Raw genomic sequence first — 115,343 nt, 5'->3', positions numbered from 1 at the left:
ACACCATTCCTGCGCCCAACGTTCCCATCCCGCCGATAAACTTCACCGGCAACACGCGCCACCAGCGCACCGGACGTAACTCCTCCAGCGCGCCTTCAATTTCCGGGATACCCGAGCCGCCGGCTTCCGGTGCAAATTTTCGCACCAAAAAATAGCCGACCATCGCCAGTAACGCCGAAAGGATAAAGGCCAGCGGCCAAAGCAAAAACGCATGGTCCGCGACCTGAACCAGCGCGCCAATGCGCATGTTTTGTACCCAGGAAACCGTCTTTTCAAAGGCGACGCCAACCAGTCCGGTAAGCGTGCCGACAACGGCCGCCATGAACAGGATGGCCAGCGGCGTTTTATCCCGCTGCATTAACCGGCGAATCTGATCTCTGCGCCGTAAACGCACAATTTGCTGAGCTAAAAAGGTGGAAGTGTCTGTTTTCATCAGAAGATCATTAATTGGTAATACAAATCTAAAGTCGGCATTCTACTCGCCAACGCCGCGAAAATCCCCTGCAAATCGTATTGTTTCAAATGCGTAAAACTTTCATAACCTTCTCTGAATAACTTAGAATAGCGGGTATTCACTTTTTCTACGAACCAGGAATCTTTCCATGAGTAAGTCTGAAAATCTCTATAGCGCGGCCCGCGAGCTGATCCCCGGCGGTGTGAACTCCCCTGTTCGCGCCTTCACTGGCGTGGGCGGCACCCCGCTGTTTATCGAAAAAGCGGACGGCGCGTATCTGTACGATGTCGATGGCAAAGCGTATATCGACTATGTCGGTTCCTGGGGGCCAATGGTACTGGGGCATAACCATCCGGCTATCCGCAATGCGGTAATCGAAGCTGCGGAGCGCGGTTTAAGCTTCGGCGCGCCAACCGAAATGGAAGTGAAAATGGCGGAACTGGTCACCAACCTGGTGCCGACCATGGACATGGTGCGCATGGTGAACTCCGGTACCGAAGCGACCATGAGCGCGATTCGCCTGGCGCGTGGTTTTACTGGCCGCGATAAGATTATCAAATTCGAAGGCTGCTACCACGGCCACGCCGACTGTCTGCTGGTCAAAGCCGGTTCTGGCGCGCTGACGCTCGGTCAGCCAAACTCGCCGGGCGTGCCGGCAGATTTCGCGAAACATACGCTGACCTGCACTTATAACGATCTGGCGTCAGTGCGCGCGGCGTTTGAACAATATCCGCAGGAAATCGCCTGTATCATCGTCGAACCCGTGGCGGGCAATATGAACTGCGTCCCGCCGCTGCCGGAATTCCTGCCCGGCCTGCGCGCCTTGTGCGATGAGTTCGGCGCGCTGCTGATTATCGACGAAGTGATGACCGGTTTTCGCGTAGCGCTGGCCGGAGCCCAGGATTACTACGGCGTCGTGCCGGACCTGACCTGTCTGGGTAAAATCATCGGCGGCGGGATGCCGGTAGGCGCGTTTGGCGGTCGTCGCGATGTAATGGATGCGCTGGCGCCAACGGGCCCGGTTTACCAGGCGGGCACCCTTTCCGGCAACCCGATTGCGATGGCGGCCGGTTTCGCCTGCCTGAATGAAGTCGCCCAGCCCGGCATTCATGAAACGCTGGATGAGCTCACCACCCGTCTGGCGGAAGGTTTGCTGGAAGCTGCCGAAGAAGCGAATATTCCGCTGGTGGTTAACCATGTCGGCGGCATGTTCGGGATTTTCTTCACCGACGCTGAGAGCGTAACTTGCTATCAGGACGTGATGGCGTGCGACGTTGAACGCTTTAAGCGTTTCTTCCACCTGATGCTGGAGGAAGGCGTGTATCTGGCGCCATCGGCGTTTGAGGCGGGTTTTATGTCGGTCGCACACAGCATGGACGACATTAATAATACCATTGACGCCGCACGTCGGGTGTTTGCGAAATTGTAAAGGATGAATTGCCGGGTGACGATTACCCGGCCTACATTCTACGCCGTAGGCCGGATAAGGCATTTATGCCGCCATCCGGCAAACTCAGCGGCTCTGTTTACGTAGCAAATAGATAAAGTACGGCGCGCCAATAAAGCTTGAAAGCAGTCCCGCCGGGATCTGATACGGAAATAGCGCCATCCTGCCGCACCAGTCGGCAAAGACCAGTAAAACGCCCCCTGCCAGCGCCGAGATGACCATATGCGGCATCGTCCGGCGAAAACCGAGCATCCGCGCAATATGCGGCGCCATCAGTCCAACGAAACTCAGCGGCCCAATGGTCATCGTCGCAGTTGCCGTCAAACAAGCCGCCAGCGCCAGCAGCGCGATACGCGACGGCGTAAGCGCCATGCCCACCGCGCGCGCGGCATCGCCGCCCAGTGGCAAAATCGTTAACCAGCGGCGACACAACGGCACAATGGCCAGCAAAATTACCATCACGATCGCGGTTCGCGTAACCTGCCCGCCAGTGGCGTTATAGGTAGATCCTGCAATCCAGGTCAACACTTCCGCCATCCGCGGGTCGCCGCTCGCCTGGAGCATCATTAGCAGCATGGTAAACGCGGTGCTGAGCGCCATCCCCGCCAGCAACATCCGTTGCGGCGAGAAACCGCCGCGTCCGGCGGCTATCATAATAATCAGCAGTGTCGCCGCCGCGCCCAGGCTTCCGGCGGGCAGTAGCCAACCGAAGGCATTCCCCGGCACCAAAAACAGCATCAACACCACGCCAAACGCGGCTCCGGAACTGATCCCCAGCACTTCCGGACTGGCCATTGGGTTACCGGTCAGACGCTGAATAATGCAGCCCGCCACCGCCAGCATGACACCCGCCATTAACGCCGCCAGTATCCGCGGCCAGCGCCACGGCATCAGTTCCTCAAGCAGCGTTCCGCTCGCCCACGTCCAGCCGTGCGCGTCGCGACCAAAAGAGAGCGCGACCCATGTTGCCAGCAGCAGGAGCGCGCCACCGGCAACGGCAAAAGCGAGGACATGCCGACGCTCCGCTGCCACACGATCGCTGGCGTTCATATCCGGCGCGCTCATGCTTTTAAGCCGCGGCAGCAGCCACAGGAGCAGCGGCGCGCCGATTAACGCCGTCACTGAACCGGTGGAGACCTCCATCCAAACGCGGGTGAGCCAAAGGATAATCTGATCGGATAGCCACAAAATAAGCGCCCCAATGAGCGGCGCCAGCATCAGGCGCGCCAGCAGACGTCTTGCGCCAAGCATTTTCGCCAGCAGCGGCGCAAACAGGCCGATAAAACCGATAATGCCCACCGCGTTGACCAGCAGCGCGCTCAACACAATCGCCAGCGACAGCGCCGCCAGACGCGCTAACGACAGCGCCAGCCCCAGATTACGCGCAACGCCGTCATCCAGCCCCATCAGCGTCATCGGGCGTAACAACAATAACGTGAGCATCACACCGCCCAGCAACTGCGGCCACAGACGCTGCACGCCGCTCCAGTCGGTTTGCGTCAGCGTTCCGGTGCTCCATAAAAACATGCTTTGCAACTGATCGTGGTGGAAAATCACCAATAGCTGGTTGATAGCCCCACAATAGAGGCTGACCACCAGCCCGGCGAGGATCAGGGTCACTGGCGACAGACGTTTGCCCCACGCCACGCCGAACACCAGCGCGCCGACGATACAGGCTCCCGTCAGGGCGGCAAACTGCGTCGCCAGCGCGCCGGGAATCGCCCATAGCGTAGTCACCGTGATCCCCAATTGCGCGCCGGTCGCCACGCCCAGCGTGGTCGGTTCCGCCAGCGGGTTACGCAATACTTGCTGGAACAGGACGCCTACCAGCCCAAGCCCCGCGCCCACCAGCAGCGAAATCGCCAGTCTTGGCAGCAGGCTGTAATGAAAAATCATCTGCTCAATGATGTCGATATCCGGTGACCAGATAGCCTGTTGCCACTGGCTGCGCGGTAGAGCAACGGAGAAGTTAACCCATGTCAGCCAGCAGGCGGCAACAAACAGCGCCAATAACAGCAACGCCGGATGGCGGCTTCGCCTTATCCGGCCTACAAAGCGCCCGAACCGTAGGTCGGATAAGGCGCTTTTCGCGCCGCCCTCCGGCATTTCACGTTTTCTGCTCACGCTTTGCCTCCCAACACGTTATCCAGGATGCGGACAAAATGCATCGTGGAGAGGGTCGCGCCATAGAACCAAACGGCGGGCACCCGGTGAAAGCGCCCGGCGCGGACAAACGGCATGGCCTGCCACAGCGGCGTTGCCATCAGCGCGTTCATATCGGTGCTATTCCCGTGATCGAAGCAGATCACATCCGCTTCTTTATACATCGCCAGCCGATCGATGCTGACCGCCGTACTGCCCCAAAAGTTGGTTTCACCCTGCCAGGCATTGACAATGCCATACTCGTCCAGCACCTCCTGGAACAGGCAATTCGGGCCGAGCACCAGCATATGCCGCGGATCGATAAGCGTCGTCATCAGTAACGGACGCCCCCCGCGGCGGATAAAATGCGGCTTCTGGCTGGCGATGAAGCGATCGTATTGCGCCAGATGTTTTTCTGCCGCAGCTTCCAGATTCAGCGTCTGCGCCAGTTCAACCAGCGAGCGTCGGGCCACCGCCAGCGGCTTTTTGCCGTCGCTAAAATTAAACCCGCGCCCCGGCGCGATCCGCGCCAGTTTTTCCAGCGAGGGTCCGTAACCTGCCGACCAGACCATAAACGACGGCTTCATCTCCGTCAGCAGTTCGAGATTGGGTTCAGTGCGAAGACCCACATCAATCACCGAATCCGGCAACGGCGGTTCGCTAACCCACAGCTTATAATTTGGTACGTCCGCCACGCCATAAGGCGTAATACCGAGCGCCAGCAGCAGCTCAACTGGCAGCCACTCCAGCGCCACAATCCGGCGGGGATCGATAGCGGCAGCCTGCGCCGTATTCATTTGCCACAGCAGCGGCGAGAGCGCCATCGCCGTTAATAAACGGCGGCGAGTAAGAGGATATAAATCACGCATTAATACACAAAACTCACAGGTGCGGCGCCCGCCGGATGCGGAAGGATACCCATCGGGATACCGTAAATCTTCTCCAGCGTTTCACTGCGCATCAGTTCCGCAGGCGTTCCTTGCGCAATCATTTCACCGCCGCGTAGCGCGACTAAATAATCACAGTAGCGGGCCGCCATGTTGATATCGTGCAGCACCGCAACCACCGTCAGCCCGCGCTGCTGGCTTAAGCGATGCACCAGCGCCAGCACGTCAACCTGATGGGCGATATCCAGCGCTGACGTCGGCTCATCCAGCAGCAAACAACGGCTGTCCTGCGCGACCAGCATGGCAATCCACGCGCGCTGGCGCTCGCCGCCGGAAAGGCTGTCTACCAGACGATGCGCCAGCGGTTTTAAGCCGACCAGCGTAATCGCCTCTTCTACTTTTTCCCGGTCCGCGACGCCAAAGCGTCCCAGCGCGCCGTGCCACGGATAGCGGCCAATCGCCACCAGTTCGCGCACCGTCATTCCTTCCGCCTGCGGCAATTGTTGAGGCAGATAGGCAACTTTGCGGGCAAACGCCTTGCTGCTCCAGCTCGCCAGCGGCTGATTGTCGAGCAGAATATCCCCTTCGGAAGGCGGCTGATGGCGGCCCAGCATTTTTAACAGCGTGGATTTACCGGAACCATTATGACCAATAAGTCCGGTGACGCGACCTGCGGGAAACGTTAACGAGAGAGGGTGTAAAAGCGTGCGGCCCGGCACACGAAAGGCGACGCTTCGCAGCGCAAAGGTGGTATCGGAATGAATGTGGTTTTCCTGCATCGCAGCCAACTTGTAAAACGGGCACGGCCAGCCGTGCCCAAAAAGAAATTAGAAACGGAAGGTTGCCGTTGCAACGACCTGACGTTCTGCGCCCCAGAAACAGCCGTAGGTCTGGAAGCAGCTGGCGACGTATTCGCGGTCGAGCAGATTATTAACGTTAACCGCAATGCTGGAGCCCGCCATACCAAAACGCGCCAGATCGTACTTGACGACCGCATCCATCACTGCTGCGCTGCCTACCTTGAAGCTATTGGCCGGATCGCCGTAACTGGAACCAATAAAACGACCGCCTGTTCCCAGCGTTAAACCTGACAACGGACCGTCGTTGAAGGTGTAATCGCCCCACAACGACGCCATGTGTTCAGGCACCTGCTCTGGCGTATTCCCTTTCAGATTAGTGTCTTTCGTGTATTCAGCATCAGTATAAGTGTAAGACGCCGTCATATTGATGTTAGCCGTCAATGCTGCTTTGGCTTCCAGCTCTACACCTCGCGCACGAATTTCGCCTGCCGGCACCTGCGCTAATGGGTTGGTTGGATCGGCGGTCAGGTTATTGGTTTTGGTCAGCTGATAAACGGCACCCGTAACAACAACCGGCATGTCTTTCGGTACATATTTCACCCCTGCTTCATATTGCTCGCCTTTTGACGGCTTGTAAGAAACGCGTGGGGTGCTCCACAAATCGAAGGCGCTTGGCTCGAAAGATTGGCTATAGCTGAAGTAAGGTGAAATTCCATTATCGAATACGTAGTTTACGCCACCGCGCCAGGTGAACTGGTGGTCATTACGTTCAATATATCCTTCTGTCGGCGTAGTGGAATTCTGACGCACCGTTGTCGCTTGTTTAGACCAGTCATAACGGCCGCCGAGAGTAAATACCCACTTATTCCATTCCGCCTGATCCTGAACATAAAGGCCTGTTTGTTTACTTTCGTTCATCTGGTACGGCTCGGCGCCGCCGAAAGCAAAGTATTCAGGATGGTAATTGTTATAGAGATCGATTGACGGCGCGCTACCAAACGTCGCGTTAATATCATTACGCATACGCATGAAATCGACACCCGTCAGCAACGTATGATCAATATCGCCGGTCGCGAATTTACTTTCCAGTTGTGTATCTACGCTGAAATTCTGTAAACGCTCGTTGTCAACGATAGTACCGCGGTTAAGCGTATGGCCGTCCGCCGCAATCCCCGTGCCATAGACGCTTTTTTGCGCGGTTTTCATTTCGACAAAACGTAAATTCTGGCGCACGGTAAAAGTGTCGTTGAAGCCATGCTCGAAACTGTATCCCACCATTTTCTCGTTACGAGAATAGGTGTTGTTTGACGCCCCTTCGTTGAAATCCGTTGGCAGACGTTTACCATTCGGTAACGGTTCAACCGTTCCCTCTTTCGGCAGCCAGCCGTAGTAGCCGGTCTCTGGTTCGTTCTGGAAATAAGAAAGGAACGTAAAATTCGTTTTCTCATCCGGACGCCAGGTAAAAGAGGGCGCAATCGCATAGCGCTGCGACTCAGAGCTCTTTTGCTGTTCGTTTGTCGAACGCGCCAGTCCCGTCAGACGATATGAGAACTCACCGTTGTCATCCAGGGAATCACTAAAATCAAAACCGGTCTGGAACAAATTGTCCGTCCCCATTTTGAATTGAATTTCTTTCAGCGGCTCAGTAGTCGGCCGCTTGCTAACCATCGAAATGATACCACCCGGGTTGCTCTTACCGTAGAGAACGGACGTTGGGCCACGCATCAACTCAACACGCTCAAGCATGTAGGGATCAATAACCGCATCGTTGTAGAAGTTCCCCTGCAATTTCAGGCCATCCAGATAGTTGTTCTGGCTCAGGCCGACGGAAGAGAAGCCACGGATAATCACGAAGTCATAGGTATTGGAAGCGCCGCGACTGCTTACCGTTACGCCCGGCGTGTAACCCAACGCTTCTTTTACTGACTGGAATTGATGCATCTGCATCTCTTCGTTAGTGACCACCGAAACCGACTGTGGCGTTTTTTCGATAGGTGTATCAGTTTTGGTGGTAGTGGCGGAACGCTTCGCGGCGATGGTCGGAGCCGGTCCCCAGGCACTTTCCTGCGCGGCAGGCGCTGCGGTTACGGTAATGGTTTCTTCTTTCGGTTGAACCGCCGCCTGTGCATAGACAGACATGCCGCTAACCGCTGTGGCTACTACAACTGCGATTTTACGCAGTGAGGAGTTTGGCTGAGCAGTTTTAAGACGCGCCATTGGTATATCTCTGATGAAAGTGAATGATAACGTAAACGATAATTATTATTATAACCGCAGCATGATAGGCGAAATATCGTCGCAATGGCAAGCGATACGCGGCCCTACGAGAACTAAGGGGTTAAGAAATAACCAGATGAAAAGGAAGGGTTAATAAATTAGACTGAAATGTTATTTATGGAGGATTTGCCGGATGGCGACGTAAGCGTCTTATTCGGCCTACGTCGCACATAATGGGGTCGTAACGGTGTAGACCGGGTAAGCACAGCGCCACCCGGCACTATTACCGTGATTAATTGCCGCCGAACATCTCCTTAATCCAGCCGGCAACGCCGTCGCTCTTCTCTTCTTTCGGCGGCTGTTGCTGCGCAGGCTGCTGCGGCTGAGACGACTGATCGAACGGATTGCCTGACGGCTGCTGTTGCTGCTGCATCATCTCGCCCTGCTGGCACAGCGTATTTGGATCGTCCGTCCAGACCGGCAGAGTGCGCATACCGCCGCTACAGACAAAATTACCGTCGTAATCAACGCCCATATCCACCACATCTTCCGGCGGCGTCAGAACTAAAGGCGTCGGCGTCTGGTTCGCCAGATAGCGCTGGTAAATCGCCATCGCGCCGCTGGCACCGTACAATTTCGTCGGCTGGTTGTTATCACGGCCTACCCAGGTGATAGTCACCTGGCTGCCGTCAATCCCGGCAAACCAGGTATCGACATTGTTGTTTGTCGTCCCGGTTTTACCCGCCAGATGCAGACCCGGATATTTCGCGCCAAGCTGACGCCCCGTACCACGCTGGACGACCTGCTGCATTGTCCAGAGCGTCAGGTAAGCCGCCTGTGCCGGTACGGCGCGTTCAGCTTGCGGATAACTTTGGTACAACACCTTACCATCTTCCGCAATAACCGAACGCAGCGCTGATAACGGCGCGCGATTTCCGCCGCTGGCGATAGTCTGGAACGCCTGCGCCACTTCGATCGGCGTCAGGTTCAGCGCCCCTAACAGCATCGCCGGAACCGGATTGAGCTGATCTTTCGGCACGCCGAGCTTCGTCCAGGTATCGGTTACCGCCGGTAAACCTAACGCCATCCCCAGATTGACCGTCGGTACGTTCATTGAGCGAGTTAACGCATCCACCAGCATCACTTTCCCGCTTTCGCTGTAGCGACGATCGTCGTTCTGCGGCGACCAGACCTGACCATTCGGCTGGCGCAGAGAAATCGGCGCATCGGCAATCCAGGTGTTCAGACGGTATAAGTTCGGCTGACTTAACGCGGTCAGATAGGTCGCCGGTTTCGCCAGCGACCCGATGGAACGGCGCGCCTGCATGGCACGGTTATAGCCGGCATACTGCGGCTCCGCCCCGCCAACCATCGCGCGCACCTCGCCGCTAAAGCGATCCACCACCACCATCGCGGTTTCCAGATCGCTCAATTTACGCTGCTTCTTCAACGCTGGAATGCCTTCGACAACGGCTTTTTCTGCGGCATCCTGCGCCACGGAGTCAAAGGTGGTGAAGATCTTCACGCCGGAGAGATCTTTAATTTTATCCCCCAGCTTCGCCTGCAGTTCCTGACGAACCATCTGCATAAACGCTGGCTGCGGTGAAATAACGCCGCCGCGCGGCTGTACGCCAAGCGGACGTGCGCTCAGCATGTCATAGAGTTCCTGATCGATGATTTTCTGCTGCTGTAACAGGCGTAACACCAGGTTACGACGCTCCAGCGCCAGTTTCGGGTTGCGCCACGGGTTATAAATCGACGCCCCTTTTACCATCCCCACCAGTAACGCCTGCTGATCGAGGCTCAGTTCCTCTACCGGACGACCAAAGTAATACAGGCTCGCCAGCGGAAAACCGCGAATTTCATTGTCCCCGCTTTGACCGAGGTAGACCTCGTTCATGTACAGCTCAAGAATACGATCTTTACTGTAACGGGCATCCATGATCAGCGCCATGTAGGCTTCATTCGCTTTACGCCAGTATGATCTTTCGCTGGAGAGGAACAGGTTCTTCACCAGCTGCTGGGTTAGCGTACTGGCCCCCTGCACCGTGCGTCCCGCCGTCAGGTTGGCCAGCACCGCACGCCCGATAGAGTAAAGACTAATGCCATCATGCTCATAGAAATGACGGTCTTCCGTCGCCAACAGCGTATCGACCAGCAGATCCGGGAAACCGCTGCGCGGGACGAATAAACGCTGCTCGCCATTTGGCGAAGAAAGCATGGTGATAAGCCGCGGATCGAGACGGAAGAAGCCAAACTGGCGGTTGTTATCCAGATTGACGATGGTTTCCAGACGCCCGTCACTGAACGTCAGCCGCGCGCGCACCTGCCCTTCTTTGCTGTCCGGGAAGTCAAACGGACGACGGATCATCTCAATGCTATTGGCCTGCACGGTAAATTCGCCGGGACGGGTCATCTTCGTCACCAGACGATACTGCGTCGCTTCCAGCAATTTCACCATCTCGTTTTTGCTGACAGGCATGTCTGGCTCAAGGTTCACCATCCGGCCATATACCGCCGCCGGAAGCTGCCAGACCTTGCCATCAATACGGCTGCGGATTTTTTGATCCAGATAGACGCCGTAAATGGCGAACAGCACCACAAAAACGATAAACAGTTTTAGCAATAGCCACAGCCAGCCGCGCTTGCCACGAGGCTTACGCCCTTTGCCCTTACCTTTACGCGGCATCGGTTCTTCATCCTCATAGTCATCATCATAATCGTCGTCATGCTGCCGACGACGGCTCACCTTTTGTTTCACAGGACGTGACGGTTTCCCCTTACGTCCAATCGGCTCGCGGTCATTCCCCGCCATGCTTTTTCTCCGCAACATACAGGCGCAAAGGCCCGATTCTCTATTCTTCCGCCAGACGACAGAAGAAGAAATCTCTCAATTTACCCTTTTGCCGGATGGCGATTAACGCCTTATCCGGCCTGGAGGCAACGTATAACACGTCACGAATACTTCTTCGTGCGCCGCGTTGGGGCCGTATTCGCCGGATCGTCCGGCCAGACATGTTTGGGGTAACGGCCCTTCATCTCTTTTTGCACTTCTCGATACGCCCCCTGCCAGAAAGCGCTTAAATCGCGCGTAATCTGTAGCGGTCGCTGCGCAGGCGAAAGCAGCTCCAGCACCAGCGGCACGCGGCCCTGAGCGATGGTTGGAGTCTTCGCTTCGCCAAACATTTCCTGCATTCTGACCGCCAGAGCGGGCGGGTTATCTTCATGATAACGAATCGTTATTCGGCTTCCCGTCGGCACAGTGTAATGCCCAGGCAGTTCACTATCCAGACGTTGCAGCATGGCATAGTCAAGCAGTCCCCGTAACGCCTGAGTCACATTCAGAGATTTCAGACTCCGTAACGACTGTACGCCTGTCATGTGCGGCAGCAACCAGTTTTCCAGAGTCGCCAGCAGCGACGCCTCATCCACGGCAGGCCAGTCATATTCCGGCAGCCATTTCGCCGCACAGTGCAGACGCAGACGGAACTGCTCCGCTTCCGGCGTCCAGTTAAGGACGGCCAGACCTTTATCGCGGATGCCGTTCAGCATCGCCTGATGAAGCTCCTCTTCAGACGGTTTCGCCAGTGGCTGAACGCTAACCGTCAACTGTCCAATACGCATTCTGCGCCACGCTTTCAACGTTCCCTGCGCTTCGTCCCATTCAACCGTGTCAGACTGGCGCAGTAAATCAGGACACGCCTGAATCAGCGAGGCGATATCCAGCGGCTGCGCCAACAATATTCGGGCGTCCGGCGAGGCGCTACCTTGCAGCAACAGCGGCGCGATCAGCCATTCATGACGTCCCAACGCGTCATCCGCATCTAACATCGCGCCCATACCATTGGCTAACTGATAGCGCCCTTCCTGACCACGACGCCGCGCGATGCGGTCGCTAAACGCTCTGGCCAATAGCGGCATAATAAGCGCGCTATCCGGCTCGCCATTACGCACCTGCAGCCGTTTTAAAAGCTGCTGGCTACGCTGCTGCCAGCCCGGCTGTCGCCGCGAAAATAGCACGCTTAAATCCGTACCGCCGCCGCGCGGCGGGTCCTCAAGGATGGCCGCGAGCATGGCGGCGGTGGCGGCGCTATCGCCCTCGCCGGCGTTGACTAACATCGCCGCCAGGCGCGGCTCGTTACCTGTTGCCGCCATTTTCCGCCCCCGCGCGCTTAACCGCTCGCCCTCCAGCGCGCCTAACATCAATAATAAACGGCGGGCGGCCTGAAGATTCACCTCCGGCGGCCTGTCCAGCCAGAAAAGCGATGCCGGATCGTGACATCCCCACTGCAACACTTCCATCAACAAACCGGAGAGGTCGCTGTGTAAGATTTCCGGATCGCTTTGCGCCGCCGCCCGCTCCGCCTGTTCTTTTGCCAGCAGATGTAAACAGATACCCGGCGCCAGTCGTCCGGCGCGCCCCGCGCGCTGCGTCATTGACGCCTGACTGATACGCTGCGTAACCAGCCGCGTCAGTCCCGTTCGCGCATCGAATCGCGCAACGCGCTCCTGAGCGCTATCGACGACCAGACGAATCCCTTCAATCGTCAAACTGGTTTCGGCAATGTTAGTCGCCAACACCACTTTACGCATCCCGGCGGGTGCGGGAACAATCGCTTTGCGTTGCGCCTCCAGAGACAATGCGCCATACAGCGGACAAAGCAGGACATCACTCCCTACCCGCGACGCCAGATGTTCATGAACGCGCTGTATTTCGCCTACGCCGGGTAAAAATAGCAGCAGCGAACCGTTTTCATTGCGCAGCAGTTCCGCTGTCGCCATCGCGACGGCTTCATCAAAACGCAAATGCGCCGCAAGCGGTTGATAACGTCGCTCCACCGGGAACGCGCGCCCCTCCGAGACGATCGTCGGCGCATCAGGCAGTCGCTGACAGAGCCTGTCGTTATCCAGCGTCGCTGACATGATTAACAGCCTGAGATCGTCACGAAGCCCTTGCTGGATATCCAGCAACAGCGCCAACGCTAAATCCGCCTGTAAACTGCGCTCATGAAACTCATCCAGTATCACCAGCCCCACGCCGCGTAATTCGGGATCGCGCTGAATCATTCTGGTCAATACGCCTTCTGTCACTACTTCCAGCCGGGTACGCGGCCCCACGCAACTTTGCGCGCGCATCCGGTAACCTACCGTTTCGCCAGGCTTTTCATTCAACGCTTCCGCCAGACGCTGCGCGACATTACGCGCCGCCAGACGACGCGGTTCAAGCAGGAGGATTTTTCCAGCAACCGGACCTTGTTGCAGGAGTTGCAACGGCAGCCAGGTGGATTTCCCCGCCCCGGTAGGCGCGGACAACAAAACCTGCGGCGCGGTTTTTAGGGCTGTCAACAATTCAGGCAATACGGCGGCAACGGGCAATGACGTCACAAACGGCTCCACGGGGTTAACTTTCTTTGCGCCGCATTGTAGCATCGTGTTAATCCATAACCGAGTATCCCTATGTCTGAGCCAAAACGGCTGTTTTTTGCGATTGACTTACCCGACGACGCGCGCACGCAAATTATCGCCTGGCGCGCCGCTCATTTTGCGTCTGAAGACGGACGCCCCGTCGCAGCGGCGAACCTGCACCTGACGCTGGCCTTTTTAGGCGACGTCAGTAACGATAAGCAGCGCGCGATTGCGCAACTGGCCGGACGAATTCGCCAGCCGGGCTTTACGCTACATCTGGATGACGCCGGTCAGTGGCTGCGTTCACGCGTGGTGTGGCTGGGGATGCGCCAGCCGCCGCGCGGGTTGTTGCAGTTGGCTAATATGCTGCGCGCGCAGGCCGCCCGCAGCGGTTGTTACCAAAGCCCGCAGCCTTTTCACCCGCATATTACGCTGCTGCGCGACGCCAGCCATACGGTGGCTATCCCGCCGCCGGGCTTTTGCTGGTCATTTCCGGTTACGTCATTTGCGCTTTACGCCTCTTCGTATGGGCAAGGCCGTACCCGCTATGCCGAGCTGCAGCGCTGGACGCTGGGCGAATAATAATGAAGGAATGTCGATGCTATTCTCCCCCCCTTTACAACGCGCTACGTTGATTCAGCGCTATAAACGTTTTTTAGCCGATGTGATCACCCCTGACGGTACGACGCTTACGCTGCACTGTCCTAATACCGGCGCAATGACCGGCTGCGCCACGCCAGGCGATACCGTCTGGTATTCGACATCAGAAAATACTAAACGCAAATATCCGCATACCTGGGAATTGACTGAAACGCAATCCGGCGCATTCATTTGCGTGAATACGCTGCGGGCGAACCAGCTAACGAAAGAAGCGATTCAGGAGAATCGCCTGCCGGCGCTGGCGGGGTACAATATTCTGAAAAGTGAAGTCAAATATGGCGCCGAGCGCAGCCGTATAGATTTTATGTTACAGGCAGATTTCCGCCCGGACTGCTATATTGAAGTGAAATCGGTCACGTTAGCGGAAAAAGAAAACGGTTATTTTCCCGACGCCATCACCGAACGAGGGCAAAAACATCTTCGGGAGTTGATGGGCGTTGCGGCGGCAGGTCATCGCGCGGTGGTGGTGTTCGCGGTGCTGCACTCCGCCATTACACGTTTTTCACCCGCACGTCATATCGATGTAAAATACGCGCAGCTATTGAGCGAGGCTCAGAATAAAGGCGTGGAAGTTTTAGCTTATAAAGCAGAACTTTCAGCCCAAAAAATGGAACTGAACGAACCAGTACCCATAACGTTGTAGTGGAATAACAGCCTGATTATTAAGTATTCTGGCCGCGTGCGTAAATACGCTTTTCCTCACAGGGTTGTCAAGTGTTACGTTTAGATAATTGCTATCCGGAAAAGCATCTGCTATTTATAGCGACCTGATTTTCCCCCGAACATGGGGATCGATAGTGCGTGTTAAGGAGAAGCAACATGCAAGAAGGGCAAAACCGTAAAACATCGTCCCTGAGTATTCTCGCCATCGCTGGGGTGGAGCCGTACCAGGAGAAACCGGGCGAAGAGTATATGAACGAAGCCCAGCTATCGCACTTCAAGCGTATTCTTGAAGCATGGCGTAATCAACTCCGGGATGAAGTCGATCGCACTGTGACGCACATGCAGGACGAAGCCGCCAACTTCCCCGATCCGGTCGATCGCGCCGCGCAGGAAGAGGAGTTTAGCCTGGAGTTACGTAATCGTGACCGTGAGCGCAAACTGATCAAAAAGATCGAGAAGACGCTGAAGAAAGTGGAAGATGAAGACTTCGGTTATTGCGAGTCCTGCGGGGTGGAGATTGGTATCCGCCGCCTGGAAGCGCGTCCAACAGCCGATCTGTGCATCGACTGCAAAACGCTGGCTGAAATTCGCGAAAAACAGATGGCGGGTTAATCCCGTTCGTTTCTACCCTATTTATGACAGGCGGGAGTTTTCCCGCCTTATTCTTTATTGCCCGCAGCATGACTGACTCACACTATATTGGCCGTTTCGCGCCGTCGCCATCCGGCGAACTGCATTTCGGCTCGTTAATCGCCGCCCTCGGCAGCTATCTACAAGCCCGTGCGCAACGCGGAATTTGGCGCGTTCGTATAGAGGATATCGACCCCCCACGTGAAGTTCCCGGTGCCGCAGCGACCATTCTGCGCCAGCTGGAACATTACGGCCTGCACTGGGATGGCGAGGTCTTATGGCAATCACAGCGTCATGAGGCTTATCGCGAGGCGCTGGCCTGGCTTCACGAGCAGGGACTGAGCTACTACTGCACTTGCCCCCGCTCGCGCATTCAACGTCTGGGCGGTATTTACGACGGCCATTGCCGGACGTTATACCACGGGCCGGAGAATGCCGCCGTCAGGATTAAACAGCAGCATCCGGTGATGCGTTTCCATGATGCCTTGCGCGGCGATATCCAGGCTAACCCACAGCTGGCGAGCGAAGATTTTATTATCCACCGCCGCGACGGACTGTTTGCTTATAATCTGGCCGTGGTGGTCGATGATCATTTTCAGGGAGTGACGGAGATCGTCCGCGGCGCAGATTTAATCGAACCCACTGTCCGACAACTTTCGCTGTATAAACAGTTTGGCTGGCGTGCGCCAGGTTACGTGCACCTTCCGCTGGCGCTCAACGAACAAGGCGCTAAACTTTCCAAACAAAATCATGCCCCTGCGCTTGCAACAGGCGATCCGCGCCCGGTACTGGTCCAGGCATTGCGCTTTTTAGGCCAACGCGACGTCGTAGCGTGGCAGGAGATGTCTGTTGAGGAGTTGCTGCGCTTTGCGGTAGCGCACTGGAGGCTTGCAGCCGTACCCACATCGGCTAATGTAAATCCGGCATTCTCAAATGCGTCTCGCTGAGCTATGATTAGCCGCTATTTTTGCTCATCGTCTTTCGCATTGCTGCGGCGTTAATGATGCTTACAGCCCAGGTCGCGTTGTTCTCTTACGCCCGTCTGCCGTAATGCGAAAGACATAGAGTAAGTTGATCTTATTAATGTATGACACTACCGAGGTGCGCTATTTTTACCCGAGTCGCTAATTTTTGCCGTAAGGTGTTAAGCCGCGAGGAGAGCGAGGCAGAACAAGCCGTCGCCCGTCCACATATGACGATTATCCCGCGTGAACAGCACGCTATCTCCCGCAAAGATATCAGTGAAAATGCCCTCAAGGTACTGTACAGGCTGAACAAAGCGGGCTATGAAGCCTACCTGGTCGGCGGCGGCGTCCGCGATCTTCTGCTCGGCAAAAAGCCGAAGGATTTCGACGTGACCACCAACGCAACACCGGATCAGGTACGGAAATTATTCCGCAATTGCCGTCTGGTGGGGCGTCGTTTCCGCCTGGCTCACGTGATGTTTGGCCCGGAAATTATCGAAGTGGCAACGTTTCGTGGTCATCATGAAGGCAGTGAAAGCGACCGTACGACCTCCCAGCGTGGGCAAAACGGTATGCTGCTGCGCGATAATATCTTCGGCTCTATCGAAGAAGATGCCCAGCGCCGCGATTTCACCATCAACAGCCTTTACTACAGCGTGGCGGATTTTACCGTGCGCGATTACGTCGGCGGGATGCAGGATCTGCAAGAAGGCGTGATTCGCCTGATCGGCAATCCGGAAACGCGCTACCGCGAAGATCCGGTTCGAATGCTGCGCGCCGTGCGTTTCGCTGCGAAGCTCAATATGCGTATCAGCCCTGAAACGGCTGAGCCAATCCCGCGTCTGGCAACCTTGCTAAACGACATTCCTCCCGCGCGCCTGTTCGAAGAGTCGCTGAAGCTGTTGCAGGCGGGGAACGGTTTTGAAACCTATCAACAACTGCGGGAATACCACCTCTTCCAGCCGTTGTTTCCTACCATTACGCGTTATTTCACCGAAAACGGCGACAGCGCAATGGAACGCATCATTGCGCTGGTGTTGAAGAATACGGATAACCGCATCCGTAACGAAATGCGCGTTAATCCGGCATTTTTGTTTGCCGCCATGTTCTGGTATCCGCTGCTGGAAATGGCGCAAAAAATCGCTCAGGAGAGCGGTCTGGCCTATTACGACGCTTTCGCGCTAGCCATGAATGACGTGCTGGATGAAGCCTGCCGTTCGCTGGCGATCCCGAAACGTCTGACCACGCTTACCCGTGATATTTGGCAGCTTCAGTTACGGATGTCCCGTCGTCAGGGCAAACGCGCCTGGAAGCTGATGGAACATCCCAAATTCCGCGCCGCGTTTGATTTGCTGGAGCTGCGCGCTCAGGTGGAAAATAATACTGAGCTGCAACGTCTGGCGCAGTGGTGGGCCGAGTTTCAGGCTTCCGCGCCGCCGGAACAAAAAGGAATGCTCAACGAGCTGGACGACGATCCTGCTCCACGCCGCCGCCGTTCACGTCCGCGCAAACGCGCGCCGCGCCGCGAGGGCACCGTATGACGATCGCGTATATCGCGCTTGGCAGTAATCTGGCCTCTCCTCTGGAGCAGGTCAATGCCGCCCTGAAGGCTATCGCCAACATTCCCGATAGCCGTATCGTCGCGGTTTCTTCGTTTTACCGCACGCCGCCGCTTGGCCCACAGGATCAGCCCGATTACCTGAACGCCGCGGTGGCGCTGGATACCGCCCTCGCCCCCGAAGAATTGCTTAACCATACCCAGCGCATTGAGCTGCAACAGGGCCGGGTGCGCAAAGCGGAACGCTGGGGGCCGCGCACGCTGGACCTCGACATTATGCTGTTTGGCGATGAAGTCATTAACACCGACCGTCTGACGGTTCCGCACTACGACATGAAAAACCGCGGTTTTATGCTGTGGCCGCTGTTTGAGATCGCTCCAAAACTGCGCTTCCCCGACGATGGCGTCGCGCTGACGCAGCTTGTTCATCAACATACCCCCGCACCAGCATACTGGTAATTTTTAATTAATATTATTTTTAAGAAACCTGTATTATTACTTCGCTCACTAATTAATGGAATAAATCCAATCGTTATTTTCACTTAAAAGATTGTTTAGCAAAAATGAATGTCATTTATATGTAAAATTATTAAATTGATTCAGTGAATTCATTAACATCCCTCTCCCCCTAAAGCCGCTTTTTTTGCAGATTTAATGTACTATCTTGTTTTTAAACATCATTAAAAAACATATAAATCTAATCAGCATTTTTGCTTTTGAAAAAAAAATTCACCACAAATATCGTTTAAACAAACATATAATATTTCGTTATTTTACATAATGAAATATACGCATAAAATGTGCCGTCCCTCTTTAATCTTATTGAAGTGGTACATTTATCTCATTTTGTAAGGATGCAAGTATGAAAAAAGTTCTCCTGGCGACAGCCGTATTTATGGCTTTAGGCTCTTCTTCCGTTATGGCTGTCGAAGGTGGTCGTATTAATTTTGAAGGTCTGGTCAGCGCTGAAACCTGTAAAAAAGTCGTCAGCTCCGCTGTTGGTAATAGCAATATCGACGGTACGGTTACTCTGAAAACCGCACACGTTAGCGATGTTACCGCAGAAGTTCAAAACAGCACCGCAGGCGTAAACGCAGAAGATTTCTCCATCATTATCGACTGCTCCGATGCTGGCGCAGGCCTGGTGAAATCACATCTGACGATGTCCTCCTCTTTTAGCAATACGAAGGGCACCCTGGATAACGACGAAACGCTGACCCGCAGCGGTATCGAGGCGGCGAAAGCGGTTGATATCGCGGTTCACCATGTTGACGATGCCAACGCTCTCTCGCTGGTGAAAATCAACGATCCTTCTAACACGATGGAAGAAAGCTTTACCAACGGTATCGCAACCTACAACTTTAAAGCGTCTTACGTGAAATCGTCTGATGCAGGTGCCAGCGTGACAACCGGTCTGGTCTCCACCAATGCGATTTATACCTTTACTTACGAGTAATAGTCGCCTCTCAGATTGCTGACAACGCTATTGGTACTGTTTAATGTTGGGCTGCGTCTTGCCCCATAAAACCAATAACTCAATGAATATAAATGAGTTAATTTTTACGGGTTAAATAAAACCCAACATTTATTCAGCTTCGGTGTTTGTCATCAGTCTCGCTGTCTTTAACAGACAGTATTACAGACGATGCACATTGCAGGGTAGTAGCAAATTTCGGCGCTACTTACCCTGTTTCGGATATTCAATACAGCAAGGACGGCTTATGTCTCACTCTTTAAAGTTTACTTTGTCTGCTATCGCTCTGACCGGGGCATTATTTAGCTCTGCCAGCCAGGCCGATATTATTATTTCTGGCACGCGTATTATTTATGATGCAAATAAAAAAGATGTCAGCGTGCGTCTGGAAAATAAAGGTAAAAGCCCATTATTAGTTCAGAACTGGATAGATCTCGGCAATGATAATGCCGAGCCGGGCAGTATTAAAGCGCCCTTCGCCGCCACGCCGCCGGTATCACGAATAGAACCTAAGCGCGGGCAGTCGATAAAAATTATGTATACCGCCACAGAATCGCTACCGAAAGATCGCGAAAGCGTTTTCTGGTTCAACGTGCTGGAAGTTCCACCGAAGGCAAATACCAACCAGGAAGAAAATAAGAATTTGCTCCAGTTGGCGTTTCGCACCCGCATCAAACTATTTTATCGCCCGACGGGTTTACCGGGCGCCCCGGCAGAAGCGGCAAAACAGCTGAAATGGCAGGTCGCCAGCGAACAGGGCCATGCCGTTCTTCGCGCCGATAACCCGACTCCGTATTACGTCTCCTTTAACTCTGCCACCTACACCAGCGGCGGAAAACGCTATGACGTCGACGCGACCATGGTTGCCCCCTTTGGCAAAGCCGCCTTCACGGTGAAAGGACTGCAAAACGCCAGCGCAGGCAAACTGGAATTCCAGTCCATTAATGACTACGGCGGCATCATCGCTGGCTCAGCTTCACTGTAATGACGTTATCACAAAGCAGGATGAAAAAGACGGTGCAAAACGTTTCCACAACCAGGACCATGCCAAAAAAGACGTTGCTCGCGATGTGCTGTGCGTTGTTTTACAGTCAGCCCGGCCTGGCTGCGGACATCGTTGAATACGACAGCACATTTCTGATGGGCGATGGCGCTACGTCTATTGATGTCAGCCGCTATTCTAATGGCAACCCCACGCCAGCGGGAACGTACACCGTGAGAGTGTTTGTCAATGAGAAGGCCGTCGCCAGCCAGACCATCCCGTTTATCGACATCGGCAAAAAAAGCGCCGAGGCCTGCCTGACCATGAAAAATCTGGCGCAGCTACACATTAAGTCGCCGCAAAACGTCGGCGAAAAAGCCATTTTGAAGAAAGGCGACGACGAGAGCAGCGATTGCTTAAATCTGCCAGCGCTGATTGAACAATCCAGCGTGACGTTTGATATGGGCGACCAGCGCCTGGATATCGTCGTGCCTCAGGCATGGGTTAACAAAAGTTATGACGGCTATGTGGAACCGTCGCTATGGGAAAACGGAATCCCGGCCGCGCTACTCTCCTACAACATTAACGGCTATCACAATACCAATCACGGTGTCGATAACGACAATATGTACGCCGCTTTCAATACCGGTATTAACCTCGGAGCATGGCGTTTTCGCGCCAACGGTAACTATAACTGGAACAATAACAGCGGCAGTAACTTCGATTTTCAGAACCGCTACATCCAGCGCGATCTCACTGCGCTGCGCTCGCAACTGATGTTAGGCGAGGCGTACACCACCGGCGAGACTTTCGACTCGGTCAGCATTCGCGGGGTGCGTCTGTACAGTGACTCCCGTATGCTACCGTCACAGCTTGCCAACTACGCCCCTGTGATCCGCGGTGTCGCCAATACCAACGCCAAAGTCACCATTACCCAGGGCGGCTACAAAATTTATGAATCAACGGTGCCGCCAGGTCCGTTCGAGATTAACGATCTCAGCCCTTCTGGCTACGGGAGCGACCTCATCGTCACTATCGAAGAGGCCGACGGCAGCAAGCGTACCTTTAGCCAGCCCTTCTCCTCGGTAATGCAGATGCAAAAACCCGGCGTCGGGCGCTGGGATGTCAGCGCCGGGGAAGTGAATGACGACGATCTTCACGATAATCCGTATGTCGCGCAGGGTACCTACTATTACGGTTTGAACAACTATCTGACCGCCTATACTGGCGTTCAGGCTACCGATAATCACTACCTGGCGGGGTTGCTCGGCATGGGCCTCAACACGCCGTTTGGCGCCATCGCGCTGGACATCACCCATTCCCGCGCGGAGATCCCTGACGATAAAACCTATCAGGGGCAGAGCTACCGCTTAACGTGGAACAAGCTGATTGAAGCCACTGATACCTCGTTTAACGTGGCGGCCTACCGCTATTCAACCCAGAATTATCTGGGGCTGAACGATGCGCTTCAGTTGATCGACGAAGCGAAATATGGGGATGACGACCAGCGCAACACCATGAATAACTTTGCGCGCCTGAAAAACCAGATCACCCTCAGCATCAGCCAGCCGTTACAGTATGGCGAAACGGATTACGGTTCCTTTTATCTCTCAGGCTCCTGGACAGATTACTGGGCGACGGGCGACAGCCGCAGCGATTATACGCTGGGCTACGGCAAAGGCTTCTCATGGGGCAGCATGAGCGTCAACCTGCAACGCACCTGGGATGAAGACGGTAAAAAAGATGATTCGCTCTATATCAACCTGAGTATTCCACTCGCCAACCTGCTTGGCGGGGAGAGTCGCCGTTCCGGTTTTAACACCCTCTCCACGCAGATGCGGACGGACTTTAACGGTGGCCATAACCTGAGCATGAACAGCAGCGGTAGCAGCAAAGACAATATGCTGAACTATAGCGTAAATACGGGTTATACCATGCAGAAAGAGGGCAAGAGCATCTCTGATATCGGCGGCTATGCCAGCTATCAATCCCCGTGGGGAGATATTTCGGCCTCAGCCTCTGCCAATAACGATAGCAGCCGACAATATTCGCTCGCGACAAACGGGGGCTTTGTCCTGCATGGCGGCGGCCTGACATTCACTAACGATAACTTCGGTAATAGCGATGCCATCGTGCTGGTAAAAGCCCCCGGCGCGAAAGGCGCACGCATCAATGGTGGCAACAGCACCATCGATCGCTGGGGCTACGGCGCGACAAACTCGCTTTCCGCCTACAGAGAAAACCTGGTCAATGTCGATATCGACACACTGGAAAACGACGTTGAGCTTAAGAGCACCAGCGCAACTCTGGTGCCGCGCGATGGCGCGGTGGTCTTAGCCAGTTTCGAAACCGACCAGGGACGCTCGGTCATTCTTAACATGTCCCGCAATGACGGCAAAGCTCTGCCGTTTGGCGCAGAAATCTACGAGAACGATGTGCAGATCGGCAACATGGGCCAGGGCGGACAGGCTTTTGTTCGCGGTATCAGCGATGCGGGCGAACTCTCAGTACGTTGGTTTGAAGAAAACCAGCCAGTAACTTGTTCAGCAACCTTTGCGTTGCCTGCAACGCAACAAACGGTAGGGTCCAGCCAGACCTTACTGTTAGACCACGTAACCTGTCGTGTTAATAACCTTAAATCAAATGGAATAGACAATGAGAAGGAATAAGCACCTTTTAGCAGCCTCTGTGCTCGCGATGATATTTCCACTGACCAGTCAGGCGGAAGATATCAACGTCGACTTTACCGCTACCGTGCTGGCCACGACGTGCAGCATGTCGATTGCGGCGTTAGATGGCTCGAACGTATCGGGTGATGCTACCAGCGGCTATACGCTGAATGTCGGCGATGTCGGGTTGGATAAAATCATAAAAAAATCAGCGGAATCGCAGAAAAACTTTAAGTTTGTGGCGAAAGATTGCAGTGGCGCCCTGACGAAAATTACCACCGCACTCGGCAGCTCTGCGGATGCCAGCGGCAACTTTATTAAAAACCAGTCTGCGGCGTCCGATGCGGCCAGCAATATTGGTATGGGCTTTAAGCGTAAGAGCACCACCGATGAAACCTATTTCACGCCAGGCTCCGGTTCAATTACCTGGACTGACGACGAGCGCACAGCAAACGAAGTAGAGATGACGGTTGCGCTGCGTGAACTGACCGACGGCGCGGGTACCATGGGTGCCTTCAGCTCTACCGCTACGTTTAACTTCACTTATCAATAACAGGGACGATGATAATGAAAAAGCAAGTATTGCGCGGCGTAATCTTAGGCGCACTGGCGACCATGACCGCGGGCGTATCAACAATGGCGCAGGCCGATGGCACCGCCAGCCTGGACTTAACGGTAAATGCCAACATCACGGCGGGAACCTGCTCCGCATCGGTGCTGGACGGTGAAACCGCCACCGATACTATCGCATTTGGCAACGTCTACATTTCGGAAGTTTTTGCCAAAACAAAAGTCAAAAGCTTTAAACTGCGCTTCAGTGACTGCGCGGGATTAAAAGATAAAAAAGCCTCTTTGGTCATTGCGCCAAGAGATGCAGGTTGCGCAGGCAGCGATTCGACTAACGCAGAATTTGCCAACGCCTCCACAGCGACGTCTAAAGCACAGAGAACCGCTGTTGAACTCTGGACAACAGATACCCCGGAAGGTTCTAACAGCGTCCAGTTCCACTGCCGTAACAAAAATGCGCAAGAGATTGATCTGAGCAGTGCAAGTTCAACCACACCGGTTGATTATCCGTTAAGCGCTCGCATGGTGCCGGTTACCGGTTATGCAATCACTGCGCTAACAGCAGGTGACTTCTATTCCCCCACCACCTTCACCATCACTTACCAGTAATGGTGATACCAATGAGACGTTTGCGCAGACTCATGCTCGCCACGTTATTTTCAGGGCTGGCAACAGCCCTGTTTATCGCGCCGCTGTATGCCGACACCAACGTGGATTTTACCGCCACCGTGCAGAAAGATACCTGCCAGATTGAAATTGACGGTAATGGTACAGTCAGTTTAGCGACCGTCGGGCCGAGTTACTTTGCCGATGGCATCACGGCGGAAACGGACTACGGGGGCGGCAAGGAATTTCTGATTAAGTTGATAAGCTGCCCGGTTAGCGGCGGCGCAATCACGAACGTCACGTTTAACTTCTTACCACAGAGCGGGCAGTTCGTTACCGGTAATAAGCAGGTGTTTGCCAATGATTTAGCGACCAGCACAGACGGTGCCTCCAACGTCGGCGTAGTGATTTTTACCACCGAGTCACCCCGCCATAACGTTCTGAACACCGATGGCTCCTCGCGGGCAACCTTTGCCGCGACGACATACAGCGATACCTCATGGACGTTTTATGCCCGGATGCAGAAAGTCCTCAGTAACGACGTGGTCGTCCCCGGCAAACTCAGCAGCCGCGTGCTGGTAAATGTTGAATACGAATAACGTGAGGACCAGTTAACTATTATGATAACAAAATGCGATCACCGACTGATGCTATTAAACACTCAGAGACTAAAGAGTGTCGTTAAAATCATATCATTATTACTGTTATCTTTCGTTTCTTTTGTGACGCCTTCGTATGGCTGGTCACTATATGTAGGCCAATATACAAAGAATGAAGGGGGAAACGTATGGGGAGCGGTGCAGGATTTTACAAAATCCTATGCGCCCAAAAACATGCTTAATCCAATAGCTATTCATAACGGCTCAGGACTGCGTGAAATCTCCGTATCGAATGATGCGACAGAGCTCGACCCCACTACTGGGCTAAGTTGTAACAAAGATGGCGATAACCATGTCCTGACACTGTATCATGGCTACAAGAACTCCGGTAAAACCTACAACGGTAATATGTTATGGGAAACTAATACTCCTGGTATGTACATGGGTATCGAAGTCACCAATATCAACTTTGGCGGCCAATACTGGGGTGAAAAATTCTGGATAAACTGGAGCAACGGAGAAACGTCCGGCGCAAAAAAATTTGATTTAACAAATATCATGCCAAAGGATGGTCGTTTCGAACTCTGTCAGAGGCCAACCAACTGGACCTATTTTGGATTAGGCGGTATTGTTCTGTGGGTTAAATATCATTTGTATATTGATGACTCTTTTAATCCTGCCGGAGCAACTTCGTTATCTGTCTCGCTACGAAAAGAACAATCGTATGATTATCAATTTGCTTCATCACCAGCCTTCTCAGGCTCACATAATGTATATTACAATATAGCACCAAATCAGTTGACGATTAACTATCCTACCTGCCAGGCCAATGCGGTCACAGGCGATGGGGTAACAAATTCAACGGTTCCATTTGGGGAACAGAATGCCAAAGACATTTCGGCGAATACCATTAACCGCAAATTTTCCATAAAGCTCAGTAATTGCGCTTACGTTAAAGAATTGAATGTTACGTTAAGTTCTGCAACGGTAGGAGGACAGGATAACACCTTGCTCGGTAATACACTTACCGGCAGTGAGGCGGCTGGTGGTATCGGTGTCATGATCGAAGGGGAGAAAAATCCAAATAGCCCTGCTGACTGGACCTTACTTAAGCCAAACATCAGCAGTTCTATTTATTCTTTTACTAATTCCCCGGATTACGAAAATAGCGAAATTGGGAATGCTGAGCAGGTAATGAATTTCCAGGCGACCCTGAAACAGGATGGTAACAAAGCGATAACCCCAGGAAAATTCAAAGCTACGGGTAAATTCACCATTACTTATCCCTGATGTTTATTCCGGCAGACCTCCTCTGCCGGTTTTTTCCTTTCCCACAAAGCGCTAACACTTTCTTCGGTCATTCCCCTACAATGCGGCCATTCTATTCATCAATATTATGGCCGGAGAGGTTATGAGCAAACCCACCACTATCTCACTGCTGCAAAAATGCAAACAGGAAAAGAAGCGCTTCGCGACAATCACCGCCTACGACTATAGCTTTGCCAAACTGTTCGCCGATGAAGGCATCAACGTGATGCTGGTGGGCGATTCCCTGGGCATGACAATTCAGGGGCACGACTCCACCCTGCCGGTCACCGTGGAAGATATCGCCTATCATACCCGCGCCGTTCGCCGTGGCGCGCCGAACTGCCTGTTGCTCTCCGACCTGCCGTTTATGGCTTATGCCACGCCGGAACAGGCGTTTGAAAACGCGGCCATCGTGATGCGCGCCGGGGCCAATATGGTCAAGATCGAAGGCGGCGCATGGCTGGTTGATACGGTGAAAATGCTCACTGAACGCGCCGTGCCGGTGTGCGGCCATCTGGGGCTGACGCCGCAGTCGGTGAATATCTTCGGCGGCTATAAAATTCAGGGGCGCGGCGACGCCGGGCAGGTGCTGCTGGATGACGCGCTGGCCTTAGAAGCGGCGGGCGCACAGCTGCTGGTGCTGGAATGCGTGCCGGTTGAACTGGCGAAGCGCGTCACGGAAGCACTGTCGATTCCGGTGATCGGCATCGGCGCGGGCAACGTTACCGACGGGCAGATCCTGGTAATGCACGACGCGTTCGGCATCACCGGCGGCCATATCCCTAAATTTGCGAAAAATTTCCTTGCCGAAACGGGCGACATGCGCGCGGCTGTACGGCAGTATATAGCTGAAGTGGAGTCCGGCGTTTATCCGGGCGAAGAACACAGCTTTCACTAATTTTTCTAACCGTGCCGGATGGCGACGCGACGCGTCTTATCCGGCCTACAGATCCTCAACGGATGTAGGCCTGATAAGCGCAGCGCCATCGGGCAGGATCACCTGGCAACTCAAGGAGTCTTGTTGTGCTAATCATTGAAACCCTGCCGCTGCTGCGCCAGCATATCCGTCGTCTGCGTCAGGAAGGCAAACGCGTCGCACTGGTTCCCACCATGGGCAATCTGCACGACGGTCATATGAAGCTGGTCGATGAGGCAAAAGCCCGGGCTGATGTGGTGTTCGTCAGCATTTTCGTCAATCCGATGCAGTTTGACCGGCCGGACGATCTGGTGCGTTATCCGCGCACGCTGCAGGAAGACTGTGAAAAGCTGAACAAGCGCAAAGTCGATTATGTCTTTGCGCCAGCCGTTGAGGAAATTTACCCGCAGGGGCTGGAAGGCCAGACGTACGTTGATGTTCCCGGCCTCTCCACCATGCTGGAAGGCGCCAGCCGTCCGGGCCACTTCCGCGGCGTCTCGACCATCGTCAGCAAGCTGTTCAACCTGATCCAGCCGGATATCGCCTGCTTTGGCGAGAAAGATTTCCAGCAACTGGCGCTGATTCGCAAAATGGTGGCGGATATGAGTTATGACATTGAGATCGTCGGCGTGCCGATTATCCGCGCCAAAGACGGCCTGGCGCTCAGCTCACGTAACAGTTATCTGACCGCAGAGCAGCGCAAAATTGCGCCAGGTCTACACAACGTGATGAATAGCATCGCTGAAAAACTGATTGCGGGTAATCGTGAGCTGCAAGAGATTATTGCCATTGCCGAACAGGAATTGAATGAAAAAGGCTTCCGTGCCGACGACATTCAAATCCGTGATGCCGACACGCTGCTGGAACTGACGGAAACCAGCAAACGCGCCGTGATTCTGGCCGCCGCCTGGCTGGGTCAGGCGCGTCTGATCGATAATCAAAGCGTTACATTAGCCCAGTAGACAGGGGTTAAAAATCGGGCAATACTGCCTGAGAATTTCCAAAGCAGGCCACAAGCGCCTGCTTAGTCAAGATAAACGACAGGGTATAGATGTTATGATTCGCACCATGCTGCAAGGCAAGCTCCACCGCGTAAAAGTCACGCAGGCGGACCTGCACTACGAAGGTTCCTGTGCCATTGACCAGGATTTCCTCGATGCCTCCGGTATTCTGGAAAACGAAGCGATTGATATCTGGAACGTGACCAATGGGAAACGTTTCTCAACCTATGCGATTGCGGCTGAACGCGGCTCCAGAATCATCTCGGTGAACGGCGCGGCGGCGCACTGCGCTGAGGTTGGCGACATTGTGATTATCGCCAGCTTCGTCACCATGTCTGATGAAGAAGCCCGGACATGGCGGCCGAAAGTGGCCTACTTTGAAGGCGACAACGAAATGAAGCGTACCGCGAAAGCCATTCCGGTCCAGGTTGCCTGATAGTCCTTACCCCTGCGGCTGGTTGCTGATCAGCCGCGACATGGTTTCCAGCGAATCCGTGCGTAAAATATACAGCCTTTTGAGCAGCATCGGATTATCTCCCGGCTTCACCTTCCCTCTCACCGTGGTGACCGCCAGATGGAAACCGGCGTCTTTTGCTGCTTTGATCGCGGTCGCGTTATAGCCGCCAAAGGGATAAGAAAGATAAAATACGTGCGGAGTAAACTGTGCGAGCGCCCGCCGCGAACGTTCAAAATCAAACAGAATATTATGGTAGCTGCGGCTATATAAAATCGGACGACGATGCCCATCTACCCGATGTAAAAAGTGAGTATGCGACTGAAAATCAAAAACATCGCTTATCTTGCGCAATTCGGACACGCTCATAAATTGCAGCGACCTGGGATTCCATTTTTGCGGATGGCGCTTAATACGCGATGAAATAATAAATGCCGTCGCTTTCATATCGTACTGCTTTAATACCGGATACGCATAGCGACTCACTGATTTAAGGCCATCATCAAAGGTGATAGCCACCGCGCGCGCCGGGAAATTCGCGCGGTTATGGATGTAATCCTCCAGTTGGTACATCGTCAACGTGGCATAGCCGCGATCGCGAAGCCAGGTCATTTGGTTGCTGAATGCCCGAACCGAAGTCGTGGTGGACGTATGGCGAAAACGGGTATTCTCTTCATCACGTAAGATGTGATGATAGGTCAAAATCGGAATGCCGTTGTCTTCCTGCGCATCCATGGCGCTGACATAAGCCAGCCTGTCGCCAATACGGATCTGATACCAGGTTTGATGTAGCCTGCCTTTCAGCTTACTAATAATGGGGTAACGCAAGTTGTCCACCAATACGCCAAACGGGGCGCTACTGATGTCCGGCGCGTTATACACCGGCGTGTCCTTCCAGGTCACCAGATTCTGATTGCTGAGCGGCTTGTTAAGATCGCCCAGGCCATCTTCCACTTTTTGTTTTCCCTGCACAGGTTCCAGATGGTCTTTATCGATAAACCCCTCGCCGAAGCCGAATTTAAAGGCATAATAATCAGCCGCAACAGGCGTTACGGAAAGAATTTGTCCGGCGCGGATATTCCCTACGGTCACCATTTTATCGCCAATCTGCGACCAGATGGCGGCGTCTTTCGTCGTTTGCATATAACGAGCGGGCAAGGCAGCCAACACATTACCGGAGAAAAAGAACAGCAAGATAAGAACAACGCGCATAACCATATATCATAACCGAGGCGAAAAAACGCCGTTATTGTAGCAAAAGCGTCGTCAATGGTATTGATCAAAACTCATACAAATCATGTAGCAATACAAAAGGCGGGTTTTTCTGCTGCTGATGCCAGAGACTGGTGACATCCGGCGCGCCAAGCGCGACAATCTGGTCGCGAAATGCTGAACTGCTCATCGACTCTCGCAAAGGAAGCATTTCCTCTATCAATGAATAGCTGACACCTGAAATGACTTCACATTGAGAATGTTTATGGCTCATCAGCGACGCTACACGATAAGGCGCCGCGCCGGAAATGTCGGTTAAAAATATCACGCCTTCACCGGAGTCGGTGGCATGGAGGGCATCACACATCATACGGCTCAACATGTTTGAGCTCACGCCGCGCCAAAAATTGACCGCCCGGCATTGCGCCAGCGGACCATTTTTTCTCTCCAGGCGATCAAGCATATCCTGTGCGCGATCGTCATGGCAGGTAATCACCCATCCCAGCATAACTTCTCCTCCATTGAGCTCCAATCCAGCATGTCAGCATGTTTTTTTGGCCAACAACACTCTATGACCACGATCATTTTTTATTCAAAAAAATTTGCATTATTTTTAAAAATGTTCGCAGCCTTCATAGAATCTGGCCCATTGAAAGTATAATCACGGCAATTCTTAAATAAACATCCACCGAAACAATCAATAAAATATATATTATAAATATTTTATATTTATGTATTCTGAATTTTTCTTCGCGCCGCAAAAATCATCGAACGTCATATTTACTCATTCGGGAATAAAAAGAACAATAACTTTCCACACAATAAATATTGCTACTATGTCAATATTTATAATATCTTAAAGGATCAAAGATAATGAAACTCACCTTAAAAACACTCGCTGTGGCACTGGCTGCCATCACCCTCTCCCCCGCCGCGCTGGCAGACACCGCTAAAGACGGCACCGTACATATCACCGGCCTCATTCAGCAAAACGCCTGTACGGTAAAAACGGATTCAGTATTAATAGAGGTAACATTACAGAACGAATTTGCCTCTCTTTTTACTGCCGCAGGGCAAACGGCAGGGGATAAAGGCTTCACCATCGATCTCGAAAACTGCGACGCAAACATCTACAGCAATGTACAGGCGCGCTTTGAAGGTACGCTCGACGGAACCGATGCGACCATCCTGAAAAATGAGGCTGATGCTCAGAATATTGGCGTGCAAATTCTTGATAAAACGGGTGACAGTACGCCAGTGACCTTTAACGATCTTCAGGCATGGTCTTCCGCAGTCGCGCTCCCTACAGAAGAGGGGGTGACGACACTCTCAATGCCTTTCACCGCCCGCTATATCGCCACCGCGGTTCCCGTTGGGTCGGGAAATGTCGATGCAAGCGCAACATTCTATCTGCAATATAACTGATCCTGGCGGCCAGCGTCGGCTGGCCCATTTGTTTATTGAGGTCATCAATGAATTCATTGGCTAAAGCAGGGTTGCTTTGTTGCCTGTTGTGCAGTTCGCTGGCGCATGCCGCAGGGATAAACATCGGCGCAACGCGGGTTATTTTTCACGGCGATGCCAAAGATGCATCCATATCGATAAGCAATAGCGACAACGTTCCCTATTTAATTCAGTCCTGGGCGCAATCGATCAGCGAAACCGGGGCGATCGGCGATGCGCCGTTTATGGTCACCCCTCCGCTTTTTCGCCTTAATGGCGGGCAAAAGAACGTACTGCGAATTATCCGTACCGGCGGCAATTTGCCGGAAGATCGCGAGTCGCTGTACTGGCTGGATATTAAATCGATTCCCAGCAGCAATCCGGACAATAAGCACAATACGCTCATGCTGGCCGTTAAAGCGGAATTTAAGCTGATTTACCGGCCAAAAGCGTTAACCCAAAAGCCAGAAGAGGTTGCCGATCGGTTAACGTGGTCGCGTCAGGGTCGCACGCTCACCGTGAAGAACCCCACGCCCTATTATATGAACTTCGCCACCCTTTCCGTTGGCAGTCAAAAAGTAAAAGCCCCGCGCTATGTGGCGCCTTTCGGCAACGCGCAGTACACGCTGCCTGCCGCCGCCAGCGGCCCGATCGCCTGGTCTATCATCAACGATTTTGGCGGTACTGGCCCCGAACATAAACAAACGCCTTGAGAAGAGTGACAGGGATGAGAGTGCCGATGCGCAAAGGGCAACACAGGGGATTTTATTTATCGCGCTGCGCTGTGTGTATCGCGCTGGGCAGCACGTTCGCACATGTTGCATGGGCGCGCGACTATTTCAATCCGGCATTTATTGAACACCATGGGCAGGCGAATAGCACAAGCGTCGATCTGTCGACATTTGATAACGACAAAAGCCAACTTCCTGGCACCTATTACGTCACTATCATTATCAACAAAACAGAAATCGGCGCGCGAAACGTTGATTTTCAACTCACGACGCTCAGTGACGGTCAACAGGCATTACAGGGCTGTTTACGGCTTCAGGAACTAAAAGATAACGGCGTCAAAACCGACCTTTTTCCAACGCTGGAGAGTGAAAAAAGCTGCGTCAATCTCAGCGCTATCCCCGGCGCCAGCCAGCAGTTTGATTTTCAGCAACAGGCATTATCGATAAGCATCCCTCAACTCTACATCGCCAACAACGCGCGCGGCTACGTGCCGCCGGAAAAGTGGCAGGAGGGGATTACCGCGCTAATGCTGAACTACAGTTTCAGCGGCTATAAAGAGTACGGTTCCAGTGAGGATTCCGACGATGCGGAATCGAAGTATCTCGCTCTCCAGCCGGGTTTTAACCTCGGGCCGTGGCGTTTTCGCAACTACAGTAACTGGAGCGCAAATAACGGCGAGAGCGGTAGCTGGAACAGCGTTTATAACTATTTACAGCGCGACATTATCGCGCTGAAAAGCCAGTTCACCGCCGGAGACAGCAATACGCCATCCGACGTGTTCGACAGCGTACCTTTTCGCGGCCTCCAGCTCACCTCTGACGATCAAATGCAGCCCAACAGCCAGCGTGGTTACGCCCCGACGATTCGCGGCATCGCCCGTTCAAACGCGCAGGTTATCGTGCGGCAAAACGGTTATATCGCCTATCAAACTGCCGTTTCGCCGGGCGAATTTGAAATCAACGATATGTTTCCCACCGGCAGCAACGGCGACTACGACGTGACGGTAAAAGAAGCCGACGGTAGCGAACAGCATTTTATCGTGCCCTACTCTTCGCTGCCGATTCTGCAGCGCACCGGACGGGCAAAATACAGCGTGACCGTGGGTAAATATCGTGATTACGACAACCACACGCTGGACGACTTCGGCCAGGCGACCCTGCTGTACGGCCTGCCGTGGGGTATCACGCTGTACGGCGGCAGCCAGATTGCCGGCGATAAATACCAGTCCGTCGCCTTCGGCGTCGGGCAAAATATGCAGATGCTGGGGGCCATTTCCCTGGACGGTATCTGGTCGCACGCCAAATTTGACGATGGCCGCAAAGAAGCCGGGCAATCCTGGCGCGTCCGCTACAGCAAGGGCGTCGTCAGTACGGGCACCACGTTTTCGCTGGCCGGCTATCGTTACGCCAGCGAAAACTACAATTCGCTGAGCGAGGTGATCAACCCGGACGACGATTTTTATGATAACTACGGCAAGCGCCATAATCGTTTCGAAGCTTCAGTCAACCAGCAAATTAGCGATACGCTCGGTTCCTTAACGCTAAGTTGGGTAAAAGAAGATTACTGGCACAGCGCGCAGCAGATGGAATCTCTGAGCGCCAACTACAACAATAGCTGGGGCCCGGTGAGCTATACGTTAAGCTACAGCTATAACAAAAACACCTACCAGTACCGATCGGATAATGACGATGATGATAACGACGACGATCGTTATAACCAGAACGATCGGCTGTTCACGCTGTCGCTGCATGTTCCGTTTACGGTGTTCGATTCCAGGCTATACGCCAGCTATATGCTGAACACGCGTAAGCACGATGCTACGGTGAACAGCACCACCCTTAGCGGCACCGCGCTGCGTGACAGAAACCTGAACTGGTCGTTACAGCAGAGCCACAGCACACAAGACGGTGATTCCGGCGGGGTAAACGCCAGCTACAAAGGCACTTATGCCAACCTCAACGCCGGTTACAATCAGTCGCCAGATAGCCAACAGGTCAGCTACGGCATCAGCGGCGGCATTCTGGCGCACGAAAACGGTATTACCCTGAGCCAGCCAATTACCGGCGCGGCGATTTTAATTAAAGCGCCCGGTGCCAGCGGCGTTTCAGTTGAAAACCAGACCGGCGTCGCCACCGACTTCCGGGGTTATACGGTGATCCCCAACGTCACTCCGTATTATCGCTACGATATCTCGCTCGACAGCAGCACGTTTGCCGACAACGTGGATATTCCGCTCAACAACCAGACCGTCTACCCGACGCGTAATGCGGTGGTGCGCGCGGCGTATGACACGCATAAGGGCTATCGCGCGCTGTTAACGCTGACGCGCAGCAATGGCGAGCCCGTGCCCTTTGGCGCGACGGCAAGCGTCGATGGGCAGGATGCGAACCTGGCCAGTATCGTCGGCGATAAAGGCCAGGTCTTCCTCAGCGGCCTGCCGGAAGAGGGCCTGCTCCTGGTGAACTGGGGAAGCGCCTCTTGCCGCGCGGATTACCGTCTGGATATCAGCAAAAATATGAACGGCATCGTGATGGCGAACGCCGTCTGCCAGTGAGGAACACAATGAAGAATTTATGGATGCTGCTGGCATTGTCGCTATTTTCAGGCCATGCGCTGGCAGACGGAACGATGGGCAACGGAAGCGGCTGGTGTCAACCAACCAGCGGCACGCATGATTTTCCTTTTAGTTTTAATCAAACCATTACCGATACGGATGGGAACCAGACGGGAACCATCGTTGAAGAGCACTGGTCAGCAGGCGGAGAATATTCGGCTAAATGCGACTGCGATAACAGTGATTATCGCGGGTACAACTATTTCACCGCGACCACCGGCGATCTGACACAGAAAGGCACGCACAGCGAGACGCGATACTACGGACATATGGATTACTATGTCCTCGTGGCAGGCAAACTGGAAATTGGTACCGAAGCGTATATAGCCGGGAAGCTTGGCGAATATATTCCCGTCCCGTTTTCCTCAATCAGCAATAATGATGCCTCCGCAGGCGGCTGTGGCGATGCAGAAATGAAATCAATGACGGCGGGCAATAAAGGCACGGTAAGGATTTATATTACTCATCCTTTGGTCGGAGAAATCTCGATCCCGCAAACAACGATCATGAATCTCTATTTATCAAAAACGCCGGGCAGCAGTGGAGATAATATTCCCCCCTCCGTTCCCCCTATCGCGCACGTCACCATGTCCGGGACCATTACCGTGCCGCAGTCCTGTTCCATCAACGCCGGGCAGGTTATCGAGGTCAGGCTGCCGGATATTGAGGGCAAAGATATTCGTCACCTCGGCGACAGTCCGCAGAACTCGCACGTCACCACTCAGGTAAACTTTACCTGTAGCAACGTGGCGGACGGCACCAACCTGTCAATGTCATTGAATGGAGAAACCGATCCGCACAACCCGGAATACCTGAAAACCGACAATGAGAATTTAGGGATACGGATTTCCGATAAATACGATAAGACCATCGTTCCCGGCGGCAGCGCCGAATTGCCGATTGAAGATTACGCCGACGGTAGAGGCAGCACCGAGTTCACCGCCGCGCCGGTCAATACCACCGGACATGTTCCCCACACCGGAGAATACCAGGCTACCGCCACGCTGGAGATTCAGATTCGCTGAGAGAAGCGTTGGGTTTCAGCAAGCCTCCCCCTACAGACCCGTAACCCATTGATATTACGGCCCCGTAGATGGGGTGAAGCGAAGTGCAACCCAACGCCCCATCTCCCCTGTCAACACTTAACTGCGCAAACCACGCCCACGCTGGATCAGCGACCAGCACAGCAGGTAGAAAGCGGCGATAAAGATCACCAGTACACCAAACGTCGTCACCAGCGGCACATCATGGATACCCAGGAAACCATAACGGAAGCCGCTGATCATGTAGACGATCGGGTTCAGGTGCGACAACCCTTGCCAGAACGGCGGCAGCAGCGTCAGCGAGTAAAATACCCCGCCGAGGTAGGTCAGCGGCGTCAGCACAAAGGTCGGGATCAGGCTGATATCGTCAAAGGTTTTCGCAAACACGGCGTTCAGCAGTCCGGCCAGCGAGAACAGAATCGCGGTCAGAATCAGCGTTAGCGCGACAAATACCCAGGAATGCACCTGGAAAGGCACAAAAAAGAGCGAAATCGCCGTCACCAGAATCCCCACGCACAGCCCGCGCGCCACGCCGCCGCCGACAAATCCGGCGATAATCACGTGCGTTGGTACCGGCGCGACCAGCAGTTCCTCAATATTGCGCTGAAACTTGGCGCTAAAAAATGACGACGCGACATTCGCGTAGGAGTTAGTAATAACCGCCATCATAATCAGGCCCGGCACAATAAATTGCATATAGCTAAAACCATGCATTTCGCCGATGCGCGAACCGATCAGGTTACCGAAAATAATAAAATAGAGCGTCATCGTGATGACAGGCGGCACTAGCGTTTGCACCCAGATCCGCATAAAGCGGTGGATCTCTTTCGCCCAGATGCTTTTAAGGGCAACCCAGTAAAGCTGCATCATGCGCGATCTCCTTGTTTTTCATGAACCAGCGACACAAACAGTTCTTCCAGACGGTTGGCTTTATTACGCATACTTAATACCTGAACCCCCTGCTCGCTCAGTTGGCTAAAAACGCTGTTAACCCCCTGCTCGCGCAACACTTCAACCTCCAGAGTCGAGGTATCCACCAGACGATATTGATAACCCGCAAGCTTAGGCAGCGGGCTTTTTGGCGCTAAATCCAGAATAAACGTCTCCGATTTCAGCTTTGAAAGCAGATTTTTCATGGAGGTATTTTCCACCAGCTCGCCGTGCTGAATAATACCGATATTGCGGCACAGCATTTCCGCCTCTTCCAGATAGTGGGTGGTGAGAATAATCGTGGTGCCTTTGGCGTTTAAGTCTTTCAGGAATCCCCACATCGAGCGACGCAATTCGATATCGACGCCCGCCGTCGGCTCGTCGAGAATCAATAGCTTAGGCTCATGCATCAATGCGCGGGCGATCATCAGGCGGCGTTTCATCCCACCGGAGAGCATCCGCGCGCGTTCATGACGTTTTTCCCACAGATCGAGCTGTTTTAAATACTTTTCGCTACGTAAAACCGCCTCTTTATGTTCCACGCCGTAATAACCGGCCTGATTCACTACGATCTGTTGCACCGTTTCAAACGGGTTAAAGTTAAACTCCTGTGGCACCAGTCCAAGCTGTCGCTTAGCGTTAACCACGTCTTTTTCCAGGTCGTAACCAAAAACATTAACGCGCCCGGACGTTTTATTAACCAATGAGCTGATAATACCGATGGTGGTCGATTTCCCTGCTCCATTTGGCCCCAGAAGCGCGTAAAAATCCCCCGCTTCGACCTGCAAATCTATGCCGCGCAGCGCCTGAACGCCGCCGGGATAGGTTTTTTTAAGTTGTTGAAGTTCCAGCGCAATGGTCATAAATTCTCACTTACTTTACGTTCTTACACTTTATATATGGTTTAAATAACTACGGAGTTGCCCTATATTAGCCCAACGCACTTATTTGGTTACAGGTCGTTAACTTCCATGAAAGACATAGATACACTCATCAGCAACAATGCACTATGGTCAAAAATGCTGGTGGAAGAGGACCCCGGATTTTTTGAGAAACTGGCGCAAGCGCAAAAACCGCGCTTTCTATGGATTGGATGTTCCGACAGCCGCGTTCCCGCAGAGCGTTTAACCGGGCTTGAACCGGGCGAATTGTTTGTTCACCGTAATGTGGCTAACCTGGTTATTCACACCGATCTGAACTGTCTCTCCGTGGTTCAGTATGCGGTAGATGTTCTGGAAGTTGAGCATATTATCATTTGCGGCCACTCCGGTTGCGGCGGTATCAAGGCTGCGGTAGAAAACCCTGAGCTGGGCTTGATTAATAACTGGTTGCTGCATATCCGCGACATCTGGCTTAAACATAGCTCGCTGTTGGGAAAAATGCCCGAAGAGCAACGTCTGGACGCGCTCTATGAATTGAACGTCATGGAGCAGGTCTATAACCTGGGGCATTCCACCATTATGCAGTCAGCGTGGAAACGCGGGCAGAATGTGACCATTCACGGCTGGGCGTACAGTATCAATGATGGCCTGCTGCGCGATCTTGACGTCACCGCCACCAACAAAAAAACGCTGGAGAACGGCTATCATAAGGGTATCTCCGCCCTAAGTCTGAAATACATTCCCCACCAATAAGCCATTAGCTATAGGCCGGATAAGTCGCTTTAGCGACGCCATCCGGCATTTCTGCTCTTACTCGTCCAGCAGCACCACTTTACCAACATACGGTAGATGGCGATAACGCTGGGCGTAGTCGATACCGTAACCGACTACGAATTCGTCCGGAATCGAAAAGCCAACGAACTCAACCGGCACGTCCACTTCGCGACGAGACGGTTTATCCAGCAGCGTACAAATCGCCAGCGATTTCGGCTCGCGCAGGCCCAGGATTTCACGGACCTTCGACAGCGTATTACCGGAATCAATAATGTCTTCGACAATCAGCACGTCTTTACCGCGAATATCCTCATCCAGATCTTTGAGGATTTTCACGTCGCGGGTGGTGGACATGCCGCTACCATAACTGGAGGCGGTCATAAAATCGACTTCATGAGGAACCTGGACTTCACGGCACAGGTCCGCCATAAACATAAATGAGCCACGCAACAGACCTACCAGCACCATTTCACTGCCGCTGTCTTTATAACGTTCGGTAATCTGACGACCCAGCTCGGCAATACGTGCTTTGATCTCCGCTTCGGGGATCATGACTTCAACAGTATGTTTCATATTTATAACCATATGATTTAAAAACAAATCACTCAATGCCGGTGACTAATAACGCCGCATTGACGCGCAAGGCACGCAGTATAACAGCAAACGTATTCATTCGCGGCATTTGATAAGAAAGCTCATTTTGTGATTACGATCACACATGTTAATTCCTATACTTAATTGCTACTAAAAAATTAACAATTTGGGATGGTGTCTTTTTATGGCAGAAAATAACGCACGATCGCCACGATTACTCGTGACGCTGACGGCCCTCTTTGCAGCGCTTTGTGGGCTGTATCTTCTTATCGGAGGTGTCTGGCTGGTTGCTATTGGCGGTTCCTGGTACTACCCCATCGCGGGCCTCGTGATGCTGGTTGTGGCCGGATTGCTATGGCGCAGTAAACGTGCCGCGCTGTGGCTGTATGCCGCCTTGCTGCTGGCGACAATGATTTGGGGCGTGTGGGAAGTCGGGTTCGACTTCTGGGCGCTCACGCCGCGTAGCGATATCCTGGTGTTTTTCGGCATCTGGCTAATATTGCCGTTTGTCTGGCATCGTCTGGTGGTTCCTTCCAGCGGTGCAGTGGCGGCGCTGGTCGTGGCGCTGCTGATTAGCGGCGGCATTCTGACCTGGGCTGGCTTCAACGACCCGCAGGAGATCAACGGTACGCTTCGCGCCGACGCCACGCCCGCCGCAACAAGCTCGTCGATCGCCGACGAAGACTGGCCGGCCTATGGACGTAATCAGGAAGGCCAACGCTATTCGCCGCTGAAACAGATCACTGCGGATAACGTTCACCAACTGAAAGAAGCGTGGGTCTTCCGCACCGGCGATCTGAAACAACCCAACGATCCGGGCGAAATCACCAACGAAGTGACCCCGATTAAAGTCGGCGATACGCTCTACCTGTGTACGGCTCACCAGCGTCTGTTCGCACTAGACGCCGCCAGCGGTAAAGAGAAGTGGCATTTTGATCCTCAGTTGAAGACCGATTCGTCTTTCCAGCATGTGACCTGCCGCGGCGTCTCTTATCATGAGGCCAAAGCGGATACCGCCTCGCCGGAGGTCATCGCCGACTGTCCGCGCCGCATTATCCTCCCGGTCAATGACGGTCGCCTTTTCGCGGTGAATGCCGAAACCGGCAAGCTGTGTGAAACCTTCGCCAATAAAGGCGTCCTGAATCTGCAAACCAATATGCCGGACACCACGCCGGGACTGTATGAACCGACGTCGCCGCCGATTATCACCGATAAAACGATCGTCATTGCCGGTTCGGTCACGGATAACTTCTCTACCCGCGAAACGTCCGGCGTTATCCGTGGTTTTGACGTTAATACCGGTAAACTACTGTGGGCCTTCGATCCGGGGGCGAAAGATCCGAACGCGATTCCAGCCGATGAGCACGCTTTTACCTTTAACTCGCCGAACTCCTGGGCGCCTGCCGCCTATGATGCGAAACTGGATCTGGTCTATCTGCCGATGGGCGTGACCACGCCGGATATCTGGGGCGGTAACCGCACGCCGGAGCAGGAACGTTATGCCAGCTCCATCCTGGCGCTGAATGCCACCACCGGGAAACTGGCCTGGAGTTATCAGACCGTCCATCACGATCTGTGGGATATGGACCTGCCGGCACAGCCGACGCTGGCGGATATCACCGTTAACGGTACCACCGTTCCGGTTATCTATGCGCCAGCGAAAACCGGTAATATCTTTGTGCTCGACAGACGTAATGGCGAGCTGGTCGTGCCCGCTCCGGAAAAACCGGTCCCACAGGGCGCGGCAAAAGGCGATTACGTCGCCAAAACTCAGCCGTTCTCTGATTTAACCTTCCGCCCGAAAAAAGATCTCTCCGGCGCGGATATGTGGGGCGCGACCATGTTCGACCAACTGGTGTGCCGCGTTATGTTCCACCAGTTGCGCTATGAAGGTATCTTCACTCCACCGTCCGAGCAGGGGACATTGGTATTCCCTGGCAACCTGGGGATGTTTGAATGGGGCGGTATTTCCGTCGATCCAGACCGTCAGGTCGCTATCGCTAACCCGATGGCGCTGCCGTTTGTCTCGAAGCTGATCCCACGCGGCCCGGGTAATCCGATGGAGCCGCCGAAAGACGCGAAAGGTACCGGTACAGAAGCAGGTATTCAGCCACAGTACGGCGTACCATTCGGCGTCACGCTGAATCCGTTCCTTTCGCCGTTTGGCCTGCCGTGTAAACAACCGGCCTGGGGCTATATTTCCGCGTTGGATCTGAAGACCAATGAAATCGTATGGAAGAAACGTATAGGGACGCCGCGCGACAGTATGCCGTTCCCGATGCCGGTTCCGGTGCCGTTCAACATGGGGATGCCCATGCTCGGCGGGCCAATCTCAACCGCCGGTAACGTACTGTTCATTGCCGCGACCGCCGACAACTACCTGCGCGCTTATAACATGAGCAACGGGGAAAAACTGTGGCAGGGACGTTTACCCGCCGGAGGCCAGGCAACGCCGATGACCTATGAGGTAAACGGTAAGCAGTACGTGGTCGTTTCTGCCGGAGGCCACGGTTCGTTTGGTACGAAGATGGGCGACTATATCGTGGCCTATGCTTTGCCTGACGACGCGAAATAACCATTAATGCCCGGCGTATGCCGGGCATTGTACCGGGTGGCGGCTTCTCCTTACCCGGCCTGCGTCGGAGACAGCGATTAGACCGTAAATCCTAACATCATTCCCGTATCTTCATGTTCTAACAGATGACAGTGCGCCATATAGGCATGTTCCTTCGGCGCGTCGTGATCGAACTTGACCAACACTTCGCTGATACCGCCCTCAACGCGTACCGTATCCTTCCAGCCCGTTCTGTGCGCTGCTGGCGCTTTGCCGTTCTCTGACAGAATACGGAACTGCGTGCCGTGAATATGGAAAGGATGCAGCATCATGTCGCCCACGCCGGAAATCACCCAACGTTCATGTCGGCCTTTTTGCGCCGCGAACATCGGTTTGTTCATATCGAAGACCTGGCCGTTAATAAAGTTAGCGTTATGGAAGTCGAATTTTCCGCCGTGATTCATATTGCCCATCGCGCCATGATTCATCCCGCTGTGATCCATGTTGCCATGATCCATCTCGCCATGCCCCATATTGCCGCCCTGCATATGCGCGTTCATGCTGTCATGATCCATACCGCTCATCGCCTGAGCGCCATATTTCTTCATCAGCATTTGCATCCCCATCATATCAAGACGCGGGTCCATCGACAGTTTCAGGTTGCGCACCGTTAGCCCTTCCAGCGACGGCAACGCAGGCATCGTCGTCAACGTATCCGGCAGCGTACCGGAGGCGGTAATCCGCAGCGGCTGGATACGCATCACCGGATGCGGTTTATCAAACGGAGCGATCGCCATTCCCATCTGGCTGACCGGCAGCGTCACCAGATCAAAGACTTTCCCGTCGCTGATATCCACCAGCACTTCAAAACGCTCGCCCATTAATAACGGCAGTTCGGTGACTTTCACCGGCTCCGCCAGCAGGCCGCCGTCGCTGGCAATCACATAAAGCGGACGATTATCGCTGGCGGCGATATTCAGCGAACGCGCATTACAGCCATTTAGCAAGCGCAGACGTAGCCAGCCTTTCGGCGCGGAATGCTGCGGATAGATAGCGCCATTGGTCAGCAGCGTATCGCCAAACCAGCCGACGGCGGCGGTCATAATATCCAGTTGATAATCAATCTGGCCATCGGCGGAGAAACGTTTGTCCTGAATGATCACCGGTACATCGTCGATGCCCCACTGTTTCGGCAGGCGCAATTTGCGAATCTCGTCATCTTCAATCAGCACCAGTCCGGCAAGGCCCATCGCCACCTGGCGCCCGGTTTTGCCGTGTTTGTGCGGATGAATCCAGCAGGTCGCGGCGCGTTGCTCCGGTGTAAACGTCACCGTGCGGGTTCCGCCTGCGGGAATAATTCCCTGCGGGCCGCCGTCGACGATGCCCGGAATCTCCAGACCATGCCAGTGAAGCGTCGTGTCTTCGGCCAGTTGGTTATGGATATCAACGGTCACACTTTTTCCTTTGTGGAGCTGTACCGCTGGCCCCAGCAAATTACCGTTGTAGCCCCAGGTTGTCGCGTTCTTACCGGCGAATGTCGACTGTCCGGCTTTAACAATCAACTGCATACGGTTGCTTGCATCTGCCGTTAACAGGTCAGGAATAGGCAACGCGGGACGTTCGGCGGCAAAAGCGGCGCGGCTCCACAGCGGCAGCGCTGATGCAACCCCCAGCGCCACTGAATATTTTAAGAAATCACGGCGTAACATAATCATTTCCTTATAATGAACAGGCGGGTGTCTAAGCTTAGACCCTGCCCTAACGGGAAGGTCAAGCCAGCAACACGTCTTTACCATTCCTGACAGCAATACAATAAGAATGAAAACGCCGCGACCAATCCTGATAATAAAAGTCGTCGCTACGTTCTCAGTATGCTAACGTTGACTTTCCCTGATGCCGTGGTAGAAGCAATGAAGACGTTTTTCAGACCCGTGTTGTTTGGCAGCCTGATGGCCTTATGCGCAAATAGCTATGCGCTTACTGAATCCGAAGCCGAAGATATGGCCGATTTAACGGCGGTTTTCGTTTTTCTGAAAAATGACTGTGGTTACCAAAATTTACCCAACAGTCAGATTCGCCGTGCGCTGGTCTTTTTTGCCCAGCAAAATCAGTGGGACCTGAGTAACTACGACACCTTCGATATGAAATCGTTGGGCGAAGACAGCTACCGCGATCTTAGCGGCATCGGTATTCCGGTCGCTAAAAAATGCAAAGCTCTGGCCCGTGATTCTCTGAGCCTGTTAGCCTACGTTAAATAATCCTCCGCGATCCTATTGCTGAAATAATGACCGTGTATCCACGGTCATTGTTAGCTATGATGTTGCGCCCTTTTTTTACGGGTGTTAACAATGGAGGTATCAGCCAATGGCCGAAAATACGATGTGGCATGAAACGCTACACGACCAGTTTGGTCAGTACTTTGCCGTAGACAACGTTCTGTATCATGAAAAAACCGATCACCAGGATTTAATCATCTTTGAAAACGCCGCTTTTGGCCGCGTGATGGCGCTGGACGGCGTGGTACAGACCACCGAACGCGACGAGTTTATTTATCATGAAATGATGACCCACGTCCCGCTGCTAGCGCACGGTCATGCGAAACACGTTCTGATTATCGGCGGCGGCGACGGCGCAATGCTACGTGAAGTTACCCGGCATAAAAATGTCGAAACCATCACCATGGTGGAGATCGACGCTGGCGTAGTCTCGTTTTGCCGCCAGTATTTACCCAACCACAATGCCGGCAGCTACGACGATCCGCGCTTTACGCTGGTAATCGACGACGGCGTGAATTTCGTCAATCAGACCCATCAGACCTTTGATGTGATCATTTCCGACTGTACCGATCCGATAGGCCCCGGCGAAAGCCTGTTTACCTCCGCCTTTTATGAAGGCTGTAAGCGTTGCCTGAATCCGGGCGGCATTTTTGTCGCCCAGAACGGCGTGTGCTTCCTGCAACAGGATGAAGCGCTCGATAGCCACCGCAAGCTGAGTCATTACTTCAGCGATGTCGGCTTCTACCAGGCGGCGATTCCGACCTATTACGGCGGCATTATGACCTTCGCCTGGGCGACGGACAACGACGCTCTTCGTCACCTGTCGAGCGAAATTATTCAGGCGCGTTTTCATGCCGCCGGCCTCAAATGTCGCTATTACAACCCGGCTATTCATGCCGCTGCATTTGCGCTACCGCAATATCTACATGACGCACTGTCCGCACAGTGACGTTAAGGAGGTGATAAAAATTGAAAAAGCTGAAACTGCATGGCTTTAACAATCTGACGAAAAGCCTGAGTTTTTGTATTTACGATATCTGCTACGCCAAAACCGCAGAAGAGCGCGATGGCTATATCGCCTATATCGATGAACTCTATAACGCCAACCGACTGACCGAGATCCTGTCGGAGACCTGCTCCATTATCGGCGCGAACATCCTGAACATCGCCCGTCAGGATTATGAACCGCAGGGTGCCAGCGTCACGATTCTGGTGAGCGAAGAGCCGATCGACCCGAAACTTATCGACCAAACCGAACATCCCGGCCCGCTGCCGGAAACCGTGGTAGCGCACCTCGATAAGAGCCATATCTGTGTGCATACCTATCCGGAAAGCCATCCGGAAGGCGGGCTTTGCACCTTTCGCGCCGACATCGAAGTGTCAACCTGCGGGGTGATTTCACCGCTAAAAGCGCTCAATTACCTGATCCACCAGCTAGAGTCTGATATTGTTACCATCGATTACCGCGTGCGCGGCTTTACGCGCGACGTCAACGGTATGAAGCACTTTATCGATCATGAGATTAATTCTATTCAGAATTTTATGTCGGAAGATATGAAGTCGCTGTATGACATGGTGGATGTAAACGTGTATCAGGAAAATATTTTCCATACCAAGATGCTGCTTAAAGAGTTCGATCTTAAGCACTACATGTTTCACACCAAACCGGAAGATCTCACTGAAACCGAACGCCAGGAGATCACCGCCGCGCTGTGGAAAGAGATGCGCGAGATTTACTACGGCCGCAATATTTCTGCGGTCTGATTCACCACTGGCAGCGCCTGACGGCGCTGTCACTCCGGCTGCACCAGCGTTAGCGCAAAAGCGCGCCCTTTCAGTTCAACCTGCGCTGACGGCGGCAGATTGACGTCGGTAATCACATCATTAAAGCGCTCAAGCGGCACCACATTAAAGAGCGAATGCACGCCATACTTACTGCTGTCCGCCAGCAACACTTTGCGCTGCGCATTAGCAATAATCTCCTGTTTGAGCCCGGCCTTATCTTCCGTTGGGGTCGTCACGCCCGTTTTTACCCCCCATGAATTACAGCTCATAAACGCGATGTTCGGATAAACGCTGCGCAACAGCTTACGCCCATGCTCACCGATACAGGACTGACTGCTGTCATCGATACGACCGCCGACAATCGTCACTTCAATTTGCCGGAACTCAGCTAAAAACAGCGCAATATGCAGATCGACGGTGATGACCCGCAGCGGAAGATGGGTTAAGCATTTCGCCAGCTCCATCATTGTCGTACCGGCATCCAGCACGACGGCATCGCCAGCATTCACCAGCGATGCGGCAACGCGTGCGATCGCCCGTTTTTCAGCGGGCGATCGCAGTTGTTTTTCATTGGTGGTGGGCTGGGCGGGTTCAAAACGCCGCAGCGCCACGCCGCCATGACTACGGCTGATCACGCCCTGCTCATCCAGCTTGATCAAATCGCGACGGATAGTGGCTGGTGATGCGTCAACCGCCTCAACCAGCTGTTCTACCGTAACCAGCGTATGGTTTTTCAGATACGCCACAATGAGATCCAGACGGTGTTGTCCTTTCATAACAGGGAATTATGCCAGTTGCATTGCCAGTTTGATCGATACGGCCATGCTCTCAGATTTTGCTTTTCCCGTCCAGGCGATATCAAATGCGGTGCCATGATCGGCAGAGGTCCGAATAAATGGCAGCCCCGCGGTGATATTCACACCATCATAAAATCCAAGCAATTTCAACGGGATATGCCCCTGGTCATGATACATCGCCACCACCATATCATACTGCCCCTCATAAGCCTGGAGAAATACAGTATCCGGCGGGCATGGCCCATAAACGTCCATACCTTTTGCGTGGGCATCGGTAATGGCTGGCGTCAGGATACGCGTCTCTTCATCGCCAAACAGGCCATTCTCGCCCGCATGAGGATTCACGCCTGCCACGGCGATACGCGGTTTAACGTAACCCACACGCTTGAGGAAAGTATCAGCAATACCAATCACCGTTTCGACACGCGTGGTACTTAACGTATCAAGGAATTTTCGCAGCGCGATATGCGTTGAAACGTGAATCACTTTTAGTTTATCAGTGTAAAGTACCATCGCGTAATCGCGGCTATGGGTCAGGGTCGCGAGCAGCTCGGTATGGCCCGGATAGTTGTGCCCTGCCAGGTGCAGCGCCTCTTTATTCAGCGGCGCGGTAGCGATAGCCTGTACGTCGCCCCGTAACGCTAACTCGGTGGCGCGCTTCACGCAGCGATACGCTAAATCCCCCGCCTGCGCCTGAACTTTCCCGGCCTCCAGCGCCTCCGGCTGCGCCAGCGGCTCATCAATCACATGAATGATGCCGGGCGCAAAACGCGCTTCGGCAACCCGTTCAATGGCCCGTAACTCGACGTTCGGCGTGATGCCCTTCGCCTGTAAACGTTTCAACGTTGCGAGGCATCCAATAACCACCAGCGGCGCGCCGTTGAGACCGTCTTCGCTTAGCGCTTTAACAATAATTTCCGGCCCAATGCCCGCAGGATCGCCCATGGTAATGGCAACGGTTTTAGTCTCCACAATACATCTCCTCAATATAATAAAGCGCGTCACACAACGTACTGTCTGAACCGAATCCGCCCGCTTTGGTAATGACCGGCAGATCGTCAATTTCGCTGTTTACAAACGTTCCACAGGGAATACAGGGCGCCACCTCGCTCTGAATGCGATAACCTTCAGCGCCAAGCGCGCCGGCGACGGCGGTAGCGATATCGCCGCCGGTCAGAAACAACCCGCCAATCCGCGCCTGCCCGATAATGTTTAACGTGACGACGCCAAGCCGCTGGCTCAGTCGCTCGCCCAATTGCTGACGGCTCATCGCGGATTTTTCGCACAACGCGTCGATTAACTGTCGATCTTCTGCGCGACGGCTGGTGCGTAAAATCGTATGTCGATGCTGACTTAACAGCGCGCAGGCCTGCTCTACGACAGACGCGATTTCCTGCTCCGCGCTATCCGACACCATGCGCGCGGCATCGATATCCACGACCTCCGCACGTCCCCGGCACAGCGCATTATCCACCTGACGTCGCGTGGTTTCGCTCATCGAACCGGCCACCACCAGTACCGGCAGCCGCTGCCGGTCTTGCATAAAAAGTTCAACCGGCAACGCATTCGCCAGACCAGCGGCGCCGACGAGCAGCGGCATCGACGGTTGTTCACACGCTGCTTGCGCAATCAACGTCAGGTCCCGCTCTTCCACCGCATCCACGACGATAATCCCTTCGCCCTCAGCCGCATAAGCCGTAAGTAAGGCGCTTAACCCACCGCGTCGAACATCCTGCAAAAAGACTTCATACACAGGGATCTCACTTTGCAACGCCACTATCTCGGCAATACGGGAAGAGACAATGGGCGTTTTCGGATCGCTGGCAAATTCGGTTTCCAGTAGCGGGACGCCATTAACCAGACATTTTCCTTCACGCGTCGTGCGTCCAGCCGCAGGGATCGCGGCGGCGATAACGGCCAGTTTTCGCTGACTGGCGCGCATAGCCGCCGTCACTTCGGCTCCGATATTGCCGCGAAATGTAGAGTCGATTTTTTTGTACACCAGCGGCGCTGGCGATGTCTCACACCACGGGGAAAGCGCGGCATAAACGGCAGATGCCGCCTGATCTGCGGGCATCGCCCGGCTTTCGGTGTTAATGACTAACACATCGGCGCGGCGGGACGGTTTTTGCGACGCGCTCAACATGACTTCCGTTCTCGCCCCCTTCTTCGCCAACTGGACGCCGGTATCATTCGATCCGGTAAAATCGTCGGCGATGACTATCATTTTCATGCGTTTTTCTCCAAAGAAGCCTGACGCGCCTGTTTTTTCGCAACCCAGGAGGTCAACACTGGCGTCAGGATTGCCGTGGTGATCACCGAGGCGGCAATCAGCGGAGCGGCAGCAGCGGCCACCTCGGCGAGCGAAGGGTCGGCCTGCGCAATAGCCAGCGGCGTCGCAACGGCATTACCCGCGGTGCTGGAGGCCGCCGCCCCGGCAATGCCAGTTCCGCCAACCAGACGATCTGCGCGGATATTAAAGAAACCGCCAACAAACGTTGTCAGCACGCCGAGCAGAATTCCGGCAAGTCCGCCTTGCAGTAACATTTCCAGGTTGATGCCCGCCCCCAGCGCAAAAGCAAAGAAAGGAATGAGCAGCGGGCCGCCTTTGGTCAAAAAATCGCGCATATGAGGATCAAGATTGCCGAGGATCATGCCGACAACCAACGGAACCAGCACCGCCACCAGCGCCATAATGGGAATGTTCGCCATCCCTGCCGCGCCCAGCGCAATCATCGTAAAGAAAGGGCCATCATTAAGAGACAAAATAGAGATAGCGCCGACGTCGCGCTCATTGCCGAACTCACCTACCAGCGCAGCATAAAGTCCGCCATTCGAATTGCTCATCGCCGCGATAATCGCCACGCCGCTCAGGCCAAAAATACCCTCCGCGCCGAAAAGATGCTCCACGCCCAGGCCAATCCCGATGGCGACAAGCAACTTAGTGAGCGTAATCGTCCCGCCCTGCAATAGCGCCTGGGGTGCGGCTTTCACACTGATACCGGCTCCCATACACAGCAGAAAAGCGCCAATCAGCGGCGCCGCGCCGTTTTTAAATAAGGCGGTGGTAAAACCGCCGATATCAAGCGCCTGTGGAGCGAAGGTGTTAATGACTGCGCCAATAACGAGCGGTACGACCATCATGCCGCCGGGTACGCGCTCTATTGCTTTTTTGATGTTCATGGTCTTACCGCCTGTTGCTTGTTGTGATTGAATAAAATCATAACGATTATATTCAATCAAATTAAGATCACAAACGCGTCAGATCACAGTTTTAAAATGATTAATAAAAATCAAAAAATCATTCTGCAATAAAAAAGCCGGGATACTCCCGGCTGGAATGTGTGGTGATTTCGTTTCCACTACGCCCCCAACTGTCCGTCGACTGGCGTTGCGGGACAATAACGAAGAGAGGGTCAGGCTTTACTGACGAATTCCCGATACGCGGCGACGACCCGCAGAAAATCCTCCATGCCGCACAGGGATAAACTCTCTTCATCGTAATAACTCATCCCCTCTTCCATCTCATCGCCGGAAAAATCCAGCTGATTGGCGCGAATCATCACCTCTTCGCCGTCCATCCAGATCGTGTATTCATGCCCTGCTCGTTGCCAGGAGCGTTCGCTGCCTTTGACCGTACGCGCGGCTTGTTCTACTTCATCCAGTAGCGAGAGATTGTCTTTAACCTCTTCATTAAACCAGTGACCGACCACCTCGTGGCCCATCGACATTCGTACTTTTACCCCTCCGGTAACGTCGCGCAGAAATTCGTAATCCATAATTGTTTTCCTCTGCAAAGCCCTTACAGTCATTATCGCAGCAGCGGAGAAGAAAAAAAGCGGGAACAGCAGGCGGAATGAAAATAAAAACCCACCGCAGTTGCGATGGGTGTTGTAGGCCCGGTAAGCGTAGCCGCCACCGGGCAATAAGAGGCGTAGGCATGGTAAGCCTGACACCGTCAGGCAAATTACACCGCAGTCTGGAAAATCACGCCGTCCGCTTTCTCAGTGTACTGAGAGAGCTGGTCGAAGTTCAGGTAACGGTAAGTATCCACCGCCGTCTTATCCACCTGCGCCACAAAGGTCTGGTACTCTTCCGGCGTCGGCAGTTTGCCGATAAGCGCCGCCACCGCCGCCAGCTCCGCAGAAGCCAGGAAGACGTTCGCACCGGTACCTAAACGGTTCGGGAAGTTACGGGTAGAGGTAGAGACCACCGTCGCACCGTCAGCCACACGCGCCTGGTTACCCATACACAGGGAACAACCAGGGATCTCAATACGCGCACCGCTCTTACCGAACACACTGTAGTAACCTTCTTCGGTGAGCTGCGCGGCGTCCATACGGGTTGGCGGCGCTACCCACAGGCGGGTTGGCAACTGGCCTTTATGGTTATCCAGCAGCTTACCGGCGGCACGGAAGTGGCCGATGTTGGTCATGCAGGAGCCGATGAACACTTCGTCGATCTTCTCGCCCTGCACGTCAGACAGCAGACGCGCGTCGTCCGGATCGTTCGGCGCACACAGGATTGGCTCTTTGATATCCGCCAGATCGATGTCGATCACTGCCGCGTATTCCGCGTCAGCATCGGCTTCCAGCAGTTGCGGGTCCGCCAGCCATTTTTCCATACCCTGAATACGACGTTCCAGCGTACGACGGTCGCCGTAGCCTTCGGCAATCATCCACTTCAGCAGGACGATGTTGGAGGTCAGGTATTCAATGATCGGCTCTTTGTTCAGCTTGATGGTACAGCCTGCCGCGGAACGCTCGGCGGACGCATCGGTCAGCTCAAATGCCTGCTCAACTTTCAGATCCGGCAGACCTTCAATTTCCAGAATGCGGCCAGAGAAGATGTTTTTCTTGCCTTTCTTCTCAACGGTCAGCAGGCCCTGTTTGATGGCGTACAGCGGAATGGCGTGTACCAGATCGCGCAGGGTGATGCCCGGCTGCATTTTGCCTTTGAAGCGCACCAGCACGGATTCCGGCATATCCAGCGGCATCACGCCGGTCGCGGCAGCAAATGCCACCAGGCCAGATCCCGCCGGGAAAGAGATACCAATCGGGAAACGGGTATGGGAGTCACCGCCGGTCCCCACGGTGTCCGGCAGCAGCATACGGTTCAGCCAGGAGTGGATAACGCCATCGCCCGGACGCAGAGAGACACCGCCACGGTTCATAATGAAGTCCGGCAGCGTGTGGTGCGTGGTGACGTCAACCGGCTTCGGATAGGCTGCGGTGTGACAGAACGACTGCATGACCAGATCGGCGGAGAATCCCAGACAGGCCAGGTCTTTCAGCTCATCGCGGGTCATCGGGCCGGTAGTATCCTGAGAACCGACGGAGGTCATTTTCGGTTCGCAGTACGCGCCCGGACGGATACCTTTCACGCCGCAGGCGCGACCGACCATTTTCTGCGCCAGCGAGAAGCCACGGCTGCTTTCCGCCACGTCTTTTGCCTGACGGAATACATCAGAGTGCGGCAGACCCAGCGCTTCACGCGCTTTGGTGGTCAGGCCACGGCCGATAATCAGTGGAATACGGCCACCGGCGCGTACTTCGTCGATCAGCACGTCGGTTTTCAGTTCGAAGGTTGCCAGTAGCTCGCCGGTTTCATGATTGCGCACTTCGCCTTTGTACGGGTAGACGTCAATCACATCGCCCATATTCAGGTTAGAAACGTCAACTTCAATCGGCAGTGCGCCCGCATCTTCCATAGTGTTAAAGAAGATAGGCGCAATTTTGCCGCCGAGGCACAGACCGCCGCCGCGCTTGTTCGGCACGTTAGGGATGTCATCGCCCATGAACCACAGCACGGAGTTGGTCGCGGATTTACGGGAAGAACCGGTGCCCACCACGTCACCCACGTAGGCCAGCGGGTAGCCTTTTTTCTGCAATGCTTCGATTTGTTTGATGGGGCCAACAACGCCTGGCTGATCCGGCTCAATGCCTTCACGGGCGTTTTTCAGCATCGCCTGCGCATGTAACGGGATATCCGGTCTCGACCACGCATCCGGCGCCGGAGAGAGATCGTCGGTATTCGTTTCGCCGGTCACTTTGAAAACAGTGACGGTGATTTTTTCCGCCAGCGGCGGACGGCTCAGGAACCATTCGGCGTCAGCCCAGGATTGCATCACCTGTTTGGCGTATTCATTGCCCGCTTTGGCTTTCTCTTCTACGTCGTAGAAGTTATCGAACATCAGCAGGGTGTGGGACAGCGCTTTGGCCGCAATCGGCGCCAGTTTCGCATCGTCCAGCGCATCAATCAGCGGATGAATGTTGTAACCACCCTGCATAGTGCCCAGCAGTTCAATGGCTTTTTCTGGGGAGACCAGCGGGGAGGTGGTGTCGCCTTTCGCGACAGCAGCGAGAAAACCGGCTTTAACATAAGCGGCTTCATCTACGCCAGGAGGAACGCGGTTGATCAACAGGTCTAACAGGAATTCTTCTTCGCCCACAGGCGGGGTCTTCAGCAGCTCGACAAGCGCAGCCATTTGGGTTGCGTCTAAAGGTTTCGGCACAATCCCCTGGGCAGCACGCTCAGCTACGTGCTTACGGTATTCTTCTAGCACGACGATATCTCCTCGCTCTCATTGTCATAATGCGGCGCTTTTGTTGATGGGCGATTCTCTTCACGCTCCTGTGAGACAGTAGTTAGTAGGGTAAATGCCCGGTACCGCATACGGCACAATAACAGGATTTTCTTTAAGTGTTAATCTGTTTACAAAAAAGCAACATAAAAAAGTGGCTGAATCGTTAAGGATGGTCTAATGCTCTACTGAGACGGGAGCTACAGCCATAAATGCTTACCTCATTTCGTGCTTTGATCGTCACGTAACGTTATCGATCCCAACATTAGCTAAAAATTAAACTATCGTCCCTTTATACTCACGCGAAACTGCACCCCGTCGGCGGCAGGCATAATGACCATAGCGATTCTCTGGAATCGGGAGAGATAAAATGACGTTGCCCTTTAAACCCCATCTCATTGCCCTTGTCTGCAGTGCCGGGTTATTTGCCGCTTCGGGCGTACTGTATGTTAAAAGCCGCGCTCCCGAAGCGCCCGCGCAGGCGGCAGCTCCCGCCCCTGAGCCAACGCAGACCGCTGTGCCCGCGCCTGTCGCGAAAACGACCTTTACCACTGCGCAAATCGATCAATGGGTCGCGCCTGTCGCGCTTTATCCCGATGCCCTGCTTTCGCAGGTGCTCATGGCCTCCACCTACCCGGCGAACGTGGTTCAGGCCGTCCAGTGGTCGCGAGATAACCCCACGCTGCAGGGCGATGTCGCTATTCAGGCGGTGGCCAGCCAACCGTGGGATCCCAGCGTCAAATCGCTGGTCGCCTTTCCCCAGTTGATGGCGCTTATGGGCGAGAATCCGCAATGGGTGCAAAACCTGGGCGATGCGTTCTTAGCCCAGCCACAGGATGTGATGGATGCGGTGCAAAGGTTGCGTCTACTCGCTCAACAAACCGGTTCGCTAAAATCAACGCCGCAGCAAACCGTCACCAGCGTGCCGAAGTCCAGCGCTTCTACCGCCGTCACGACGACAACCACCACATCCGCCAGTACGCCAGCGACACCGTCGACCGTCATCAAAATTGAACCCGCGAATCCGCAGGTGGTGTACGTGCCGAACTATAACCCCGCGACGGTGTATGGCGCCTGGCCCAATACCGCTTATCCGCCGGTGTATTTACCGCCCCCTCCGGGACAGCAGTTTGCCGATAGTTTTGTTAAAGGTTTTGGTTATAGTCTGGGCGTCGCCACCACCTATGCGTTGTTCAGCAGCATAGACTGGGATGACGACGATCATCACCACCATGACGACGACCATCATGATGATGATTACCATCATGGTGGTAACGGTTATCAACACAATGGCGATAATATCAATATCAATGTCAATAATTTCAACCGGATATCCGGGCAAAACCTGCCGGGCCAAACGATGGGCTGGCAGCATAATCCCGCCTGGCGCAATGGCGTCCCCTATCCGAATAATACCGTTGCGCAACGGTTCCATCCCACCAATGTTAGCGGCGGGTTAAGCGCAACGCAGCAAGCGCCAGTGTCTCGCGACAGTCAGCGCCAGGCGGCCATGACGCAATTCCAACAGCGCAGCCATACAGCGAACGCTTCTTTGCCAGCGCCAGGCACCCGTGATGCCCAGCGTAAAGCGGCCTCACAACAATTAAATCAGATAGCCCGGCGTAATAATTATCGCGGTTATGACAATCAGTATGACAGCGCGCGTCGACAGACGGCGCAGCAGCATAGCGCGACGCTGAAATCCCAGACGCAGCAGCATCCCTTATCGCAGCAACAGCGTAACGCGGCGCATCAGCGGATCGCATCCTCTACGCCGCAGCAGCGTCAGGCATTTCGCCAGAATATGCACGCCAATGTGTTTAGCGGGAACGACAGTCGATCGCCGTCATGGCAATCGCAACAGCTACGCGGCCTGGAAAGCCGTCGCGGCAGCCACTTAAACACCGAGCAACACGCCGCCGCGCGGGAACATTTTTCTGAACATCATGAATTTCATCGCCGTTAACCGGAGCAGATAATGAAAAAGGTTATGTTAAGCGCTCTGTTACTGTCGTTACCCTTGCTGGGCTACGCGCAGGAACGGTTCCCCTCCCCGGAAGCGGCCGCCAGCGCCTTCGCCGCGGCGGTAGCCGGAAAAAACGAAACGCAGCTTACCGCGCTACTGGGCGATGACTGGCGGCAATTTCTGCCGCCGGAAGGCGCCGATCCCGAGGCCGTGGCCCGCTTCAACCGTGACTGGCGCGAAGGCCATCGCATTGTACAAAAAGACAATACGGCGCACCTGAATGTCGGACGAGAAGACTGGCAGCTCCCGGTGCCCATGGTGAAAGAGGCTGGCGGCTGGCGCTTTGATATGGCGGCAGCCGGGAATGAGATCCTCACCCGTACTATTGGGCGAAATGAACTTTCTACCTTACAGGCTATGCATGCTTACGTTGATGCGCAGCAGGACTATTACTTACAAAACCATCGCTGGGCGCACAGGATAATCAGTAGCGAAGGCCAAAAAGATGGCCTGTACTGGCCAACCAAAGCAGGCGACGCCCCCAGTCCCTTAGGCCCAAACTTTAGCCCCGCAGCGCCAGATGAGGGTTACCACGGCTACCATTTCCGTATTATCAGCGATAACGACGGTCACGGCGCGGCGCTTCTGGCCTGGCCGATGCATTACGGCGAAACCGGGGTGATGAGTTTTATGGTCAACCAGGACGATCGTATTTATCAGGCGGATTTAGGCAAAGAGACGGAGAGTAAAGTTCAGGCTATCACGCGTTTTGCGCCAGACGCGCAGTGGCAGGTCGCCGAATAACCCGTAAGCGCCTGGCGTTATCGCCAGGCCATGATCATTAGCCCTGATGCGGCATTAATTCCGGGTGGCCTTGTACCGGCGGCTTGTTGCTGGTCAGCGCGGCTTCATCAGCCTGAATGCTGCCGGAATTGGCCGCCCATACGCCTTCATGCGTGTGGGTGATCTGCTGATGCTGCGCATTCAAATCCTCGCCCATTGCCGCAATATGCGTACTTTCCGTACCGCCGCTGTTAGTCGCCCAGGGGATGACGGGATCGCTGGCAAATGCCATGCCGGAGATCAACGTCGCGGTTAGCGCTGCTGTTGTCAGAAAAAGTTTCATATATCAAACCTCATAATTAGCTCGCTATTATTTTATAGCGTTACTAATTTCAGGGTGATGACAAAGTAAGGAGAGGTATTTCTTATGAAACAATTAGTTGGTCGAAAATGACTGACAAAGGCACTACCGACGGCATAAGGTTTGAAAAGCGCACTGCTGCGGAAAAGATAAATTTTGCGGTTTCGTTATCCTTCGCCATCATTTGACACATCTGATTTGCCATGCATAAAAAAAGCGGCTGTAAAGCCGCTTTTCTGTGTCGAATGGCGCATTGCCACCTACAGAAGATTATTTCTTCTTCGCTTTCGGGTTCGGCAGGTCAGTAATGCTACCTTCGAAGATTTCCGCCGCCAGGCCCACGGACTCATGCAGAGTCGGGTGCGCATGAATGGTCAGCGCGATGTCTTCCGCGTCACAGCCCATTTCGATCGCCAGACCGATTTCACCCAGCAGCTCGCCGCCGTTGGTGCCGACAATCGCCCCGCCGATCACGCGGTGAGATTCTTTGTCGAAAATCAGTTTGGTCATACCGTCTGCGCAGTCAGAAGCGATAGCACGGCCAGAAGCTGCCCACGGGAAGGTGGCGGTTTCATAGCTGATGCCTTTTTCTTTCGCTTCTTTCTCGGTCAGGCCAACCCATGCCACTTCTGGCTCGGTGTACGCGATAGACGGGATAACTTTCGGATCGAAGTAGTGTTTCTTCCCGGCGATAACTTCAGCGGCAACGTGGCCTTCGTGAACGCCTTTATGCGCCAGCATCGGCTGACCGACGATATCGCCGATAGCGAAGATGTGCGGCACGTTGGTGCGCAGCTGTTTGTCGACGCGGATAAAGCCACGGTCGTCAACTTCCACGCCTGCTTTGCCCGCGTCGAGGTTTTTACCGTTCGGCACACGACCGATCGCCACCAGAACCGCATCATAGCGCTGCGCTTCAGCCGGGGCTTTTTTGCCTTCCATCGAAACGTAGATACCGTCTTCTTTCGCTTCAACGGCAGTTACTTTGGTTTCCAGCATCAGGTTGAATTTCTTGCTGATGCGCTTGGTGAAGACTTTAACGATGTCTTTATCAGCCGCCGGGATAACCTGGTCGAACATTTCAACCACGTCAATCTCTGAACCCAGCGCGTGGTATACGGTACCCATTTCCAGACCGATGATACCGCCGCCCATGACCAGCATACGCTTCGGCACTTCTTTCAGTTCCAGAGCGTCGGTAGAATCCCATACGCGCGGGTCTTCATGCGGAATAAACGGTAATTGGATCGGACGAGAACCTGCCGCGATAATCGCGTTGTCGAAGTTGATCACGGTTTTGCCGTTTTCGCCTTCAACTTCCAGGGTGTTCGCCCCGGTGAATTTACCCAGACCGTTGACCACTTTCACTTTACGGCCTTTGGCCATACCAGCCAGACCGCCGGTCAGCTGCGTGATCACTTTCTCTTTCCAGGTACGAATCTTGTCGATATCGGTTTTCGGCTCACCGAAGACGATACCGTGTTCAGCCAGCGCTTTGGCTTCTTCGATAACTTTTGCTACGTGCAGCAGCGCTTTAGAAGGGATACAGCCGACGTTCAGACAAACACCGCCAAGGGTGCTGTAACGTTCTACAATTACGGTTTCCAGACCTAAATCAGCGCAACGGAAAGCGGCAGAATAGCCTGCCGGGCCCGCCCCAAGTACCACGACCTGAGTTTTGATTTCAGTACTCATCATGACCTCTTTATTTGTATCCGGCGGTCCGGGGTACTTGATCGCCCATCATCCACCGGGTCGTTCTATCCGCCCGTATCTTACAAAATTGTTAACAATTTTGAAACAACAAACGGATCACGAATTATCGCTTTCGCTAATAACCTCACAAAATACATGAGATTATCAAAAAAAAGCCGGCCGTCGGGCCGGCTTTTTCGCTTACATCACCAGACGGCGAATGTCAGACAACATATTGTTGATAATGGTAATGAAACGCGCACCATCAGCACCATCGATCACACGGTGGTCGAAGGAAAGAGAGATAGGCATCATCAGACGCGGCACAAACTCTTTCCCATTCCACACCGGTTCCATCGCCGACTTAGAAACGCCGAGGATAGCCACTTCCGGCGCGTTGACAATCGGCGCGAAGTGGGTAGTTCCCAGGCCGCCGATGCTGGAGATAGTGAAGCAACCACCCTGCATTTCGCCAGCGGTCAGCTTACCATCACGCGCTTTTTTGGAGATGGTGGTCAGTTCGCGAGACAGCTCGGTCACGCTCTTCTTATTCACGTCTTTAAAGACCGGAACCACCAGGCCATTCGGGGTATCAACCGCCACGCCGATGTTGATATATTTTTTCAGGGTCAGACGCTGACCGTCTTCGGACAGAGAGCTGTTGAAGCGCGGCATCTGTTCCAGAGCAGCGGCAACCGCTTTCATGATGAAGACCACTGGCGTGTATTTCACATCCAGTTTGCGCTTCTCAGCTTCGGCGTTCTGCTGTTTACGGAACGCTTCCAGATCGGTGATATCGGTTTTGTCGAAGTGCGTAACGTGCGGGATCATCACCCAGTTACGGCTCAGGTTCGCGCCAGAGATTTTCTGGATACGGCCCAGTTCCACTTCTTCAACTTCACCAAACTTGCTGAAGTCCACTTTCGGCCACGGCAACATACCCGGGATACCGCCGCCCGCAGCAGCCGGCGCAGCTTCCGCGCGTTTGATAGCATCTTTCACGTAAGCCTGAACGTCTTCGCGCAGAATACGGCCTTTACGACCAGTCCCTTTCACTTTCGCCAGGTTGACGCCAAACTCACGCGCCAGGCGGCGAATCAGCGGAGTAGCGTGAACGTAAGCGTCGTTTTCAGCGAACTCAGACTTGCCTTCCGCTTTGGCAGCCGGGGCAGCAGGCTTCTCAGCTTTCGCCGCCGGAGCCGGTGCCGCCGCTTCCTGTTTAGCCGGAGCGGCCGCAGGCGCTGCGCCTTCTACTTCGAAGACCATAATCAGAGAACCGGTTTTCACTTTGTCGCCGGTGCTGATTTTGATTTCTTTCACGGTGCCCGCGAACGGCGCAGGCACTTCCATGGAGGCTTTGTCGCCTTCCACGGTGATCAGCGACTGTTCAGCGGCAACTTTATCGCCGACTTTGACCATCACTTCGGTGACTTCAACTTCGTCGCCGCCGATGTCCGGTACGTTAACGTCTTTCACGCCCGTCGCTGCTGGAGCAGCCGCTGCCGGAGCGGCCTCCGCTTTCGCTGGTGCTGCGGCAGGCGCTGCGCCCGCCACTTCGAAGACCATAATCAGTGAGCCGGTAGACACTTTATCACCGGTGTTCACTTTGATCTCTTTCACGGTGCCCGCGAACGGCGCCGGCACTTCCATAGAGGCCTTGTCACCTTCGACGGTGATCAGCGACTGTTCAGCTTCAACGGTGTCGCCCACTTTCACCATCACTTCAGTCACTTCAACTTCGTCACTGCCGATATCCGGAACGTGAACGTCTTTCGCCGCTGCCGCAGCAGGTGCTGCTGCCGGAGCCGCTTCTTTCTTCTCTTCTGCCTTAGCAGGTGCAGCGTCAGCTGCACCGTCGGCGGAATCGAAAATCATGATAAGTGCACCGGTCTCGGTTTTGTCGCCGACAGAGACTTTGATCTCTTTCACGACGCCAGCCTGCGGAGACGGGACTTCCATAGAGGCTTTGTCGCCTTCTACGGTGATCAGCGACTGTTCAGCTTCCACTTTGTCGCCCACTTTGACCAGAATCTCGGTGATTTCAACTTCATCTGTCCCGATGTCCGGTACTTTGATTTCGATAGCCATTATTCTTTTACCTCTTACGCCAGACGCGGGTTAACTTTATCTGCATCGATGTTGAATTTGGTAATCGCATCCGCTACCACTTTCTTGTCGATTTCGCCACGTTTAGCCAGTTCGCCCAGCGCTGCAACAACCACATAAGAAGCATCAACTTCGAAGTGGTGACGCAGGTTCTCACGGCTGTCGGAACGACCGAAGCCATCCGTACCCAGTACGCGATAGTCGTCAGCCGGTACGTAAGTACGAACCTGCTCGGCGAACAGTTTCATATAGTCAGTAGATGCCACTGCCGGAGCGTCGTTCATCACCTGAGCGATGTACGGAACGCGCGGGGTTTCCAGCGGGTGTAGCATGTTCCAGCGCTCACAATCCTGACCATCACGCGCCAGTTCGGTGAAGGAGGTCACGCTGTACACGTCAGAACCTACGCCGTAGTCGTTCGCCAGAATCTGTGCCGCTTCACGCACGTGACGCAGGATAGAACCGGAGCCCAGCAGCTGAACTTTACCTTTGCTACCTTCGAGGGTTTCGAGTTTGTAGATACCTTTACGGATACCTTCCTCGGCACCTGCTGGCATAGCCGGCATGTGGTAGTTTTCGTTCAGGGTGGTGATGTAGTAGTAAACGTTCTCTTGTTTCTCACCGTACATACGCTCCAGACCATCATGCATGATGACAGCCACTTCGTAAGCGTAAGCCGGGTCGTAAGAGATACAGTTCGGGATAGTCAGCGACTGAATGTGGCTGTGACCATCTTCGTGCTGCAGACCTTCGCCGTTCAGCGTAGTACGACCGGAAGTCCCGCCGATCAGGAAGCCGCGAGCCTGCTGGTCGCCAGCCTGCCAGCACAGGTCGCCGATACGCTGGAACCCGAACATGGAGTAGTAGATGTAGAACGGGATCATCGGCAGATCGTTGGTGCTGTAAGAGGTCGCCGCAGCCAGCCAGGATGCGCCTGCGCCCAGCTCGTTGATCCCTTCCTGCAGAATCTGGCCTTTCTCGTCTTCTTTGTAGTAGGCAACCTGCTCACGGTCCTGCGGGGTGTACTGCTGGCCGTTCGGGCTGTAGATACCAATCTGACGGAACAGACCTTCCATACCGAAAGTACGCGCTTCGTCGGCGATGATCGGAACCAGACGATCTTTGATCGACTTGTTCTTCAACATCACGTTCAGAGCACGCACGAAAGCGATAGTGGTGGAAATCTCTTTGCTTTGCTCTTCCAGCAGCGCGCCGAAATCTGAAAGTTGAGGCAGCTCTAACTTCTCGGTGAAGTTCGGCTGACGGCTTGGCAGGTAGCCATGCAGCGCCTGACGACGTTCATGCAGGTATTTGTGTTCTTCAGAACCTTCCGGGAAGGTAATGTACGGCAGTTTTTCGAGATCAGCATCGGCAACCGGCACGTTGAAACGATCGCGGACGTAACGCACGCCGTCCATGTTCATTTTCTTAACCTGGTGAGCGATGTTTTTACCTTCCGCGGTGTCACCCATGCCGTAACCTTTAATGGTATGGGCCAGGATTACGGTCGCTTTGCCTTTGGTTTCCTGCGCTTTTTTCAGTGCCGCGTAAACTTTCTTCGGATCGTGACCACCACGGTTCAGCGCCCAAATCTGGTCATCGGTCCAGTCGGCCACCAGGGCTGCGGTTTCCGGGTATTTACCGAAGAAGTGCTCACGCACGTAAGCGCCGTCTTTGGATTTGAAGGTCTGGTAGTCGCCGTCAACGGTTTCGTTCATCAGCTGGATCAGTTTACCGCTGGTGTCTTTACGCAGCAGCTCATCCCAACGACCGCCCCACATGACTTTAATAACGTTCCAGCCAGCACCTGCAAAGATGCCTTCCAGTTCGTTAACAATCTTGCCGTTACCGGTGACCGGGCCGTCAAGACGCTGCAGGTTACAGTTGATAACAAAGACCAGGTTGTCCAGTTTTTCACGGGTGGCGATGGTGATCGCGCCTTTGGATTCCGGCTCATCCATCTCGCCGTCGCCGAGGAAGGCGTAAACGGTCTGTTTAGAGGTATCTTTCAGGCCACGGTGTTCCAGATATTTCAGGAATTTCGCCTGGTAGATAGCACCGATTGGGCCCAGCCCCATAGAGACGGTCGGGAACTGCCAGAATTCCGGCATCAGTTTCGGGTGCGGATAGGAAGAGAGGCCATTGCCGTGAACTTCCTGACGGAAGTTATCCATCTGTTCCTGGGTCAGACGACCTTCCAGGAACGCGCGAGCGTAGATGCCCGGAGAGATGTGGCCCTGGAAGTAAACCAGGTCGCCGCCATCCTGTTCGTTGCGCGCACGGAAGAAATGGTTGAAACAGACATCATAGATCGTGGCGGAAGACTGGAAGGACGCCATGTGGCCGCCCAACTCAAGGTCTTTTTTAGACGCACGCAGCACGGTCATGATGGCGTTCCAGCGGATAGCAGAACGAATGCGACGTTCCAGCTCCAGATTGCCCGGGTATTCCGGTTCGTCTTCAACGGCAATAGTGTTGATGTAATTACTGGCCCCTGCGCCTGCCGCGACTTTCACGCCGCCTTTGCGAGCTTCAGAAAGCAGTTGGTCAATCAGATACTGAGCGCGCTCAACACCTTCTTCACGGATGACCGATTCGATCGCCTGTAGCCAGTCGCGAGTTTCGATCGGATCCACGTCATTTGGGAAACGTTCTGACATGGGGGTATTCCTTATCTATCTAATACGTTGAGTTATCTGGAACCTGTCCCATTAAACTTTCGTGAGAAAGCTTAATAAGACAGGTTCTGCGTTTAGTTGCCGCGCACATTTTTACGCGTTATTCACAACATCTTCTGGTTAACGTTCTGCCAGAAAAAACTAATTCTTGCGCTGCTCCAGACGGCGTAAGGCGCGTTCACGACGGCTCTCCTCACGGCTTCTGTCCAGCATAATCTCTTCGATAAACGCCAGATGGCGGTGTGACGCTTCACGCGCTTCTTCTGGTTTTCCGGCCATAATGGCTTCAAATATACGGGTGCGATGCGTACTCACCAGCGGCAGCATCTCCCGACGCGCATACAGCAATTCGAAGTTCTGCCGCACGTTTTGCGCCAGCATCGGCTCCATACACCTTAGCAGATGAAGCAATACCACGTTGTGCGCCGCTTCGGTGACGGCGATTTGATACTGGAGCACGGCTTCGGACTCGGCATCCAGATCGCCGGACTCTTGCGCCAGCTCAATGGCATGGTGCAGCTCGCGAATACGGTCTTTATCTTCGTCGGTGCTGCGCAGCGCCGCGTAATAAGCCGCAATGCCTTCCAGCGCATGGCGCGTTTCGAGCAGGTCAAACTGGGATTCAGGGTGATCGGAGAGCAGTTCCACCAGCGGGTCGCTAAAGCTCTGCCACAGGCTGCTCTGCACGAAGGTTCCGCCGCCCTGGCGACGAAGCAACAATCCCTTCGCTTCGAGACGTTGAATCGCCTCGCGCAAGGAGGGACGGGAGACGTCGAACTGTTTTGCCAGTTCACGTTCCGGTGGGAGTTTTTCTCCGGGACGCAATGTTCCCTCAAGGATTAAAAACTCCAGCTGCTGCTCGATCACATCGGAGAGTTTTGGTTGGCGGATTTTGCTGTAGGCCATGATTTCCTGTCTTAAGCCATTTGCCCGGAGTCAATTGGTCTTACCAATTTCATGTCTGTGACGCTAAAGTAACAAAGTATTCACCTTCTGTCCATACAGGTTTTGATTGAAATCAGTAAAGGAGGCACATTTTAACAATTTTACAGAAATCATGTTTCAAAACTGTAACTGTGCACAAATGTTAAATTTACCCACCAGGAGGTAGATTTAACGTATTTGAAACGATAAAAAATCTCATCTGAACCGATTCAACAGCAGATTAAATGCGTTTTTATGCATAAATAATGAATAAAAACAAATCAACCTTTGTAAGGGAAAATAAAAGGAGGTATTTACAAGTGCTTTCTTTTTACGCAACTCGTCATCACCCCTGCACAAAGCAGGTGCATTCGCGGACACATACCATTATTCTGATCAAGACGAAAGAGTTGAAGTGACATTTAAAAAAACGAATCTGTAAATAAATCAATACAAAAAGCGGAATTGCAAACTTACACACGCACTACTGCATCGTTCAAAATAAGCGCGTTATAAATAAACCGCGCCCGATACACGAGGTTTTATGATGGACAGTCAGCAGCACGGCGAGCAGCTCAAGCGCGGCCTGAAAAACCGCCATATTCAGCTTATCGCATTGGGCGGCGCGATAGGGACAGGCTTGTTCCTGGGAAGCGCCTCCGTTATTCAGTCGGCGGGGCCAGGAATTATCCTGGGCTATGCGGTTGCAGGCTTTATTGCCTTTCTGATTATGCGCCAGCTGGGGGAGATGGTGGTTGAAGAACCGGTCGCCGGCTCTTTTAGCCACTTCGCCTATAAATACTGGGGCGGCTTTGCCGGATTCGCTTCCGGCTGGAACTACTGGGTGCTGTACGTATTAGTTGCCATGGCGGAACTGACCGCAGTGGGTAAATATATCCAGTTCTGGTATCCGGAGATCCCCACCTGGGCTTCTGCGGCAGCCTTCTTTGTGATTATCAACGCCATCAACCTGACCAACGTTAAAGTGTTCGGTGAGATGGAGTTTTGGTTCGCCATTATTAAAGTGATCGCCGTCATCGCTATGATTCTGTTCGGCGCGTGGTTACTCTTCAGCGATACCGCTGGTCCGCAGGCCACCGTGCGCAACCTGTGGGAACAGGGCGGCTTTCTGCCGCATGGCTGGACCGGGCTGGTGATGATGATGGCCATTATTATGTTTTCGTTCGGCGGACTGGAGCTGGTAGGGATCACCGCCGCTGAAGCCGATAACCCGGAACAGAGCATCCCCAAAGCTACCAATCAGGTTATCTATCGCATCCTGATTTTTTATATCGGCTCGCTGGCGGTCCTGCTTTCGCTGCTGCCATGGACTCGCGTCACCGCCGATACCAGCCCGTTTGTCCTTATCTTCCATGAGCTGGGCGATACGTTTGTCGCCAATGCGCTGAATATCGTGGTTCTCACCGCCGCGCTATCGGTTTATAACAGCTGCGTTTACTGCAACAGCCGTATGCTGTTCGGTCTGGCCCAGCAGGGAAATGCGCCGAAAGCGCTGCTGAACGTCGACAAACGCGGCGTGCCGGTGAGCTCCATTTTGGTTTCCGCCGTCGTGACGGCGTTGTGCGTGCTGCTCAACTACCTGGCCCCAGAGTCCGCATTCGGACTGCTGATGGCGCTGGTGGTCTCCGCGCTGGTCATTAACTGGGCGATGATTAGCCTTGCCCATATGATGTTCCGTCGCGCAAAACAGCAGCAGGGCGTGAAAACCCGCTTCCCGGCCCTGTTTTATCCGTTCGGCAACGTTCTCTGTCTGCTGTTTATGGCGGCGGTATTGATCATTATGCTGATGACGCCAGGTATGGCGATCTCCGTGTGGCTGATTCCGGTATGGCTGCTCATCCTGGGCGTCGGCTACCTGTGTAAAGAAAAAACGGCAAAAACGGTGAAAGCCCACTGATCGTGGCGTTACTTTTCCGCCCTCCCCGTCCGGGGAGGGTGTTATCTGTCTCACAGTTTCCCACGTATAACCATTTTATCCATATCAGCGGCGTGATCCTGCTACGCAAATAAAAGCTCGCAGGCGAATAATTACCGCCATCATCTGATGGGGAGAAGTCTCAATGGATAAGGGCAGACTTTCGGTAAGAGAGAAAATCGGGTATGGCATGGGTGACGCCGGATGTAACATTATTTTTGGCGCTATCATGCTGTTTGTTAATTATTTTTATACGGATATTTTTGGTCTTGCCCCGGCGTTAGTCGGTGTTTTACTCCTTTCAGTACGCGTTATCGATGCCGTTACCGATCCGGTGATGGGCGCGCTTGCCGATCGTACCCAAAGTAAATATGGTCGTTTCCGCCCCTGGCTACTGTGGATTGCATTTCCCTACGCGCTGTTCAGCGTGCTGATGTTCACGACGCCGGACTGGGGCTATAACAGCAAAGTTGTCTATGCTTTCGTCACCTATTTTCTGCTTTCCGTGACCTACACCGCCATCAATATTCCCTATTGCTCACTGGGCGGCGTGATCACCAACGATCCAAAAGAGCGCGTGGCCTGTCAGGCTTATCGCTTCGTGTTAGTCGGCATCGCGACGCTGTTGTTATCGTTAACGCTATTGCCGATGGTGGACTGGTTTGGCGGCGGCGACAAAGCCAAAGGCTATCAGTTGGCGATGACCGTGCTGGCGATTATCGGCATGGGTATGTTTCTGTTCTGCTTTGCCAGCGTCCGCGAACGCGTTCGCCCTGCCATTCCGACGCACGATGATATGAAGAATGATTTCAAAGACGTGTGGAAAAACGATCAATGGGTACGCATTCTGCTATTGACCTTATGTAACGTCTGCCCGGGGTTTATCCGTATGGCGGCGACCATGTATTACGTCACCTGGGTGATGGGACAAAGCACCCATTTCGCTACGCTTTTTATTAGCCTTGGCGTGGTCGGTATGATGATCGGCAGTATGCTGGCAAAAGTCTTAACCGATCGCTGGTGTAAATTGAAGGTATTTTTCTGGACCAATATCGCGCTGGCGATTTTCTCCTGCGCGTTCTATTTCTTTGATCCGAAAGCTACCGTGATGATAGTGGCGCTCTACTTCCTGCTCAATATTCTGCATCAGATCCCTTCCCCGTTGCACTGGTCGCTGATGGCGGACGTCGATGATTACGGCGAATGGAAAACCGGCAAACGCATTACCGGTATTAGCTTCTCCGGTAATCTGTTCTTCCTGAAACTGGGCCTGGCGATTGCCGGGGCGATGGTCGGCTTTTTGCTCTCCTGGTACGGTTATGACGCCAGCGCCAAAGCGCAAAGCGCTTCGGCGATGAACGGTATTATGCTGTTGTTTACCGTTATCCCTGGCGTTGGCTATCTGATTACCGCAGGCGTGGTACGTCTGCTGAAAGTTGACCGTGAACTGATGAAAAAAATCCAGGACGATTTGGAAAAACGTCGCACTAATTACCGCGAATTGAGTGAGTTGCAGGAGCTCAAAGCCGCTGAAAGCGTAAGGAAAGCCTGATGGCAAACTGGCCAAACCCGTTTATTGAACAACGTGCCGATCCGTTTATTTTACGCGACGGCAGCGATTACTACTTTATTGCCTCCGTACCGGAATATGACAGGCTGGAAATCCGCCGGGCTGATTCGCTGGAAGGGTTGCGCGCCGCCGACCCCGTTGTCGTCTGGCGCAAACCGGAAAGCGGCCCGATGAGCCAGCTCATCTGGGCACCGGAAATGCACCGCATCAACGGTAAGTGGTACATCTATTTTGCCGCTACCCATACTCAAGCGCTTGATAAGCTGGGAATGTTCCAGCACCGCATGTTTGCCCTGGAGTGCGCCGATGCCGACCCACTCACCGGCAAGTGGACGGAGAAAGGTCAAATTAAAACACCGTTTGATACCTTCGCCCTCGATGCCACCACTTTTTATCATCAGGGAAAACAGTGGTATCTGTGGGCGCAAAAAGCGCCGGATATTGCCGGTAACTCAAATATTTATCTGGCTGAACTGGAAAACCCGTGGACTCTTAAAGGCGAGCCGGTAAGACTCAGTAAGCCAGAGTACGACTGGGAGTGTCGGGGTTTTTGGGTTAACGAAGGTCCGGCCGTCGTGGTGCATGGCGACAAGCTGTTTATCAGCTATTCGGCCAGCGCCACCGATGAAAACTACTGTATGGGGTTACTGTGGATTAACGTAAACGACGATCCGCGCGATCCGGCCAACTGGCATAAATCACCGCGCCCGGTCTTTACCACCAGCTATGAGAATCGCCAGTATGGGCCGGGACACAACAGCTTTACGCAAACGCCGGAAGGTGAAGATGTACTGGTGTACCACGCGAGAAATTACACCGAAATTGAAGGCGATCCGTTGTACGATCCCAACCGCCATACGCGTCTGAAACGGGTGCGCTGGGACGAAAACGGGATGCCTGATTTTGGCGTACCGCCAGCCGATACGATCTAAGCCGTTGCACTGCCCGGTGGCGCTAACGCTTACCGGGCCTACAGATTTTTCCATTGTAGGCAGCATAAGCGTTAGCGCCATCGGCACAACGCTATACTAATGCCCCATAAATGGTGAGCAACGCAATAATCACCACCACCACAAACGAGGCCTTCTTCGCCATCGACACCGCCGCTTTGGGGGTTTCTACTTTGTCAGTATGTGGTTCGCGCGCCAGTGAGAATTGCGCCAGACGTGTGAGCACCTGATATTGCGAAGTATGCAGATCCGCCAGCGAGGCAAACCAGGCCGGCAACGCTTTCTCGCCATGCCCCAGTAATGCATACACTACGCCCGCCAGACGTACCGGAATCCAGTCCAGCACATGAAGAATATCGTCAATGCCGGATTGCAAACGTTGGTGCGGCGTCTGATAGCGCGCCAGCCAGGTCTGCCAGGCCCGTAAAAACGCATAGCCCACCAGCGTTACCGGCCCCCACGGACCGCCAACGATAAACCAAAATAGCGGTGCGAGGTAAAAACGGAAATTTATCCATAACAACGCATTTTGCAGCTCACGCAAAAATTCACGCTCATTACAATCCGGCGGCACGCCGTGAATCAGCGTAAGCTCGCTGGCCATCGCCTCGCAAGGATGCGGATCGTTACGAGACGCCGCTTTCAGCCAGGCGTGATAATGTACTCGCACTTTGCCCGCGCCGATACACAGCACGCCCAGGAGAATCCACACCACCAGCGTCGGCACGTTAAATAGCAGCCCTTTTAACGCCTGGAGCAGTAGAAAAGTCACCACCATCGCGATCGCCGTCATTCCCATCGTGCGCAACATCGAAAAATGCGTAATCCGACGGAATAGCGCCTCCAGCCGATGATCGAGCTGCCAGTGCTCGCCCAGCTTAAACAGGCGCTCGACAATCAGCACCAGTAATGTCGTAAACAGCGTCATGTCATCTCCTTGTGCGACGAAAGGGCTACCAAAGCGCGAAAGCGCGGCCAGTCAAAGGCAGGGCCAGGGTCCGTTTTACGGTCAGGCGCAATGTTGCAGTGTCCGGTCATATTGTCGGCGATCGCCGGATAGCAAGCGATAAGCGTGCGCGTCACGGCGGCTAGCTGCTGATACTGCGCATCGGTATAAGCCAGCGTATCCGTCCCCTCCAGCTCAATACCAATGGAGAAATCATTACAACGTTCCCGCCCCTGATAGTTTGATACGCCCGCATGCCACGCACGCTTATCAAAAGGCACATACTGGACGATTTCACCGTCGCGACGAATCAGACAATGGGCCGAAACACGAAGATGAGCGATTTCTGCAAAAAAAGGATGGGCGTCTGGATCTATCGTTCCGGTGAATAATGCATCGATCCACGGACCGCCAAACTCGCCGGGGGGCAGGCTAATATTATGCACCACCAGCAAGGACGGTTTTTCGTCATCCGGACGGCAATCATAATGCGGAGAAGGGACGCGTCGCGCCTCTACCAACCAACCCTTATCTGGCAACATGCAGAGTCTCCTTTTGAGTGGTGCTTATAGCTGCTTCAGAGTAGCATGTTTCTACCTTATGATTCGTTAGCAATTTGGAGTTTTATCATGCCGCCTCGCCGTTATAACCCAGACGACCGACGTGACGCGCTACTGGAACGCATTAATCTCGATATCCCTGCCGCCGTTGCTCAGGCGCTGCGTGAAGATTTAGGTGGAGAAGTCGATGCTGGCAACGATATCACCGCGCAACTTTTGCCGGCAGATACGCAAGCCCATGCCACGGTGATCACTCGTGAAGACGGCGTTTTCTGCGGCAAGCGCTGGGTTGAAGAGGTCTTCATCCAACTGGCGGGCGATGATGTGTGCCTCACCTGGCATGTCGATGACGGCGACGCCATTTATGCCAACCAAACAGTGTTTGAACTGAACGGCCCCGCTCGCGTATTGCTGACCGGCGAGCGCACGGCGCTAAACTTTGTCCAGACCCTTTCCGGCGTCGCCAGTGAAGTACGCCGCTACGTTGGACTGCTGGCTGGCACCCAAACCCAGTTGCTCGACACGCGTAAAACGCTGCCGGGTCTGCGCACTGCGCTCAAATATGCGGTTTTATGTGGCGGCGGCGCCAATCATCGTCTGGGCCTCACTGACGCGTTCCTGATTAAAGAAAACCATATCATCGCCTCCGGTTCTGTTCGTCAGGCGGTGGAAAAAGCGTTCTGGCTACATCCGGACGTGCCGGTAGAAGTCGAGGTCGAAAATCTGAATGAACTGGACGATGCGCTGAAAGCAGGCGCGGATATTATCATGCTGGATAATTTTAACACCGACCAGATGCGCGAGGCGGTGAAACGCGTCAACGGCCAGGCGCGGCTGGAAGTATCCGGCAACGTCACCGCGGAAACCTTACGCGAATTTGCTGAAACCGGGGTGGATTTCATCTCCGTTGGCGCGCTGACCAAGCACGTGCGCGCGCTCGATCTCTCCATGCGTTTTTGCTGATCCTCTCCACCCGATGGCGCTGCGCCGTCGGGTCTATAAATCACCTGTCCGTAGATCCGCGTCATTATTCGGTAAAATATTCGTAGCGCCTCGCAATAACGTTGCCGTGTCATGTAACGCAGCGAAAATCTTCAGAATCCGCCTTCCCGTTTTACCTTTTGCCGCTCGCCCGCTCTTCCCGCGTTTGCCACAGTAGCGCCAGCTAACTCAAGGAGCGAACAATGGAAAAACAACGCGGTTTCACGCTTATCGAACTGATGGTCGTTATTGGCATCATCGCCATTTTAAGCGCCATCGGCATTCCGGCTTACCAGAACTATCTGCGTAAAGCGGCGCTGACGGATATGTTGCAAACGTTTGTCCCCTACCGTACCGCCGTCGAACTCTGCGCTCTGGAACATGGTGGGACGAGCACATGCGATGCGGGCGTCAACGGTATCCCCTCGCCCGTCATCACCCGTTATGTTTCGGGCATGAGCGTGGAAAAAGGCGTCATCACGCTTACCGGCCAGGTGAGTCTGAGCGGGCTTAACGTCATCATGACGCCCGCCTGGGACAATGCTAACGGCATTACCGGCTGGACGCGTAACTGCAATATTCAAAGCGACAGCGCGTTACAACAGGCTTGTGAAGATGTCTTCCGTTTTGACGCCAACTAAGGAGACAAGATGAAAGACGCTCAGCTCAACACATTGTGTCAACGTCATCAGGCTGTACTGATCAATAGCGCCAGCAACAGTATCACTGTTGCGGTGGTCGACGCGCCCTCTCATGCGTTACTGGACGCTCTGCATTTCGCCACGCAAAAACAGATTGATATTGTGTGCTGGACTCGCCAGCAAATGGAAAATCATCGGCATAAGCCGGATCAGGCTCCCTCGGCAAACGCCGCGAAAGGCGGAGAAACCGCGGCCCAGCTTCTCAATCAGACATTACGCTCGGCGATGGCGAAACGCGCCTCTGATATCCATCTCGAACCAGGCGCCAGCCGCTACCGGATAAGACTCCGCATCGACGGCGTTCTTCATATTCTGCAGGACATCGCCAAAGAGACGGGGCTTGCGCTGACGGCCAGATTGAAAGTCCTGGGAAATTTGGACATCGCTGAACATCGGCTGCCGCAGGACGGGCAATTTACCGTTGACCTGGCGGGCGACAGCATCTCTTTTCGTATCGCCACGCTTCCCTGTAAAGAAGGCGAAAAAGTCGTCTTACGGTTGTTGCATCAGGTTGAACAAACGCTGGATCTGGACACGCTGGGCATGTACGGGGCACAACTTACCGCTTTTAGACAAGCCCTACAGCAACCTCAGGGGCTGGTACTGGTGACTGGCCCCACCGGTAGCGGAAAAACGGTCACGCTATACAGCGCGCTACAAACCCGGAATATGCCGGGTATCAACCTCTGTAGCGTTGAGGATCCGATAGAAATTCCACTGGATGGGATTAACCAAACGCAGATCCATCCCCGCGCCGGGCTCACCTTTCAAAATGTGCTGCGCGCGCTTTTACGCCAGGATCCTGACATCATCATGGTAGGTGAAATTCGTGACGGCGACACCGCAGAAATCGCCATTAAGGCGGCACAAACGGGCCATCTGGTACTTTCCACGCTCCATACGAACTCCACCAGCGAAACCCTGATACGTTTACAACAAATGGGCGTAGCACGCTGGATGATCTCATCGGCGCTTACGCTGGTGGTAGCGCAACGCCTGGTAAGGAAGCTTTGCCCGCACTGCAAACAGCGCCTGAACGATCCCGTAGTGCTATCGCCCAATCTTTGGCCCAGCGCGCTACCGCGCTGGCAGGCAAACGGCTGTCAGCATTGCTACCACGGCTTTTATGGCCGAACCGCGTTATTCGAAGTGTTAACCGTTACCCCGGCATTACGTCAGTTAATTGCGAGCGGCGCATCGGCGCAAGCACTGGAAGCCCACCTCCAACAGACCGGTACAGGGACGCTTTTTGAAAATGGCTGTCGCGCCGTTGAACAAGGCATGACGTCCTTTGAAGAGATACTGCGCGTTCTGGGAATGCCCCATGAGCGTTAAACAGCTCTGGCGCTGGCAAGGCGTTAACGATAAAGGTCAACTGGAACAAGACGTTGTATGGGTGGACAATCGTCTGGCGCTGATCATCACCCTGCAACATCAGCGCATTATGCCGCTTCGCATCAAGCGCATGGGCGTTAACGCCGCACTGTGGAAAGAAGAGCAAAGCGCTGAAATTATTCATCAGTTGGCCACGCTCATTCATGCCGGACTGACGCTTTCTGAAGGGCTGGAACTCCTTGCGCAACAGCATCCCCACCGACAATGGCAAGCGCTGTTGCGCACGCTGGCTCACGAGCTTGAACAGGGCGTCCCTTTTTCCAGCGCATTAGTCTCCTGGCCGCAGGTATTTCCGCCGCTCTACCAGACGATGATCCGCACCGGAGAACTGACCGGCAAACTGGCCGAATGCTGCTTTGAACTGGCCCGTCAGCAAAAAGCGCAACGGCAGATTACGGTTAGCGTGAAAAAGGCGCTACGCTATCCCGTCATTATTCTGACAATGGCCGCCCTGGTCGTTTTCGCCATGCTGCACTTTGTCCTGCCGGAATTTGCCGCCATTTACCGTAGCTTCAATACCCCGCTCCCTCTTCTGACGCGCGGTATTATCGCGATAGCGCAATGGGGGTCGACATGGGGTTGGCTCATCTTGTTCCTGGCGATGCTCGTTGCTATCGCTCACCGCAGGGTAAAACAAAAGCCGTCCTGGCAAGCGCAGCGGCAGCGTCTTCTGCTACGGCTTCCCGTTATGGGTCGCCTGATAAGAGGCCAGAAACTAGCGCAAATATTCACCGTACTGGCATTGACCCAAAGCGCAGGCATTCCTTTTCTTCAGGGACTGGAAAGCGCTATCGATAGCCTCGGCTGCCCTTACTGGTCACAGCGTTTAACGCAGGTACATCAGGAGATCGCCGCGGGCAATCCGGTCTGGTTGGCGCTAAAAAATACCCAGGAATTTAGTCCGCTATGCCTGCAACTGGTCAGAACGGGCGAAGCGTCCGGTTCACTCGATATCATGCTGCATAACCTTGCCCGTCACCACAGTGAAACTACGCTGGCGCTGGCCGATAATCTGGCGTCGCTGTTGGAACCGGCGTTATTGATCATCACCGGCTTAATTATCGGTACGCTGGTGGTGGCGATGTATTTGCCGATTTTTCATCTGGGAGACGCGATGAGCGGGATGGGATAAGGCTGGCGCACATTTACGCCAGCCAGAATATTAGAGGCTATTGAAAATGCGGTTTTCTTGTTCCTGCACCCGAATAAAGGTGGTGCGTTTGGTCAACTCTTTCAGGCGAGACGCGCCGACATAAGTGCAGGCTGAGCGTAGACCGCCCAGGATATCGCGGGCAGTATTGCCCACCGGCCCACGCAGCGGCAATTTAACCGTTTTACCTTCTGCCGCGCGGTATTTCGCAACGCCGCCGACATGACGGTTCATCGCAGATTCCGAACTCATGCCATAGAACAGCATAAATTTCTCGCCGTTCTCTTCTACCACGCTGCCGCCGCTCTCTTCGTGACCCGCCAGCATACCGCCCAACATAACGAAATCCGCGCCGCCGCCAAAGGCTTTTGCTACGTCGCCTGGCATGGTGCAGCCGCCATCGCTGACGATCATGCCGCCCAGGCCATGCGCCGCGTCAGCACATTCGATAACCGCCGACAGTTGCGGATAACCAACGCCGGTTTTTACACGCGTCGTGCATACGGAGCCGGGACCAATTCCCACTTTCACGATATCGGCACCGGAGAGGATAAGCTCTTCGCACATCTCGCCAGTTACCACATTGCCTGCGCAGATTGTTTTTGTCGGCCATGCTTCACGTGCTTTCGCGACGAACTGCACAAAATGTTCTGAATAGCCATTGGCCACATCAATACAGACAAAGTTCAGCGCAGGATTCAGCGCCAGAATCTGCACGGTTTTTTCGAAATCAGCATCAGAGGTCCCGGTAGAAACCATCACATGCTTGAGAACATCAGCCGAAGCCTTGTTGATAAAAGCTGCCCACTCTTCAACGGTATAATGTTTATGTACAGCAGTCAGAATATCAAACCCGGCCAATGCTTGCGCCATTTCAAACGTCCCGACGGTATCCATATTGGCCGCGATAATCGGTACGCCAGACCAGGTCTGACCTGAGTGTTTAAAGGTGAATTGACGTTCCAGTTCGACATCGGAACGGCTTTTGAGGGTAGAACGTTTAGGACGGATAAGAACGTCTTTGAAACCTAACTTCAGATCTTCTTCAATACGCATGTGCGGATTCCTGGGGTTAATGGCGAAAAATCGAAACTCACAACTCCAGTGACGCTATCATACGCACTAATCATGGCCGTACAAGACTGCGAAATTCTCTTTTTTTACGTTACAATCCCATAAATTTACCTGGCGAATAGTAGGTTAATGCTCAGAGCGCATCGTCTTTGTATGTTTAAAATTTAACCTTTTGATTATCAAACTAAAATTCCGGAAGCTGGAGATATGAGGTATACCGTAGCCTTAACCGGCGGTATTGGCAGCGGTAAAAGTACCGTCGCTGATGCCTTCGCTGACCTCGGAATAACCGTCATCGACGCGGATATTATCGCGCGCCAGATGGTTGAGCCAGGGCAGCCCGCCCTGAACGCAATAGCGGAACATTTTGGTTCTGAACTTATCGCCGCCGACGGCACGTTACGTCGCCGGGCGCTGCGTGAGCGTATTTTTTCGCATCCGGAAGAAAAAGCCTGGCTTAACGCTCTGCTTCATCCCTTAATTCAGCAGGAAACCCAACGACAGTTTCAACAGGCTACGTCGCCCTATGTGTTATGGGTTGTGCCTCTGCTGGTTGAAAACAGGCTGTATCAAAAAGCCAACCGCGTACTGGTGGTTGACGTTACGCCCGAAACGCAGCTTATGCGCACAATGCAGCGTGATGATGTTACGCGCGAGCATGTTGAACACATTCTCGCTGCGCAGGCGACGCGTGAAGCGCGCCTTGCCGTGGCGGACGATGTTATTGATAATAACGGCGCACCGGATGCTATCGCATCAGATGTGGCCCGCCTGCACGCCAGTTATCTTAAGCTCGCGTCGCAGTTTGTCTCACAGGAAAAACCGTAATGCACACCCAGGTCCTATTTGAACACCCTCTCAATGAGAAGATGCGTACGTGGCTGCGCATAGAGTTTTTGATCCAACAGCTCTCCATCAACCTGCCAATTGCAGACCATGCTGGCGCACTGCATTTTTTCCGTAACATCAGCGATCTACTGGATGTGTTCGAACGGGGCGAAGTCCGTACCGAACTGCTGAAAGAACTGGAGCGCCAGCAGCGTAAATTACAGGCCTGGGTTGAGGTTCCCGGCGTCGATCAAGACCGTATTGAAGCCCTGCGCCAGCAGTTAAAATCCGCGGGCAGCGTGCTGATCTCCGCCCCGAGGATTGGCCAGCAGCTACGCGAAGATCGCTTGATTGCCCTTGTGCGTCAACGCCTAAGTATTCCTGGCGGCTGTTGCAGTTTCGATTTACCCACTCTGCATATCTGGTTGCACCTACAACAGGCGCAGCGCGACGCCCAGATTGAAAGCTGGCTTGCCAGCCTGAATCCCCTCACCCAGGCGCTGACGTTGGTGCTTGATCTGATCCGTAATTCAGCGCCTTTCCGTAAGCAAACCAGCCTGAACGGTTTTTATCAGGATAACGGGGACGACGCCGATTTGCTGCGTCTTATGCTGACGCTCGATTCACAACTTTATCCGCAAATTTCCGGCCATAAGAGCCGTTTTGCCATTCGCTTTATGCCGCTGGATAGTGAAAATGGTCTGGTGCCGGAGCGTCTTGATTTTGAACTGGCCTGTTGCTAAGGAGTAAAAATGTCTGACGTGACCGTCGTAAACTGTCCGACCTGCGGTAAACCGGTCGTCTGGGGAGAAATTAGCCCCTTCCGCCCATTTTGTTCTAAACGCTGTCAGTTAATTGATTTGGGCGAATGGGCCGCCGAAGAGAAACGAATCGCCAGCAGCGGCGACCAGTCTGATAGCGACGACTGGAGTGAAGAGCGCTAACGGTGATAGCTCTGTTGAGACGGCAATATCGCCTTATGACAAAAATAATCAATAAATACGCGTAGTTTTGGCGCCATATGCGCGCGGCCGGGATAATACCAATAAACCGGCGAGATTAGGCTATAACAGAAACGTAGCCGCCACTGCGCCAGAAAACCCTGGCGCGTTATCACTGACCCTAAGCCCGCAGGAGCTGACGGCAATTGAGGCGGTTTTTCCTCACGACGCCGCGGCCGGCCCCCGCTACTGGCCGGAAATTATGTCGACATTAAATCGCTAATAAGATCGATGGGGATCGTGTTGCGATCCCCCACTAAGGCGCAAATTGGCGTAATTTACGAATAATCGGTTCATTGGCCGGTGGAAAATCGTCCGTATTCAACGCGTTTTGCGCGATCCACCGTCCCGGCTGTCCTTCTTTCCCCCACGGTTCGCCCTCCCAGCGTTCAACCAGCCAAAACCACAGCGTAATGTGTCGGTCCGGGAATTGATATTCCAGAGTGTCGAATAATGTCACCTGTGTTGGCGTAATCCCCACCTCTTCCTGTAGCTCCCGGATCAACGCCTGCTCTGGTGTTTCGTCGGCTTCAATTTTTCCGCCGGGAAATTCCAGCTTGTTCGCCATATGCGCATCCGCGGCGCGTCGGGTAATAAAAATTTCGTCGTTCGGGTTGCGGATAATCCCAACCGCGATTTGCAGTTTTTTCATCTTGTTGCATCCATAAAAAAGGCGCAGTCGCCTGCGCCTTTTTATCTGTGTTCAATGCCAGGCCGAATAAGCGTAGCGCCCTTCGGCAATAATGCCAGCACCGACCTGATGGCAACACATTATGTCTTATCAGGCCGGTAAGTTTATCGCATTAGCTCAGGCGACCGTGACACTGTTTGTATTTCTTACCGGAACCACAAGGGCAAGGATCGTTACGTCCAATCTTACGTTCGCCGGTTTGGGCGGCCAGATCGGCAGCCACGGCGGCATCGTCATCCTGATGGCTTAGCTGCTGCATCTGCGCCAGGCGCTCCGCCTCTTCGCGACGCTGCATTTCCATCGCTTCGACCTCTTCCGGCATACGTACCTGGACTTTGCTCAGGGTGCTGATCACTTCATATTTCAGCGATTCCAGCATCGCGGCGAACATAGCGAAGGATTCGCGCTTGTATTCCTGCTTCGGATCTTTTTGTGCATAGCCGCGCAGATGAATACCCTGACGCAGGTAATCCATCGCCGCCAGGTGCTCTTTCCACAGGGAATCGAGCGTTTGCAGCATCACGCCTTTTTCGAAATGACGCATCATTTCAGCGCCAACCACCTCTTCTTTACGCTGATACACCTCGATGGACTGCGCCAGGATGCGCTCACGCAGCGTCTCCTCATGCAGCTCCGGCTCTTTATCCAGCCATTCGGCAATCGGCAGCTCCAGGTCGAAGTCGTTTTTCAGGCGTTCCTGCAAACCCGGGATGTCCCACATCTCTTCCAGCGACTGCGGCGGAATGTAGGCGTCGATAGTCGCCTTAAAGACATCTTCGCGAATGCTGTTAATGGTGTCGCTCACGTCAGACACATCCAGCAGTTCGTTACGCTGGGTATAAATTGCACGACGCTGATCGTTCGCCACATCATCATATTCCAGCAGTTGCTTACGAATATCGAAGTTACGGCTTTCTACTTTACGCTGCGCGTTAGCGATAGCTTTCGTCACCCACGGGTGCTCAATCGCTTCGCCCGGCTTCATCCCCAGTTTACGCATCATACCGGAGACACGATCGGAGGCGAAAATACGCATCAGCGCATCTTCCATCGACAGGTAGAAACGGGAAGAACCCGGATCGCCCTGGCGACCGGAACGGCCACGCAGCTGGTTGTCGATACGGCGGGATTCATGGCGCTCGGTGCCAATGATATGCAGACCGCCGGCAGCCAGAACCGCGTCATGGCGTACCTGCCAGTCCGCTTTAATCTGCGCAATCTGTTCTTCCGTCGGCGCTTCCAGCGCGGCGACTTCCGCCTGCCAGCTACCGCCCAGCATAATATCGGTACCACGCCCCGCCATGTTGGTAGCGATAGTGACCGCCGCTGGATAACCAGCCTGCGCAACGATGCCTGCTTCGTTGGCGTGGAATTTTGCGTTCAGGACGTTATGTTTGATGCCCGCTTTGGTCAGCTCTCTGGAGACCACTTCAGATTTCTCGATAGAAATCGTCCCGACCAGCACTGGCTGACCGTTCGCGGTACGCTCTTTAATATCTTCGATAATGGCCTGGATTTTTTCCGCTTCGGTCATGTACACCAGATCCGGCAAATCTTTACGGATCATCGGACGGTTGGTCGGAACAACGACGGTGTCCAGCTTATAGATAGAGCTAAATTCGAAGGCTTCAGTATCCGCCGTACCGGTCATACCGGCCAGCTTTTCATACAGACGGAAGTAGTTCTGGAAGGTGATAGACGCCAGCGTCTGGTTTTCATTCTGAATTTCAACGCCTTCTTTCGCTTCTACCGCCTGGTGCAGACCGTCAGACCAGCGACGCCCCTGCATGGTACGACCGGTATGTTCATCAACAATGATGACTTCGCCGTCTTTCACAATGTAATCCACGTCACGGGTAAACAGCGCGTGCGCGCGCAGCGCGGCGGTGACGTGATGCATCAGCATAATATTGCCAGGCGAGTAGAGCGACTCGCCTTCATCCATAATGCCTTCTTGCACCAGTAGCTCTTCGATCAGCACCAGACCGCGTTCGGTCAGGTTAACCTGGCGCGCTTTCTCATCAACGGAGAAGTGGCCTTCGCCCTGGAAAGTGTCAGAATCTTCTTTCTCCTGACGAATCAGGTGCGGAATGATTTTGTTCACTTTTTTGTACATTTCCGAGCTATCTTCCGCCGGGCCGGAAATAATCAGCGGCGTACGCGCTTCATCGATCAGGATGGAGTCGACCTCATCCACCAGCGCATAATGCAGTTTACGCTGCACGCGCTCTTCCGGGCTGAATGCCATGTTGTCGCGCAGGTAGTCAAAACCGTATTCGTTGTTAGTGCCGTAAGTGATGTCGGCAGCGTAAGCTTCACGTTTGGCTGGCGCAGGCATACCTGGCAGGTTGATACCAACGGACATGCCGAGGAATTCGAATAGCGGACGGTTGTTTTCGGCGTCACGCTGCGCCAGATAGTCGTTCACGGTTACCACATGAACGCCTTTACCGGACAGCGCGTTCAGGTAGGCTGGCAGCGTTGCGGTCAGCGTTTTACCTTCACCAGTACGCATTTCGGCGATACAGCGATCGTTGAGCACCATACCACCCAATAGCTGAACGTCGAAGTGACGCATCCCAAAGACGCGTTTACTGGCTTCACGCACCACCGCGAACGCTTCCGGAATCAGGCTCTCTACGCTTTCGCCTTTTTCAATACGGGCGCGAAATTCGTTGGTTTTCGCTTTCAGTTCGTCATCGGAGAGTTTTTCCATCTCCGGTTCCATCGCATTAATAAGGCTGACGGCCTTACGCATACGACGCAGCGTACGATCGTTACGGCTACCGAATACTTTGGTTAATAATTTGATTAGCATAATAAAGTCTCAAATGCCCCGCGCCGCGGAGCTACAAATAAAATAAAAGGGTCTTTTTTCGTTAGCTGAGACGTTGCGGACCGGCGCGGATACCCTGCGCCTGACTTATCCAGGCCGGGATGCTAAATGCGGTTTGTGGCGCAAAATACGCCAGGGAGAGGCGGCGAACAATCGCCGGCGGCGTGCCCTCCTGCGTGAGCATCGCGCTGAGCGTATTCAGTAAGGCGATATGATGCGCCTGTAATGGCGACGGCGCGTCGGCAACGGGCAGCGTTTGCGGCACCATTGCAAAAGAAAGGTGGCGAATCACCGTGCGAATAGCGTGCTGATGCCAGTAATCTACGGTGAAATTGGGACGACGGTTAGAGGCTTCTAACAGCGCAAGATGGCTAAAGTTAACTTTAGACGCGGTGCTGGCGGTCGTCCTTGCAGGTGTATTGGTTTCGGCGGCGTTACTGAGCGCGGGCAAACCAAAACTCGCCGCGACCATCCCTAATAAGAGATGCGGCCAGAAGTATCGTCTGCCTAACTGTCGCCAGCGCGTCAGTATTCCACTCACGTCATTGCCACCTGATATGCCCCTCATGGGCTTACGGAATCAAAACAATTTGCGCACAAATCTTATCATTAAAGCGTACGCGCTACAGCAGTAATGACGAGAAGCTAAGGTGAAAATCGGCTAAGAAAACAGCGAACGCGCCGTGTTTCCATTTAACCCTGTCAAAATGGCTGTATTAAGGAAAGCGCAGATAAAGAATAGTAAAAAAAACGACTGGCCCACCTGGCCGGAGAGAGTGCCAGGTTAACCAGTCGAATTTTATACGACAGCGTATGTCGTTATGCCAGTACCGTCGAAGGCGCTTTGAAAGCCAACGGCAGTTCTGCGTCGTCCTGGAAGGTCACAAATTCCCAGGCTTCCTGTTTTGCCAGGACTGCCTGTAACAATTTGTTATTCAATGCGTGACCGGATTTATACGCGGTAAACGCACCAATAATATTGTGACCACACATGAACAAGTCACCGATCGCGTCAAGCATTTTGTGACGAACGAATTCATCTTCAAAACGCAGGCCGTCTTCGTTCAATACGCGATAATCGTCAACAACGATGGCACAATCGAAGCTGCCGCCCAGGCACAGGCCGCGGGACTGCAGATATTCGATATCACGCATAAAACCGAAGGTACGCGCACGGCTGATCTGGCGCATGAACGCATCCGCAGAGAAGTTCATCGCGTAGCGCTGGCTGCTGGAATCGATCGCCGGATGGTTAAAGTCGATGGTGAAATCCAACGTAAAACCATTGTACGGTCTGAATTCAGCCCATTTATCGCCATCTTCAACCCGAACAGTCTCTTTGATGCGTACGAATTTTTTGGCGCAGTTCAGTTCATCAATACCGGCATCAAGCAGCAGGTAGACAAACGGAGCGGCACTGCCATCCATGATCGGGATTTCCGGGGCATTAACCTCAATAACGATGTTATCGATACCTAAGCCCGCCAGAGCAGCGTTCAGATGCTCAACGGTTGAAATCCGTACATCATGCTCATTCACCAGACACGTACAGAGCATGGTATCACGCACAGATTTGGCATCGGCCGGGAAATCTACCGGTGGATTCAAGTCGGTGCGACGATAGATGACCCCGGTATTGGCCGGCGCAGGGCGTAATGTCAGGGTGACTTTTTTGCCGGTGTGTAAACCGACGCCAGTCGCCTGAACGATACGTTTAAGTGTCCTTTGTTTGATCATCGTATAATCTCGCCAAATTACCTATCCAACCGAAGTGTACTATACATTCGGCGGGCCAGTTTAGCACAAAGAGCCCAGAATCCCAAATTCCAGCTAATTCTTAATCAGCTTGCTTACGCAGGAATGCGGGGATATCCAGATAATCCGGCTCTTTCGCCGCCTGTGGTGTATTGTCGTTAACCACTTTCGCGACCGTTTTTTGCTCCTGCGTCAGCGGCGCCATACCGTGCTGCTGATAACGATCCAACACCGGCTGCTGCACCTGTTTATTGGTGACCAGGGTGATTTCCGGACGTTTGTCCATACCAATACCGGTCGCCACTACCGTCACGCGCAGTTCATCATTCATATCCGGGTCCAGAGAGGTACCGATAACCACGGTGGCGTTATCCGACGCAAACGCGCGAATAGTGTTACCGACGGTTTCAAACTCGTCCAGACGCAGGTCGAAGCCCGCCGTAATGTTGACCAACACGCCGCGCGCGCCGGACAGGTCGATATCTTCCAGCAGCGGAGAAGAAATAGCCATTTCAGCCGCTTCTTCCGCACGGTCTTCACCGCTCGCCACGCCGGAGCCCATCATTGCGTAGCCCATTTCAGACATCACAGTACGCACGTCAGCAAAGTCGACGTTCATCAGGCCTGGGCGGGTGATCAGCTCTGCGATACCCTGAACCGCGCCTTTCAGCACGTCGTTAGCCGCGCCGAACGCGTCGAGCAGGGAGATACCACGGCCCAGCACTTTCAGCAGCTTGTCGTTCGGGATGGTGATCAACGAGTCCACATGCTTGGACAGCTCGGTGATACCCTGCTCCGCAAATGCCATGCGCTTTTTGCCTTCAAAATTGAAAGGCTTAGTCACCACGGCAACGGTCAGAATACCTAAATCTTTTGCCACTTCAGCAACCACTGGCGCCGCGCCGGTTCCGGTACCGCCGCCCATGCCTGCCGCGATAAATACCATGTCTGCGCCTTCAAGCGCCGCACGCAGCGCTTCACGGTCTTCGTCCGCCGCGTTACGACCGACTTCCGGGTTAGCGCCGGCGCCCAGACCTTTGGTAATGCCGCTACCAATTTGAATGGTCTGGCCAACCGCCGTTTTACGCAACGCCTGAGCGTCGGTATTCACCGCGAAGAATTCAACACCTTCGATGCGCTCGCGCACCATGTGTTCAACAGCGTTACCGCCGCCACCACCGACGCCGATGACTTTAATCACCGCGTCGTTGGTTAGTTCCATAGGTTCAAACATAATCTCTCTCCGTCATGTGCCTGTCGCCTGAGGCCGTAATATCTGGCGGCCTCATAAAAAATTAAAACTCTTTTCGCAGCCAGCTATTAAGTCGCTTGATCCACGAGCCAACTGATGCCGTAACACGTTTTTCCACTTCTGCTTCACCGTTTAAGTGGGACTCTTTCCCGTAGTGAAGCAATCCCACCGCCGTTGAGTAATACGGCTCCTGGGCATAATCCGTCAGACCGGTAATATTCAGCGGCGCGCCGATACGCACCTGCGTATGAAACACGCGCTGAGCGCAAGCAGCAAGCCCTTCGATTTGCGCCGCGCCGCCGGTTAACACAATCCCCGCCGCCAGGTGATGTTTTACCCCTTGTTGGCGAAGCTGTTCCTGTAATTGCAATATCTCTTCGTTGACCAGATTGAGCAGCTCGGTGTAACGCGGCTCAATCACTTCCGCCAGCGTCTGACGTTGCAGGCTGCGCGGCGGACGCCCGCCTACGCTCGGTACTTCAACGCTCTCGTCTTTACCGACGATGGAACCCAGCGCGCAACCGTGGCGGACTTTAATGGCTTCAGCATCGCTCGGCGGTGTACCAAAGGCATAAGCGATATCGCTGGTCACCACGTTCCCCGCGTAAGGGATCACTTTGGTATGACGCAGCGCGCCGCCAGTATAAACGGCGATATCCATTGTACCACCGCCGATATCCACGACACAGACGCCCAGTTCACGTTCATCTTCCGTTAACACGGAATAACTGGCCGCCAGTCCGGCAAATATCAGTTGGTCAACTTTCAGACCACAACGTTCAACAGCTTTGACAATGTTTTTTGCCATATCGTTGTGGCAGGTAATCAAATGTACTTTCGCCTGCATACGCACGCCGGAAAGACCGACCGGATTTTTAATGCCTTCCTGGTAGTCAATGGCGTACTCCTGAGGAATCACATGCAGCACGCGATGTTCATCGCGCACGCGCACTGACTTCGCAGTATGCACGACGTTTTCCACATCTTCCTGCGTCACTTCCTCTTCGGAAATGGGCACCATACCAATTTCATTCTGACAGCTAATATGTTTGCCGGAAAGCGCCAGATATACCGAGGAGATCTGGCAATCAGCCATCAATTCCGCCTGGTCAATGGCGCGCTGAACGCATTTCACCACTGACTCAAGGTCATTCACCCCGCCTTTATCCATACCCCGCGATGGGCAACTGCCCACGCCAATGATATTGACCATACCGTCGGGCAGAACTTCCCCTACTAAAGCGGCAACCTTCGCGGTGCCAATCTCCAGTCCTACTACCAGTTTTCTGTCCGTCGCCTTGATCATTGTTGTTCTGCCTGTGCCTGATTCTGTTGCTGATTAGATTCCTCAGGGGGGAGCGGCGCCCAGCCGACTGCCGCACCTGAGTCATAACGCAAATCAACGTAGCTAATCCGTTTGCCATCGGTTTGCGCCTGCTGCTGTAAAACCGGATAGAGTTCTACAAAGCGAGCCAACCTTTTCATCGTATCGCCCCTGCCGAGATTGAGCTTAATGCCGTTATTAAGCGTCAATTGCCAGGAGCGACGTGCGGTCATCGCCGCTTCCTTTAGAGTGAATTTATCCTTAGCCAGCACCTGCCCCATCTCGCGGTATCCCTGCAACACTTCACTCGCGCTGCCTTCCGGGCCATACAACATGGGTAAAACCTGTTTGCCGATGCGGTCTGACGGCACGCTGAAGGTGTTCCCTTCAGCATCGACCATATGTTGATCATTCCAACGCGCAATCGGCACATATTCAACCAGATGAATCTTCAATTCATCAGGCCACTGTTTTCTGACGCTGGCCTGTTTAATCCACGGCAAACGCTCAATCTGGCTCTGGATAATGTTCACATCCTGCGTCATGAAGGTTCCCGGCGCGCCCAGAGCCAGTATCGCCTGACGGATATCATCGTTACGCGTGTAGTGACGCTCGCCGGTTAATACCAGCTTTGATAACGGTAAACGCTGCGCATCTTCCATCCACCCTAACACGACCCACCCGCTAACAAACACGGTGCACAGTACCGTCAGCAGGAACAGTATTCCTGCAAGACGCGTTCCATTGTTACGGCGTGAAGAAGGCGTCTCTTCATCACTGTTTCGCGTGTTCAGCGCAGCCTGCGACATATCAGTCCGCCAACTCCAGAATTCGTACCACTAACTGCGAGAAGCTCATTCCCGCCTGACGCGCCGCCATCGGCACCAGACTATGGCTGGTCATCCCCGGAGATGTATTGGCTTCCAGCAGATAAAACTGACCATCGCTGTCCAGCATGACGTCAATACGCCCCCATCCCGTGCAGCCTAAAGCTTTCCATGCCTGCAGGACGAGAGACTGTAGCGCGGCTTCCTGGGACGCTTCTAAACCAGCAGGGCAGAAATACTGAGTCTCATCAGAGAGATACTTCGCCTCATAATCATAGAAGGTTCCTGCCGGTTGGATACGAATTGACGGTAAAATTTCTTCGCCAACTATCGCCACCGTAAATTCCGGACCGCACAGCCATTTCTCAATCAGTATTTCGTCATCATGCTGAAAAGCCAATGATAACGCACCCTGTAAAGCATTTTCTTCTACTACTTTCGTCATACCAACGCTGGAGCCTTCACGGCTGGGTTTGACAATTAGCGGTAAACCCAGCGCCGAAATTCGCGCTTTTTGTTCTTCGCTAAGGCCTTTTTCAAACTCAGCGCGCGTCAGCGCGACCCACGGCGCAACCGGTAAGCCCGCGCCCTGCCACAGCAATTTACTGCGCAGTTTATCCATTGAAAGCGCCGAGGCCATCACGCCGCTACCGGTATAAGGCAGGCCGAGCAGCTCAAGCATTCCCTGTAAGGTGCCATCTTCACCGCCGCGGCCATGCAACGCAATAAAGGCCTTCTGAAAGCCCATTGCTTTAAGCTGCGCGACATCGACCTCTTGCGGATCGACGGGATACGCATCAATGCCGCCTTCACGTAACCCGGCCAACACTGCCGCGCCGGAATTTAACGAAACGTCCCGCTCCGCAGAGGTTCCGCCCAACAGGACCGCGATTTTATCAGCCATGTTGCTCTTCCTCCTGGATTTGCGGCTTCAGCTTGATTTCAGATAAGTAACGCGCAATTTTGCCAACATTTCCTGCGCCTTGCACTAATATCAAGTCGTTACCCGTCAGCACCGGCGCTAACATTGTCGCAACCTGAGCCGGATCGGAAACCAGAATTGGGTCAATTTTTCCCCGATTACGAATCGTGCGACATAAAGAGCGGCTATCCGCGCCCGGAATCGGCGCTTCGCCCGCCGGGTAAACGTCCAGCATCAGCAGCGCATCAACCTGGGTCAGCACATTGGCGAAATCGTCATACAGATCGCGCGTGCGCGTGTAACGGTGCGGCTGAAACAGCATCACCAGGTTTTTATCCGGCCACCCTGCTCGCGCAGCTTTAATGGTGGCGTCTACTTCGGTCGGATGATGGCCATAGTCATCCACCAGCATCGCCGTCCCGGCTTTACCATTCACCGGCTCAAGCGGGAACTCGCCGAGGAAGTCAAAACGACGCCCGGTCCCCTGGAAGCTTTCCAGCGCGCGCAGGATAGCGTCATCGGCGATGCCTTCTTCGGTCGCTACCGCCACTGCCGCGGCGGCATTCAGGGCATTGTGGCGACCCGGCGCATTCAACGTGACATGCAGATCCGGCATTCCCTGGCGCAACAGCGTAAAGTGCCCCTGCGGCCCTATCTGCTGATAATCTTCTACGCGGACGTCAGCATCCTCGCTAAAGCCATACGTCGTGGTCTGACGCCCCACCCGCGGCAGCAACTCGCGGATGACCGGATCGTCGACGCACATTACCGCGCGACCGTAGAACGGCAGGTTATGCAGGAAGTTAATAAACGTCTGCTTTAAATTTTCAAAGTCGCCATGATAGGTATCCATATGGTCGGCTTCGATGTTGGTGACGATCGCGACCATCGGCTGCAAATGCAGGAAGGATGCGTCGCTCTCATCTGCCTCGGCAATCAGGTAACGACTATGGCCCAGACGCGCATGAACGCCTGCGGCTTTCACCAGACCGCCATTCACAAAAGTCGGGTCCAGCCCCGCTTCGGCATAAATACTGGACACCATCGCGGTCGTTGTGGTTTTTCCGTGCGTCCCGGCAATGGCGATGCCGTGGCGAAAACGCATCAGTTCCGCCAGCATTTCCGCACGGCGAATAACCGGAATACGCGCTTCATGCGCCGCGACAATTTCCGGGTTATCCGCGGAAATTGCGCTGGAAACGACGACCACGCTGGCATCACGCACATTTTCCGGACGATGATTAAAGAAAATCGTCGCCCCCAGGCTCGTCAACTGCTGGGTCACCGGATTCGGCGCTAAATCGGAACCACTGATCTGATACCCTTCATTGGCCAGAACTTCGGCAATACCGCCCATACCAGCACCACCGATGCCGACAAAGTGAATGTGCCGAACGCGACGCATTTCGGGCACGATGGAACGCAGTTTTGCCAGTTGTTGTGTATTCATTCTTTACGCCATTAACTCCAATACCCGCCATACTTCAAATTGCAGATGCGTTGGCTTGCCTGCAACCCAAATTATTGAGGGTAGAAAAACCCTGCGATGCAAAAGGCACCGCCACAAATTATGTCCGGGCAACCCGGCTGACTTCACTGGCGACGCGCTCGGTAGCATCCGGAATGGATACCGCGCGGGCACGCTCCGCCATGGTTAACAACGCCTCGCGCGACCACCCCGCCAGGGTGTCGGCGACAGCCTCTACAGTAAACTGCGGCTGCTCAAAAATCTTAGCTGCGCCGGCGTTTTCTAACGGCAGCGCATTCCAGTACTGCTGCCTGTCTTTATGCTGAAACGGCACGAATATCGCCGGTAATCCGGCGGCGGCGATCTCGCTCACCGTTAAAGCGCCGGAACGACATACCACCACATCCGCCCACGCATAGGCGGCGGCCATGTCATCGATAAATTCCGTTACCTTATGTTGCGGTTGTCCCGCCCCGGCATATGCCTGCTCTACCGTGAGCTGCGCGCCTTTTCCGCTTTGATGCCAGATTGTAACCGTATCGCCCAGTCTGGCGGCAACCTGCGGCATCGTCTGGTTCAGGACTCGCGCCCCCTGAGAACCGCCGACCACCAACACGCGAATCGGACCGTCACGACCGGCCAGACGCACCTGCGGCAACGGCAACGCCAGTACGTCGGTACGCACCGGGTTACCCACCACTTCCGCGTTCGGGAACGCACCGGGAAACGCCTGCATCACCGTGGTCGCGATTTTGGCCAGCCACTGATTGGTTAGTCCGGCGATACCGTTTTGCTCATGCAAAACGACCGGAATACCCAATGACCAGGCGGCAAGACCGCCGGGGCCGGAAACATAACCGCCCATTCCCAGTACGACATCCGGCTTAAACCGCTTCATGATCGCCCTCGCCTGCCGCCAGGCGTTAAAAATCCGCAGCGGCGCCGCCAGAAGCGCTTTTACGCCTTTACCGCGCAGACCGGAGATCCGAATAAAGTCAATGTCGATGCCATGCTTCGGCACTAAATCCGCTTCCATACGATCGGCGGTACCCAGCCAGCGAACCTGCCAGCCCTGGGCCATTAAATGATGCGCAACGGCCAGTCCCGGGAACACGTGCCCGCCGGTACCGCCCGCCATCACCATTAACCGCTTCGGTTGACCACTCATCGAGAACCTCGTGTAAACGCCTGCGCTTTTTCCAGACGCGTTTCATAATCAATACGTAATAAAAACATAATGGCCGTCGACATAATCAACAGACTCGACCCGCCATAACTGATCAGCGGCAACGTAAGACCTTTGGTCGGCAGCATCCCCGCGGCCGCGCCAACGTTTACCAGCGCCTGGAAACTAAACCAGATACCGATAGAACACGCTAAAAATCCGGAAAAACGGTGGTCAATCTCCAATGCCTTACGGCCAATCGACATCGCGCGAAAAGCGACGAAGAATACCATTAAAAGCGCCAATACCACACCGATATAACCCAGTTCTTCCCCAATAATGGCGAAGATGAAATCGGTGTGCGCCTCCGGCAAATACTCCAGTTTCTGCACCGAATTCCCCAGCCCTTGCCCCCATATCTCACCGCGACCAAAAGCCATCAGCGACTGCGTCAGCTGATAACCGCTGCCGAACGGATCTTCCCAGGGATTCCAGAACGAGGTAACGCGGCGAATACGATACGGTTCGGCGAGGATTAACAGAATCACCGCCGAGATGCCCATCCCGATAATGGCGATGAACTGCCATAATTTCGCCCCGGCGAGAAACAGCATCGCCAGCGTGGTGACAAACAGTACGACCACCGTCCCGAGGTCAGGTTGCGCCAGCAGTAACACCGCCAGCACCAGAATCACGCCCATTGGTTTTAAAAAGCCGCGCAGGTTATTTCGCACCTCATCAACCTTACGCACCAGATAGTTCGCGAGGTAGCAGAACAGCGACAGCTTGGTAAACTCCGCAGGCTGAATACGCAGCGGCCCCAGCGCAATCCAGCGCGACGCCCCGTTAACCGAGCTCCCGACGACCAGCACGATAAGCAGCATAATGATCGACGCTATCAGCATCGTCGTGCTGTATTTTTGCCAGAAGGTCATGGGCAAACGTAGCGTGACCATCGCCAGACAAAATGCCAGGAAGATATAGAGCGCATCACGTTTGGCAAACAAAAACGGATCGTTCGCCAGGCGCTGCCCGACTGGCATGGAGGCCGACGTCACCATGACAAAACCAATCGCCGCCAGCCCGAAGGTCAGCCATAGCAGCGTGCGGTCATACATGATCAGACTGTCGGCGTCTTTATCGCGCGAAGCCATCACCCAGCCTTTAAGCGCCGCAAACAACCAGGCCAGGAGGCCAAAGCCTGGTACGCGCGGCATTCTCAGACGGGGGAGAGATAAACGCATCAACCTAACTCCTTCGCCAGACGGGTAAAGACATCGCCCCGTTGCTCAAAATTTTTAAACTGATCGAGGCTGGCGCAGGCGGGCGACAACAGCACCATATCACCCGGCTGAACGCGCGGCGCCAGCAAACGCATCGCCTCTTCCATCGTCTCAGTCTGTTGGGCGATTTCCGGACGCAGTGCGGCAAGCTGCGCGCCATCGCGCCCAAAGCAATACAGGCGGATACGATCGCCGGTCAGATAGCGCGCCAGCGGAGAAAAGTCTGCCGACTTACCGTCGCCGCCCAGCAGCAGATGTAGCGTACCGTCCACATGCAAACCGTTTAGCGCCGCTTCGGTACTGCCGACGTTGGTCGCTTTCGAGTCATTGATCCAACGTACGCCGTTATGCTCCAACGCCAGCTGGAAGCGATGCGCCAGACCGGTAAATGTCGTCAACGCCTTCAAACTGCTGGCGCGCGGCAAACCTACGGCATCCGCCAGCGCCAGCGCCGCTAACGCATTGGTATAGTTATGCTGACCGGAAAGCTTCATCTCTTTCACGTTCAGCACCTTCTCGCCTTTGACTCGTAGCCAGGTTTCGCCCTGCTGACGATTAAGGTGATAATCACCCATATTGACGCCAAAGCTGACGCAGCGCTCATCGGCCCCGCGTACCGGCATCGTCAACGCGTCATCGGCATTCACCACGCACACTTTCGCCTTCTCGTAGACGCGCAGTTTCGCCGCCCGGTACTGTTGCAAACCAAACGGATACCGGTCCATATGATCTTCAGTGACGTTGAGCACCGTTGCCGCCGCCGCTTGCAAACTTGACGTGGTTTCCAGTTGGAAACTGGATAATTCCAGCACGTACAATTCGCGATCGGCATCCAGCAGCATCAGCGCCGGAAGACCGATATTGCCGCCAACGCCGACATTGACGCCCGCCGCTTTCGCCATCTCGCCCACTAAGGTGGTCACGGTGCTTTTGCCGTTTGAGCCGGTGATGGCCACAATCGGCGCTTGCGCTTCGCGGCAAAACAGTTCGATATCGCCGACAATTTCCACTCCAGCGCTGGCGGCAGCGCTAAGAGAGGGATGTGCCAGAGCAATACCAGGGCTGGCGACGATTAAATCCGCCGCTAAGAGCCACTCGTCGTTCAGGCCGCCAACGTGACGCTCAACCTCTTGCGGCAGCTTATCCAGACCCGGCGGCGTCACGCGAGTATCCATCACCCGCGGCGTCACGCCGCGGGCAAGGAAAAAGTCCACGCAAGAGAGTCCGGTTAAGCCCAGACCAATAATGACGACGTTTTTGTCCTGGTAATCAGCCATGATTAACGTACCTTCAGCGTTGCCAGGCCAATCAGGACCAGCATCAGCGAAATAATCCAGAAGCGCACAATCACGCGCGGTTCCGGCCAGCCTTTCAGTTCATAGTGGTGATGGATAGGCGCCATACGGAAAATACGCTGTCCGCGTAGTTTAAAGGAACCCACCTGCAGGATGACCGACAGAGTTTCCACCACAAAGACGCCGCCCATGATCACCAGCAGAAATTCCTGACGCAGCAGCACGGCGATAATGCCCAACGCGCCGCCCAACGCCAGCGATCCGACATCGCCCATAAAAACCTGCGCCGGATAGGTGTTAAACCACAAGAATCCTAATCCCGCGCCGACAATCGCCGTACAGACAATCACCAGCTCCCCCGCATGGCGTAAATACGGAATATGCAGGTAATTGGCGAAGTTCATGTTCCCGGTCGCCCAGGCCACCAGCGCAAAGCCGGCGGCAACGAAAACAGTCGGCATAATCGCCAGACCATCAAGCCCGTCGGTCAGGTTTACGGCGTTACCCGTACCGACGATGACAAAGTAGGACAGCAAAATGTAAAACAGCCCCAATTGCGGCATAACATCTTTAAAGAACGGCACCACCAGTTGGGTCGCGGGCGTGTCTTTCCCGACGAGATAAAGCGCAAAGGCCACGCCGAGCGCGATAACCGACATCCAGAAATATTTCCAGCGCGCAATCAGCCCTTTGGTATCTTTCCGCACCACTTTGCGATAGTCATCGACAAAACCGATAATGCCGTAGCCGATCAATACCACCAGCACGCACCAGACGTACGGGTTAGACGGGTAAGCCCATAACAGAACGGAAATCACAATCGCCGTAAGGATCATGATGCCGCCCATCGTCGGCGTACCGCGTTTACTGAAGTGCGATTCCGGGCCATCGTTACGTACCACCTGGCCAAAAGAGAGTTTTTGCAGACGAGCGATCATACGCGGGCCCATCCATAAAGAGATGAACAGCGCGGTCAACAGGCTGACGATGGCGCGAAACGTCAGATAAGAAAAGACGTTAAAGCCGGAATAATATTTGACCAAATGCTCGGCCAGCCAAACTAACATGAACCTTTCTCCTGTAACGCATGAACCACATCTTCCATCGCGGCGCTGCGTGATCCTTTCACTAAAATAGTCATCATTGGTTGCTCCTGAAGCAGAGCGTGTAAACGCGCAATGAGCGCGGCTTTATCGGCAAAATGTTCGCCGACGCCGCTGGCGTGGCTGATAGCCTGACTGAGTTTTCCGGTGCTTAACACGCGATCAATACCCGCCGCTTTTGCGGCCTCGCCAACCTGGAGGTGGCACGCTTCGCTTTCTGCGCCCAGCTCGGCCATATCGCCTACCACCAGCACGCGGTAGCCGGGCATTTCAGAAAGGACCTGCACAGCGGCGGTCATCGAACCGACGTTGGCGTTATAAGCGTCATCCAGTACCAGTTGGTTTTCACTTAGCTGAATCGGGAACAGACGCCCGGGTACAGCTTTTAACGCCGCCAGCCCTGCTTTAACCGCCGTCAGCGTCGCCCCCACCGCCATTGATAAAGCAGCGGCCGCCAGCGCGTTGGCAATATTGTGCCGCCCCGGCAACGGCAGCAGCACATCAATGCTGCCCATCGGCGTTTGCAGGGTAAATTCGGTACCGTGTGACGTCACGTGGATATTCGCAGCGGTAAAGTCGCTGTTTGCCGCATTCGGCGAAAAGCGCCACACCTGACGATCGCCAATAATGCTTTGCCAGTTCAGCCAGTCATTATTATCGGCATTCATAATCGCGATACCGTTCTCAGGCAAACCGGTATAGATTTCGCCTTTCGCTTTCGCCACGCCAGCCAACGAGCCGAAGCCTTCCAGATGCGCCGCCGCCAGGTTATTGACCAGCGCCGCTTCCGGGCGTGTCAGGCTAACGGTCCAGGCGATTTCTCCCTGGTGGTTAGCGCCTAACTCGATTACCGCATAGTCATAATCATGGTTTAAGCGCAGCAGCGTTATCGGCACGCCGATGTCGTTGTTAAAATTGCCTGCGGTATACAGAGTATTTCCGCACTGGCTAAGAATCGCGGCGGTCATCTCTTTGACCGAGGTTTTGCCGGACGAACCGGTTAACGCCACCACCCGCGCCGGTACCTGCATACGTACCCAGGCGGCCAGTTGGCCAAATGCCTGACGCGTGTCTTTTACAATCACCTGCGGGAGATCGATATCCAGAGGACGACTGACCAGCAGGGCGCCAGCGCCGTTCGCTTTTGCTTTATCAGCAAAATCATGCGCATCAAAGCGTTCCCCTTTCAGCGCCACGAACAGGCATCCCGGCGTCACTTTCCGTGTGTCGGTAATGACCGTATCGAGCGTGAGATCCGCCCCGCGGTGTTCGGCGCCAAGGACATCGGCAATTTTGCTGAGCGTTACGCTAATCATGCGATCACCCCCAGCAAACGCGCTGCGGTCACGCGGTCTGAATAATCAAGACGCTGCGTGCCGACAATCTGGTAATCCTCGTGCCCTTTACCTGCAATCAGCACAACGTCATTGTCTTTTGCCTGCATAATGGCATTGGTTACCGCCTCAGCGCGGCCTTCCATTACCCTGACCTGCCCGGCGTCCAGCATTCCGGCCAGAATATCGTTGATAATGGCGCGCGGCTCCTCGGTACGCGGGTTATCGTCAGTCACCACGACGATATCCGAGAATTCTTCGGCAATGGCCCCCATGAGTGGGCGCTTACCTTTGTCACGATCCCCGCCACAGCCAAAGACGCACCACAATTTTCCGGCGCAGTGCAGGCGCGCCGCCTGCAACGCTTTTTCCAGCGCATCCGGCGTGTGCGCGTAATCCACCACCACCGTCGGTTTGCCTGGCGCAGTGAACACTTCCATACGCCCGCAAACCGGCTGCAAACGCGCGGCGGTTTTCAGCAAATCCGTTAACGGATAGCCCAGCGCCAGCAGCGTCGCCAATGCCAGCAGTAAGTTGCTGACGTTAAACGCGCCCATCAGGCGGCTTTCGATTTCGCCGTCACCCCAGCTTGAAGCAAAACGAATCGTCGCTCCGCGGTCGTGGTACTCCACCGCCTCCGCTTTCAGCCAACGACCGTGACAGTTAGGGTTGATATGCCCTTCCATCGATACTGCGACCGCATCGGGTAGCGACGCCAGCCAGCGGCGTCCAACTTCATCATCGGCGTTGACGATTGCCTGACCGTGATGGTGGGTGGAATAAAGCATCCATTTTGCCGCCTCGTAATGCGCCATATCGCCATGATAGTCGAGATGGTCGCGGCTCAAATTAGTAAACACGGAGGCGGCAAATTTCAGCGCCGCCACGCGATGCTGCACCAGGCCGTGAGAAGAGACTTCCATCGCGCCGAAGGTCGCGCCCTGCGCAACCAGGCTGGCCAGCACATGCTGAACATCCACAGCGGAACCGGTTGTGTTCTCCGTCGGGATCACTTTACCCAACAGTCCGTTGCCTACCGTTCCCATCACTGCGCTGGTTTCGCCGAGCAACTGGCTCCACTGCGCCAGTAGTTGAGTAGTGGTGGTCTTGCCATTGGTGCCGGTCACCGCCACCAGACGCATGTTTTCAGATGGCTCATGGTAAAAGCGGCCCGCCAGCGCAGATAAACGCTCATTGAGCTGGCTGAGATAGACGACCGGTACGCCGTGCATTTCGCGAATCTCACCGTCGCTCGCCTCGTCTTTCGCCTCTGCAATAATGGCAGCTACGCCTTGCGCTATCGCCTGCGGGATATATCGACGCCCGTCCGCCTGATGACCCACCACTGCCACAAAGAGATCGCCCGCCGCAGCCACACGGCTGTCGAGCGTCATCTCTCGCAGTTCTCGCGCGGGTAGTCCAGCCACCCACGGAGCAAGAAGGTCGCGCAAATTACGATCTGCCACCTGTTCCCTCGCCTTGATTAATTACGAATTCATTTTTTTCGCCCGTTGTCAGCGCGTCCGGTTCGATGTTCATGGTGCGCAGAACGCCGCCCATGATGGCACCAAATACCGGCGCGGAAACGGCCCCGCCGTAGTATTTACCCGCCTGCGGATCGTTGATGACAACCACCAGCGCGAAGCGCGGCTGACTCGCAGGTGCGACGCCTGCGGTGTAAGCAATGTATTTGTTGATGTAGCGACCGTCCGGCCCCACTTTTTTCGCCGTACCGGTTTTAATCGCGATACGGTAGCCTTTAATTGCCGCCTTCACGCCGCCGCCGCCCGGCAGCGCCACGCTTTCCATCATATGCACCACGGTGCGTACGGTGGATTCAGGGAAGATGCGTTCGCCGGGTACAGGCGGATCAACTTTGGTAATCGACAGCGGGCGATAAATGCCATAGCTGCCGATCGTTGCATAGACTCGCGCTAACTGTAACGGCGTTACCATTAGCCCGTAGCCGAAAGAGAAGGTGGCCCTCTCTATGTCGGACCACCGTTGTTTTTGAGGATATAAGCCACTGCGTTCTCCGACCAACCCCAAATTGGTCGCCTTTCCTAGCCCAAAACGTGAGTAAGTATCTACTAACGCTGAGGACGGCATCGCTAACGCCAGTTTGGATACGCCGACGTTACTCGACTTCTGTAGAACCCCGGTCAGGGTTAATTCGCTGTAGCGCGCCACGTCTTTAATTTCGTGGCCGTTAATTCGGTATGGAACGGTATTCAACACCGTATTTTCGTTGACGATACCGCGCTGAAGCGCGGTCATCACCACCATCGGCTTAACCGTAGAACCCGGTTCAAATACGTCGGTGATGGTACGGTTACGCATCGCGTCTTTCGGCGTACCGGCAAGGTTGTTGGGGTTATAGGAAGGGCTATTCGCCATCGCCAGTACTTCACCGGTATTGACATCGACCAGCACCGCGCTACCGGATTCCGCCTTGTTAAACGCCACCGCGTTGTTCAGTTCGCGGTAAACCAGCGCCTGTAAGCGTTCATCAATGCTTAACGCCAGGTTGTGCGCTGCCTGACTGTCAGTGGAGGAGATATCCTCAATCACGCGACCATAGCGGTCTTTACGCACGATTCGCTCGCCAGGCTGACCGGTAAGCCACTTATCAAAGCTCTTTTCAACGCCTTCAATCCCCTGACTGTCGACGTTGGTAAAACCGATGAGGTGAGCGGTTACTTCTCCTGACGGGTAGTAGCGGCGGGACTCTTCACGCAAATGAATCCCCGGCAGTTTGAGTTTTTTGATGTAGTCCGCCATGTCAGGATTTACCTGGCGCGCCAGATAAATAAAACGCCCTTTCGGGTTGGCGTTGATACGGGCGGAGAGCTGATCGAGCGGAATATTGAGCGCAGTAGAAAGCGCTTTCCAGCGATCGCCGACGCTGATGCCGCCGGCGTCATGAACTTCTTTCGGGTCGGCCCAGATCGCCTTAACCGGTACGCTGACCGCCAGTGGACGCCCGGAACGGTCGGTAATCATACCGCGTGAGGTGGAGACTTCCTGAACACGCAGCGAACGCATATCGCCCTGACGCACCAGCATATCCGGGGCGATAATCTGTAGCCACGCCGCGCGTCCAAGTAAAAAAACCAGCGCCAGTAAAATACAGCCGCACAGCAACGCAAAACGCCAACTGATGAAGTTGGTCTGTTCTTCCTGGCGCTTCGATTTTTGCGTTTTTGCCGCTGCTTTCATGCGTCGCGTTTATCCTTATTTTTGCACTACGATATTTTCTTGGGACGGATCAACATGCTGCATTTGCAGTTTTTCCGTTGCGATCCGCTCCACCCGGCTGTGATCGCCGAGCGCATTTTCTTCAAGGATCAGGTTGCGCCATTCAATGTCCAATGCATCGCGCTCCAGAACCAGTTGTTCACGCTGCGCGGTGAGTAAACGAGTATGGTGCGCCGTCGTGACCACCGTCACCGCCGTTAAAATGATGCAAATGAACAAGCAGAGTGGCAGCTTCCCGAACCGCAAAAGATCGTCACCGATCACGCCAGGCAAGGCATGGCGCTCGTTGCTTCCTATCGATCCCTTCACTTTGCTTAGGGCTTCTGTCACTCTGCTGATCATGCGTTCGTCCTCTCTGCGATACGCAGAACTGAACTACGGGCCCGAGGATTTTCAGCTACCTCTTTTTCACCCGGCATCAACTTGCCTAACGCTCGTAACTCACGACCGCCCAGTTTTTTGAGCTGCGCTTCCGTCATCGGTAATCCAGCCGGTACCTGCGGACCGCGGCTTTGCTCACGCATAAAGCGTTTCACAATACGGTCTTCCAGCGAGTGGAAACTGATGATTGAAAGCCGCCCGCCTGGGGCCAGTACGCTGAGCGAGCTTTTTAGCGCCTGCTCTATCTCCTCCAGTTCACTGTTTACCCAGATGCGCACCGCCTGGAAGGTACGGGTCGCGGGATGTTTGAATTTGTCTTTTACCGGGGTCGCCGCCGCAACCACTTCCGCCAGCTCTTTGGTGCGGGTCATCGGCTGTTCGCGATTGCGCTCAACAATGGCGCGAGCAATACGTTTGGCAAAACGCTCCTCGCCGAATGTTTTCAGCACCCAGGCGATATCCGCCTCCTCCGCCGTTTGTAACCACTCGGCGGCAGACTGGCCGCGCGTGGGGTCCATTCGCATATCCAGCGGACCGTCGCGCATGAATGAAAAACCGCGCTCCGCATCGTCAAGCTGCGGAGAAGAGACGCCAAGATCGAGAAGGATCCCGTCAATCTTGCCGGTAAGCTCGCGCTCGGCTACATAATCAGCCAACGCGGAAAAAGGTCCATGAATGATGGAGAAGCGAGGATCATTAATGGTCTGCGCAACAGCGATCGCCTGCGGATCGCGATCGATCGCCAGCAAGCGCCCCTCTTCGCCCAGTTGCGAGAGGATCAGGCGCGAGTGGCCGCCGCGACCAAATGTGCCATCAATATAGATACCATCCGGACGAATATTCAGCCCATTAACGGCTTCATCCAACAGTACCGTAGTGTGTTTAAAATTTTCCATCATCTTATAGAGACAAGTCCTGCAGCCGCTCCGATAACGTTTCGGTAGCTGACTGTTCAGCGTCGATATCTTCCTTGACCTGTTGATACCAGGTCGTTTCATCCCACAGCTCAAATTTGTTGAACTGTCCAACCAGCATCACTTCTTTCGTCAGTCCGGCATGTTGCCGCAGAACTGGCGCGATCAGTAATCGACCTGCACCATCCATCTGACATTCGCTGGCATGGCCCAACAGTAAACGCTGTACGCGACGTTCTACCGGGTTCATGCTCGACAGACGAGATAACTTTTGCTCAATAATTTCCCATTCAGGCAGGGGGTAAAGCAGCAGGCATGGGTGATGGATGTCAATGGTACATACCATTTGACCGGTAGCGCTCTCGATCAGTTGCTCCCGATAACGGGTCGGCACGGTCAGGCGCCCTTTACTGTCGAGATTGACTAACGTTGCCCCCCGGAACATGCCAGTCTCACCCCTTCTTACCACTTTATCCCACAAATTCCCACTCGAAGGAGTTTACGGAGCGGAGGAAAAGCTTGTCAAGCAAGTCACAACGCTTACCGAAGTAAAAAAGCCAATGTTTACGGCGAATATCTGCGTTGATTAATTTCCGTCCAGCGCGCAAGCCAAATTAACGTTATGAATATTTGTAAGAAAAAAACCAAAGACCCACCGCCGTTTAAAACGGACTCAATATAATCCGAGAAAAATATAAAGTGTCAGTTTGCGACGCGAGCGGCATTTTAGGACATATTGCACCGTGTTAACAGTGCCTGTTTAACGTGTGCAGCGCCTGCTATACCAGCGCCTACGAGCGACTGTCGCGCCAAAGACAAAAAGTGGCTGTTAATTCGACGATTTCTTGCCTGCTTGTAACAAAACAAGACAAAGGAAAAGACTCGTTACGTCTTAATTAGTGGAATATGGACGATTTCGGACAAAAGAAAGGTAATAAAAAAGAATTTTCGGATAATTTTAAGGAATAATCTTAATTATTTGAGGGATATTTTTACTGATACGCATTTGTTTGACGGCGGCAGAAGAGAGAGTCTTTTACCGCCGGTCCTTTAGCTACGGCTCAGAATGCCGCGACGATACAGGTTTCGCCGAATACGCGTTAAGCCGGGTTTCGGTTTACGCGGTTCATCAAGACTTGCCAGCACAATCTCCAGCACGCGTTCCGCGACATCACGATGACGCTGCGCCACCGCCAGTACCGGGCATTGCAGAAAATCCAGCAGCTCATGATCGCCGAAGGTCGCAATCGCTAAATCCGAGGGCAGTTTTCCATCGCGCCGCAGCGTAACGTCCATCACGCCCTGTAATAGCGCGAACGATGTCGTAAAGAGCGCCTGCGGCATAGGATGCGTTTCTAGCCATTTCTCAAACAACTGCGCGGCGGCTTCGCGCTCATAGCTGTTGGCATATAAGAAACTCACCTCCCGCGGATCGTCTTTCCATGCGGTGCGGAACCCCTGCTCGCGCAGGAAACTGACGGACAACTCCGGCAGCGCGCCCAAATAAAGCACCGTTTCCGCCGGGAATTTACGCAGCTCTTCCGCCAGCATCTCGGCATCATCCTGATCGGCGCCGACCACGCTGGTGAAATGTTCGCGATCCAGCGCGCGGTCGAGCGCGACGATGGGGAACGGATCGTTGGCCCAGCGCTGATAGAAGGGATGCTCCGGCGGTAACGAAGTTGAAACAATGATTGCATCCACCTGGCGTTGCAAAAGGTGCTCAATGCAGCGCATTTCGTTATCCGGCTGATCTTCAGAACAGGCGATCAGCAGTTGGTAGCCACGCTGGCGTGCCTGGCGCTCAAGATAGTTTGCGATACGGGTGTAGCTCGTGTTTTCAAGGTCCGGGATCACCAGACCAATGGAACGTGTGCGTCCAGCACGCAGCCCGGCAGCCACAGCGTTAGGATGGTAATTGTGCTCACGCACTACCGCCATGACTTTTTCTACGGTTTTGTCGCTCACGCGGTATTGCTTTGCTTTACCGTTTATAACGTAGCTTGCAGTTGTGCGCGAGACACCGGCCAGCCGAGCGATTTCATCCAGTTTCACAATTGCCCCTTGTGTAAATTGTACAAACCATAACCTTTATGTCGGCATGGGTTAAAATCGTTAACATCTAAGCGCAGTTTGATCACTCCGGCAACCGCTTTTATTCCGGGTTACCACGGATTTCGCAAAAAAAAGCCCAACCGGTGATATTGGGTTGGGCGATAATTCCTGTTGGCTGATATCCGGCAAACCTGCCTGATGGCGTTACGCTTATCGGACCTGGGCCAGATATCAGCCTGTAGACCGGATAAAACGCAACCACGTCGTCATCCGGCGAATCTGCTCAGCGCATAATCTTATCGCCGCGCGAAAGCCCGACGACGCCTGAACGCGCCACTTCAACAATTTTCGCCACGTCGCGCAGCGAGGCCAGAAAAGCATCCAGTTTATCGCTGGTACCCGCCAGTTGAACGGTATACAGCGTTGGCGTAACGTCAATAATCTGACCACGGAAAATTTCCGTATTACGCTTCACCTCTTCCCGTCCGTAGCCGCTGGCCTGGATTTTCACCAGCATGATTTCCCGCTCAACGTGCGCTCCCTGTCCCAGCTCGCTGACGCGCAGCACATCAACCAGCTTGTGCAGTTGCTTTTCAATTTGCTCAAGCACTTTTTCATCGCCTACCGTCTGGATAGTCATGCGCGACAACGTCGGATCGTCCGTCGGCGCGACGGTCAGGCTTTCAATATTATATCCGCGTTGCGAAAAGAGGCCGATAACCCGCGATAACGCCCCAGATTCGTTTTCCAGTAATACCGATAAAATCCGGCGCATCATCAGGTCCTCTCCGTTTTGCTTAACCACATTTCGTCCATCCCGCCCCCGCGAATCTGCATTGGATAGACATGCTCGCTGCCATCAACGGTGACATCGACGAACACCAGTCGGTTATTACGCACATGCTCAAGGGCTTCGCTGAGTTTACTTTCCAGCTCATCCGGACGGTTAATCTGCAGCCCGACATGGCCATATGCTTCCGCCAGGCGCACAAAATCCGGTAACGACTGCATATAAGACTGAGAATGGCGACCAGAATAGATCATATCCTGCCACTGTTTCACCATCCCCAGATAACGGTTGTTCAGGTTCAGAACCAGTACCGGCAGTTCATACTGTAAGGCTGTCGACAGCTCCTGAATGTTCATCTGTATGCTGCCATCGCCGGTCACGCAGACCACCATTTCTTTCGGCAGGGCCATTTTAACGCCCAGCGCAGCCGGTAGGCCAAAACCCATCGTGCCGAGCCCGCCGGAATTAATCCAGCGACGTGGTTTATCGAACGGGTAATAGAGAGCGGCAAACATCTGGTGTTGTCCTACATCGGACGTCACGTACGCGTCGCCCTTCGTCAGACGCCAGAGGGTTTCAATCACCGCCTGGGGTTTAATACTTTCGCTTTCCGCGTCATATTTCAGGCACTGACGGGCGCGCCAGCTCTCTATCTGCTGCCACCAGTCGCGAATATCATCCTGCGGCTGAGACGGCGCATCCTGCGCCAGTAGCTCCAGCATTTGTTCCAGTACCAGGCGGGCATCGCCCACCACCGGGATATCAGCGTTAACCGTTTTGGATATGGACGTCGGGTCAATGTCGATGTGTAATACCGTCGCGTTCGGACAATATTTAGCGAGATTATTCGTCGTGCGGTCGTCAAATCGTACGCCAACAGCGAAAATCACGTCGGCGTTATGCATGGTCATATTGGCTTCATAAGTGCCATGCATTCCCAGCATTCCTAACGACTGGCGATGAGTAGCAGGAAACGCGCCCAGTCCCATTAATGAAGAGACCACCGGCAGGTTAAAGGTTTCAATGATGTGGCGCAGCGGCGTATAGCAGGCCGCGCTTATCGCCCCTCCCCCAACATAGACCACCGGCTTTTTTGCCGACGCCAGCGTTTGCAAGGCACGCTTAATTTGTCCTTTATGACCTGATGTTGTGGGATTGTAAGAGCGCATACTGACCGTTTCCGGCCAGGCATACGGCATTTTTTTCGCCGGATTCAAAATATCTTTTGGCAAATCCACGACCACCGGCCCAGGACGTCCGCTTGCCGCCAGCCAGAAGGCCTTTTTAAGCACCTGGGGAATATCTTCCGTCTGTTTGACCAGGAAGCTATGTTTGACCACCGGTCGGGAAATCCCCACCATGTCGCACTCCTGAAAGGCATCATAGCCAATCAATGAGGTGGCGACCTGGCCGGAAAGAATCACCAGCGGAATAGAATCCATATAGGCCGTAGCAATCCCGGTAATCGCATTGGTCGCTCCCGGTCCGGAAGTCACCAGCACCACGCCAACCTCGCCAGTAGCTCGCGCCAGGCCATCCGCCATATGCACCGCGGCCTGCTCATGACGCACCAGCACATGATCGATCCCTCCAACGGTATGTAGCGCATCATAAATATCAAGCACTGCGCCTCCAGGATAGCCGAACACCTGCTTTACGCCTTGATCGATAAGCGATCGGACGACCATCTCGGCTCCAGACAACATCTCCACGGCTTGCCTCCACTTTATACCTGTCATCACGGTTTGACGGACACCTTAACCGCTCGCTATCACGCCTGGCAATTGGGTGGAATGACCTAAAGATGGGGAAGGTTAGAATAATCAGGAGGCAAGAAGAGAAGAAATGGAGAAATACTCCGTCTGAATCACACCAGGTAATAAATAATCGCTTATAAATGCAGACTTACAGCAATTCATCTATTTTTCACAGCGACGAAAAGAATCGCTCACCGTTAATTCAGCATAAAATTTTTGATATACGCTAAAAAGCAGAATAAACCAGAATTTGTTTCTGATTTATTCTGCCCGGTTTTATCGCTTACAAACAGAAACTAATAAATCTTCCATCCATTGGTGCCCTTTATCACGCCCAGCCGCTTCATGCCAGGAAAGGTAGCATGTCCGGCTATTCAGTTTTAAAGGCAACGGCAATATTTGCAGCTCCAGCGACTCCGCAAACTCTTCCACCAGCCAGCGCGGGGCAATAGCGACCAAATGCGTCTGCGAGACCACATTCAGAACGCTGATAAGCGCCATGCCCTGATAAGCCACGCTCGACTGTTTATCCGGCGTGTCATACCACGGCTGACTAAATGACGCATAACGATCGAGAGAAACAACCGCATGTTGTTCATTATAAACATCGCCTTCCAGTAGCGGGCCGCTAATACGCGGGTGTTTACGGCTGGCGACTAAAACCATTTCATCTTTAAATAGCGGTACGCTGGTAAACTCAGGGCGACGGAATTCTTCATAACTAATAACGAACTCGGTTTCCTGATAGCGTAACTGATGCTCAGTATTCTGATTCAACGACGCTTTAAAAACGACATGAATATTTGGCGCAATTTTTTCTACACGATTATAAATCTGTGACGTCAGGATATTATCCAGCGGACTGCACACGCAAAGATTGAATACACGTTCGCTGCTGGTCGGCTCAAACCCCGATCCCGGCAATTCATTTTGCACCAATTGCAACGCCTGACGGACTGAACCAAATAACTGAAATGCACGGGCAGTCGGCTGAATTCCTCGTCCATATCGAACAAAAAGTTCGTCATTAAACATAACCTTCAGACGCGCTACGGCGTTACTAACCGCAGGCTGCGACATTCCCAGCGTGTGGGCGGCGCGCGTAATATTCTGCTCTTGCATTACCGCATCGAACACGGTCAATAGGTTCAAATCAACCATGCGAAGCTGTGGTTTGCCCATATCTAAAAGATGCGGCTTTTCGGTTTTGACCTCTGGCATATTTAACTCCACTGTCACGCTTAACTCCCTTTTTCTGGCTGAAGGCAGAAATAATTCCTGAAAATATGATTTACCATGCATATAAAATAAGAAAAAGGGAAAGCGTTAAAATTCGGAAAACATAAAGACGCTGACAGAGACAAATAGAATGCCAGCGCAAGCGTAATGTGTCCTGAGTCACACCATTGCGATTCATAATGTTTAAATTACGCAAGCAATATAACCATAACTATGGCGAATACACAATCATACACCAAGTGAATGATCATTTAAGTTTCAATTAAATGTTTATATTATTAATAGCTAAAAAGTTAACATTAATTTATCAATAACTTTATCCTTATCCATTAAGTAAACAAGGTTATTTGTTAAAATATAAAACAAATCAAAAAGATAAACCAAACCTTTAGCATACCTTTAACAGGCCATTCCCCTAACCAATTTGCAAACAAAAATGCCTAAATATTTCAAACAATGAAAAGTATGAATGTCCACTCGTTCTTTTATCCTTTATTGGACGCGCAGCCCAGCACAATTAGCTAAAGTACGTATCCGGATATCGTCAACAAAATGCAATGGCGACAGAAAATAGAGTTGACATTAAACGGCATATCCAGTACCACTAAAAGCATAACGCATTCGCTGGAGCTGAATTAATGTCACATATCGTTCGTTTCACTGGGCTACTACTACTCAACGCATTTATTGTGCGCGGTAGACCGGTGGGCGGCATTCAACATTAAGTCAGCTCGAAGTCAAACAAAAACCCGCGCCGTTGCGCGGGTTTTTTTATGCCTGACGCAAGGCGCCCCTGGAGACAAGGACCACATCATGAGCCAGCAAGTCATTATTTTTGATACGACCTTACGCGACGGCGAACAAGCGTTACAGGCCAGCCTGAGCGCGAAAGAGAAGCTGCAGATTGCCCTGGCCCTTGAGCGCATGGGTGTTGATGTCATGGAAGTGGGCTTCCCGGTCTCTTCTCCGGGTGATTTTGAATCCGTCCAAACCATCGCCCGCACCATTAAAAACAGCCGCGTTTGCGCCCTGGCGCGTTGTGTAGAAAAAGACATCGACGTCGCGGCACAGGCGCTGAAGGTCGCCGACGCGTTTCGCATCCATACTTTTATCGCCACCTCGCCAATGCACATCGCCACCAAGCTGCGCAGCACGCTGGATGAGGTCATCGAACGCGCGGTATACATGGTTAAGCGGGCGCGTAATTACACTGATGACGTGGAGTTCTCCTGCGAAGATGCTGGCCGGACGCCTGTTGACGATCTGGCGCGCGTGGTGGAAGCCGCTATAAACGCCGGCGCGAGAACCATTAATATTCCCGATACCGTGGGCTATACCATGCCGTTTGAGTTCGCGGGAATCATTTCCGGCCTGTATGAACGTGTCCCCAATATCGACAAAGCTATCATCTCCGTTCATACCCACGACGATTTAGGGATAGCAGTAGGCAACTCGCTGGCGGCAGTACATGCGGGCGCGCGTCAGGTTGAAGGCGCGATGAACGGTATCGGAGAACGTGCCGGTAACTGCGCACTGGAAGAAGTGATCATGGCGATTAAAGTGCGCAAAGACATCATGAACGTACACACCAACATCAATCACCACGAAATCTGGCGCACCAGCCAGACCGTCAGCCAGATCTGTAACATGCCGATCCCGGCCAACAAAGCAATTGTCGGCAGCGGCGCTTTCGCCCACTCTTCCGGCATCCACCAGGATGGCGTCCTCAAGAACCGCGAAAACTATGAAATCATGACGCCAGAGTCCATCGGTCTGAACCAGATACAGCTGAACCTGACCTCCCGCTCTGGCCGTGCCGCCGTGAAACATCGCATGGAAGAGATGGGTTACAAGGACACAGACTACAACATGGACCACCTGTACGACGCGTTCCTGAAGCTGGCGGACAAAAAAGGCCAGGTGTTCGACTATGACCTGGAAGCGCTGGCGTTTATTAATAAACAGCAAGAAGAACCAGAGCATTTCCGTCTGGATTACTTCAGCGTGCAGTCCGGCTCCAGCGATATCGCCACTGCTTCCGTGAAGCTGGCCTGTGGTGAAGAGATCAAGGCCGAGGCGGCGAACGGCAACGGCCCGGTCGACGCCATCTATCAGGCGATTAACCGCATCACTGGCTACGACGTTGAGTTGGTTAAATACGACCTGAACGCCAAAGGCCAGGGCAAAGACGCGCTGGGTCAGGTCGATATCGTCGTGAACCATCATGGTCGCCGCTTCCACGGCGTCGGGCTGGCGACGGATATCGTCGAATCCTCCGCCAAAGCGATGGTGCACGTACTGAACAATATCTGGCGCGCAGCCGAAGTTGAAAAAGAATTGCAACGCAAAGCTCAAAATAAAGAGAACAACAAGGAAACCGTGTAATGTCGAAGAACTATCATATTGCCGTACTGCCGGGCGACGGTATCGGCCCGGAAGTCATGGCGCAAGCCCTGAAAGTTATGGATGCGGTACGCAGCCGTTTTGATATGCGTATCACCACCAGCCACTATGACGTCGGCGGTATTGCTATCGACAATCATGGTCATCCACTGCCGAAAGCCACCGTTGAAGGGTGCGAGCAGGCGGATGCCATTCTGTTTGGCTCCGTCGGCGGCCCGAAATGGGAAAATTTGCCCCCGGAAAGCCAGCCGGAGCGCGGCGCCCTGCTGCCGCTGCGCAAACATTTCAAATTATTCAGTAATCTGCGTCCGGCGAAACTGTATCAGGGACTGGAAGCATTTTGCCCGTTGCGCGCCGATATCGCCGCTAACGGTTTCGATATCCTGTGCGTGCGCGAGCTGACCGGCGGGATCTATTTCGGACAGCCAAAAGGCCGTGAAGGCAGCGGTCAGTACGAAAAAGCCTTTGATACCGAAGTTTATCACCGCTTTGAGATCGAGCGCATTGCCCGTATCGCCTTTGAATCGGCGCGTAAACGCCGCCGTAAAGTCACCTCTATTGATAAAGCCAACGTACTGCAAAGCTCTATCCTGTGGCGTGAGATCGTCAATGATGTCGCGAAAACGTATCCCGATGTGGAACTCGCGCACATGTATATCGATAACGCCACCATGCAGTTGATTAAAGACCCGTCGCAGTTTGACGTACTGCTGTGTTCTAACCTGTTCGGCGACATTCTGTCCGACGAATGCGCCATGATCACCGGCTCAATGGGGATGTTGCCCTCCGCCAGCCTGAACGAGCAAGGGTTTGGCCTGTATGAACCGGCTGGCGGCTCCGCGCCGGATATCGCCGGGAAAAATATCGCCAATCCAATTGCGCAGATCCTGTCGCTGGCGCTGCTGCTGCGCTACAGCCTGGATGCCAACGATGCGGCAACGGCCATTGAACAGGCGATCAATCGCGCATTAGAAGAGGGCGTTCGCACCGGCGATTTAGCCAGGGGCGCTGCCGCAGTCAGTACCGATGAGATGGGCGATATTATCGCCCGCTATGTCGCAGAAGGGGTGTAATCATGGCCAAAACGTTATACGAAAAATTATTTGATGCCCACGTGGTCTTTGAGGCGCCAAACGAAACGCCGCTGCTGTACATCGACCGCCACCTGGTGCATGAAGTCACCTCTCCGCAGGCGTTTGACGGTCTGCGCGCGCACCATCGTCCGGTACGTCAGCCAGGGAAAACCTTCGCCACGATGGATCACAACGTCTCGACGCAGACTAAAGACATTAATGCCTCCGGTGAAATGGCGCGTATCCAGATGCAGGAGCTGATTAAGAACTGTAACGAGTTCGGCGTCGAGCTGTATGACCTGAATCACCCATATCAGGGCATCGTCCATGTGATGGGGCCGGAACAGGGCGTCACCCTGCCGGGCATGACCATCGTCTGCGGCGACTCCCACACCGCCACCCACGGCGCGTTTGGCGCGCTGGCCTTCGGCATCGGCACTTCTGAGGTAGAACATGTACTGGCGACGCAAACTCTGAAACAGGGGCGCGCTAAAACCATGAAGATTGAAGTCACGGGCAACGCCGCACCGGGCATTACCGCCAAAGACATCGTGCTGGCGATCATCGGTAAAACCGGCAGCGCCGGCGGCACCGGGCACGTGGTTGAATTTTGCGGCGACGCTATCCGCGCACTGAGTATGGAAGGCCGCATGACGCTGTGCAATATGGCGATTGAGATGGGCGCCAAAGCCGGTCTGGTCGCCCCGGATGAAACCACTTTTAACTACGTAAAAGGGCGTTTGCACGCGCCGAAGGGCCGCGATTTTGACGAAGCCGTCGAGTACTGGAAAACGCTGAAAACCGATGACGGCGCGACCTTTGATACTGTCGTCACCCTGCGAGCAGAAGAGATCGCGCCGCAGGTGACCTGGGGCACGAATCCGGGCCAGGTGATTTCCGTCACCGACATCATCCCCGATCCCGCCTCTTTTAGCGATCCGGTTGAGCGCGCCAGCGCCGAAAAAGCGCTGGCTTATATGGGCTTACAGCCGGGCGTACCGTTAACGGACGTTGCTATTGATAAAGTCTTTATCGGCTCTTGTACCAATTCGCGTATTGAAGATTTGCGCGCGGCGGCGGAAGTCGCCAAAGGGCGCAAAGTCGCGCCTGGCGTGCAGGCGCTGGTAGTGCCGGGTTCAGGTCCGGTGAAAGCGCAGGCGGAAGCGGAAGGTCTGGACAAGATCTTTATCGAAGCAGGATTTGAATGGCGCTTACCGGGCTGTTCCATGTGCCTGGCCATGAATAATGACCGCCTGAACCCGGGCGAGCGCTGCGCATCCACCAGCAACCGTAACTTTGAAGGCCGTCAGGGCCGCGGGGGTCGCACGCATTTAGTCAGCCCGGCGATGGCCGCCGCTGCCGCCGTTACCGGCCACTTCGCCGACATTCGCAGCATCAAATAAGGAAACTACCATGGCAGAGAAATTTACCCAGCATACCGGCCTGGTTGTCCCACTGGATGCCGCCAACGTCGATACCGATGCAATTATCCCTAAACAGTTTTTGCAAAAGGTTACGCGCACCGGTTTTGGCGCCCATCTGTTTAACGACTGGCGTTTCCTGGACGAAAAGGGCCAACAGCCAAATCCGGAATTCGTGTTGAACTTTCCGGAATATCAAGGCGCGTCGATACTGCTGGCGCGGGAAAACTTTGGCTGCGGCTCGTCACGCGAGCACGCGCCGTGGGCGTTGACCGATTACGGCTTTAAAGTGGTGATCGCGCCAAGCTTCGCCGACATCTTCTACGGCAACAGTTTCAATAATCAACTGCTGCCGGTAACCCTGAGCGACGCACAGGTCGATGAGCTGTTTGCCCTGGTGAAAGCCAATCCGGGCATTAAATTTGAAGTGGATCTGGAAGCACAGGTGGTGAAAGCAGGCGATAAGACCTACAGCTTTAAAATCGACGACTTCCGCCGCCACTGCATGTTGAACGGTCTGGACAGCATTGGGCTGACGCTGCAGCACGAAGACGCGATTGCCGCCTACGAAAATAAACAACCGGCATTTATGCGGTAACCCTTCACGCCTTACCGGGCCTACAGGTTATGCAATATCACCCGGTTGCCATTATATTCTGTAGGCCTGATAAGCGTAGCGCCATCAAGCTCCGGGTTACTCATCAGTCGCTCATGCCGGGGATATTCCGGCATTTTTTATACGATTTTTACTCGCCCGGTCACCACCTGCGTGACCACAGAAACAGCCGAAATAAAAAAAGCCAGCAGGTATTATCTGCTGGCGGGTGATTTTAGGCTATCGCCTACACCAATACTCAGTCACACATGATGTCTGCAATTGGCTTCAATCGGTCGCCTCCCACTGCATCAGTTCCGCGAGCATTTTTAAGCGCTGCGGCGCGCTCAGGCAAGCCAGCCAGGACGTTTTTTCCGTCGCGGCAAAATATCTCAACCAGAACTGGTGCATAGTGACCTCTTCCTCTTGCTTCATCGAAAGATATTATTGGCCTAATATAGGGATAATAAAATTGCTGAGTTTTTCATCGGAGTTCCCCTTTTATGCCCTCAGGTCGCCTGCAACAACAATTTATCCGTCTCTGGCAATGTTGTGACGGTAAAACGCAAGACACCACGCTTAATGAGCTGGCGGATCTGCTGAACTGTTCGCGTCGCCATATGCGTACGCTGCTAAATACGATGCAGGCGCGCGGTTGGCTAACATGGGAAGCCGAAGTTGGACGCGGAAAGCGTTCGCGTCTGACGTTCCTGTATACCGGACTGGCGCTGCAACAGCAGCGGGCGGAAGACCTGCTGGAACAAGATCGAATCGATCAACTGGTACAACTGGTCGGCGATAAAAGCGCTGTCAGGCAAATGCTGATTTCCCATCTGGGACGCAGCTTCCGCCAGGGGCGGCATATTCTGCGGGTTCTTTACTATCGTCCGATGCACAATCTCCTGCCGGGAACCGCATTACGTCGCTCGGAAACTCATATTGCCCGGCAAATTTTCAGTTCGCTCACGCGGGTAAATGAGGAAAACGGGGAACTGGAAGCGGACATTGCGCACCACTGGCAGCAAATTTCCCCTTTACTGTGGCGCTTCTACCTGCGCCCCGGCATTCATTTTCATCATGGCCGCGAGCTGGAGATGGAAGATGTCATCGCCTCGCTGACGCGTATCAATACGCTTCCGCTTTACTCGCACATCACAAAAATAGATTCCCCTACCGCGTGGACGCTGGATATTCATCTTTCCCAGCCGGATCGCTGGTTGCCGTGGCTGCTGGGCCAGGTCCCGGCGATGATTTTGCCGCGGGAGTGGGAAACGCTGGCTAATTTCGCCAGCCACCCAATCGGCACCGGGCCTTATGCCGTGCGGCGTAATACGCCGAACCAGCTCAAGATACTCGCCTTTGATGACTACTTCGGCTATCGGGCGTTGATAGACGAAGTGAACGTCTGGGTACTGCCGGATATCAGTGAAGAACCGGCCTGCGGATTGATGCTGGAAGGGCCGATACAAGGCGGTGAAAAAGCGATAGAAAGCCGACTGGAAGAGGGGTGCTATTACCTGCTATTCGACGCCAGAACGCCGCGCGGCGCGCATCCGCAGGTCAGAGAATGGGTAAGCCACGTCCTCTCCCCCACCAATTTACTCTATCATGCCGATGAACCGCTACAGCAGCTCTGGTTCCCGGCCTATGGGCTTTTACCGCGCTGGCATCACGCCCGTCCAGGCCCGGGCGAAAAACCCGCCGGTCTGGAAACCCTCACGCTGACCTTCTATCGCGAACACATTGAGCACCGGGTTATCGCCCGTATCATGAGCGCGCTTCTGGCTGAACATCAGGTGCATTTGCATATTCAGGAGATCGACTACGATCAATGGCACGCCGGCGAGATCGAAAGCGATATCTGGCTCAATAGCGCTAACTTTACGCTGCCGCTGGATTTCTCGCTGTTCGCGCACCTGTGCGAAGTACCGCTCTTGCAGAACTGCATTCCGCGCGACTGGCAGGGCGACGCCGCGCAGTGGCGCGCTGGCGAGATGAACCTGGCGAACTGGTGCCAGCAGCTGCTGGCCAGCAAAGCGATTGTGCCGTTGATCCACCACTGGCTGATTATCCAGGGACAACGCAGTATGCGCGGGCTGCGCATGAATACCCTCGGCTGGTTTGATTTTAAATCGGCGTGGTTTGCGCCGCCGGACCCTTAAAAGCCAGCTCTTAATTGCTGCCCGGCAACAAAATCACTACACTAACGCCGAACTCAACGGGGTGCCGCGCTCATGCGCGCGCTGAGAAAATACCCGTCGAACCTGATCCGGATAATGCCGGCGAAGGGATTTGAGGCTACCTCTCAAGTCCTTTGCCACTCTTTAACTGAGGTGCAAAGTGTTAAAAAAATATCTTCCGCTTTTACTCCTGTGCGCGGCGCCTGCTTTCGCCAAACCCGTTCTCACCGTCTATACCTACGACTCGTTCGCCGCCGATTGGGGGCCAGGCCCGGCGGTGAAAAAAGCGTTTGAAGCCGATTGCAACTGCGAGCTGAAACTGGTGGCGCTGGAGGATGGCGTTTCACTGCTCAACCGCCTGCGGATGGAGGGGAAGAACAGCAAAGCCGATGTGGTGTTGGGGCTGGACAACAATCTGCTGGAAGCGGCCACGCAAACTAAACTCTTTGCCAAAAGCGGCGTGGCGAATGAGGCGGTCAAGGTGCCCGGCGGCTGGAAAAACGACACATTTGTGCCGTTCGATTACGGCTATTTCGCCTTTGTCTACGATAAAAGCAAGCTGAAAAATCCGCCGAAAAGCCTGAAAGAACTGGTCGAGAGTGATCAAAAATGGCGGGTGATTTATCAGGATCCGCGTACCAGTACGCCAGGGCTGGGGCTGTTACTGTGGATGCGCAAAGTCTATGGCGATAACGCGCCGCAGGCCTGGCAAAAACTGGCGGCCAAAACGGTGACGGTGACGAAAGGCTGGAGCGAGGCCTACGGTTTATTTCTGAAAGGTGAAAGCGATTTGGTGCTCAGTTACACCACCTCTCCAGCGTATCACATTATTGAAGAGAAGAAGGACAATTACGCCGCCGCGAACTTCAGCGAAGGCCATTACTTACAGGTAGAAGTCGCGGCGCGTACCGTCGCCAGTAAGCAGCCGGAACTGGCGGAGAAATTCCTCAAATTTATGGTTTCTCCGGCGTTTCAGAACGCCATACCCACCGGCAACTGGATGTACCCGGTAGCGGACGTCGCCTTACCCGCAGGGTTTGAATCATTGGCAAAACCCTCCACAACGCTGGAATTCACGCCGCAACAAGTGGCAGCACAACGCCAGGCATGGATTAGCGAATGGCAACGCGCCGTCAGCCGTTAATTCCCGGCTGGCTGATTCCGGGGCTGTGCGCCGCTGCGCTGATGATAACCGTCTCGCTGGCAGCCTTTCTGGCGCTTTGGCTGAACGCGCCGTCGGGCGCGTGGTCGACAATCTGGCGGGATAGCTACCTGTGGCATGTGGTGCGCTTCTCATTCTGGCAGGCGTTTCTGTCCGCAGTGCTGTCTGTGGTCCCGGCGGTTTTTCTCGCCCGCGCGCTTTATCGACGCCGTTTTCCTGGACGTCTGGCGCTGCTGCGTCTGTGCGCCATGACGCTGATTCTGCCGGTACTGGTTGCCGTGTTCGGTATTCTTAGCGTGTATGGCCGTCAGGGCTGGCTGGCCTCGCTGTGGCAGATGCTGGGGCTTCAGTGGACATTCTCCCCCTACGGCTTGCAGGGCATTTTACTGGCGCACGTCTTTTTTAATCTGCCAATGGCGAGCCGTTTGTTGCTGCAATCGTTGGAAAGCATTCCCGGCGAGCAGCGCCAGCTCGCCGCCCAGCTCGGTATGCGCGGCTGGCATTTTTTTCGTTTTGTCGAATGGCCGTGGCTGCGCCGCCAAATTCCGCCCGTCGCGGCGCTGATTTTTATGCTCTGCTTCGCCAGTTTCGCAACGGTCCTGTCGCTCGGCGGCGGCCCGCAGGCCACCACTATCGAACTGGCTATCTTTCAGGCGCTTAGTTATGACTACGATCCCGCCCGCGCGGCGATGCTGGCATTAATCCAGATGGTCTGCTGCCTGGCGCTGGTACTGCTAAGCCAACGGCTGAGCAAAGCGATTGCGCCGGGGATGACGCTGACGCAGGGTTGGCGCGATCCTGACGATCGTCTCCACAGCCGTCTGACGGACGCCTTATTAATCGTGCTGGCGCTGCTGCTGCTGCTTCCGCCGCTGGTCGCCGTGGTGGTCGATGGCGTCAACCGCAGCCTGCCGGAGGTGCTGGCGCAACCCATTCTGTGGCAGGCTGTCTGGACATCGCTACGCATTGCGCTGGCGGCGGGCGTTCTGTGTGTGGTGCTGACCATGATGCTGCTGTGGAGTAGCCGCGAGCTACGCCAACGCCAGCAACTATTCGCCGGACAAACGCTGGAACTCAGCGGGATGTTGATCCTCGCGATGCCGGGGATCGTGCTGGCGACAGGCTTCTTTTTACTGCTCAATAACAGCGTTGGCTTACCGGAATCCGCCGACGGCATCGTGATTTTCACCAATGCGCTGATGGCAATCCCCTACGCGCTAAAAGTCCTGGAAAACCCAATGCGCGATATTACCGCCCGTTATGGAATGCTGTGCCAGTCATTAGGAATTGAAGGCTGGTCGCGGTTAAAGGTCGTGGAACTGCGGGCGCTGAAACGTCCGCTGGCGCAGGCGCTGGCGTTTGCCTGCGTACTTTCTATCGGTGATTTTGGCGTCGTCGCGCTTTTCGGCAATGACAATTTCCGCACGCTGCCGTTTTATCTGTATCAGCAGATCGGCTCCTACCGCAGCCAGGACGGCGCGGTGACCGCGCTGATACTGCTGCTGCTCTGCTTTACGTTATTTACCCTCATAGAGAAACTACCGGGCCGACATGCTAAAACTGATTGATATCACCTGGCTTTACCATCATTTGCCGATGCGTTTTACGCTGGCGGTAGAACGCGGCGAGCAGGTGGCGATTCTTGGCCCCAGCGGCGCGGGGAAAAGCACGTTGTTGAATTTAATTGCCGGTTTTCTTGCACCTGCCAGCGGTACGTTACTGATTGCCGGTGAAGATCATACGCTTACGCCGCCCTCACGCCGTCCGGTCTCAATGCTGTTTCAGGAGAATAATTTATTCAGCCACCTGAATGTGCAGCAAAATATCGGTCTGGGGCTAAACCCCGGGTTAACGCTCAACGCCAGCCAGCGGGAAAAACGGGACGCTATCGCACGTCAGATGGGCATTGAGAGTCTGATGACGCGTTTACCGGGCGAACTGTCCGGCGGCCAGCGTCAGCGGGTAGCGCTGGCGCGCTGCCTGGTACGTGAACAGCCGGTACTGCTGCTGGATGAACCGTTCTCCGCGCTCGATCCCGCGCTGCGTCAGGAGATGCTGACGTTGGTCAGCGATATCTGCCGCGAGCGACAGCTCACGCTGTTGATGGTCTCGCACAGCGTGGAAGATGCGGCGCGGATTGCGCCCCGGTCAATCGTCGTCGCCGACGGGCGTATCGCGTGGCAAGGCAAAACAGACGAGCTACTAAGCGGTCAAGCCAGCGCCTCAGCGCTATTGGGCATCAAATCCCATATTTTGTAGGCCGGATAAGGCGAAGCTGCCATCCGGCAAAGGAATCGTTAGTAACCCACAACTTTGCGCAGAATATCGATATATACCGGCATCAGCGGGTGGCGAACCAGCACCACCAGCGCGACCACGCCGATCCCGAGCGTCAACGGCGCCAGATACAGCAAACGGCTGCGGGGGAGATACGCGGTTAAACGATCGACTGCCGCTTTGCCGCTGCGCCACAGCCGCCAGCATAGCCAGCCTCCGACCCACAGCAGCAACGCCGTCGCCAGCAGCAGCCATTTGAAATCTCCGCTCTGCATATCGGAAGGAATATCGATTGCCGCTCCCGCCAGAATACCCGGCAGGAAATAAAACGGCGGCCACAGCAAACAGCCAATCA

General features: G+C 54.1%; 99 protein-coding genes, 2 pseudogenes and 1 riboswitch (2 of these 102 cut by a window edge). Of the genes and pseudogenes, 48 read left to right on the top strand and 53 right to left on the bottom strand.

Annotated elements, in window-relative coordinates:
* Nucleotides 1–433, bottom strand: the start of a protein-coding gene (gene clcA / locus ACLJRH_RS18230) for a H(+)/Cl(-) exchange transporter ClcA (RefSeq protein ID WP_001527117.1). Its footprint begins 989 nt before the window's first position; only the first 433 of its 1,422 coding nucleotides appear in the window; it begins with the start codon at nt 431–433; its stop codon lies beyond the left edge, outside the window.
* 169 nt (nt 434–602) lie between these two features.
* Between clcA and hemL the strand changes: the two genes are divergently transcribed.
* A complete protein-coding gene (hemL, locus tag ACLJRH_RS18225; RefSeq protein WP_000045249.1) occupies nt 603–1,883 on the top strand; it encodes a glutamate-1-semialdehyde 2,1-aminomutase in 1,281 nt (426 codons plus the stop codon).
* A gap of 84 nt (nt 1,884–1,967) precedes the next feature.
* On the opposite strand, the gene fhuB is transcribed toward hemL, so the two are convergent.
* From fhuB to hrpB, 6 genes are all read right to left on the bottom strand, one after another.
* Entirely contained in the window at nt 1,968–4,007 is a 2,040-nt protein-coding gene (gene fhuB, locus ACLJRH_RS18220) for a Fe(3+)-hydroxamate ABC transporter permease FhuB (RefSeq protein ID WP_097367520.1), read from the bottom strand.
* A 14-nt stretch (nt 4,008–4,021) separates the two neighbouring features.
* Entirely contained in the window at nt 4,022–4,912 is an 891-nt protein-coding gene (gene fhuD / locus ACLJRH_RS18215) for a Fe(3+)-hydroxamate ABC transporter substrate-binding protein FhuD (protein ID WP_023136520.1), read from the bottom strand.
* Nucleotides 4,912–5,709 carry a Fe3+-hydroxamate ABC transporter ATP-binding protein FhuC gene (gene fhuC / locus ACLJRH_RS18210; RefSeq protein ID WP_023136519.1) on the bottom strand — a complete coding sequence of 266 codons (798 nt, stop codon included), beginning with the start codon at nt 5,707–5,709 and terminating at the stop codon, nt 4,912–4,914. Before fhuC ends, fhuD begins: the two co-directional genes overlap by 1 nt.
* A gap of 48 nt (nt 5,710–5,757) precedes the next feature.
* The gene (gene fhuA, locus ACLJRH_RS18205) at nt 5,758–7,947 is read right to left on the bottom strand and encodes a ferrichrome porin FhuA (RefSeq protein ID WP_000113219.1); all 2,190 of its coding nucleotides are present in this window, start codon (nt 7,945–7,947) and stop codon (nt 5,758–5,760) included.
* Nucleotides 7,948–8,239: 292 nt separating this feature from the next.
* On the bottom strand, nt 8,240–10,762 hold the full coding sequence (gene mrcB / locus ACLJRH_RS18200) for a bifunctional glycosyl transferase/transpeptidase (protein WP_000918127.1): 2,523 nt from the start codon (nt 10,760–10,762) through the stop codon (nt 8,240–8,242).
* Nucleotides 10,763–10,902: 140 nt separating this feature from the next.
* The gene (gene hrpB / locus ACLJRH_RS18195; protein ID WP_023136518.1) at nt 10,903–13,332 is read right to left on the bottom strand and encodes an ATP-dependent helicase HrpB; all 2,430 of its coding nucleotides are present in this window, start codon (nt 13,330–13,332) and stop codon (nt 10,903–10,905) included.
* A gap of 72 nt (nt 13,333–13,404) precedes the next feature.
* Here hrpB and thpR point away from each other — a divergent pair, with 72 nt between their 5' ends.
* The 16 genes from thpR (at nt 13,405) to panD (ending at nt 28,387) form a co-directional block, all read left to right on the top strand.
* Nucleotides 13,405–13,935 carry an RNA 2',3'-cyclic phosphodiesterase gene (gene thpR / locus ACLJRH_RS18190; protein WP_023136517.1) on the top strand — a complete coding sequence of 177 codons (531 nt, stop codon included), beginning with the start codon at nt 13,405–13,407 and terminating at the stop codon, nt 13,933–13,935.
* Nucleotides 13,936–13,951: 16 nt separating this feature from the next.
* Nucleotides 13,952–14,656 (top strand): DNA/RNA nuclease SfsA, encoded by a 705-nt coding sequence (sfsA, locus tag ACLJRH_RS18185; RefSeq protein ID WP_023136516.1) that lies wholly within the window; start codon nt 13,952–13,954, stop codon nt 14,654–14,656.
* A gap of 176 nt (nt 14,657–14,832) precedes the next feature.
* The gene (dksA, locus tag ACLJRH_RS18180; protein WP_001155232.1) at nt 14,833–15,288 is read left to right on the top strand and encodes an RNA polymerase-binding protein DksA; all 456 of its coding nucleotides are present in this window, start codon (nt 14,833–14,835) and stop codon (nt 15,286–15,288) included.
* Between the two features lie 68 nt (nt 15,289–15,356).
* Nucleotides 15,357–16,253: a tRNA glutamyl-Q(34) synthetase GluQRS gene (gene gluQRS, locus ACLJRH_RS18175; RefSeq protein ID WP_000132298.1), complete on the top strand. Its 897-nt coding sequence runs from the start codon at nt 15,357–15,359 to the stop codon at nt 16,251–16,253.
* A gap of 161 nt (nt 16,254–16,414) precedes the next feature.
* Nucleotides 16,415–17,812 carry a polynucleotide adenylyltransferase PcnB gene (pcnB, locus tag ACLJRH_RS18170; RefSeq protein WP_204100804.1) on the top strand — a complete coding sequence of 466 codons (1,398 nt, stop codon included), beginning with the start codon at nt 16,415–16,417 and terminating at the stop codon, nt 17,810–17,812.
* Nucleotides 17,809–18,288 carry a 2-amino-4-hydroxy-6-hydroxymethyldihydropteridine diphosphokinase gene (gene folK, locus ACLJRH_RS18165; protein WP_000150780.1) on the top strand — a complete coding sequence of 160 codons (480 nt, stop codon included), beginning with the start codon at nt 17,809–17,811 and terminating at the stop codon, nt 18,286–18,288. Before pcnB ends, folK begins: the two co-directional genes overlap by 4 nt.
* Nucleotides 18,289–18,691: 403 nt before the next feature.
* Nucleotides 18,692–19,285, top strand: a complete 594-nt coding sequence (locus ACLJRH_RS18160) for a fimbrial protein (protein WP_000756783.1) — start codon at nt 18,692–18,694, stop codon at nt 19,283–19,285.
* A gap of 265 nt (nt 19,286–19,550) precedes the next feature.
* A complete protein-coding gene (locus ACLJRH_RS18155) occupies nt 19,551–20,288 on the top strand; it encodes a fimbrial chaperone (protein ID WP_000019793.1) in 738 nt (245 codons plus the stop codon).
* A 59-nt stretch (nt 20,289–20,347) separates the two neighbouring features.
* Entirely contained in the window at nt 20,348–22,954 is a 2,607-nt protein-coding gene (locus tag ACLJRH_RS18150; RefSeq protein ID WP_001125005.1) for an outer membrane usher protein, read from the top strand.
* Entirely contained in the window at nt 22,941–23,507 is a 567-nt protein-coding gene (locus ACLJRH_RS18145; protein WP_001542775.1) for a fimbrial protein, read from the top strand. Before ACLJRH_RS18150 ends, ACLJRH_RS18145 begins: the two co-directional genes overlap by 14 nt.
* A 14-nt stretch (nt 23,508–23,521) precedes the next feature.
* Nucleotides 23,522–24,130: a fimbrial protein StaE gene (gene staE / locus ACLJRH_RS18140; protein ID WP_000745164.1), complete on the top strand. Its 609-nt coding sequence runs from the start codon at nt 23,522–23,524 to the stop codon at nt 24,128–24,130.
* 11 nt (nt 24,131–24,141) lie between these two features.
* Nucleotides 24,142–24,726, top strand: a complete 585-nt coding sequence (locus ACLJRH_RS18135; RefSeq protein ID WP_023892065.1) for a fimbrial-like protein — start codon at nt 24,142–24,144, stop codon at nt 24,724–24,726.
* A 21-nt stretch (nt 24,727–24,747) separates the two neighbouring features.
* Nucleotides 24,748–26,016 (top strand): fimbrial-like adhesin, encoded by a 1,269-nt coding sequence (locus ACLJRH_RS18130; protein WP_001529891.1) that lies wholly within the window; start codon nt 24,748–24,750, stop codon nt 26,014–26,016.
* A 121-nt stretch (nt 26,017–26,137) separates the two neighbouring features.
* Nucleotides 26,138–26,932, top strand: coding sequence for a 3-methyl-2-oxobutanoate hydroxymethyltransferase (gene panB / locus ACLJRH_RS18125; protein ID WP_000043005.1), 795 nt, complete (start codon nt 26,138–26,140; stop codon nt 26,930–26,932).
* A 125-nt stretch (nt 26,933–27,057) separates the two neighbouring features.
* Nucleotides 27,058–27,912: a pantoate--beta-alanine ligase gene (gene panC / locus ACLJRH_RS18120; RefSeq protein WP_000905340.1), complete on the top strand. Its 855-nt coding sequence runs from the start codon at nt 27,058–27,060 to the stop codon at nt 27,910–27,912.
* A 94-nt stretch (nt 27,913–28,006) separates the two neighbouring features.
* A complete protein-coding gene (panD, locus tag ACLJRH_RS18115) occupies nt 28,007–28,387 on the top strand; it encodes an aspartate 1-decarboxylase (protein WP_000621526.1) in 381 nt (126 codons plus the stop codon).
* Nucleotides 28,388–28,393: 6 nt separating this feature from the next.
* Here panD and ACLJRH_RS18110 read toward each other — a convergent pair whose 3' ends face one another.
* Nucleotides 28,394–29,623 carry a polysaccharide deacetylase family protein gene (locus tag ACLJRH_RS18110; protein WP_000245326.1) on the bottom strand — a complete coding sequence of 410 codons (1,230 nt, stop codon included), beginning with the start codon at nt 29,621–29,623 and terminating at the stop codon, nt 28,394–28,396.
* Between the two features lie 61 nt (nt 29,624–29,684).
* Nucleotides 29,685–30,125 carry a PTS sugar transporter subunit IIA gene (locus tag ACLJRH_RS18105; protein ID WP_000901969.1) on the bottom strand — a complete coding sequence of 147 codons (441 nt, stop codon included), beginning with the start codon at nt 30,123–30,125 and terminating at the stop codon, nt 29,685–29,687.
* Between the two features lie 365 nt (nt 30,126–30,490).
* Here ACLJRH_RS18105 and ACLJRH_RS18100 point away from each other — a divergent pair, with 365 nt between their 5' ends.
* From ACLJRH_RS18100 to ACLJRH_RS18085, 4 genes are read left to right on the top strand one after another with little or no spacing between them, the layout of a single operon-like run.
* Nucleotides 30,491–31,042: a fimbrial protein gene (locus ACLJRH_RS18100; RefSeq protein ID WP_000779119.1), complete on the top strand. Its 552-nt coding sequence runs from the start codon at nt 30,491–30,493 to the stop codon at nt 31,040–31,042.
* A gap of 47 nt (nt 31,043–31,089) precedes the next feature.
* Nucleotides 31,090–31,773 carry a fimbrial biogenesis chaperone StiB gene (stiB, locus tag ACLJRH_RS18095; RefSeq protein ID WP_023136514.1) on the top strand — a complete coding sequence of 228 codons (684 nt, stop codon included), beginning with the start codon at nt 31,090–31,092 and terminating at the stop codon, nt 31,771–31,773.
* A 26-nt stretch (nt 31,774–31,799) separates the two neighbouring features.
* Nucleotides 31,800–34,346, top strand: coding sequence for a fimbrial outer membrane usher protein (locus tag ACLJRH_RS18090; RefSeq protein ID WP_023136513.1), 2,547 nt, complete (start codon nt 31,800–31,802; stop codon nt 34,344–34,346).
* Between the two features lie 8 nt (nt 34,347–34,354).
* The gene (locus ACLJRH_RS18085) at nt 34,355–35,431 is read left to right on the top strand and encodes a fimbrial protein (RefSeq protein ID WP_000794035.1); all 1,077 of its coding nucleotides are present in this window, start codon (nt 34,355–34,357) and stop codon (nt 35,429–35,431) included.
* Between the two features lie 117 nt (nt 35,432–35,548).
* Here ACLJRH_RS18085 and ACLJRH_RS18080 read toward each other — a convergent pair whose 3' ends face one another.
* Entirely contained in the window at nt 35,549–36,319 is a 771-nt protein-coding gene (locus tag ACLJRH_RS18080) for an ABC transporter permease (RefSeq protein ID WP_000983418.1), read from the bottom strand.
* Nucleotides 36,316–37,242, bottom strand: coding sequence for an ABC transporter ATP-binding protein (locus tag ACLJRH_RS18075; RefSeq protein WP_000150617.1), 927 nt, complete (start codon nt 37,240–37,242; stop codon nt 36,316–36,318). The genes ACLJRH_RS18080 and ACLJRH_RS18075 overlap by 4 nt, the downstream gene beginning before the upstream one ends.
* Nucleotides 37,243–37,350: 108 nt before the next feature.
* On the opposite strand from ACLJRH_RS18075, the gene can reads away from it, so the two are divergent.
* Nucleotides 37,351–38,013, top strand: coding sequence for a carbonate dehydratase (gene can / locus ACLJRH_RS18070; RefSeq protein WP_000651590.1), 663 nt, complete (start codon nt 37,351–37,353; stop codon nt 38,011–38,013).
* Between the two features lie 57 nt (nt 38,014–38,070).
* Here the strand turns inward: can and hpt are convergent, their stop codons facing one another.
* Nucleotides 38,071–38,607, bottom strand: a complete 537-nt coding sequence (gene hpt / locus ACLJRH_RS18065) for a hypoxanthine phosphoribosyltransferase (RefSeq protein WP_000683342.1) — start codon at nt 38,605–38,607, stop codon at nt 38,071–38,073.
* Between the two features lie 205 nt (nt 38,608–38,812).
* Here hpt and ACLJRH_RS18060 point away from each other — a divergent pair, with 205 nt between their 5' ends.
* Nucleotides 38,813–41,203 (top strand): glucose/quinate/shikimate family membrane-bound PQQ-dependent dehydrogenase, encoded by a 2,391-nt coding sequence (locus tag ACLJRH_RS18060; RefSeq protein ID WP_000829733.1) that lies wholly within the window; start codon nt 38,813–38,815, stop codon nt 41,201–41,203.
* 77 nt (nt 41,204–41,280) lie between these two features.
* Here ACLJRH_RS18060 and cueO read toward each other — a convergent pair whose 3' ends face one another.
* Nucleotides 41,281–42,891 (bottom strand): multicopper oxidase CueO, encoded by a 1,611-nt coding sequence (gene cueO / locus ACLJRH_RS18055; protein ID WP_023223145.1) that lies wholly within the window; start codon nt 42,889–42,891, stop codon nt 41,281–41,283.
* A 201-nt stretch (nt 42,892–43,092) separates the two neighbouring features.
* On the opposite strand from cueO, the gene ACLJRH_RS18050 reads away from it, so the two are divergent.
* The 3 genes from ACLJRH_RS18050 to speD all read left to right on the top strand — a co-directional run bounded on the left by ACLJRH_RS18050 (nt 43,093) and on the right by speD (nt 45,222).
* Nucleotides 43,093–43,440: a YacC family pilotin-like protein gene (locus ACLJRH_RS18050; protein ID WP_000846613.1), complete on the top strand. Its 348-nt coding sequence runs from the start codon at nt 43,093–43,095 to the stop codon at nt 43,438–43,440.
* Nucleotides 43,441–43,546: 106 nt separating this feature from the next.
* Nucleotides 43,547–44,407: a polyamine aminopropyltransferase gene (gene speE / locus ACLJRH_RS18045; protein ID WP_000829968.1), complete on the top strand. Its 861-nt coding sequence runs from the start codon at nt 43,547–43,549 to the stop codon at nt 44,405–44,407.
* A 20-nt stretch (nt 44,408–44,427) separates the two neighbouring features.
* A complete protein-coding gene (speD, locus tag ACLJRH_RS18040; protein ID WP_000734276.1) occupies nt 44,428–45,222 on the top strand; it encodes an adenosylmethionine decarboxylase in 795 nt (264 codons plus the stop codon).
* A gap of 29 nt (nt 45,223–45,251) precedes the next feature.
* Here speD and ACLJRH_RS18035 read toward each other — a convergent pair whose 3' ends face one another.
* From ACLJRH_RS18035 to acnB, 6 genes are all read right to left on the bottom strand, one after another.
* Nucleotides 45,252–46,019, bottom strand: coding sequence for a DeoR/GlpR family DNA-binding transcription regulator (locus ACLJRH_RS18035; RefSeq protein ID WP_000678255.1), 768 nt, complete (start codon nt 46,017–46,019; stop codon nt 45,252–45,254).
* 9 nt (nt 46,020–46,028) lie between these two features.
* Entirely contained in the window at nt 46,029–47,012 is a 984-nt protein-coding gene (locus tag ACLJRH_RS18030) for a D-threonate 4-phosphate dehydrogenase (RefSeq protein WP_023137243.1), read from the bottom strand.
* The gene (gene dtnK / locus ACLJRH_RS18025) at nt 47,002–48,273 is read right to left on the bottom strand and encodes a D-threonate kinase (protein ID WP_023137244.1); all 1,272 of its coding nucleotides are present in this window, start codon (nt 48,271–48,273) and stop codon (nt 47,002–47,004) included. The genes ACLJRH_RS18030 and dtnK overlap by 11 nt, the downstream gene beginning before the upstream one ends.
* The gene (locus ACLJRH_RS18020; RefSeq protein WP_001022084.1) at nt 48,270–49,223 is read right to left on the bottom strand and encodes a 2-keto-3-deoxygluconate permease 1; all 954 of its coding nucleotides are present in this window, start codon (nt 49,221–49,223) and stop codon (nt 48,270–48,272) included. Before ACLJRH_RS18020 ends, dtnK begins: the two co-directional genes overlap by 4 nt.
* 233 nt (nt 49,224–49,456) lie before the next feature.
* Nucleotides 49,457–49,819, bottom strand: coding sequence for a protein YacL (yacL, locus tag ACLJRH_RS18015; protein WP_000384308.1), 363 nt, complete (start codon nt 49,817–49,819; stop codon nt 49,457–49,459).
* Between the two features lie 188 nt (nt 49,820–50,007).
* Entirely contained in the window at nt 50,008–52,605 is a 2,598-nt protein-coding gene (gene acnB / locus ACLJRH_RS18010; RefSeq protein ID WP_000888956.1) for a bifunctional aconitate hydratase 2/2-methylisocitrate dehydratase, read from the bottom strand.
* Nucleotides 52,606–52,993: 388 nt separating this feature from the next.
* On the opposite strand from acnB, the gene ACLJRH_RS18005 reads away from it, so the two are divergent.
* Nucleotides 52,994–54,589, top strand: a complete 1,596-nt coding sequence (locus tag ACLJRH_RS18005; protein ID WP_023137245.1) for a DUF3300 domain-containing protein — start codon at nt 52,994–52,996, stop codon at nt 54,587–54,589.
* A 12-nt stretch (nt 54,590–54,601) separates the two neighbouring features.
* The gene (locus tag ACLJRH_RS18000) at nt 54,602–55,393 is read left to right on the top strand and encodes a DUF2950 family protein (protein WP_000757447.1); all 792 of its coding nucleotides are present in this window, start codon (nt 54,602–54,604) and stop codon (nt 55,391–55,393) included.
* 37 nt (nt 55,394–55,430) lie between these two features.
* Here the strand turns inward: ACLJRH_RS18000 and ACLJRH_RS17995 are convergent, their stop codons facing one another.
* The 5 genes from ACLJRH_RS17995 to pdhR all read right to left on the bottom strand — a co-directional run bounded on the left by ACLJRH_RS17995 (nt 55,431) and on the right by pdhR (nt 63,118).
* Nucleotides 55,431–55,715 carry an outer membrane protein gene (locus tag ACLJRH_RS17995; protein WP_000765363.1) on the bottom strand — a complete coding sequence of 95 codons (285 nt, stop codon included), beginning with the start codon at nt 55,713–55,715 and terminating at the stop codon, nt 55,431–55,433.
* 288 nt (nt 55,716–56,003) lie between these two features.
* A complete protein-coding gene (gene lpdA, locus ACLJRH_RS17990; protein ID WP_001529952.1) occupies nt 56,004–57,428 on the bottom strand; it encodes a dihydrolipoyl dehydrogenase in 1,425 nt (474 codons plus the stop codon).
* Between the two features lie 201 nt (nt 57,429–57,629).
* Nucleotides 57,630–59,516, bottom strand: a complete 1,887-nt coding sequence (aceF, locus tag ACLJRH_RS17985) for a pyruvate dehydrogenase complex dihydrolipoyllysine-residue acetyltransferase (protein ID WP_000963593.1) — start codon at nt 59,514–59,516, stop codon at nt 57,630–57,632.
* Between the two features lie 14 nt (nt 59,517–59,530).
* On the bottom strand, nt 59,531–62,194 hold the full coding sequence (gene aceE / locus ACLJRH_RS17980) for a pyruvate dehydrogenase (acetyl-transferring), homodimeric type (protein WP_001527458.1): 2,664 nt from the start codon (nt 62,192–62,194) through the stop codon (nt 59,531–59,533).
* Between the two features lie 159 nt (nt 62,195–62,353).
* Complete coding sequence (gene pdhR / locus ACLJRH_RS17975) at nt 62,354–63,118, bottom strand: pyruvate dehydrogenase complex transcriptional repressor PdhR (RefSeq protein ID WP_000331771.1); 765 nt, start codon at nt 63,116–63,118, stop codon at nt 62,354–62,356.
* 562 nt (nt 63,119–63,680) lie between these two features.
* Between pdhR and aroP the strand changes: the two genes are divergently transcribed.
* The 3 genes from aroP to ACLJRH_RS17960 all read left to right on the top strand — a co-directional run bounded on the left by aroP (nt 63,681) and on the right by ACLJRH_RS17960 (nt 67,574).
* Complete coding sequence (gene aroP, locus ACLJRH_RS17970; RefSeq protein ID WP_001539002.1) at nt 63,681–65,054, top strand: aromatic amino acid transporter AroP; 1,374 nt, start codon at nt 63,681–63,683, stop codon at nt 65,052–65,054.
* A 163-nt stretch (nt 65,055–65,217) separates the two neighbouring features.
* Nucleotides 65,218–66,624 (top strand): glycoside-pentoside-hexuronide (GPH):cation symporter, encoded by a 1,407-nt coding sequence (locus ACLJRH_RS17965; protein ID WP_023137246.1) that lies wholly within the window; start codon nt 65,218–65,220, stop codon nt 66,622–66,624.
* Complete coding sequence (locus ACLJRH_RS17960) at nt 66,624–67,574, top strand: family 43 glycosylhydrolase (RefSeq protein ID WP_000024771.1); 951 nt, start codon at nt 66,624–66,626, stop codon at nt 67,572–67,574. The genes ACLJRH_RS17965 and ACLJRH_RS17960 overlap by 1 nt, the downstream gene beginning before the upstream one ends.
* Before the next feature lie 91 nt (nt 67,575–67,665).
* Here ACLJRH_RS17960 and ampE read toward each other — a convergent pair whose 3' ends face one another.
* Both ampE and ampD read right to left on the bottom strand, forming a co-directional pair.
* Entirely contained in the window at nt 67,666–68,520 is an 855-nt protein-coding gene (gene ampE, locus ACLJRH_RS17955; protein WP_000172042.1) for a beta-lactamase regulator AmpE, read from the bottom strand.
* Nucleotides 68,517–69,080, bottom strand: a complete 564-nt coding sequence (ampD, locus tag ACLJRH_RS17950) for a 1,6-anhydro-N-acetylmuramyl-L-alanine amidase AmpD (protein WP_000936326.1) — start codon at nt 69,078–69,080, stop codon at nt 68,517–68,519. The genes ampE and ampD overlap by 4 nt, the downstream gene beginning before the upstream one ends.
* An 87-nt stretch (nt 69,081–69,167) precedes the next feature.
* On the opposite strand from ampD, the gene nadC reads away from it, so the two are divergent.
* The 4 genes from nadC (at nt 69,168) to hofC (ending at nt 73,307) form a co-directional block, all read left to right on the top strand.
* Complete coding sequence (gene nadC / locus ACLJRH_RS17945; protein ID WP_023137247.1) at nt 69,168–70,061, top strand: carboxylating nicotinate-nucleotide diphosphorylase; 894 nt, start codon at nt 69,168–69,170, stop codon at nt 70,059–70,061.
* A gap of 221 nt (nt 70,062–70,282) precedes the next feature.
* The gene (gene ppdD / locus ACLJRH_RS17940) at nt 70,283–70,720 is read left to right on the top strand and encodes a prepilin peptidase-dependent pilin (RefSeq protein WP_023137248.1); all 438 of its coding nucleotides are present in this window, start codon (nt 70,283–70,285) and stop codon (nt 70,718–70,720) included.
* A 9-nt stretch (nt 70,721–70,729) separates the two neighbouring features.
* Nucleotides 70,730–72,115: a type II secretion system protein GspE gene (gene gspE / locus ACLJRH_RS17935; protein ID WP_023137249.1), complete on the top strand. Its 1,386-nt coding sequence runs from the start codon at nt 70,730–70,732 to the stop codon at nt 72,113–72,115.
* Nucleotides 72,105–73,307: a protein transport protein HofC gene (gene hofC / locus ACLJRH_RS17930; RefSeq protein ID WP_023137250.1), complete on the top strand. Its 1,203-nt coding sequence runs from the start codon at nt 72,105–72,107 to the stop codon at nt 73,305–73,307. Before gspE ends, hofC begins: the two co-directional genes overlap by 11 nt.
* Before the next feature lie 30 nt (nt 73,308–73,337).
* On the opposite strand, the gene ACLJRH_RS17925 is transcribed toward hofC, so the two are convergent.
* Nucleotides 73,338–74,381, bottom strand: coding sequence for a GMP reductase (locus tag ACLJRH_RS17925; protein WP_001217361.1), 1,044 nt, complete (start codon nt 74,379–74,381; stop codon nt 73,338–73,340).
* Between the two features lie 225 nt (nt 74,382–74,606).
* Here ACLJRH_RS17925 and coaE point away from each other — a divergent pair, with 225 nt between their 5' ends.
* The 3 genes from coaE to yacG are packed head-to-tail and all read left to right on the top strand — an operon-like array spanning nt 74,607 to nt 76,171.
* Nucleotides 74,607–75,227 carry a dephospho-CoA kinase gene (coaE, locus tag ACLJRH_RS17920; protein WP_001270914.1) on the top strand — a complete coding sequence of 207 codons (621 nt, stop codon included), beginning with the start codon at nt 74,607–74,609 and terminating at the stop codon, nt 75,225–75,227.
* Entirely contained in the window at nt 75,227–75,970 is a 744-nt protein-coding gene (gene zapD / locus ACLJRH_RS17915; RefSeq protein ID WP_000557441.1) for a cell division protein ZapD, read from the top strand. The genes coaE and zapD overlap by 1 nt, the downstream gene beginning before the upstream one ends.
* 9 nt (nt 75,971–75,979) lie before the next feature.
* Nucleotides 75,980–76,171 carry a DNA gyrase inhibitor YacG gene (gene yacG, locus ACLJRH_RS17910; RefSeq protein WP_001286419.1) on the top strand — a complete coding sequence of 64 codons (192 nt, stop codon included), beginning with the start codon at nt 75,980–75,982 and terminating at the stop codon, nt 76,169–76,171.
* On the opposite strand, the pseudogene ACLJRH_RS17905 reads toward yacG, so the two are convergent.
* A pseudogene (locus ACLJRH_RS17905) lies at nt 76,168–76,275 on the bottom strand (LysR family transcriptional regulator); the annotation flags it as partial. The gene yacG and the pseudogene ACLJRH_RS17905 overlap by 4 nt on opposite strands.
* 35 nt (nt 76,276–76,310) lie before the next feature.
* Between ACLJRH_RS17905 and ACLJRH_RS17900 the strand changes: the two are divergent.
* Nucleotides 76,311–76,451, top strand: a pseudogene (locus tag ACLJRH_RS17900) (aldo/keto reductase); the annotation flags it as partial.
* Nucleotides 76,452–76,484: 33 nt separating this feature from the next.
* Here ACLJRH_RS17900 and mutT read toward each other — a convergent pair.
* From mutT to leuO, 23 genes are all read right to left on the bottom strand, one after another.
* Nucleotides 76,485–76,880, bottom strand: a complete 396-nt coding sequence (gene mutT, locus ACLJRH_RS17895) for an 8-oxo-dGTP diphosphatase MutT (RefSeq protein ID WP_000736058.1) — start codon at nt 76,878–76,880, stop codon at nt 76,485–76,487.
* 151 nt (nt 76,881–77,031) lie between these two features.
* A complete protein-coding gene (secA, locus tag ACLJRH_RS17890) occupies nt 77,032–79,737 on the bottom strand; it encodes a preprotein translocase subunit SecA (protein ID WP_000905754.1) in 2,706 nt (901 codons plus the stop codon).
* 61 nt (nt 79,738–79,798) lie between these two features.
* Nucleotides 79,799–80,296, bottom strand: a complete 498-nt coding sequence (gene secM / locus ACLJRH_RS17885) for a secA translation cis-regulator SecM (RefSeq protein ID WP_023137252.1) — start codon at nt 80,294–80,296, stop codon at nt 79,799–79,801.
* A gap of 278 nt (nt 80,297–80,574) precedes the next feature.
* On the bottom strand, nt 80,575–81,492 hold the full coding sequence (gene lpxC / locus ACLJRH_RS17880) for a UDP-3-O-acyl-N-acetylglucosamine deacetylase (RefSeq protein WP_000595487.1): 918 nt from the start codon (nt 81,490–81,492) through the stop codon (nt 80,575–80,577).
* Nucleotides 81,493–81,592: 100 nt separating this feature from the next.
* Nucleotides 81,593–82,744 carry a cell division protein FtsZ gene (gene ftsZ, locus ACLJRH_RS17875; protein ID WP_000462785.1) on the bottom strand — a complete coding sequence of 384 codons (1,152 nt, stop codon included), beginning with the start codon at nt 82,742–82,744 and terminating at the stop codon, nt 81,593–81,595.
* A 61-nt stretch (nt 82,745–82,805) separates the two neighbouring features.
* On the bottom strand, nt 82,806–84,068 hold the full coding sequence (gene ftsA / locus ACLJRH_RS17870; protein ID WP_000588463.1) for a cell division protein FtsA: 1,263 nt from the start codon (nt 84,066–84,068) through the stop codon (nt 82,806–82,808).
* Entirely contained in the window at nt 84,065–84,895 is an 831-nt protein-coding gene (gene ftsQ / locus ACLJRH_RS17865; RefSeq protein WP_000075728.1) for a cell division protein FtsQ, read from the bottom strand. Before ftsQ ends, ftsA begins: the two co-directional genes overlap by 4 nt.
* 1 nt (nt 84,896) lies before the next feature.
* Nucleotides 84,897–85,817 (bottom strand): D-alanine--D-alanine ligase, encoded by a 921-nt coding sequence (locus ACLJRH_RS17860; RefSeq protein WP_001642493.1) that lies wholly within the window; start codon nt 85,815–85,817, stop codon nt 84,897–84,899.
* The gene (murC, locus tag ACLJRH_RS17855) at nt 85,810–87,285 is read right to left on the bottom strand and encodes a UDP-N-acetylmuramate--L-alanine ligase (RefSeq protein ID WP_001096070.1); all 1,476 of its coding nucleotides are present in this window, start codon (nt 87,283–87,285) and stop codon (nt 85,810–85,812) included. The genes ACLJRH_RS17860 and murC overlap by 8 nt, the downstream gene beginning before the upstream one ends.
* A 118-nt stretch (nt 87,286–87,403) precedes the next feature.
* The gene (gene murG, locus ACLJRH_RS17850) at nt 87,404–88,471 is read right to left on the bottom strand and encodes an undecaprenyldiphospho-muramoylpentapeptide beta-N-acetylglucosaminyltransferase (protein WP_000016613.1); all 1,068 of its coding nucleotides are present in this window, start codon (nt 88,469–88,471) and stop codon (nt 87,404–87,406) included.
* Nucleotides 88,468–89,712, bottom strand: a complete 1,245-nt coding sequence (gene ftsW, locus ACLJRH_RS17845) for a cell division protein FtsW (RefSeq protein ID WP_001239803.1) — start codon at nt 89,710–89,712, stop codon at nt 88,468–88,470. Before ftsW ends, murG begins: the two co-directional genes overlap by 4 nt.
* Complete coding sequence (murD, locus tag ACLJRH_RS17840) at nt 89,712–91,028, bottom strand: UDP-N-acetylmuramoyl-L-alanine--D-glutamate ligase (protein WP_000796443.1); 1,317 nt, start codon at nt 91,026–91,028, stop codon at nt 89,712–89,714. Before murD ends, ftsW begins: the two co-directional genes overlap by 1 nt.
* A 2-nt stretch (nt 91,029–91,030) precedes the next feature.
* The gene (gene mraY, locus ACLJRH_RS17835) at nt 91,031–92,113 is read right to left on the bottom strand and encodes a phospho-N-acetylmuramoyl-pentapeptide-transferase (RefSeq protein WP_000964138.1); all 1,083 of its coding nucleotides are present in this window, start codon (nt 92,111–92,113) and stop codon (nt 91,031–91,033) included.
* Complete coding sequence (murF, locus tag ACLJRH_RS17830) at nt 92,107–93,465, bottom strand: UDP-N-acetylmuramoyl-tripeptide--D-alanyl-D-alanine ligase (RefSeq protein WP_000626640.1); 1,359 nt, start codon at nt 93,463–93,465, stop codon at nt 92,107–92,109. The genes mraY and murF overlap by 7 nt, the downstream gene beginning before the upstream one ends.
* Entirely contained in the window at nt 93,462–94,949 is a 1,488-nt protein-coding gene (gene murE / locus ACLJRH_RS17825) for a UDP-N-acetylmuramoyl-L-alanyl-D-glutamate--2,6-diaminopimelate ligase (protein ID WP_023137253.1), read from the bottom strand. The genes murF and murE overlap by 4 nt, the downstream gene beginning before the upstream one ends.
* Nucleotides 94,936–96,702, bottom strand: coding sequence for a peptidoglycan glycosyltransferase FtsI (gene ftsI, locus ACLJRH_RS17820; RefSeq protein WP_000642236.1), 1,767 nt, complete (start codon nt 96,700–96,702; stop codon nt 94,936–94,938). Before ftsI ends, murE begins: the two co-directional genes overlap by 14 nt.
* Nucleotides 96,703–96,717: 15 nt before the next feature.
* The gene (ftsL, locus tag ACLJRH_RS17815) at nt 96,718–97,083 is read right to left on the bottom strand and encodes a cell division protein FtsL (RefSeq protein ID WP_000625651.1); all 366 of its coding nucleotides are present in this window, start codon (nt 97,081–97,083) and stop codon (nt 96,718–96,720) included.
* Nucleotides 97,080–98,021 carry a 16S rRNA (cytosine(1402)-N(4))-methyltransferase RsmH gene (rsmH, locus tag ACLJRH_RS17810; RefSeq protein ID WP_000970444.1) on the bottom strand — a complete coding sequence of 314 codons (942 nt, stop codon included), beginning with the start codon at nt 98,019–98,021 and terminating at the stop codon, nt 97,080–97,082. The genes ftsL and rsmH overlap by 4 nt, the downstream gene beginning before the upstream one ends.
* Nucleotide 98,022: 1 nt before the next feature.
* Nucleotides 98,023–98,481, bottom strand: coding sequence for a division/cell wall cluster transcriptional repressor MraZ (gene mraZ / locus ACLJRH_RS17805; protein WP_000488294.1), 459 nt, complete (start codon nt 98,479–98,481; stop codon nt 98,023–98,025).
* A 605-nt stretch (nt 98,482–99,086) separates the two neighbouring features.
* Nucleotides 99,087–100,091, bottom strand: a complete 1,005-nt coding sequence (gene cra / locus ACLJRH_RS17800) for a catabolite repressor/activator (protein ID WP_000762407.1) — start codon at nt 100,089–100,091, stop codon at nt 99,087–99,089.
* A 283-nt stretch (nt 100,092–100,374) separates the two neighbouring features.
* Complete coding sequence (gene ilvN / locus ACLJRH_RS17795) at nt 100,375–100,866, bottom strand: acetolactate synthase small subunit (RefSeq protein WP_001563086.1); 492 nt, start codon at nt 100,864–100,866, stop codon at nt 100,375–100,377.
* Between the two features lie 2 nt (nt 100,867–100,868).
* The gene (gene ilvI, locus ACLJRH_RS17790; RefSeq protein ID WP_000425624.1) at nt 100,869–102,593 is read right to left on the bottom strand and encodes an acetolactate synthase 3 large subunit; all 1,725 of its coding nucleotides are present in this window, start codon (nt 102,591–102,593) and stop codon (nt 100,869–100,871) included.
* Between the two features lie 321 nt (nt 102,594–102,914).
* Nucleotides 102,915–103,859, bottom strand: a complete 945-nt coding sequence (gene leuO / locus ACLJRH_RS17785; protein ID WP_023137254.1) for a transcriptional regulator LeuO — start codon at nt 103,857–103,859, stop codon at nt 102,915–102,917.
* Nucleotides 103,860–104,515: 656 nt separating this feature from the next.
* Here leuO and leuL point away from each other — a divergent pair.
* The 5 genes from leuL (at nt 104,516) to leuD (ending at nt 109,372) form a co-directional block, all read left to right on the top strand.
* A complete protein-coding gene (gene leuL, locus ACLJRH_RS17780) occupies nt 104,516–104,602 on the top strand; it encodes a leu operon leader peptide (RefSeq protein WP_001575587.1) in 87 nt (28 codons plus the stop codon).
* Nucleotides 104,603–104,690: 88 nt separating this feature from the next.
* Nucleotides 104,691–106,262, top strand: coding sequence for a 2-isopropylmalate synthase (gene leuA, locus ACLJRH_RS17775; RefSeq protein ID WP_000082819.1), 1,572 nt, complete (start codon nt 104,691–104,693; stop codon nt 106,260–106,262).
* On the top strand, nt 106,262–107,353 hold the full coding sequence (leuB, locus tag ACLJRH_RS17770) for a 3-isopropylmalate dehydrogenase (protein WP_000042325.1): 1,092 nt from the start codon (nt 106,262–106,264) through the stop codon (nt 107,351–107,353). The genes leuA and leuB overlap by 1 nt, the downstream gene beginning before the upstream one ends.
* Before the next feature lie 2 nt (nt 107,354–107,355).
* Complete coding sequence (leuC, locus tag ACLJRH_RS17765) at nt 107,356–108,756, top strand: 3-isopropylmalate dehydratase large subunit (protein WP_001140632.1); 1,401 nt, start codon at nt 107,356–107,358, stop codon at nt 108,754–108,756.
* A gap of 10 nt (nt 108,757–108,766) precedes the next feature.
* Nucleotides 108,767–109,372 (top strand): 3-isopropylmalate dehydratase small subunit, encoded by a 606-nt coding sequence (gene leuD / locus ACLJRH_RS17760; protein WP_000818267.1) that lies wholly within the window; start codon nt 108,767–108,769, stop codon nt 109,370–109,372.
* A gap of 285 nt (nt 109,373–109,657) precedes the next feature.
* Here the strand turns inward: leuD and sgrT are convergent, their stop codons facing one another.
* Complete coding sequence (sgrT, locus tag ACLJRH_RS17755; RefSeq protein WP_000553886.1) at nt 109,658–109,780, bottom strand: glucose uptake inhibitor SgrT; 123 nt, start codon at nt 109,778–109,780, stop codon at nt 109,658–109,660.
* A gap of 92 nt (nt 109,781–109,872) precedes the next feature.
* On the opposite strand from sgrT, the gene sgrR reads away from it, so the two are divergent.
* The 4 genes from sgrR to thiQ all read left to right on the top strand — a co-directional run bounded on the left by sgrR (nt 109,873) and on the right by thiQ (nt 114,970).
* On the top strand, nt 109,873–111,531 hold the full coding sequence (sgrR, locus tag ACLJRH_RS17750; RefSeq protein ID WP_023137255.1) for an HTH-type transcriptional regulator SgrR: 1,659 nt from the start codon (nt 109,873–109,875) through the stop codon (nt 111,529–111,531).
* Between the two features lie 47 nt (nt 111,532–111,578).
* Nucleotides 111,579–111,678: riboswitch (TPP riboswitch) on the top strand.
* Between the two features lie 31 nt (nt 111,679–111,709).
* Nucleotides 111,710–112,693 carry a thiamine ABC transporter substrate binding subunit gene (gene thiB, locus ACLJRH_RS17745; protein ID WP_001642471.1) on the top strand — a complete coding sequence of 328 codons (984 nt, stop codon included), beginning with the start codon at nt 111,710–111,712 and terminating at the stop codon, nt 112,691–112,693.
* A complete protein-coding gene (gene thiP / locus ACLJRH_RS17740; RefSeq protein ID WP_000235635.1) occupies nt 112,669–114,279 on the top strand; it encodes a thiamine/thiamine pyrophosphate ABC transporter permease ThiP in 1,611 nt (536 codons plus the stop codon). Before thiB ends, thiP begins: the two co-directional genes overlap by 25 nt.
* Complete coding sequence (gene thiQ, locus ACLJRH_RS17735; RefSeq protein ID WP_000915976.1) at nt 114,263–114,970, top strand: thiamine ABC transporter ATP-binding protein ThiQ; 708 nt, start codon at nt 114,263–114,265, stop codon at nt 114,968–114,970. The genes thiP and thiQ overlap by 17 nt, the downstream gene beginning before the upstream one ends.
* Nucleotides 114,971–115,008: 38 nt before the next feature.
* On the opposite strand, the gene ACLJRH_RS17730 is transcribed toward thiQ, so the two are convergent.
* Nucleotides 115,009–115,343, bottom strand: partial view of a DedA family protein gene (locus tag ACLJRH_RS17730; RefSeq protein WP_001148371.1) — the 3' end only. It continues 433 nt past the right edge of the window; the window shows 335 of its 768 coding nt (coding positions 434–768); its start codon lies beyond the right edge, outside the window — the gene reads right to left on this strand; its stop codon occupies nt 115,009–115,011.

Source organism: Salmonella sp. SAL04162, assembly GCF_046551535.1.
In the GTDB taxonomy this organism is placed as follows: domain Bacteria; phylum Pseudomonadota; class Gammaproteobacteria; order Enterobacterales; family Enterobacteriaceae; genus Salmonella; species Salmonella enterica.
The sequence above is the reverse complement of the archived record's forward strand: the minus strand, read 5'-3'. Positions and strand labels throughout refer to the sequence as shown.

Excerpts from the sequence above, each read along its gene's own strand:
- hemL (WP_000045249.1), top strand. The coding sequence starts at position 603 with ATGAGTAAGTCTGAAAATCTCTATAGCGCGGCCCGCGAGCTGATCCCC.
- fhuB (WP_097367520.1), bottom strand. The coding sequence starts at position 4,007 with ATGCCGGAGGGCGGCGCGAAAAGCGCCTTATCCGACCTACGGTTCGGG.
- fhuD (WP_023136520.1), bottom strand. The coding sequence starts at position 4,912 with ATGCGTGATTTATATCCTCTTACTCGCCGCCGTTTATTAACGGCGATG.
- fhuC (WP_023136519.1), bottom strand. The coding sequence starts at position 5,709 with ATGCAGGAAAACCACATTCATTCCGATACCACCTTTGCGCTGCGAAGC.
- fhuA (WP_000113219.1), bottom strand. The coding sequence starts at position 7,947 with ATGGCGCGTCTTAAAACTGCTCAGCCAAACTCCTCACTGCGTAAAATC.
- mrcB (WP_000918127.1), bottom strand. The coding sequence starts at position 10,762 with ATGGCGGGGAATGACCGCGAGCCGATTGGACGTAAGGGGAAACCGTCA.
- thpR (WP_023136517.1), top strand. The coding sequence starts at position 13,405 with ATGTCTGAGCCAAAACGGCTGTTTTTTGCGATTGACTTACCCGACGAC.
- sfsA (WP_023136516.1), top strand. The coding sequence starts at position 13,952 with ATGCTATTCTCCCCCCCTTTACAACGCGCTACGTTGATTCAGCGCTAT.
- dksA (WP_001155232.1), top strand. The coding sequence starts at position 14,833 with ATGCAAGAAGGGCAAAACCGTAAAACATCGTCCCTGAGTATTCTCGCC.
- gluQRS (WP_000132298.1), top strand. The coding sequence starts at position 15,357 with ATGACTGACTCACACTATATTGGCCGTTTCGCGCCGTCGCCATCCGGC.
- folK (WP_000150780.1), top strand. The coding sequence starts at position 17,809 with ATGACGATCGCGTATATCGCGCTTGGCAGTAATCTGGCCTCTCCTCTG.
- ACLJRH_RS18160 (WP_000756783.1), top strand. The coding sequence starts at position 18,692 with ATGAAAAAAGTTCTCCTGGCGACAGCCGTATTTATGGCTTTAGGCTCT.
- ACLJRH_RS18155 (WP_000019793.1), top strand. The coding sequence starts at position 19,551 with ATGTCTCACTCTTTAAAGTTTACTTTGTCTGCTATCGCTCTGACCGGG.
- ACLJRH_RS18150 (WP_001125005.1), top strand. The coding sequence starts at position 20,348 with ATGCCAAAAAAGACGTTGCTCGCGATGTGCTGTGCGTTGTTTTACAGT.
- ACLJRH_RS18145 (WP_001542775.1), top strand. The coding sequence starts at position 22,941 with ATGAGAAGGAATAAGCACCTTTTAGCAGCCTCTGTGCTCGCGATGATA.
- staE (WP_000745164.1), top strand. The coding sequence starts at position 23,522 with ATGAAAAAGCAAGTATTGCGCGGCGTAATCTTAGGCGCACTGGCGACC.
- ACLJRH_RS18135 (WP_023892065.1), top strand. The coding sequence starts at position 24,142 with ATGAGACGTTTGCGCAGACTCATGCTCGCCACGTTATTTTCAGGGCTG.
- ACLJRH_RS18130 (WP_001529891.1), top strand. The coding sequence starts at position 24,748 with ATGATAACAAAATGCGATCACCGACTGATGCTATTAAACACTCAGAGA.
- panB (WP_000043005.1), top strand. The coding sequence starts at position 26,138 with ATGAGCAAACCCACCACTATCTCACTGCTGCAAAAATGCAAACAGGAA.
- panD (WP_000621526.1), top strand. The coding sequence starts at position 28,007 with ATGATTCGCACCATGCTGCAAGGCAAGCTCCACCGCGTAAAAGTCACG.
- ACLJRH_RS18110 (WP_000245326.1), bottom strand. The coding sequence starts at position 29,623 with ATGGTTATGCGCGTTGTTCTTATCTTGCTGTTCTTTTTCTCCGGTAAT.
- ACLJRH_RS18105 (WP_000901969.1), bottom strand. The coding sequence starts at position 30,125 with ATGCTGGGATGGGTGATTACCTGCCATGACGATCGCGCACAGGATATG.
- ACLJRH_RS18100 (WP_000779119.1), top strand. The coding sequence starts at position 30,491 with ATGAAACTCACCTTAAAAACACTCGCTGTGGCACTGGCTGCCATCACC.
- stiB (WP_023136514.1), top strand. The coding sequence starts at position 31,090 with ATGAATTCATTGGCTAAAGCAGGGTTGCTTTGTTGCCTGTTGTGCAGT.
- ACLJRH_RS18090 (WP_023136513.1), top strand. The coding sequence starts at position 31,800 with ATGCGCAAAGGGCAACACAGGGGATTTTATTTATCGCGCTGCGCTGTG.
- ACLJRH_RS18085 (WP_000794035.1), top strand. The coding sequence starts at position 34,355 with ATGAAGAATTTATGGATGCTGCTGGCATTGTCGCTATTTTCAGGCCAT.
- ACLJRH_RS18080 (WP_000983418.1), bottom strand. The coding sequence starts at position 36,319 with ATGATGCAGCTTTACTGGGTTGCCCTTAAAAGCATCTGGGCGAAAGAG.
- ACLJRH_RS18075 (WP_000150617.1), bottom strand. The coding sequence starts at position 37,242 with ATGACCATTGCGCTGGAACTTCAACAACTTAAAAAAACCTATCCCGGC.
- can (WP_000651590.1), top strand. The coding sequence starts at position 37,351 with ATGAAAGACATAGATACACTCATCAGCAACAATGCACTATGGTCAAAA.
- hpt (WP_000683342.1), bottom strand. The coding sequence starts at position 38,607 with ATGAAACATACTGTTGAAGTCATGATCCCCGAAGCGGAGATCAAAGCA.
- ACLJRH_RS18060 (WP_000829733.1), top strand. The coding sequence starts at position 38,813 with ATGGCAGAAAATAACGCACGATCGCCACGATTACTCGTGACGCTGACG.
- cueO (WP_023223145.1), bottom strand. The coding sequence starts at position 42,891 with ATGTTACGCCGTGATTTCTTAAAATATTCAGTGGCGCTGGGGGTTGCA.
- ACLJRH_RS18050 (WP_000846613.1), top strand. The coding sequence starts at position 43,093 with ATGAAGACGTTTTTCAGACCCGTGTTGTTTGGCAGCCTGATGGCCTTA.
- speE (WP_000829968.1), top strand. The coding sequence starts at position 43,547 with ATGGCCGAAAATACGATGTGGCATGAAACGCTACACGACCAGTTTGGT.
- ACLJRH_RS18035 (WP_000678255.1), bottom strand. The coding sequence starts at position 46,019 with ATGAAAGGACAACACCGTCTGGATCTCATTGTGGCGTATCTGAAAAAC.
- dtnK (WP_023137244.1), bottom strand. The coding sequence starts at position 48,273 with ATGAAAATGATAGTCATCGCCGACGATTTTACCGGATCGAATGATACC.
- ACLJRH_RS18020 (WP_001022084.1), bottom strand. The coding sequence starts at position 49,223 with ATGAACATCAAAAAAGCAATAGAGCGCGTACCCGGCGGCATGATGGTC.
- yacL (WP_000384308.1), bottom strand. The coding sequence starts at position 49,819 with ATGGATTACGAATTTCTGCGCGACGTTACCGGAGGGGTAAAAGTACGA.
- ACLJRH_RS18005 (WP_023137245.1), top strand. The coding sequence starts at position 52,994 with ATGACGTTGCCCTTTAAACCCCATCTCATTGCCCTTGTCTGCAGTGCC.
- ACLJRH_RS18000 (WP_000757447.1), top strand. The coding sequence starts at position 54,602 with ATGAAAAAGGTTATGTTAAGCGCTCTGTTACTGTCGTTACCCTTGCTG.
- ACLJRH_RS17995 (WP_000765363.1), bottom strand. The coding sequence starts at position 55,715 with ATGAAACTTTTTCTGACAACAGCAGCGCTAACCGCGACGTTGATCTCC.
- lpdA (WP_001529952.1), bottom strand. The coding sequence starts at position 57,428 with ATGAGTACTGAAATCAAAACTCAGGTCGTGGTACTTGGGGCGGGCCCG.
- aceF (WP_000963593.1), bottom strand. The coding sequence starts at position 59,516 with ATGGCTATCGAAATCAAAGTACCGGACATCGGGACAGATGAAGTTGAA.
- aceE (WP_001527458.1), bottom strand. The coding sequence starts at position 62,194 with ATGTCAGAACGTTTCCCAAATGACGTGGATCCGATCGAAACTCGCGAC.
- pdhR (WP_000331771.1), bottom strand. The coding sequence starts at position 63,118 with ATGGCCTACAGCAAAATCCGCCAACCAAAACTCTCCGATGTGATCGAG.
- aroP (WP_001539002.1), top strand. The coding sequence starts at position 63,681 with ATGATGGACAGTCAGCAGCACGGCGAGCAGCTCAAGCGCGGCCTGAAA.
- ACLJRH_RS17965 (WP_023137246.1), top strand. The coding sequence starts at position 65,218 with ATGGATAAGGGCAGACTTTCGGTAAGAGAGAAAATCGGGTATGGCATG.
- ACLJRH_RS17960 (WP_000024771.1), top strand. The coding sequence starts at position 66,624 with ATGGCAAACTGGCCAAACCCGTTTATTGAACAACGTGCCGATCCGTTT.
- ampE (WP_000172042.1), bottom strand. The coding sequence starts at position 68,520 with ATGACGCTGTTTACGACATTACTGGTGCTGATTGTCGAGCGCCTGTTT.
- ampD (WP_000936326.1), bottom strand. The coding sequence starts at position 69,080 with ATGTTGCCAGATAAGGGTTGGTTGGTAGAGGCGCGACGCGTCCCTTCT.
- nadC (WP_023137247.1), top strand. The coding sequence starts at position 69,168 with ATGCCGCCTCGCCGTTATAACCCAGACGACCGACGTGACGCGCTACTG.
- ppdD (WP_023137248.1), top strand. The coding sequence starts at position 70,283 with ATGGAAAAACAACGCGGTTTCACGCTTATCGAACTGATGGTCGTTATT.
- gspE (WP_023137249.1), top strand. The coding sequence starts at position 70,730 with ATGAAAGACGCTCAGCTCAACACATTGTGTCAACGTCATCAGGCTGTA.
- hofC (WP_023137250.1), top strand. The coding sequence starts at position 72,105 with ATGAGCGTTAAACAGCTCTGGCGCTGGCAAGGCGTTAACGATAAAGGT.
- ACLJRH_RS17925 (WP_001217361.1), bottom strand. The coding sequence starts at position 74,381 with ATGCGTATTGAAGAAGATCTGAAGTTAGGTTTCAAAGACGTTCTTATC.
- coaE (WP_001270914.1), top strand. The coding sequence starts at position 74,607 with ATGAGGTATACCGTAGCCTTAACCGGCGGTATTGGCAGCGGTAAAAGT.
- zapD (WP_000557441.1), top strand. The coding sequence starts at position 75,227 with ATGCACACCCAGGTCCTATTTGAACACCCTCTCAATGAGAAGATGCGT.
- yacG (WP_001286419.1), top strand. The coding sequence starts at position 75,980 with ATGTCTGACGTGACCGTCGTAAACTGTCCGACCTGCGGTAAACCGGTC.
- mutT (WP_000736058.1), bottom strand. The coding sequence starts at position 76,880 with ATGAAAAAACTGCAAATCGCGGTTGGGATTATCCGCAACCCGAACGAC.
- secA (WP_000905754.1), bottom strand. The coding sequence starts at position 79,737 with ATGCTAATCAAATTATTAACCAAAGTATTCGGTAGCCGTAACGATCGT.
- lpxC (WP_000595487.1), bottom strand. The coding sequence starts at position 81,492 with ATGATCAAACAAAGGACACTTAAACGTATCGTTCAGGCGACTGGCGTC.
- ftsZ (WP_000462785.1), bottom strand. The coding sequence starts at position 82,744 with ATGTTTGAACCTATGGAACTAACCAACGACGCGGTGATTAAAGTCATC.
- ftsA (WP_000588463.1), bottom strand. The coding sequence starts at position 84,068 with ATGATCAAGGCGACGGACAGAAAACTGGTAGTAGGACTGGAGATTGGC.
- ftsQ (WP_000075728.1), bottom strand. The coding sequence starts at position 84,895 with ATGTCGCAGGCTGCGCTGAACACGCGAAACAGTGATGAAGAGACGCCT.
- ACLJRH_RS17860 (WP_001642493.1), bottom strand. The coding sequence starts at position 85,817 with ATGGCTGATAAAATCGCGGTCCTGTTGGGCGGAACCTCTGCGGAGCGG.
- murC (WP_001096070.1), bottom strand. The coding sequence starts at position 87,285 with ATGAATACACAACAACTGGCAAAACTGCGTTCCATCGTGCCCGAAATG.
- murG (WP_000016613.1), bottom strand. The coding sequence starts at position 88,471 with ATGAGTGGTCAACCGAAGCGGTTAATGGTGATGGCGGGCGGTACCGGC.
- ftsW (WP_001239803.1), bottom strand. The coding sequence starts at position 89,712 with ATGCGTTTATCTCTCCCCCGTCTGAGAATGCCGCGCGTACCAGGCTTT.
- murD (WP_000796443.1), bottom strand. The coding sequence starts at position 91,028 with ATGGCTGATTACCAGGACAAAAACGTCGTCATTATTGGTCTGGGCTTA.
- mraY (WP_000964138.1), bottom strand. The coding sequence starts at position 92,113 with ATGTTAGTTTGGCTGGCCGAGCATTTGGTCAAATATTATTCCGGCTTT.
- murF (WP_000626640.1), bottom strand. The coding sequence starts at position 93,465 with ATGATTAGCGTAACGCTCAGCAAAATTGCCGATGTCCTTGGCGCCGAA.
- ftsI (WP_000642236.1), bottom strand. The coding sequence starts at position 96,702 with ATGAAAGCAGCGGCAAAAACGCAAAAATCGAAGCGCCAGGAAGAACAG.
- ftsL (WP_000625651.1), bottom strand. The coding sequence starts at position 97,083 with ATGATCAGCAGAGTGACAGAAGCCCTAAGCAAAGTGAAGGGATCGATA.
- rsmH (WP_000970444.1), bottom strand. The coding sequence starts at position 98,021 with ATGATGGAAAATTTTAAACACACTACGGTACTGTTGGATGAAGCCGTT.
- mraZ (WP_000488294.1), bottom strand. The coding sequence starts at position 98,481 with ATGTTCCGGGGGGCAACGTTAGTCAATCTCGACAGTAAAGGGCGCCTG.
- ilvN (WP_001563086.1), bottom strand. The coding sequence starts at position 100,866 with ATGCGCCGGATTTTATCGGTATTACTGGAAAACGAATCTGGGGCGTTA.
- leuO (WP_023137254.1), bottom strand. The coding sequence starts at position 103,859 with ATGCCAGAGGTCAAAACCGAAAAGCCGCATCTTTTAGATATGGGCAAA.
- leuL (WP_001575587.1), top strand. The coding sequence starts at position 104,516 with ATGTCACATATCGTTCGTTTCACTGGGCTACTACTACTCAACGCATTT.
- leuA (WP_000082819.1), top strand. The coding sequence starts at position 104,691 with ATGAGCCAGCAAGTCATTATTTTTGATACGACCTTACGCGACGGCGAA.
- leuB (WP_000042325.1), top strand. The coding sequence starts at position 106,262 with ATGTCGAAGAACTATCATATTGCCGTACTGCCGGGCGACGGTATCGGC.
- leuC (WP_001140632.1), top strand. The coding sequence starts at position 107,356 with ATGGCCAAAACGTTATACGAAAAATTATTTGATGCCCACGTGGTCTTT.
- leuD (WP_000818267.1), top strand. The coding sequence starts at position 108,767 with ATGGCAGAGAAATTTACCCAGCATACCGGCCTGGTTGTCCCACTGGAT.
- sgrT (WP_000553886.1), bottom strand. The coding sequence starts at position 109,780 with ATGCACCAGTTCTGGTTGAGATATTTTGCCGCGACGGAAAAAACGTCC.
- sgrR (WP_023137255.1), top strand. The coding sequence starts at position 109,873 with ATGCCCTCAGGTCGCCTGCAACAACAATTTATCCGTCTCTGGCAATGT.
- thiP (WP_000235635.1), top strand. The coding sequence starts at position 112,669 with ATGGCAACGCGCCGTCAGCCGTTAATTCCCGGCTGGCTGATTCCGGGG.
- thiQ (WP_000915976.1), top strand. The coding sequence starts at position 114,263 with ATGCTAAAACTGATTGATATCACCTGGCTTTACCATCATTTGCCGATG.